Raw genomic sequence first — 109763 nt, forward strand, 5'->3', positions numbered from 1 at the left:
ACATGCGCGACAACGTCTTTCACGCTCCACCGCGTGCACAGGCTGGGCGCCTCCCAGTCCTGCGGCTCAAGCGTGGCCAGGAAGTCGGCCAGGTCCGCCCGCTCGGCGCGGGCCATGGGCATCAGGTCGGCGGTCATCGCGGGTCACCGCCGCTCAACAGGTCGGCGTAGCGGCCCAGGTAGAGCGGCCAGCCCGCGTCGCCGTCGACACCGTCGGCCACCGAGGGCCAGCCCGGCCCGTGGCGGTCGAGATGGCGGTGTTCGACGTCCACCCGGGTGCGCTGGTCGGCCTGCGCGGTGAAGCGGACTTCGACCTCGCTGGTCTTGGCCGGGTCGGCTTCCAGCTGCCACGTCGGGCCGATGTCCCAGCTGAACACCACGCGATGCGGCGGCTCGTAGGCCAGGATGCGCGCCCACCGGCAGACGCTGCCGTCCACGCCGCGGTCGTAGATGTGGCCGCCCACGCGGGGCTCGAACACGGTCTCGGCGATCGGGACGGCGAGCAGGTTGTGCTCGCGCGGCTTGAACGCGCCGAATTGCTGGGTGAAGACCGTGAACGCGCGCTCGATGGCGGCGTTGACGACGACGTGGTGGGTGACGTTGGGCGTCCGCTGGGGTGTCATGTCGATCCTTCGTTGGTCTCGTCGATGGTCCGCGCATAGCCGGCGAGCGCTTGGGTCCAGAACCGGTCGAGGTCGGCGCGGAGCGCCTCGAGACCGGTGGGGTCGAGCTGATAGACGCGGCGGGTTCCCGCGGCCCGGTCGCGCACCAGCCCGGCGGACTTGAGCACCTTGAGGTGTTGCGACACGGCGGGTCTGCTGACCGGCAGGTCGCGCGCCAACTCACCGACCGCCGACGGGCCGTGCGCGAGCCGTTCCACGATCGCCCGCCGCGTCCCGTCCGCCAACGCCAGCCACGCGTCAGCGGTTTGGTAAGTGCTCACGAACCGTAAGCATAGACTTACCGATGGTGCCGCTCAAGGGCCGTGCTCGCGCGGGATCTAGGTCTTGCGCAGCGGCGCCGGGTTCCACAGGCCGCTGCGCGTCGCCGTCCCCAGGAGCAGGTCGGCGGGTTGCGCGCCGGGGTAATACGGCGTCAACCGCTGCAGCGAGCCCCAGTCGCGGGACCAGTCGTCCTTCAAATAGGTGGCCATCGTGGTCGCCTTCGCCAGCAGCTCGGTTACGCCCAGCGGGCCGCCGCCGTTGTTGTCCATCACGGGCGAGTTGGCCTCGGCGCCGAACCGGTCGGGCAGGATGCGCCATTTCGGTGTCTCGTCGACGCCGTTCTGGTGGCCGAACGGTCGCTGACACGGGAACGCCAGCCCGACGAGCCAGTCCAAGAACACCGGGTCGGCGGAGCCCACCACGTCCTGCAGCGTGCGCAGCCGCGGGATGCGCGGCGGTGTCAGCGCGATCCAGTGCTGTGGCGCCAGGTCCTCGTCGTCGGCGACCAACCGAATCTGGGTGGCGTTACGCGGGATTGCCGAGAGCGCCAGGCGCAGGTTGCGCCAGGCCGGGGACGCGCCCACGTCGGCGAATTGGAACGAGCCGCCGGGACGCCCGCTGGCCGCCTGCTCGTCGGTGGCCCACTGCACCTGGACCTCGCGCGGGTCGAAGCGCCCGGACGCGCTCACCACCAGCAGCGGTCCGGCCTGGTCGCGCGCGGGCAGCCGATACCAGCCGGACCGCAGGTGCGCGGGAATCTGGATGCCCGCACGCCAGCTGCCGAGCACCGGTGTGCGCGCGGGGTCGAGGCTGAAGGGCAGCTGGGCCGACGATCCGTTGATTCCCGGCGCGGGGGTGGTGCCGCCCTCGGTGCCCGCCTGGTTGCTGCCGGTCTTCTCCTCGTCGTTGACGAAGCTGCGGTCACCCGGCCGTTCCATCACCGGGTCGGCGCGGACATCGGCGGGAATTCCGTTGGGCGTGAAGGCTTCCGACAGGCCGGCCCCGAGGGCGTCGGCCGCCGAGGCGCCCACCGGCGACAGCATGCCCGCGTTAGGGTCCTGCTCCACCAGCACGTCCTCGGCCAGTCCGCACGTCTTGCCGGTCAGCGCTTGCAGGTTGGAGCGACCGACCGACCACGCCGGATATTGATCGGTCATCGCCAGGGTCAGCGACGCCACCTCGAACACCACCAGCACCCACGTCGCAATTGCCAACGGGGACTGGATGATTCCCGCCACGCGCGCGCCCAGTCGGGTCTTGGCCGGCCCGTTCTCGGGGGCGACGAAGTGGAACCATGCGGCCAGCAGCAGCACCACCACGGTCAGCCCGAGCAGCGCGGTAGCGAAGGCGTAATGCCACGCCGGGAACGCATTCGACCACGGCACACCGAAATTCGAGACGTACCACCAGCCGTTGACGCTGGCGAAGGACAGCGCCACCAAGAACAACACCACGGCCGCGTACACGGTGCGGTTGCGCCGCGACCGCATGGCCACCGCCGTCACCGCGACCGCGGCCAGCGCGCCCAGCGGCCCGGCCAGTCCGGCGAACACGCCGAAGTGGTGGGTCCACTTGGTGGGGGTGAACATCATCGCGACGAAGGAGATGATGCTGATCCCGACGATGCGGCGGCTCGGCCCGGCGGCGGTGCCCGGAATTCGGCCCTTGCGCAACGACATTGCGACCGTGACCCCGAGCGCGAGCACCAGCGCGAGCACGGCGAAGCGGCGGGCCACCGACCCGTCGGGGCTGGCCATGAACAGCCGCTCGTAGCGGATGTGTTCGTCGAACCAACTCAGGCTGGGGCCGACGGCGCGCTTGAGCATGGTGGCCTGGACCTCACCGGCCAGCGTTTGGTCGCGGAAGATCAGGATGGCGGTGACGGTGACCGCGGCCAGCAACGGCAGCGCCAGCGGTAGCGCGCCGAACCGCTTGATCCTGCGGTGCAGGATGGTGCGCAGCGGCCCGATCGCGACCAGCAGGGCGCCGATCGAGGCGATGCCCGTCGGCCCGGAGAACAGGGTCAGCGCCCCGATGATGCACGCGATCGCCACCGGCAGCAGCCGGCTGGTGGCCACCGCGCGCTCCACCGAACACCACGTCAGCAAGATGCCCAGGGCGATGATCGGCTCGGGACGCAAACCGTTGTCGAGCGGGAGCCAGACGGCCAGGAACGTGCCCGCCGCGGTCCAGGCCGCCGCGCGGTTCTGCTTGACCGCATGACCCAGGCGGGGCATGACCTCCCGGCTGATCACCCACCAGCACGTCAGCGCCATCACCAGGGTCGGCAACCGCATCCAGATGCTGGTGGTGCTCACATGAGCCCACAGCGCCAGCAGGTCGTAGTACCAGCCGAAGGGGGCCTCGGGCGTGCCGAACCAGCGGTAGTAGTTGGCCATGTAGCCGGCGTGCTCGGACACCCGGGCCATGGTCAGGATGTAGCCGTCGTCGGAGGTGTTGGCGCCGACGAAATGCCACCACACCAGCACCGCGATGACCAGGGCGTCCAGCCCGCCGAGCGACCACCAGCGCGCGGGCAGGAAGCGGCGGTGCCGGGTGCCGTCGGCGGTGTCGAGCCGGTGCAGCGCGACCAGGGAGGCGGCGGTCAGCACCAGCCCCAGGATCATCGCCGCCATCTTCAGCGGGGTGGGGCTGCTGCTGTAGCGGGTGTCGACGGTCGCCGAGAAGCTCAGCCCGGGGGGCGTCGGTCCGCTCAGATCGGTGAAGACGCCGACGATCTGCGGCCGGAAGTCGTAGCCGCTCTTCTCGCCGCGCAGCGGCGAGCCGGGATGCTCGCTGTTGGGTCCCTGGGTCAGCCCGACGAACTCGGCGGTGACCCGATCGGCGTGCGCGGTGAACGTCAGCCGCTGGCAGGCCGGGCCGAGCACCTGGCTCAGCGGGGCGCTCACCACCGGGACGTTGCGCACCACCAGCACCAGCTCGTCGTTGGCCCGCACGATCAGCAGACCGCGGTCGACGGCCTTGGGCGCCTGCTTGGGCACCGTCGACAGCAACACCGTCTTGCCGGCGTTGCCCCCACCGGTCAGCCCGGCGGCGGCCTGGCACGGGACGGTGATGTTCAGATCGGTGGCCACATAGCCGATCAGGGGCGCCTCGACGCTGCCGAAGGTGCCGTTCTGGGGCCAATTCAGCTGGGCGGTGGTCTGGTCGACCGGCAGCAGCGGGGTGGCGATCGCCAGCAGCACGCCGAGCAGCCCGGCGACGGAAGCAATCAGCCGGGCGATCCGGTGATTGGCTTCCGTGGCTTGCACGGTGCTAGATGCTAGTTCTTCCGCGGTGTGCGGCCCCGTTTGAGGCGTGGTCTCGGTGCTCATCAGCCGTTACGCCGTCGGCTTGCGGACGGCCAGCACGAAGGGCCCGACGCTGCGGACGTCGAAACGCGCGCTGTCGAACAGGGCGCCGCGCAGATCGACGGTGTAGCGCCGCACGTTGGGCTGGTTGGGGTAGACGTCCTCGGCCAGCCGCAGGGTGTAGTTGCCGTTCGCGCCGCGGCGCATCAAAAAGACCGTCGGCGCCGGCCAGGGGCAGGTGTCCAGGGCGTGGATCAGCTCGTCGGCGGTCTTGAGCTTGGACCACTTGGTGATCTGCGCGGCCCGCAGATCGAATTGGGCGAGCGGGTTGGCGTAGTGCGAGGTGAGCCCCTGAAAGCCCCAGTAGGGGTAGAAGGACAGGAAGCTGTAGTCGGCCGTCATCACCACGGTCTGGTCACGGGGCTTGCCGGTCACCTGCGTGATGTCGTGATCGATTGTCGCGTAGAACTTTTCGGCGCTGGGCGGCCGCCGGTCGCCGCGTTGCCCGTTGCCGTCGGTGTCGGTGTAGGCGATGGTCAGGTCGGGCCGCAGCACGTCGGGTATGTCCTGGCTGAACGCGATCGCGGCGGCCAGGCCGATGGCGCCGGCGACCGGGACGATCGCGCGGCCGCGGTGCTTGAGCGCCAGCGTCGCCTCGACGAAACCGAACGCCCCGGCGGCGACCAGCAACACGCTCAGCGTCGGCTGCAGCCGGAACGACAACAGCGTGATGCGCGCCAGGGTGCTGAGCATCGACAGCAGCGACCACAGGTAGACCGCCAGCACCCCGATGGCCAGCGCACCCGCCCGCACCGAGGAGCGGGCGCGCACCACCAGCCACAGGGTGCCGATCATGGCCACGACGCCGAGCAGCGTGAACTGCAGCATCGGGAAGGTCAGCTCGGCCCCGTCGGCGGGCAGGTAGTGGGCGGCGCCTCCGGTGTTGCTGATCGGGCTGCGGGCCGCTCGCACGAGGAACGGCAGCCAGGTGATGCACCCGATCACCACGGCGATGCCGGCGATGACGGCCACGCGCCGCAGCGGATCGAGCGCGGCTTTCGCGCCGTCCCGGTGCCAGCGCACGCCGGCCAGCCACAGCGCCATCAGCGCGAGCGCGAACGCGGTGAACCCGAACAGCAGCGTGTACCAGGTGGCCGTCCACCCCAGGAAAATCCCGGCGCCGATCACCGCGCCCCAGCCCGCGCGGCGGCTCGCGTCCGGTCGGTCCGCGGCACGCAGGCCCGACCAGGTCAGCACCAGCACCGGCGGTAACAGCACGGTGATCATCGCCGAGTAGGGCTCGGGCGAGCCGTAGGCCAGCGTGACCGCGGCCGTCGCGGCGGTGACGATCAGCGCGTACTCGAACCGGACCATCCGCCACCACAGCACCAGCGCGACCGCGACGGCGATGGCGATCGAGGTGATGGCCCACGGTTTGAAGACTTCCCAGGCCGGTGCCCCGGACAGCGCCGCCGCACGGCCGCCGATCCAGAACCAGCCGGGCGGGTAGAACGGCGGCAGCCCGAGGTAGGTCATGTCGCGCAGGGCGGGGCTGTCGGCGAGCCGGGTGACGTATTCGGTGCGGAACTGCTGGTCGACGGAGATGCCGAACAGATACAGCTTGGTGGCCCCCAGCGGCATGCCGAGGGTGACGACGGTGAACGCGGAGACGAACAAGAGCCCGCCCACTTGGGCGAGCAGCCGGTGTCCGCGCCGCCACACCCATCCGGTGGCGACCAGGCCGGCCAGGCAGCCGACCTGCCCGACGGTGGTCAGGGCGTGCAGTTGATTGGACGAGGGAAAGGCCGGCCACTGCACGCGAGAGATGGCGATCAGCGACACCACCGCGACCGCCACCGCGACGAGCACCGCCAAGGCCATCTGGCCGAGGGTGGCCAGCGCGTTGCGCATGATCAGATTGGCAGCTTGCGGAAGATGGGGCGCGGGACGTGTCGCAACACCATCATCACGTAACGGAATGCTGCTGGTGCCCAAACCAATTCCTTACCTTTTGCGGCAGCGGTGACCGCGAGGTTGGCGACGTACTCCTTGTCGACGGTCAGAGGCGCTTCCTTGACGTGCGCGCTCATCCGGGTACGCACCTGGCCGGGACGAATCACCAGGACGCGAACCCCGAACTCGCGCAACGCTTCTCCCAACCCCAGGTAGAATCCGTCCAGCCCGGCCTTGGTGGAGCCGTAGACGAAGTTGGACCGTCGCACCCGCTCGCCGGCGGCCGAACTCATCGCGATGATCTGGCCGAAGCCCTGGGCGCGCATCTTCTCGGCCAGCAGCACGCCCACCGAAACCGCTGCGGTGTAGTTGATCTCGGCGGCCAGCACGGCCTTGTGCTGGTTCTGCCACAGCTCCTCGGCGTCGCCGAGGATGCCGAAGGCGATGATCGCGACGTCGACATCACCGTTGGCGAACGCCTGGTCGATCATCTTCGGGTGGGTGTCGGGGTCGGTGGCCTCGAAGTCGATCAGCTCCACCGACCGCGCCCCGGCGGCCTTCATCTGCGCCACGGCGGCGTCGCGGCCGGGGTCGTTGGGCATGGCGGCCAGCACGATTCGCGCGTGCGCGTTCTGCAGGTAGCGTTCGCAGATGGCCAGCCCGATCTCGGAGGTGCCGCCGAGCAGCAGGATGGTCTGCGGGTTTCCCACGGCGTCTAAAACCATTGGCGCACCATCTAGAGCAGCTCCAAACGTCGGGCCATGTCCGAGGCGAACACCCGCAAGGGGTCGACCTTGCGGCGTACCGCGATCCATTCGTCGATGCGCGGATACATGGCGTGAAAGGTTTCCGCGCTGACACGGGAGTCCTTGGCGGTATAGACCCGTCCGCCGAATTCCAGTGCGCGCCGGTCGAGCTCGTTGAGGAACTCGTTGATCCCCGGCTTGTTGGGGAAGTCCATCGCGACGTTCCAACCGGCCATGGGGAAACTCAGGGGCGCGCGGTTACCGGGGCCGAAAAGCTTGAACACGTTCAGCGCCGAGTAGTGGCCGGTGGTCTGGATCCAGCGGATGATGGCTTTGAACTCGTCCATCGCGTCCGGCGGTACCAGGAACTGATGCTGAGCGAAACCCCTTGGGCCGTAAGCGTTATTCCAGCCGCTGACCAGATCCAGCATGTGGTAGAACTGCGACAGATTCTGGATCTTGCCCGAGTAGGTTCCGCCGAGGCGGTAGTACGTCTCGCCGATCGCCATGAACGACAGCTTGTTCATCGCGCTGACCGGAAACACGTTCGGCACCGTCAACAGCTGCGGCGCATCGAATTTCAGCGGGTTCTTGGCGAGCTTCTTCGGCAATTGATCCAGCTTCGCCAGGCTGCCGCGGCTGACCGCGGCCCGGCCGAGCTTCGGTGGCGGACTGATCAGGTCGAACCAGGCGCTGGAGTAGGTGTAGTTGGCCTCGCTGCCGTCGAGGTGAACGGCGACCGTCTCGTCGAGATCCCTGGTGGCCACGCCGTCGGCGATGAAGTACGCCGTCTCCGTCGGCGTCATGGCGATGCTGGCGCGCAGCACGATCCCGGTCAGGCCGTTGCCGCCGACGGTGGCCCAGAACAGCTCGGCGTCGTCCCCGTCGGGGGTGATGGTGCGCACGGAGCCGTCGGCCATGAGCAGGTCCATCGACCGCACGTGGTTGCCGAAGCTGCCCGCGCTGTGATGGTTCTTGCCGTGGATGTCGCAGGCGATCGCCCCGCCGACGGTGACCTGGCGGGTGCCCGGCAGCACCGGAACCCAGAGGCCGAACGGCAGCGCCGCCTTCATCAATTGGTCCAGGCTGACGCCGGCGTCGACATCGACCAGCTGGGTGTCGGCGCTGATCGAGTGGATGCGGTTGAGCCCGGTCATGTCGATCACCAGGCCGCCGCCGTTTTGCGCGTTGTCGCCGTAGGACCGGCCCAGCCCGCGGGCGATCACGCCCCGGCCGCCGGAGTCGGCCACCCGGGCCACCGCCTTGGCGATCACCTCGGGATCGCGGGTGGAGAGCACCTGGGCCACCGACGGTGCGGTGCGCCCAAAGCCCATCAACCGGGTGGGCTTGGTCACGGGATCGGTGCTCGACATCGTCAAAGAGGGTACCGCCTGCCGAAGGCGGCTCAGTGGATGCGGAAGATTACGGCCCGCTGCACGACGAAGTTGATCACCGTCGCGGTGCCCTGCGCGATCACGAACGCGACGGGGATCGCCCACGCCTGGTAGTGCAGGAAAGCCAGGCACAGGTGGTTCAGCCCGACCTGCACGGCGAAGGTGATGGCGTAGAGAACCATGACCGCGACGAACCGGGCGGTGCTGGGCGGCGCCTGAAAGGTCCACCGGCGGTTGATCAGGTAGGCGGTGATGGTGCCGACGATGAAGCTGATGGACTTGGCCACGTCGACCTGTAGGTGCACCGCCTTGAACAGCATCAGGTAGAGCCCGAAGTCCACGATGCCGGCCAGGCCGCCAGTGACGACGAAGCGCGTGACCTGCGTCGTCAGGCTCAGGCGCGCCGGCGCGGTTGGGGACTCGGGGGGAAGCATTGGGGGAGTCTAACGGGGCCGCCGGGCGGTGGCGGGCATCGTCAGCGGGGCAGTTTGACCGCGATCAACTCGACCTGGTTCTCGCCCTGCGGCGTCGAGTAGGTCACCGTGTCGCCCGGCTTACGCCCGGCCAGGGCCTGGGCCAGCGGGCTGCGCGCGGTCAGCGTCTCGGCCTCCCGGCCGACGGGCGTCTCCTCGACGATCGAGATCACGTGCATCGTGACCACCTCGCCGTCGGCGAACCGCAGGGTCACCTCGGTGCCGCCGGGCAGCGTCGCGGAGGAGTCGGAGTCCGGCGGCCCGGCCCGCAAACGCCGGTCCAGTTCGTTGATCCGGTCGGACAGGACGACGAGTTCGTCGGCGCGCTGGATCGCCTCGGCCGCGTCGCCGTGATCGCCCACCATCCCACGGTCGTTCTTGACTTCGGCCTCGAGGCGGTCGCGCCGCTGTCGCAGCCGGCCCAGCTCCGCCTCGAGGTTGTTCCGCGCGGCGTCCGCCGCGGATGGGGCTTTCTTGCTCACGTGCGTGGACCTTTCGCCCAGTGTGCTCAGGTGGCGTACCAGTGTGACACCACGATGAGCCGGCCCGCCACCATTCTCGTGAGGAACCGTGCGGCCCTTGTTTGAGCGCTCATGCCTGGGGTAAATGCGGTCAGTGGAATTCCGGGGTATGCAGATCGTCGCGCGCGGCATCAGCGTTCGCGGTCCGCAGGGATGCGCGGTCGCGAACGTGTCGATGGACATCGCGGCGGGACAGCTGGGGGTGATCGCCGGGCCCGCGGGCTCGGGACGCACATCCATGCTGCTCGCATTGGCCGGACGCATGCGCCTGGTGACGGGGACCGTCGCGGTCGGCGGTTATCGACTGCCCGGCGATTCGAGGCAGGTGCAACAACTGGTCGCGGTCGCGGCGGCGTCGCCCGCGGTCGAGCTCGACGAACATCTGACCGTGGAAGAGCATGTCGCCGAGCGCTTCTTCACCAGCCGCGGGCGCTCGACGCGCGCCGCGGTGGCCGAGGCGTTCGACATCGTCGGCCTCGAAACACCACGCAAATTACCGATCGGTGAGCTGAAACCCGACGACCGTGTGCTGTTGGCCGCGGCCCTGGCCGTGGCGGAGCGCCCCGGCGCGATGGTCATCGACGACGTTGATCGCGGCTGCGGACCCGAAGAAAGCCGCCGGGTGTGGACCGGGTTGGGCGCACTGCGCGAGCGTGGCTGCACCGTCGTCGCCGGCGGCACGCAGATCCCCGATGGTTTCGACTCGACCGACATCGTCGTCACACGGTTGCGTCACCCGATCGACCGCGACCGCATTCCCGTCCCCGATGGAGAAGCACATTGATCACCGCCCTGCGTCTGGCCGTCCTCGAATTTCGTCGCTTCCGCGGCCCGGTGCGTTGGCTGGTGCCGGCGGGGCTTTCGCTCATCCCGCTGCTCTACGGGTCGCTCTATCTGTGGGCGAACTGGGATCCGTACGGCAGGACGAGCCAGATTCCCGTCGCCGTTGTCGATCAGGACCGGCCGGCCGTGGCCAACGGCCAGCTGATCGATGCCGGCGAGCAGTTCAGCCAACAACTCCGGGCGTCGAATGCGTTCCAATGGCACTTCACCGATGCCCGCACCGCGCATGACGGCCTGGAACACGGTCGCTACTACTTCACGATCACGGTCCCGCCGGACTTCACCCAAAAGCTGGTCAGCGCGCAAAATCCCGTCCCCGAGCGGGCGGGCATGACGATCACCCTCAACGACGCGAACAACTTCGTCGCGGGCATTGTGGCGCAGGCGGCCAAGGCCGAACTGCAGGAGAAGATCAACAGCGCGGCCCATTCCGCTTATGCCAGCACGCTTTACAGCGACCTCGCGCAGGTCAAGCAGCAACTCAAGACCGCCTCGGACGGCGCCCACCGGCTGGTCGACGGCACGGTGCTCGCACAGCAGGGCAGTGCCGCGCTGACCCAAGGCATCGAGGCGCTGCAATCGGGGGCGGCCAGCGTCGGCGCTGGGGCGGAGCGCGTGCAAAGCGTCAACGCCGCTGCCGACGCGGCGTTCGAACGAGTCATCGACATGGTGCTCGCGCTCGTCCCGGACAATCAGCCACGAGCCGACGAGATCAAGAAGGCGTTGCTCGCGGCGAAGAATCTATCCCACACCCTGACGACGGGAGCGGGCCAAGTCGCCGACGGCGCCGAGCAGATCTCGGTGTCGCTGCAGGCACTGGACTCGGGCAGCCGGACCCTGCAAACCGGCGCCGACCAGTCGAACAGCGGCGCCGTCGACATCGCCAAGGTCATCGACGACACCCTGCACAAGGTTCCCGACGTCAACCCTGCGCAGACCGCGACGGCCGCCAACGTGCTCGGCTCACCCGTCGGCATCACGATGGACAACCTGAACCCGGCCCGCGAGTACGGGCGCGGGTTTGCCCCGTTTTTCTTCGCGATCGCGTTGTGGGTGGTCGGGCTGCTGGCGTACCTGTTCTTCCGGCCGATCAACCTGCGGGCGTTCGCCGGACGGGTCAGTGCGCTCACCGTCGCCGTCGCGGGGTGGCTGCCGGTCACCGCGGTCACGGCCGTCGGTGGCCTCATCCTGTTCGGCGTGGTGTGGCTGGGCCTGGGCCTCGACCCCCAGCGGCCGGTCTGGATGGCCGGGTTGTTGATCCTGGCCGCCGGCGCCTTCGTGTCGATCGACCATTTCTTGCGGATCGCGTTCGGCGTCATCGGATCAGCGCTGTCGCTGGCCTTGCTCATCGTGCAGTTGACCTGCTGCGGTGGCCTCTATCCGGTGGAGACCACCCCGGCGCCGTTTCGGGCCGCCCACCCGGTGGTGCCCATGACCTATCTTGTCGACGGCCTGCGCGTCACCGTTTCGGGCGGCCTGAGCGGCAACCTGATTCGCGACGCCCTGGTGCTCACGGGGTTCTCGATCGCATTCATCGCAGCGGCGGCGTTCATGGCGCGCCGGCAACGTATCTGGACGATCAGCCGGTTGCATCCCCAGATCGAAGTCTGATCTCAGCGCGAACTAGAAGGGCGGTGGGTCGTTGTTGTTGGGCGCCGACCGCTCGGCGTGGCGCGCCGCCTCGGTACTGATGCGTGCCTCGTTGATGCCGCGCTCCCAGCGGACTCGGGCGGCGTGATCCTGGGCCCGGGTTCGCTGCCGGACCGGCATCATGACACCGCGGTTCTGCCAGGGCGCGGGCGTGAAGGCCGGCAGTATCAGCGTCCCGGTCGGGATGGCCAGCGCCGGAAAATAAAGGCTGCCAACGGGTTTGGTGGTGTAGGTATGTCCCGTCGGCGACGTCCACACCACCGTGCCGTCTGGTCGCTGGCGATCCCGCCAGCCGTCGGGGCCTGTATAGAAGGTCTTGAGCAGATGATGGTGGCGGCAGAGCAGCTTGAGGTTCGACGGATGTGTGGGGCCGAGCGGAAACGGCACCGTGTGGTCGATGTCGCAGACGTCGGCCGGGGCGTCGCAACCGGGGAACCGGCACGTCAGATCGCGAAACCGGATGAACTCGGCCAGCGCGGTCGACGGCCGATACCCGGCTTCCGCGCGATCCGGCGGCAGCGTAAGCGGCTTGGTCTTCGCGACGGCGGCCAACTCGCGCAGCGACGGTGTCGGCAATGCGCCGAACCCCGGCAGATATGCCGGCGCGCTCACCTCGCCGCCGACCGCGGTCGGCTCGGCCAGCACATGGATCACGACATTGGTGCCCGGGACCCGCTGCGCCGCAGGGCATTCCGGGCTGCCACAGTCGCAGCGCAGAGCGGTCAGCCCGGCGGCCATCGCGCCCATCGCGTCGGCGCGACGCTGAGCCTTGGTGCGTGAATCATTCCGGCACACCGAGTCGGCCAGCGCGTCAAGCGCGCGGTCCACTGCGGCCGCATCGGTGGAATGCACCCTCGCCGAGATCTCCGCCAGCCCCGGGCTGATGGGCCCGATCTCGACACGGCGATCTTGACTGCGCATCCCGGGCACGCGCACCCCCGCGGGATCTACTCGCGTCACCCACATGTCAATGCGCTCAGCCATTTTCGGGTCCGACAACCGCATCCACTTCGGGGCGTGCCGGGCCACGGCGGCGTCCAGCCGGGCGATCAGCTCGGGGTCCTCGATCAGCTCGGTGCGGTACACCACTGCCGCCATCAGCCGGAAATCGATGGCGCCCCGGGCGAAGACCTCCGCGACCCGGGGCAGCCGCTCACGCAACGCGATCGCATAGCGCAAGCGCCCCGACGCCCGGCCGCGGCTGATGCCCAGTGCGGCCGCCACCTCGGCGACCACGTTCTCGTGTCCGTCGACGGCCCAGTTGAAGCGCTCGGCGTCGTCGGCGGGAGCCCGACGGGCATACAACTCCCCGATCGCCTCCAGCTCCCGCGCGCACTGCGCGTTTTGCGCCCGGGCCGCCGCGGTGACCCGGTCCAGCACGCCGGCGTCGTCGACGCCGTGAAATGCGAGGTCACGCGGCACCAATGCGAACATGTGTTCGATAATAGTGCCGCCCTGTGACAAGGCGGGAACGCTAAACCCAGTAGGGCACCCGGGCGCGGTATTGGCGCATCGCGATGGCCGCGAACACCCAACCGACGGCCGTCAACACCAGCACCACCGCCCAGTGCCGCAGCTCCTGGTGCGCCCCGAGCAGCGGCGCGCGAACGATGTCGAGGTAGTGCAGCAGCGGGTTGAGCTCGACGATGCGGGACCACCGTCCGGCGCCCTGCTGGCGCAGGGTGTCGTCGTTCCAGATGATCGGCGTCATGAAGAACAGCAACTGCACGACGGAAAAGAGCAGCGGACCGATGTCGCGGTAGCGGGTCGCCAGGATGCCGAAACACAGTGACACCCATATGCAATTGAGCACGATCAGCGCCAGCGCGGGAATCACCGCAAGGTCGGCCCACGACCACGGCTTGGGATAGATCACCGCGATCACGACGTAGATGACGATGTTGTGCGCGAACAAGATGACCTGCCGCCACACCAGCCGGTAGACGTGCACGCTCAGCGGGGTGGGCAACTGCTTGATCAGTCCCTCGTTGGCGACGAACACGTCGGCGCCCTCCAGAATGGCGGCGTTGATCAGGTTCCAGATGATCAGGCCCAGCGTCACATACGGCAGATGCACGGACAGCTCGAGGTGAAACAGCTTGGAGTACAAGCCGCCCATGGCGACGGCGGTGGTCCCCGTCGCGATGGTGATCCAGAAGGGACCCAGCACCGAGCGCCGGTAGCGCTGCTTGATGTCCTGCCAGCCCAGGTGCAGCCAGAGCTCGTGACGACGGAAGCCGTCGACCAGATCGCCGCGGGCGCGGGTGAATGTCCGCGACTGTGCCGCCGCGTCAAGGAACGTCATCGGGGTCCTCCCGGTCTAAATGGTGGCGACCCGCTTCGCCCGGCTGCGCCGCGCTCGCGATCGCCACTGGGCCGGGATGGTGGCGACCCGCTTCGCCCGGCTGCGCCGCGCTCGCGATCGCCACTGGGCCGGGATGGTGGCGACCCGCTTCGCCCGGCTGCGCCGCGCTCGCGATCGCCACTGGGCCGGCCGAACTGTTCACGACGTCCCAAGCGCCGCAAGCGGATCCACTCGGCCAGACCACGGGGGTCGCGACGGGTCACCAGAAAGAACCAGCCGAACCGAACCCATTCCTGCACCACCAGCTTGCGCAGTCCCGGCTGTGACTGCAGGTAACCGCGGTTGCGGTAGGTGAAGAACCGCTTGGTGGCATTGTCGGGATACTGGGTGTGCATGCGTCCACCGAGGATCGGGCGGAATTCGTCGGTTCCGCACGGATGCAGGTAGACCGCGTCCAGGCAGGTTCCGAACGGCAGGCCAGAACGCACCAGCCGTCGGTGCATCTCCACCTCGTCGCCGCGGATGAACAGCCGCAGATCCGGGACGCCGACCGATTCCAGCGTGGTCGCCCGGAACAGCGCGCCGTTGAACAACGACGCGATGCCGCGCAACAGGTCCTGTCCAGTTTCAGTGCGCAATTCGCTTGCGCGCCTGCGCCATTCCAAGCCGCGGCGTAACGGAAACGCCAGCCGCTCGGCATCGTCCATATTGCACACCATCGGTGACACCTCGGCCAGGCCGTGCTTTTCCGCGCACGCCAGCAGGGTGGCCAGAACGTGGGAATCCTGCGGGCGTCCGTCGTCGTCGGCCAGCCACACCCAATCGGCGCCCTGGGCCAACGCGTGCAGCATGCCCAGCGCGAAGCCGCCGGCGCCGCCGAGGTTGCGGCACGATCCCAGATAGGTGGTTGGAATGGGTTGTCCCGCAACCAGTTCGCGGACCCGGTCATCGCCCGAGAAATCGTTGTCCACGACGATGAGGTGGTCGGGTGGCCGGGTCTGCGTGCTCAGCACATCGAGGGACTTGGCCAGCTCGTCGGGGCGCCGGTGGGTGACGACGACGGCGACGACGGTGTCGCTCATGGCTGTCCGGCCGTCTCGGCCAGCACCTCGCGCACGTGCCGGGCCGCGTCCTCCCCCTCATACGCCCGCACGACGTCCTCGATGCCGCCGGTCATGCGGATGACACCGTGGTCGATCCACATCGCCGTCTTGCACAGCCGGGCCAGGAATTCGTTGGAATGGCTGGCGAACACCAGGATTCCGGACCGCTCCACCAGACCCTGCAGCCGCGACTGGGCCTTCTTCATGAAGTCGGCGTCCACCGCGCCCAGGCCCTCGTCGAGCAACAGGATCTCGGGATCGATACTGGTGACCACGCCCATCGCCAGCCGGACCCGCATGCCGGTGGAATAGGTCCGCAGCGGCATCGACAGGTAGTCGCCCAGCTCGGTGAACTCGGCGATCTCGTCGACCTTGGACTGCATCTGCTTTCGGGTCTGCCCGAGGAACAGGCCCCGGATGATGATGTTCTCGTAGCCGGAGATCTCCGGGTCCATCCCCACGCCGAGGTCGAAGATCGGCGCCACCCTCCCCGTGACCTGCGCCCACCCCCGGGTGGGCTCGTAGATGCCCGAAAGTAGGCGCAGCAGAGTCGATTTCCCCGCCCCATTGTGGCCGACCAGGCCGACCCGGTCGCCAAGCTCGAGGGACATGGTGATGTCCCGCAACGCTTCGACGACGACCACGTTGGAGTTGTTGCGTCCGATCGTGCCGCCCGCCCTGCCCAAGACTGCCTTCTTCAACGAGCGCGACCTCGCGTCGAAGATGGGAAATTCCACCCACGCGTTGTGCGTCTTGATGTGAGGACCCGACACCGTGAACTACCCGAGGTCGCTTACAGGTACTGGCCGTGCCCGGGAGCCCCGCCCGGCTTGCCGACGCCCGGGGGAAGCGCGCCCTGGCGCATCTTCTCCAGCTGGGCGCGGGCGGCCATCTGCTGGGCGAACAGCGCGGTCTGGATGCCGTGGAAGAGTCCTTCCAGCCAGCCGACCAACTGCGCTTGGGCGATGCGCAATTCGGCGTCCGACGGCGCGGCGTCCTCGTTGAAGGGCAGGGTGAGGCGGTCGAGTTCCTCACGCAGTTCCGGCGCCAAGCCCTCTTCCAGTTCCCGGATGCTGGTCGCGTGGATCTCGCGCAGCCGGTTGCGGCTGGCGTCGTCCAGCGGCGCGGCGCGCACTTCCTCGAGCAGTTGCTTGATCATGGTTCCGATCCGCATCACCTTTGCGGGCTGCTCGACCAGATCGGTCAGGGAGCGCTCGTCGGAGTCGTCGTCGGCGATCGCCATGATCCGCGGGTCGACACCGCCGATGACTTCGACGTCGTCATCATCGTTGCGGGTACTCAATACTTCACCATCCTTTGTGGACTATGGGTGTGGCGGCGTGCCGCTTGGTCGCCATTCATAAATTCGGGCACCGCCATTGTCGTAGATCAGCGCCCACGACTTCGACTTATCCAGTGACACTAGTCCTTCGGGTACGGCGAACCCCCGGACAGTCGGCGAGCTCGTGTAGATGTACCGGATATTGAGCGCTTTGATCGCCGCGAGGACCCTCGGATCGGAATCGCCCCGGCGCGCCGAGGTCCAGAAGATGTACCGGTTGGGGCCCGGGCCCATCTGTTGCGGGTAGTCGTAGTGCGTCCATAGCGGGTGCAGGTCGGCGACGGCGTACATCCACGCGGTGCCGTCGGTGTTGGCGTTGCCGATCAGGGTCTCGCGGGCCCCCGGCAGCTTGGCCAGGTAAGCCATGGCCATCAGGTCGCGTTGGTCGATCATCACCGAGTCGTATTTGTCGCCGAACAACCACAGGTGCCGATAGAGGTAGTGGCGCGCGCTGAGCAGCGTGGTCGTCACCAGCAGAACCGCGGTAGCCGACACCCAGACCGGGGCCGGCAACGGTTTGTACCGGCCCGACACCCGTCGGGCCCCGGCCACGACGCCCAGCACGATCGCGAACAACGCGATGCCGGCCATCGGCTCCAGCAGCAGGGTGGTGGCGGCCGCGATCCGGCGCGGATCCTTGTAGAAGAATTCGCCGAACATTCCGGCCACCGCGCCGATCGGGCCGCCGATCGGATTTCCGGCGTCGACGTTCACCACGATCAACAACAGCCACAGGGCCAGCGGCCACCAGATCCGCTTGACCAGCAGGATGACGCCGCCGATGGCGGCCAGCGCGATCAGCCCGTACTGGACCGGAAAGTCGTTGAGGTGGCGGGAGTGCTGGAAGACGGCGTCGAAAAGCCCCCGCTTCTTGCTGAGGTAGGTGAGAAAGGAGTGCCCGGCGATGATGTCTTCCTGCTCCTGCACGCTGATGAACTGGGGCAACAGGATCAACCCCGACACCACCGCGACGCAGGCCAGGGCCGCCACGTCGGCCAGCCTGCCGCGCACCGGATGCCACAGCGCGTCCAGGAGCCACCAGGCCAGCAGCAGCAACAGCACGATCACACCGCCCGTGATGTGCACCGACATGACGCCCACCAGCGCCAGCACGGCCGCGGGGATGCGGTCGCGGTGGCGCAGCGTGGAGGTGATCAACACGAACGCCGGCACCGCGGCGCCGTAGGCCGCCAGGTTGGGCATCGCGGCGACGGCGAACTCGACGTAGGGGACCGCGGTGAACGATGCCGCCAGCGTGGCGGTGGTCGCCGCGGCTCCCGCGGTGCGCCATTCGCCCCAGGTCGGGCGGAGCAGGCGCCAGGTGAGCATCGCCGCGCCGGTCGGAAACAGCCACACCGAGGCGGCGACCGAGCTCAACGTGTAGCCGGTGGTGGGCGCCGCCCCGGTCAGCTGGCAGAACACCGCGGCCAGGGCGTGGAACACCGACGGGTAGTACAGCGTGTGGTGTGTCTCGACGTTGCGCAGCTCGCCCATGTGGGTGGACGACGCCTGGCCGGTGTCGAGGATGAACCGCACCTCATTGGCGTGCCAGACCGCATCCCACGTGCTCGGGATGGTCTGCCAATGGCCGTCCAGGCCGCGGTAGGCGGCCCACATGATGAGCAGGGCCCCCAGCGCCACCCCGGCCGCCACCGTGATCGCCGGCCAGCGGCCGACCCTGCGGGTCTCGGCGTCGCGGTCGCGGTAGCGGCCGAGCAGCAGCTGGAAACCGATCATCACCAGGCACATCACGGCCAGCGCCGCCAGCGCGGTCCAGCCGTTCCACGGTATTCCGATGGCACCAAACGGAATAATGGCGAGCGCCACCACGCCGTAGGTCAGCGCCGGGCCCACCGCAACAGCGACCGGCCACGACAGCTGACTGATACGTGCGATGATCGCCCCGGGCGCTATCAGCAAAAACAATGCAATGAGCGTTCCGAACCAGAGCCCCACTCGACTAGTATGGCTGGCCGGGTGCCCTGGCTCGGGAGGCCACCGATTGACCGGCACGGCTTGGAGCCATTCAGGGCACCCGCTACCGTCACAGTTTCGCAAAAACGCGGAAGCCTAAGGTGGCCCACATGGCATACGACGTCGCCCGGGTGCGCGGACTGCATCCGTCACTGGGTGACGGATGGGTACACTTCGACGCTCCCGCCGGGATGCTGATTCCCGATTCCGTCGCGACGACGGTGTCGACGGCTTTCCGCAGGTCCGGTCCCACCACCGTGGGGGCGCACCCGTCGGCGCAGCGCAGCGCCGCCATCTTGGAGGCGGCCCGGGCGGCGGTGGCCGATCTGTTCAACGTCGAGCCCGCGGGCGTGGTCCTGGGCGCCGATCGCGCGATCTTGCTGTCCGCGCTGGCGGAGGCGTCGTCGTCGCGGGCCGGCCTGGGCTACGAGGTCGTCGTCAGCCGCCTCGACGACGAGGCCAACATCGCCCCGTGGCTGCGGGCGGCGCACCGGTACGGGGCCAAGGTCAAGTGGGCCGAGATCGACATCGAGACGGGCGAGCTGCCGACGTGGCAGTGGGAGGGCCTGATCGGTAAGTCCACTCGGCTGGTCGCCGTCGCCTCGGCGTCCGCGACGATGGGCACGGTCACCGACCTGCGCGCGATGACCAAGCTGGTGCACGACGTCGGCGGCCTGGTGGTCGTCGATCATTCCGCCGCCGCGCCCTACCGGCTGCTCGACATGAAGGAAACCGACGCCGACGTGGTGGCGGTGAACGCCGCCGCGTGGGGCGGCCCGCCGATCGGGGCGATCGTGTTCCGCGATCCGGCGCTGCTCAACTCGTTCAGTTCCATCTCGACCGACCCCAAAGCGACGGGCGCGGCGCGCCTGGAGATCGGCGCGCACCAGTTCGGACTCCTGGCCGGGGTGGTCGCCAGCATCGAGTACCTGGCGTCGCTCGACGAATCCGCCCGCGGCACCCGGCGCGAACGCCTGGCGGTCTCGATGCAATCCGCCACCTCGTATCTGAACCGGATCTACGACTACCTGATGGTGTCGTTGCGCTCGTTGCCGTTGGTGATGGTCATCGGCCGTCCCGAGGTGCGGATCCCGGTGGTCAGTTTCGCCTTGAACGGCGTGCCCGCCGAACGAGTGGTGCAGCGGTTGGCCGACAACGGGATTCTGGCCGTCACCAACGAAAGCTCCCGCGCGCTCGACGTGCTGGGGGTCAACGACATCGGCGGCGCGGTCACCGTCGGGCTGGCGCACTATTCGACGACGGCCGAGGTCGACCAGTTGGTGCGCGCGCTGGCGTCCCTGGGCTGACCCTTTTGGCCGCGAGCGTAACGCCACGGCGAAAATACGGCTGGCAGATTCATACGGTCAATGCAATTTCCATGTTTAGGGAGGTTGCAGGTGCCAGGTGCTTATCCGCGTTCGATGCGGCGAGAGTTCTTTGATCGGGTGTGTGCCGGGGAATCATTGCGTGAAGCCGGCCGTCAGGTCGGTGTGTCGATCCAGACCGGATGGAGCTGGTGGCATGACGCTGGATCAATGCAATTACGAAGTGGTACGGGCTCTGATACCGGCCTGGCCGAACCGGGTGATCTGACCCGGCCTGGCGCGCGGGGACATCGGCTCGGTTTCGAAGAACGCCTGGTCATTATGCGGGGTCTGGACAAGGGCCTCACTCAGGTTGAGATCGCCGGTCAGCTCGACCGCAATGCCAGCGTCATCTCCCGTGAGCTCAAGCGCAATCGCAATCTCGACGGGGATTATCACGCTGGTCTGGCCCATGCCCGTGCCGCCCAGAAAGCCAAGCGTCCCAAAGCATTCAAGCTCGAAGACCGCGCGCTATGCGAGGCCATCGAGGACTGGATGGATCAGGGATGGAGTCCAAAACTGATCGCCGATGTCTTGGCGCGCGGTCACCCCGGTGACAGGCTGGCACGGGTGAGCCACGAAACCATCTACCAGTGCCTCTACGTCCAAACTCGTGGTCAACTGCGGGCCGATCTGAGCAAGCGCTTGTCGACGAAACGCACGGCCCGCAAATCCCGGGGCCACACCGAACGGCGGGGGAAATTCCACGATGTGTTCACCATCAGTGACCGGCCCGCCGAGGCCGCCGACCGCGCTGTGCCCGGCCATTGGGAGGGTGACCTGATCGTCGGCCCGAACAGCGCGATCGGCACCCTGGTCGAGCGGTCCACCCGCTTTACGATGCTGTTGCATTTGCCCAGCGATCACACCGCCGAGACGGTGGCCAGCGCGATGATCGAAGCCATGCGCCAGTTACCCGAACACCTTCGGCGATCGATTACCTGGGACCGGGGCAGTGAAATGGCCCGCTGGCGCGACATTCAGCTGCAGCTCAACACCCCGGTCTATTTCTGCAATCCGCACTCGCCCTGGCAACGCGGTACCAACGAAAACACCAACCGCCTCCTGCGGTTCTGGTTCGAGAAGGGCAGCGACCTCAGCGGTCACACTCCGGCTGACCTCAAACGCATCCAAGACACCCTCAACCGACGACCCCGCCCAACCCTTGACCTCGACACCCCCGCCCAACGCCTGGCCGCTCTCCTCGACCAAGCCGCCTAACAAAAATGCATTAGCCACTTGACTTTGAGGGCCCGAAAATCGCCGCCACGTTACGCTCGCGAATCCGCTAGACGGTCAGCACGATCTTCCCGGTCACCTTGCCGGCCACCAGTTGTCGGTGCGCGTGGCCGGCCTGTTGGATGGGCAGGCGGGCGCCGATGATCGGCCGCACCCGGCCGTCGGCGAGCATCGGCCACACCGAGGCCGTCACCGCCTGCACGATTTCGCTTTTGCTGTTCGGCCCGGTGACCGGGCGGGCGCGCAGCGTGGTGCCGATCACCCGCGCCCGCTTGGCGAGCAGTTTGCCGATGTTGAGCTCGGCCTTGATGCCGCCCTGCATGCCGATGATGACGAGCCGTCCGTCGCTCGCCAGGGCGTCGATGTTGCGGTCCAGGTAGGCCGCGGCCATGATGTCGAGGATCACGTCGGCCCCAGCGCCTTTTGTCTCGTCACGCAGCCGCGCGACGAAGTCTTCGTCGTGGTAGTTGATGGTGATGTCGGCGCCCAGGTCGCGGCAGAAATCGAGCTTCTCCGTCGAACCGGCGGTGACCGCCACCCGGGCCCCGAGCGCCCGCGCGATCTGGATCGCGTGGCTGCCGATGCCGCTGGCCCCGCCGTGCGCGAGCAGGAGTTGGCCCCGGCTCAGGCCCGCGATCAGCACCACGTTCGACCACACCGTGCAGGCCACCTCCGGCAGCCCGGCGGCGTCGACAAGATCCACACCGGACGGGATCGGCAGCACCTGGCCGGCCGGCACGGCGACGTACTCGGCGTACCCCCCGCCGGCCAGCAGCGCGCAAACCTCTTGCCCCGCAGTCCATTCCGAGACGCCGTCGCCGACCTCGGAGATGACACCGGACACCTCCATGCCGATGGTGTCGCTCGCACCCGGCGGGGGCGGATACTTGCCGGCGGCCTGCAGCACGTCGGCGCGGTTCACCCCGGCGGCGGCCACCTTGACGACGACCTCGCCGGGCCCGGCGGATACGTCGGCGACTTCTTGCCAGGAGAGTTGATCGGGGGATTCGGCGACGATGGCTCGCATGGCGGCCACGCTACCGGCCCCCGTTACCCTTGTCCGTGGTGGCGTGGCAGAGCGGCCTAATGCACTCGCCTTGAAAGCGAGAGACGGCTAAAACCGTCCGGGGGTTCAAATCCCTCCGCCACCGCCCTTCTCACTCGGCGTTCTGGTGCAGCGTGGGCGCGTAGCGCAGCACCGCACCCACCCCGTCGGCCGGGGAGATCCGCTCGTCGGTGCGCACCAGGGCGGCGCCGACCGAAATCGCGGATACCGGCAGCGCCTCGTCGGCCCGCAGCGTCTTCGCGGGAGCGGCGCCCTGCTCGGAGAGCACGTTTTCGTTGGGGGCGACGGTCGTCAGGCCCTCGTCGGCAACCACGGTGGCGTCGCCGATGTCGCCGATGATCAGCGTCTCCACCGCGCCTTGCCGCAGCGCCGAGCAGACGGGACCGAGTCCCTCGGCCGCCAGCCCCGATCCCCGCCCGATTTCGGCGGTAAACCGTTGTGCCGCATCGTCGATCGTCCGGAGCTGGCGCTTGACGAACTCGGCTTCGATGGCCCGCTCGATCTCGCCGAAGTCGTGGCCGCTGTGCCGCGCCCCGACCTCGAGCGCCACAGCGCGATCGTGCAGCCGTTCCGGCAGCGCGGCCAGCAGGTCGGAGCGCGAACGCACCTCACCGACCACGAAGATGACCTCGATCGCCTTGTCGTCGGCGAGTTCGGCGACGCGATCGGCGACCGCGCGCACGTTCTTGCGGGCGGCCTCGTCGGTGCGCAACTGGGGATCACCGTATCCGGCGGTCTCGGCCCCCGCGGCCTTGTGCACGGGGTAGCCCCCGCCGTCGACGGTCTCGGTGCGCAGCGTCCCGCCGATGTGGGTGGTGATGTCGGCACCGCTGTGGTCGACGACCGCCAGGACATAGTCCGGGTGATCGAAGCTCTGCTCCAGAATCGGTACCAGGTAAGGCAATTCGGACACCCGGACCACGTTCGCGGCGGGGCCGCGGGCCAGGTGCTCGTTGATCACCACACCGTCGGCGCTGGCGATCACCGCCCGTCCACTTCGACCGATCGGGGGACGCAGGTTCATCGCCGCGTCCTCGATCGCGTCGATCACCGCTGCGGCGGCGCGGGAGCGTTCGAGGTCTTCCTTGATCGCCCGCCACTTGAGCTCGAGTTGAGCCTCGGCGTCATGGGTGTCGTGCGAGTCGTCGAAATACACCGAGACGAACGGCCCCGGTGCGTCCAGCAGTTTGCGGAAGCGTTGCGAGTCCATGCCTTGTTGGTTGCCCCGCGAGCCGGAGGACAAACACCGTCAGCTTCGATCGCCCTCGCTGTCGTCGAAGAAATGCCAGTCGCCGTCGTGCTCGACTTCCATGCGCCAGCCGAGCTCGCTGTTGTCGGCTTTGTTGTCGACGAACCATGCGTGTGCGTCGTCGGCGCTGTCGATGTCTTTCGTCGCGACGACGTCGCCTTTCGGGTTGAGCACTCGATAGGTAGCCATGACGGCAGGGTTCCCACTGCCGTGGTCGCTAACCCGTGGGGATCTCGGCGGCGATCGTGTCCATCAGGGCCGTGTACCTGCGGGCTTCCGGATCCCGGCCGGGCTTTCCGCTGCTCACCACGCCGGCCGCCAGCCTGCGTGCGGGGTCGGCCCAGATCGCGATGTTGACCAGGCCGAGGTTGCCGAACGCGTGCGGCGCGTTGCGCCCGAACGGCCCCCACCGGTTGGTGCCGAGGATGTAGCCGGTGCCCCAGCGGGCCGGCTGCAGCCCGACCGCGAAATCCGGTCGCAGCCTTCGGCATTCGGCTATCGCACCGTACATGGTCTCCGGGCTGATCACCCGTACGCCGTCGAGTTCGCCTCCGCGACGCCAGATCTCGGCGAACCGCGACATCTCCTGGGCGTTCGACACCGTGTTGGACGACGGGATGATGGTGGTCAAGAACAGCGGGGAGTTCGTGTACGGGATGATCTCGTGCACGGTTCCGCCGATCGCCTTGCGGAAGATCTGGGCGACCACCGGCGGAAGCGTTCGCCCGGTGGCGTGGCTCGGCGCGACCAGCGGGAGGTCCTTCTCGGCGACGCCGAAGTTGGACCACCGGAAGCCGAGTGGGTCGAGGATCTCGGTGGCCAGGATTTCGCGAATTTCCTTGCCGGTGGCCGCGTACACGATCTCGCGCACCAGCGGACCCCAGGTCAGCGCGTGGTACATGTGGAACAGCCCGGGGCGGTACAGCGGCCGCAATTCGCCGAGCTTCTGCTGCGCGTACTCGTGGTCGTCGGCGCGCGTGACGTCCGGCCGGGGGCCGGTCGGGAATGGCAGCCCGGCGCTGTGCGTCATCACGTGCCGGATGGTGATCCGGTGCTTGCCGTGGCTGGTGAAGGTGGGGATGTAATCGCAGACGCGGTCGTCGAGCGAGAAGACGCCCCGCTCGGCGAGCATGTGCACCACGGTCGCCGCCATCCCCTTGGCCGCCGAGTACACGCAGAACGGGGTGTCGGGCGTGACGGGGATCCGCTCGGCGTCGGGCGGGTCGCTCGGGGCGTTGCCCCAGCCGTGGCCGATCGCGCGGTTGAGCACGACGCGCCCGTGATGCCGGAGGCACAGCTGGATGGCCGGATGGAAGCCGGCCCGGTACCAATGCCGCGCTGCCTGCCAGATCCGGTCTATTGCGGCACTGTCGATTTCGGAGTGGTCTTCGGCACCGATCGTCGTCACCGAGTCCAGGTCGGCCGGGAGGCGGATCTTGCCGTCAGGAGTTGTCACCTCAGCGAGGGTACGTGTCCCCGGACTACTCCCCGGTGAACTGCGGCGGACGCTTCTCGAACGTCGCCGCGATGCCCTCGGTCAGGTCCTTGGACGGCAGGAACGCAGCGTTCCACGCGGCCACATACCGCAGGCTCTCCGAGACCGCCGCGATGCGCTGCTGGTCGAGGACGTCCTTGATGCCGTGGACGGTCAGCGGGGGATTGGCGGCGATCTCCGCGGCGGTCGCGTGGGCGGCGGCCAGCGTGGCCTCGGCGTCGGCGTACACGTCGTTGACCAGGCCGATCTTCTCGGCGCGGGCCGCGTCGATGTCCTTGCCGGTGAGCGCCAGCTCCCGCAGGTGGCCGTCGTTGAGGATCAACGGGAGGCGGGCCAGGCTGCCGACGTCGGCGACGATGGCGAGCTTCACCTCACGCACCGAGAACTTGGCGTCGGCGCTGGCGTAGCGGATGTCCACCGCCGAGATCAGGTCGACGCCACCGCCGATGCACCAGCCGTGCACCGCGGCGATGGTGGGGGTCCGGCAGTCGGCGACCGCGCTGATCGCGCCCTGCATGCGCTTGACCTCGCGGTGGAAGACGGCGCGCGGGCCGGCCAGCGCGTCGCCGGACAGCAGCGGGGTGAACGACCCGCCCATCGCCGGCACGTCCAGGCCGTAGCTGAAGTTCCTGCCCGAACCGGTCAGCACGATGGCGCGCACCTCGGGGTCGGCGTCCAGCTCACCGAACAGCTCGGGCAGCTCGGACCAGAAGGCCGGCCCCATCGCGTTGCCCTTGCCCGGCCCGATCAGCGTCACCTGGGCGACGTGGTCTTTCTTCTCCACGGTGACGGATTCATATGCTTGCGCCATATCGAGACCGTAGCGTGGCGAATATGGCTCCTGACTTGCGACCCGGTCCGCATTCCCCGCCGACCGACGAGCTGCACAGCGCCGAGGACACCCTGGGGGTGCTGCAGCGGGTGCTGCACACCCTGGCCGACGACGACCTGTCGTGTCGGACGCCCTGCGCGGATTTCGACGTGGCGCAGCTGACCGGGCACCTGCTCAATTCGATCAAGGCCCTCGGGGGCATGGTGGGCGCGGAAATCCCCGAACCCGCCGAAGGCGATTCCGTGGAACGACAGGTGGTCGCCGCGGCGCGGCCGGCGTTGGATGCCTTGCACCGCCACGGCCTGGGCGGATCGGTGCCGTTCGGCAAGGGTGAGATGCCCGCCAAGAGCGCGTGCGCCGTCCTGTCGATCGAATTCCTGGTGCACGCCTGGGATTACGCGACCGCGACGAAGCGCGAGGTCGACGCCCCCGAGCCGCTGTCCGAATATGTGCTGGGGTTGGCCCGCCGCATCATCCGCCCGGAGCTGCGAGGTGGCGCCGGGTTCGACGACCCGGTGGACGCGCCCGCCGACGCCGGCGCGCTCGAGCAGTTGGTCGCGTTCACCGGCCGCAACCCGGCGCGATAGTCCGCTCTTCGGCTTTCGCCCCGTCGAGTGTGAAGCCTGGGCTTTGGGTGTGAAGCCACGGCGGGTCCGCTCGACGGCTCTCTCGCCGCGGCGCTAGACCCGCTCGAGGTAGAAGTAGTAGTACTTGCCGTTGTCGCGGACGCCCTTGCCGTTCATGATGCCCATCACGGCGTTGTCGTCGATCTTCTTGAAGTGATCGTGCACCGGCTGGCCGTCGTAGACCATCGTGGCGGTGACCTCCCCGCGGAAGTCCTCCAGCCACAGGCTGGCCTCGCCCTTGCCCATTTCCACGTTGGAGAACTTGTTGCCGTCGGCGTCCAGGCAGACCAGCGGCTGCACGTCGCTGACGGATTTGAACGTCTTGCCGAACCACCCGGCCTTTTCCAGCTGGCCGTTCATCTTGTGGCCGGTCTGGAACTCGCCGCCCTTCCACTCGCCGAGCATTTCCTCGATCGCCGCGGGCGATAGCTCTGCCCAGAATTCGTCGAGCTCGGAATCCGCGATGTCGCCGCTGCGCTCTTTGAACTCGGTGAACTTCTTGCGGGCGAGGTCCACGGACGACTCCTTACGGTTCGGTGCGGGCAATCCAGTCGCAGGCAAAACGCAGCAGGGCGTCGTTTTCCTCCGGCGCACCAATGGTGACACGGATGCCCTCGGACGCGAACGGCCGCACCACCAGGCGCGCGTTGGCGGCCTGCTCGGTGAAATCCATGGTGCGCGACCCGAGCGGTAGCCAGACGAAGTTCGACTGCGACGGCGGCAGGTCGAACCCGGCGTCGCGCAGGGTGTCGCTCACACGGGTGCGCTCGGCGACCAGCGCGTCGGTGCGGGCCATCAACTCGTCGGAGGCCTCCAGCGACGCGATGGCGGCCGCCTGCCCGACGTTGGTCACCGCGAACGGCATGACGACCTTGTCCAGCGCGGTGATCAGGTCGGGTTGGGCGATGGCGTAACCGACCCGCAGGCCCGCCAAGCCGTACGCCTTCGAAAAGGTCCGCAGCACAACGACATTGCTGTGGGTGAGGGCCAGCTCCAGGCTGTTGGGCAGCATGCCGTCGCGGACGTACTCGACGTAGGCCTCGTCGATGGCGATCAGGATGTGCGACGGCACCGCGTCCACGAAACGCGCCAGGTCGTCCGGGTCGACGACCGTGGACGTCGGGTTGTTGGGGTTGCAGACGAAAATCAGCCGCGTGCGGTCGGTGATCGCCGCGAGCATCGCGTCGAGGTCATGGGTGTGGTCGGTCAACGGCACCCGGACGGTCGTCGCGCCGGACACCTGGATGATGGGCAGGTAGCACTCGAAGCTGCGCCAGCCGATCATCACCTCGTCGCCGGCCGCGGCGGTGATCTGAACGAGCTGCTGGCACAACGTGACCGAACCGCTGCCGACCGCGATGTGCTCGGGGGCGACGTCGGAACCCAGGTGCATGGCCAGCGCCGCCTTGAGGTCCACGCTGGCGTTGTCCGGGTAGCGGTTGACGACGGCGATGGCCCGCTCGATCGCCGCATGCACACTGGGCAGCGGGCCGTAAACCGTCTCGTTGCTGGCCAGCTTGATCGAACCCGGGACGTTCTTGCCGGGCACATACACTGGCAGTCCGGCCAGTTCGGAGCGCAGACGGGCGGTCACTTCGACAGTTTATGTCTCAACTGTGTACAGTATGGCCGGTTCCGCGAGACCGGAAAGGGGTCGGTACCCTCAGAAAGTCCAAAGGGAGGCGTGCCAGAGCGGCCGAATGGGGCTCACTGCTAATGAGTTGTCCCCCTCAAAGGGGACCGGAGGTTCAAATCCTCTCGCCTCCGCTGGGTCCTTGAACGGAACACGGAACGACAACTGAAGAACAAGCGCCCGTAGCTCAACGGATAGAGCATCTGACTACGGATCAGAAGGTTAGGGGTTCGAATCCCTTCGGGCGCGCTCAGTCATTTCGTGCGCAAACGTGTTACAGGCAGCAGGGTCTGCGCGTAATATCAGCGGCCTCGGGCATCAGTTCAGTTCCGTGCGAACATCGGGGTTGCGCTATGTCCCGTGTCACCAAAATCCTCGCCGCCCTGGTAATCGCGTCCAGCGCCTTGCTGACGTCGGCTTGCGGTTGCAGTACAAGCGCAGCAGGTGTCACCACTTGCACTTTGTTGTAAGCGGCCGAATTCTGTTGTGCCCTCGGGTTTGACGGAACCTGGGGACACCCACCCTGGCAGGACCGGCCGCTAGCGTCCCCCGAACGGCCCACCGAATGGCCCGCGACGGGGCGGCTCGGTCACCGTTTGGGTGACGGTGCTGGTCTCGGTGCTCGGCGTCACGGTGACCGTGCTGGGTGAGACCGTCGTCGTGGGGGTATCGGTGCTCGGCGGCGGGACGGTCTCGGTGACGGTCTCGGTCGGCCCGCCACCACCGCCTCCGCCGTGGTGCCGCGGCGGCTCCGTTGTCGTCGTGGTCACCGGCGCGGTGGTGGACGGTGTCGGCGTCGTGGTCGTTGCCGGGCTGGGCGCCGGCGAAGGGCTGGCGAGCTTGACCGCCGCGAAGACGATCGCGCCCAGCAGTAGCGCGCCGATGGCGCCTGCCGCGACCAGCACGGCCGGGCGCCGGTACCAGGGCGTCGGGGGCCCGGGCGGCGGGGGTTCGGGCGGTGCGGGCACGGCGTCGTAATAGCCGCCGCCGTACCGCGCGGCCGCGGTGGGTTCGGAGTAGTAATCCGGTTCCTCGGGATGGGGCGGCACGAGACGAATGCTAGCGGGTCAGGCCGGGCTGTCGATGAGGCGCAGCGCCCGCTCGAACAGGTGCACGGTGGCGGCGTGCAATTGGTCGCCGACCTCCTTTTCCGCCTTTCCCGCGCAGGCCCGGGCCAGCGTCCCCTCGATCACGATCCCGAGCTTGAAGCAGGCCAGCACCGTGTACCAGGTGATGTGTGACAGGTCGCGGGTGGTGTTGGCGGCGTAGCGCTGGAAAAGCTCGTCGGTGCTGGCCAGCCCGTCCTGCCCGCCCAGGGCGTGGCTGAACACGGCCGAACCGTCGGGCTGGCGCCAGGTGGCCAGCAGCCAGCCCAGGTCCAGCAGCGGATCGCCGATCGTGCACATCTCCCAGTCGACGATCGCGACCACCTCCGGGCCCGTGCGCGAGAACATCACGTTGGCCGCGTGGTAGTCGCCGTGCATGATGCCCGGCGTCCAGTGCGCCGGCCGGTGACGGTCCAGCCAGGCCGACACCTCCTCGATGCCGGGGATCTGCGGGCCGGGATATCCCTCGTAGTCGTTGTAGGACTCGAGCTCGGAAAGCCAGCGCGGCACCTGGCGCTCCAAAAAGCCCTCCGGCTTGCCGAAGTCGGCGAGCCCGACGGCGACATGGTCGACGGCGCCGAGCTTGGCCAACGCGTCGGCCATCGACAGCCCCATGCCGTGTCGCACCTTGGCATCGCCGGCATGCAATGGCGGCAGGCCCTCGCCGGCGTTGAATCCGTCGACCGGATCCATCAGGTAGAAGACCGCGTCGCCCAGCACGGCGGGGTCCTCGCAGACGGCTATCAGGTGCGGATGGGGAACATCGGAACCGGCCAGTGCCGCAAGGACTTTCGTCTCCCGCAGGATCACGCTGTTGCTACGCGGCCGCAGGTGGCGTGGCCCGCGCCGCAGCACGTAGGGCCGGCCGGCCCTGTTGAATCGCAGCATGACGTTCTGCGTTCCGCCGGTGACGTTGGAGACGTCTTCCAGCGGGCCCTCGCCGAGCCCCTGCCCGGACATCCATTCCGCTACGGCTTGAAGATTCACGTGGTCCACTGCTCAGCCCTTCGGGTGTGGCGTGTATCGGACCGTCTGCGCAGCGATCATGCCGTCACGGAACACGAAGGTGTCGACACCGTCGTCGACCCGGCTGGCGGCCGAATCGGCGGCCCATTCCAGGAACAGCACATCGCCGTCGAAGAGCTGGGTTTTCAAGTCCCAGTTGGCATCCGGCAGATCGGCGAGCAGGTGCGCGAACACCTGGCGGATGGCGTCCTTGCCACGCGCGACGCCGGCGGGGCTGATCAGCACGGAGTCCTCCGCGTAGTCGGCGAGGATTTCGTCAAGGTCGCCCGCGGCCAGCGCCGTGCCGTGGTGGGCGAACACTTCCTGCGGCGTACGCGACGGGGTGGGCGTCATGGCACTCCCTTGCAACCTGTGGACCGTCTGGGAAAAAGCCTAGGGCAGGGGCGACGCGCGGCATCCGGTGGCGGCGACTGGAAGAATAGTGTGCATAACTTACTTTCTGGGGAAGGGAACTGGCGATGCCGCGGACCGACAACGATTCCTGGGAGATCACCCAAAGCGTCGGCGCCACCGCGCTCGGTGTCGCCGCAGCGCGCGCCGCGGAGACCGAGAGCGAGAACCCGCTGATCAACGACCCATTCGCCCGGGTGTTCGTCGACGCCGCGGGCGAGGGGATGTGGAGCATCTATGCCGACCCGGCGCTGTTGGCCAAAGCGGCCGACATCGAGCCCGATCTGCGGGCTCGGCTGCAGCTGATGGTCGATTTCATGGCCACCCGGACGGCGTTCTTCGACGAGTTCTTCCTGGGCGCGGCCGACGCCGGCGTTCGCCAGGTGGTGATCCTGGCGGCCGGACTGGACGCGCGCAGCTGGCGGCTCCCGTGGCCGGACGGGACGGTCGTCTACGAGCTCGACCAGCCCAAGGTGCTGGAATTCAAATCCGACACGCTGCGCGAGCACGGGGCGCAGCCGACCGCGCGGCTGGTCAACGTCCCGATCGACCTGCGGCAGGACTGGCCGAAAGCATTGCAGGACGCGGGGTTTGACGCTTCCCGCCCGGCGGTCTGGTCGGCCGAAGGGCTCGTTCGCTACCTGCCGGCACAGGCCCAGGACTTGCTGTTCGAGCGGATAGATTCGTTGAGCGCCGAAGGCAGCTGGCTGGCCTCCAACGTGCCCGATTCGGGTTTCACGGACCCCGACCGTGTGCAGCGCCAGCGCGAGGACATGCGCCGCATGCGGGCCGCCGCCGCCGAACTGGTCAACGCCGAGATCACGGACTTCGACGACCTCTGGTATCCGGAGGAGCGCACGCCCGTCGACGGCTGGCTGCGGGGCCGCGGCTGGGACGTCGCGACCGCGACGTTCGCGGAGTTGATGGCCCGGTACGGCCGCCGGATCCCGCAGGGCGCGGAGGATTCGATGCCGCCCACCCTCTACGTGTCGGCGCAGCGGCGAGCGGGCTGATCGGACGCTGAGATCGAAAGTGCCGCTGCTGATTAGCGGCTCGTCGCACGCCATTTCGGGTGGAAATGCCGCGGGTCGGGCTGAATCCTCGAATTAGCTGAGCTAATCCGGAAGGCAGGGCTCCCCGGGCCCCGGCGGCGCGAGGGGCCGGTTCCCGCGCCGACTACCTCTGACGTGCCGGGATGTGCCGACAAGCGCTGCCGCATAACCCATTGCATGTTTAGACGTAAGTCGAATGGGTAACTTCACGTCCACGAGAAACTTCTTCTCGACCACAATGGAGGTCACGATGCGTGGCAGCGGGATCATCGGAACGGTTGCTTTGGTGTGGTTGCTGATCGGAGCCTTCGCGGCGTGGCAACGGGATTACTTCAAAAACGACCAGACGACATGCGCCTCCGCGGGCACGGTTGCGGTGACGGTGATCGCCGGACCCTTGAATTACTTTGGCGTCAATCCGAAAGTCACGGATTGTCATCTGCCGCAACCAAGTTCAATGCAATCGGTCAGCCTCTAACCCTCACCCGAAGGAAGTCGAAATGGTTATCTTAGGAATTGTCCTGCTTGTTCTCGGGTATTTCTTCCACGTACCCGTGCTGACCACGCTGGGAATCGTGCTGCTGGTCATCGGCGCGATCCTCTGGATTTTGGGCTCGATCGGCCGCCCGGTCGCCGGTCGGCGCTACTGGTATTAACCGCTTCGGCCGAACACCGCGATCGCGCGACTGCCCGGGCAGTCGCGCGTTTCGTTTCACAGCGCGCGCATAGGTTGGTCATAGGCTCGGCTCAGTCGGTAGCGGATACTGGGTGTTGTGACCCAACCCCGAGCCTCTGTAGAGCGGGTTGTCATGTGTCGTGCAGACGGCAACCCCATCAACGTGCTGGTCGTAGACGACGAACCCGTCCTGGCCGAAATGGTGTCGATGGCGCTGCGGTACGAGGGCTGGAACATCTCCACCGCCGGGGACGGGGAATCGGCCATCGCGGCCGCCCGCAACCAGCGTCCCGACGTGGTTGTGCTCGACGTGATGCTGCCCGACATGAGCGGCCTCGACGTCCTGCACAAGCTGCGCGGGGAGATCCCGCAGCTGCCGGTGCTGCTGTTGACGGCCAAGGACGCGGTGGAAGATCGCATCGCGGGGCTGACGGCCGGCGGCGACGACTACGTCACCAAGCCGTTCAGCATCGAAGAGGTCGTGCTGCGCCTGCGGGCGCTGTTGCGGCGCACCGGGGTGACGACCGTGGACAGCGGCGCGCAGCTGGTGGTCGGGGACTTGGTGCTCGACGAGGACAGCCACGAGGTCACCCGCGCCGGTGAGCCAATCTCGTTGACCTCGACCGAATTTGAGCTGCTGCGCTTCATGATGCGCAACTCCAAGCGGGTGCTGAGCAAGGCCCAAATCCTGGACAGGGTATGGAGTTACGACTTCGGCGGCCGGTCCAACATCGTCGAGCTCTACATTTCCTACCTGCGCAAGAAGATCGACAACGGTCGCGATCCGATGATCCACACGCTGCGCGGCGCGGGTTATGTCCTCAAGCCGGCCCGTTGACCCGCGGAGGGTCTGGTCCCTCCGGCTGCGGCTGCTGGTCGGGCAGATCGTCGTCTTGGCGATCGTGTGCGTCGGCATCACCGCGGTGACCGAACTGGCGCTGAACCACCACCTGGTGAAGCAGCTCGACGGCCAACTCGCCGGGACCTCGTTCCGCTCGGCGCTGATGTACCCCGAACCGAACCACCCCGGATGGCACCACCACCAGCATTCCTACTATCCGAGGCCGGGCCCCGGCCCCCGCTTCCTGGATGCCCCGGGTCAGCCGGCGGGCATGGTGGCGGCTGTGGTCAGCCACGGCAAGACGGTCGACGCCGGCTACCTGACCAGCAGCGGCACCCGGGATGACCTGACCCCGGCCGCCCAGACCCAACTGGAACAGATCGCCGGCAGCCGCGCGCCGGTCACGCTGAACCTGGACGGCCTTGGCCTCTACCGCGTCGTCGCGGCCCCGAGCCGCAACGGCAGCGACATCATCGTCACCGGCCTGTCGATGTCCAACATCGACGCCACCCTGATCCGGATGCTCGTCATCTTCGGGATCGTCACCGCGGTCGCGCTGGCGGCCGCGACGATCGCCGGGGTGGTGATCATCAGGCGGGCACTGGCACCGCTGCGCCGCGTCGCGCAAACCGCGGGCCAGGTCGCCGACCTGCCGCTGTCGCGCGGCGAGGTCGAACTGCCTGTGCGCGTACGCGAATCGGACGCAAACCCCTCCACCGAAGTGGGACAACTCGGTGCCTCGCTCAACCGGATGCTCGACCACATCGCGGAAGCGCTTTCGGCGCGGCAGGCCAGCGAGACTCGCGTTCGTCAGTTCGTCGCCGACGCCAGTCATGAACTGCGCACACCCCTTGCCGCGATCCGGGGCTATACCGAACTGACGCAACGGATGGGTGACGACCGCGAGGCCGTGGCGCAAGCGATGAGCCGGGTGGCGTCCGAGACCGAGCGGATGACGCGCCTGGTGGAGGACCTGCTGCTGCTGGCCCGCCTGGATTCCGGCCGGCCGCTGGAACGCGAATCGGTCGATCTGTCGCGGTTGGCGGTGGATGCGGTCAACGACGCTCACGTCGCGGGACCGGATCATCAGTGGGAACTCGACCTGCCCGAAGAACCGGTGCTCGTCACCGGTGACGCGGCGCGGCTCCACCAGGTGCTGACGAATCTGCTTGCCAATGCCCGTGTACACACCGGCGCCGGCACCGTGGTGACGACGCGCTTGAGCACCGAACCGTCGCACACCGTGCTGCAGGTCATCGACAACGGACCCGGCATTCCGGTGGCGCTGCAATCGGAGGTCTTCGAACGGTTCGCCCGCGGCGACTCCTCGCGCTCGCGCAAGGGCGGCAGTACCGGGCTTGGGCTGGCGATCGTCTCGGCCGTGGTGAGGGCGCACAACGGGACGATCGCGGTCGACAGCTCACCGGGCCGCACCGAGTTCACGGTGCGGTTGCCACCCAACGGATGGCAACCGCCCGCATCGGCCTAGCTGTTACAGGTCACATTGATTTCGAACGGCTTGTTCACCGGCTGCATGGGATTGGCCATGTCCACCCCGGTGGCGGTGCCGCTGATCTTGTAGCTGTTGCCGTCCTTGCTGGCGGTGGCATTGCCCTGCCCGGTGCCCGAGGTGTAGCCGAGCGTCACGCCGTTGACATTGCCCAGCCCAACGGATTTCACCTGTGGGGGGTTGCCGTCGCTGAGCACGGCGGCGATGCCGGTCGCTGCGCCACCGATCGCGATGTTGATGGTGCCGCCCGCATTTGTGCACACGACCGAACCGGTGACGTTCTGGTCCTTGCCGTCGATGGTGACCTTCGTACCGGCGGCACCGCCGGTGCTTGCCGACGCGCTGGTACCCGAGCTACTTGCGGAACTGCTCGCGCTCGTTCCCGACTTGTTACCACCCGAACAGCCGGAAATAGCCGCGGCAAGAATTGCCGCTCCAGCCACCGCGACCGTCAATTGACGCTTCACCTGTTCTCCTTTGCCCGATAGTTGCGGACCTCGGCATCGAGGGCCGTCTGGGCAGTATGCGGGTTAACTGGGCCGAGAATCCAGAACCCGGAGAAATTGTTGCGGTATACATTATTTGGTCGGTGAAACGCCTTTCGCGGACCGTTGCATCAATGGCAAGGTGTAGGTGGTGGATCACAAGCCTCCCAGTCCTGTCATCGAGTCCGCCCACCGCGAACAGGTCCTGCCACTCCAGGACGTCGCCGATTTCCGCGATGCGGACCGCGGATTCATTGCGGCCTTGTCGCCGTGCGTGATTCGGGCGGCCGACGGTCGAGTCGTCTGGGACAACGATGCCTACGCGTTCCTGGACGGCCCCGCCCCGACGTCGGTCCATCCCAGCCTGTGGCGGCAGTCGACGCTGACCGCCAAACAGGGCCTCTACGAAGTGGTTCCGGGTATTTACCAAGTCCGCGGTCTCGACATCTCCAACGTGACGTTCGTGGAGACCGACAGCGGCATCATCGTCATCGATCCGTTGACCTCCACCGAGGTGGCCGCGGCGGCGCTGGCGCTGTATCGCGAACATCGAGGCGGCGACCGGCCCGTCGTCGCGGTGATCTACACCCACAGCCACGCCGATCACTTCGGCGGCGTACTGGGCGTCACCTCGCAGGCCGACGTCGACGCCGGCACGGTAGCAGTGCTGGCGCCGGAAGGCTTCATCGAGCACGCGGTCTCCGAAAACGTCTACGCCGGACCGGCCATGACGCGACGGGCGTCCTACATGTACGGCACCCTGCTGCCGCGCGGGCCCATGGATCAGGTCGGCTGCGGGCTCGGCCAGGCGCCCTCCACCGGCGAGGTCGCCGTCATCGTCCCCACCATCGACATCCGCACCACCGGTGAAAAGCACACGATCGACGGGGTGGAGATCGAGTTCCAGCTGGCGCCCGGCACCGAGGCGCCCGCCGAAATGCATTTCTATTTCCCGCGTTTCCGGGCCCTGTGCATGGCCGAGAACGCCACCCACAATCTGCACAACCTGCTGACCCTGCGGGGCGCGCTGGTGCGCGACCCACACGCCTGGTCCGGATACCTCACCGAAGCGATCGACACGTTCGCCGACCGCGCCGACGTCGTATTCGCCTCCCACCATTGGCCGACATGGGGCAAAGACAGCATCGTCGAGTTCCTGTCGACGCAGCGCGACTTGTATGCCTATTTGCACGACCAGACGCTGCGGTTGCTGAACCAGGGTTACACCGGCATCGAGATCGCCGAAATGTTCCAGATGCCACCGGCACTCGAGCAGGCCTGGCACACGCACGGCTACTACGGCTCCGTGAGCCACAACGTCAAGGCGATCTATCAGCGCTACATGGGGTGGTTCGACGGCAATCCGGCCAGGCTGTGGCCGCACCCTCCCGAGGCGCTCGCGCCCCGCTATGTCGAGGCGATGGGCGGCGTCGACCGGGTCGTCGACCTTGCGCGTCAGGCGTTCGACTCGGGTGACTATCGTTGGGCCGCGACGCTATTGGACCACGCGATCTTCACCGACAGCGAGCATGCCGGCGCGCGCGCCCTGTACGCCGACGCGCTCGAGCAGCTCGCCTACGGCGCCGAAAACGCGACCTGGCGCAACTTCTTCCTGAGCGGGGCAACGGAGTTGCGCGACGGCAACTTCGGCACCGCAACTACCACCGCTTCAGCGCCCATGATGTCCCAGCTGACACCCGAGCAGATCTTCGACGGCCTGGCGATCCGGGTCAACGGCCCGCGCGGCTGGGATCTCGACATCGCCATCGACGTCACCTTGGGCGACTCGGCAGTCACCCATCGGCTCACCCTGCGCAACGGCGTGCTCGTGCACCGCAAGGCGGCGCCCGACCCCGCGACGGCGTCCGTCACGGTCAAGCTGGTCAACAAGATTCGGCTGCTGGCCGTGGCGGCGGGCGACTTCACCTCGCCCGGCCTGGAGCTATCCGGTGACCGGGGTGCGCTGCAGGCCTTGCTGGATGTGCTCGACGGGCCGGTCCCGGATTTCAACATCGTCACACCGTGACAGCGCATCACCCGACGTCGATCACGACCTTGCCCAGCACCTTTCGGTCGGCGACATGCCGCAACGCGGCGGCGGTCTCGGACAGGGGGAATCGCGCGCCGATGTACGGCCGGACCGTACCGGCGGCGAACATCCGCGATAACTCCGCCATGTCGCGGACGGCATCGTCGGGGTAATCGCTCAGGAAGGTGCGGATCTCCAAGCCCCGCACGCAGATGTCTTTGAGCAGAATGAGATTGAGCGGAATGGCCGGGATCGTGCCCGCCGCATACCCCAGTGTGACAAAGGTGCCGCCACGCGCGAGGCCGCGCAGCGCCGGTTCCGAATACGGTCCGCCGACCGGGTCCAGGACGACTCGGGCGCTGTCGCCGGTGAGTTCGCGGATCCGCGACTTCAGGTCCTCCCGGTCGTAGTCGACGGTCGCCTCGGCGCCGCGTTGCCGGCACAGCTCCAGCTTTTCCGGACTCGACGCCGCGGCCAGCACCCGTGCCTTCATCGCCACCGCCAGATCGACGGCGGCCACGCCCACGCCGCCCGCGGCACCGAGCACGACGACCCAATCTCCCTGCGTGACAGCGGCGGTCGAGCGCAGGGCGTGATAGGCGGTGCGGTAGGTGACACCGAAGGCCGCGGCGGACGCGAAGTCGGCGTCGTCGGGCACGGGCTCAGCCTGGCTCGCGTCGAGCAGCGCCTGCTCGGCGAAGGCTCCGAAGGTGGTTCCGGATACGCGCTGTCCCGGACGGAACGGCGCACCCTCTCCGGCGGCGATGACTTCGCCGGCGATCTCATTGCCGGGGATGAACGGCGGTGGGATCTTCACCTGGTACTTGCCGGCGATGAACAGCACGTCGGGGAAGTTGACCGCGGCCGCGCGCACCCGCACCAGCAGCTGGCCGGGCCCCGGAACGGGGTCGGCGACCTCGTCGATCACCAGGTCCTCAGGTGTGCCGTAGGAACGACAGATCACCGCGCGCATCAATTGGCCCCCAGTCCACGTAAACAGAACCGCACCACGTGTGCGATGTCGTCGGGCCCCGGCTCGTCGGCCGAGCCCACATAGCGGCGCAGGGTCGCCGCCGTGCAGCTGAACACCGCCTCGACGTCGCGTTCGACGTCGCTACTACCCAGCGCCGCAACGGGTTCGACGAGCAGCTCGCGAAGCGGGCGCATCATCTCCTGGTCGGCCGCGCGCCAACTCGTGCCGGCCGACATCTGCCCGGCCGCCGCGCGGGTCATGCTGATCAGATGCGGGTCGGCCACCTGCGCGAGCGTTCCCTCGATCCATCGCGCAACCTTGTCGTGCGGCCTGAACTCCTTGGCCATCTGGTGTTCGAGGTAGGACACGACGATGGCCACCCCGCGTTCCATGACGGCCAGGATGAGATCGTCTTTGCCGGCGAAGTAGCGGTAGAACGCCTTGTTCGACGAACCCGCCTCGGCGACGATGTCGCTCACCCGGGGCGGCTCGGGCGCCACGCGTTCCATCACGCGCACCGCCGCGGCCAGGATGCGCTCCACCTCCTCGGTGGCTTCCCGCTGACGGTCATCCAGCGCCCGCTCTACCGCCGCGGTCACCCGGTTAGAGGTCAACGAGGTCACCGTATTTGGCGCGGGCGGCCGCACGCCGCACGTCGAGCATCTCGCTGGGCCAGTCACCTTCTTCGGCCTCATACCCCTTGAGCAGCATCCGCGCCAGGTTGACCTTGTGCGCCTCGGTCGGCCCGTCCGCCAGGCCCAGCGCGATGCCGCCCAGCAACACGTTGACCAGCGGCAGCTGGTCGGTGAGCCCGAGCGCGCCGTGCACCTGGATGGCCCGCAGGGCAATCGATTTGAGTACCTGGGAGGCCAGAATCTTGCAGGCGGCGATCTCCGCGCGGGCGGCGCGCTCGTCGCCCTGGTCGATCAGCCAGGCGGCGTGCAACACGGTCAGCCGGAACGGGATCAGCTCGGTGTAGGAATCGGCGACGAACTCCTGCACCAGTTGCTTGTCAGCCAGCAGACTGCCTTGGGTGAAGCGGCTTTTCGCGCGCCGCGACATGATCTCGACGGCACGCTGCGCCATCCCGATGGACCGCATCGCGTGATGCAGTCTCCCCCCGGCCAGCCGGGTCTGCAGTATCAAAAAGCCCTGGCCTGGTTCGCCCAGCAGGGCGTCGGCGGGCACACGCACGTCGTTGTAGTGCACCAGGGAATGCCCGGGCTCGTGCGGATCCGCGCCGACCAGGTGGTGGTTGGCTTCCAGGACCAGCCCGTCGGTCCCGGCCGGGATCAGGAACGTCGAGGCGCCGGTATGGACCGGTACGTCGGGATCGGTGATCGCGACGACGATGAAGAAGGAGGCGACAGAGGCGTTGGAGGAGAAGTACTTTCGGCCGGTGATCACCCAGTCGTCTCCATCGCGGACCGCGCGGGTGGTGAACACCCGCGGGTCGGCGCCGCCTTGAGGTTCGGTCATCGAGAAGCAGGAAAAGATCTCCCCGGAGAGCAGCCCCGCCAGGTAGCGGTCCTTTTGCTCCTGGGTGCCGAAGCGAGCGATGATCTCGGCGTTGCCGGTGTCGGGCGCTTGCGTTCCGAACACGATCGGCGCCCACGGGCTGCGGCCCAGGATCTCGTTGATCAGCGTCAGCTTGACCGCGCCGAAGCCCTGCCCGCCGAGCTCGGGGCCCAGATGCGGCGCCCACAAACCCTTGTCGCGCACCTGCTGTTTGAGCGGGTCGACGATTTTTCGCCGCTCGTCGTTCAGCGGGAGGAATTCGCAGCCTCCGAATAGCACCTCCAGCGGTTCCACTTCGTCACGGACGAAGCCGCGGATCCACTCCAGCTTCTCCTCGAACTCCGGCTCGGTAGAAAAGTCCCAAGACATCGAATGCTCCTACTCGGTCATTGGTGGCGACCCACTGCGCCCGGCCTCGCCGCGCTTGTGATCGCCACGTGTTAAGGAATGCCGCCGTCGGCGCGCAATATCGATCCGGTGGTAAAGCTCGAGGCGTCGGAGGCGAGAAACAGCGCGGCACCGACGATTTCACGCGGGTCGCCGGCGCGCTCCAAGGCGAGATGCCGGAAGGGCTTCTCGGGCGCCTGGTCGAGATTCCACGCCTTGCTCACGTCGGTGAGAAACGGCCCGGCCATCAGCGTGTTGACGCGCACCGCCGGACCGAAACCCTTCGCCAACGCTTCGGTCATGGCATTGAGCCCGGCCTTGGACGCGGCGTAGGGGATGATGTCCGGCGTCGGGCGCAGCGATCCGGCCGTGCTCACGTTGATGATCGACCCCCGCCCCGCCGCCACCATGCGCTCACCCACCAACGCCGACAAGCGGAAGGGGCCCTTGAGATTCAGGTTGACCACGGCGTCGAACAGCTTCTCGGTCACGTCGGTGAGCTTGTCGTAGAGCGGCGACATGCCCGCGTTGTTGATCAGCGTGTCGACCTTGCCGAACCGCTCGTACGTCGCGTCGACGAGGCCGTCGAGTTGATCCCAGCGGCCCACGTGCACCTGATACGCCATGGCGGAACGGCCGGTCTCGGCCTCAATCGCCTCGGCGGTCGAGACGCAGTTGTCCATGTTGCGGCTGGCGATCACCACGTCCGCGCCGCAGCGGGCCGCTCCGAACGCCATCTCACGTCCCAGCCCGCGGCTGCCGCCGGTGATCAGGACGACCCGGTCGGTCAGATCGAAAAGCTGTTCGGCATAACCCATTTCAGTAGTCCCTAGGTCGTCGTCAGCGATCGTGCGAGGTCGGCCGCCGTGGCGATGAGCGCAAGGATCATCGGCCCGAAGGCCTCGGTGATCTTCGGGTCGACCCCTCCTTGTTGGGGTCCGGTGCGCACGCCGGCTGCGTACGTCTTCTCTAGCACGATGCCGAGCTTCCAGTTGGCCAGCACCAGGTAGTAGTCGATGTTCTCGGTCGACAACCCGCTCACGGTTTCGTAGTGCTCCAACAGTTCACTGCGCGAGGGCATGCCGCGCATGTCGAGATAAAACCCGTCCTCGCGCGGCTTTTCACCGTCATAACCCAGCAGGCACCACGCCAGGTCGAGCAGCGGGTCGCCGACGGTCGTCATCTCCCAGTCCACGATCGCGGCCAAGCGCGCCGGCTCCCCGTGGGCGAACATCACGTTGGCGAACTGATAGTCGCCGTGCATGATGCCCGCCCGGTAATGCGCCGGGCGGTTGCGGCGCAACCAGTCCGAGGCCTCGTCGAGGCCCGGCAGCTCGCGCACCTGGTAGGCGTCGAGAAACGCCAGCCAGCGATCGACCTGCCGCTCGTGGAAGCCGTCGGGGCGGCCGAAGCCCTCGAGTCCTTGGGCGCGCCAGTCGACCCGGCCCAGCCTGGCGGCGCCCTCGACCAGTTGGAACGCCAGGCCGCGCCGGGCGGCGAGATCGGTGTCGAACGGCGCGGGCCAGCCGCCGTCCATCGGGCTCCACCCGTCGATCGCTTGCATGACGTAGAACGGCATGCCGAGCACGGTGCCGGTGTCGTCGGCGGCGATCAGCGCCGCGTGCGGCACGTCGGTACCGGACAAGGCCCGCACCAGCCGGATCTCGCGCAGCAGGCCGTCGATGCGTGCGGCGTCGGCCCGGGCGCCGGGCATCCGCAGCACCATCCGCTGCCCGCCGCGCTCCATCAGGTAAAGGGTGTTCTGCGAGCCGCCCTTCAACTGCGTCAGCTGCGGCCGTTCACCGCCCCCCGGCGCGTCGTGCACGTCCAGCCAACGGGCGAGGACGTCCGCATCCAGCCCCGGTTCAGTCACGTGCTCAGCCATCCTGCACACCCCAATCTCCATACGGAGAATAGCATTCTCCCGGGTGGTGGCAAGGGTTGAAGGCTCAGCCCGGCTTGTGGGCGCTCAGCAGGAACCCGGGCGCCATGAAGTGGCCTTCGTCGTCGTGTTCGAGATGCGCCAGCGAGTTGTCCGAAGACTCGTCCTTGCCGTAGACCTTGGCCACGCGAACGTCATCGACCTGCCACAGCGTCGAAATGGCGTCGTGCAACTCGGTTTCGGTGAAGCCCGGCGGGCCCGGCCGGTCCGGGTGAGCCTGGTCCAGCGCCCCGGCGGCGAAGGCCAGGATGTACAGCGCGGCCCCGGGCGCCGCGGCCCGAAAGATGGACTGCACGTAATCCTGGCGCCGTTCCGGCGGCAGCGCGTGGAACAGTCCGCTATCCAGGATGGTGGAGAAGCGGCCGTCATAGCCGCGAAAAGTGGTGACGTCGGCCTGCGCGAAGCTCGCGGTGCTCAGACCTCGCTCGGCCGCCGCGGCGGCCGCCGCCTGGACCGCGGTCGCGCTCGCGTCGAGGCCGACGACGGTGTAGCCGCGCGCCGCGAGTGCCAGCGCGAGCGCGGCATGGCCGCAGCCGGAGTCGAGCACCTCGCTGCGCACCTTGCCCTGATCGATGAGGCGCGCCAGCTCCGGCTGAGGTCGGCCGATGCTCCACGGCGGCGGCGCCGCTTGCCGGTAGGCGGCGTCCCAATCCCTCTCCGGCTGCGTCATCGAGAATCCTCCTCGGCATCGGGCGACGCACGGCTACCAGAGCCGCCAGTGCGATTGTGCACGCCCTGAGCGACGCGCACGAAGCGATGAGAGACTTCGGACCGGCCCCACTTAAAGACAGGAAGAAATATGCAAGTGCTTCTGGTCCGGCACGCGCTGCCGCTGCGCAGCGAACACGGCCAAGGTTCCGATCCGGACCTGTCGGAGGAAGGGTTGGCCCAAATCGAGCGACTACCCAAGGCGCTCGCCAGGTTTCCCATCGCGCGGGTGGTGAGCAGCCCGCAGCGCCGCGCCATCCAGACCGCCGAACCGGTCGCGGCGGTCCGGGGGCTGCCCGTCGAGATCGACGACCGCTTCGCCGAGTACGACCGCGACCTTCCGGTGTACATCCCCGTCGAGCAGATCCGCGCGGAGATGCCCGAGGAGTGGGCGCGCTTGGCCCAGGGGCATTTGCCCAGCGCGGTCGACGAGGACGCGTTTCGTGCGCGGGTGCGCGCCGCGGTCGACGGCCTCGTCGCGAGCGCCGACCCCGAGGACACCGTCGCCGTGTTCAGCCACGGCGGGGTGATCAACGTGCTGCTGCACGAGATCCTCGGGACGGCGCGACTGCTGTCCTTTCCCGTCGACTACGCGTCGGTCACGCGGCTGTTGTTCTCCCGGTCCGGGCAGGCGACGGTGGCCTCGGTCAACACCACCGAGCACGTCTGGGATCTGTTGCCGCGAAACCAGCGGCTGCTCGACGACGACGAGGGCCGTGGGACGGCCTGATCGGGACGCGGGCAAATCGCAGGTGGTGAACCGGGTCGCGGCCGGCGATGGTAGACAAGTTCGGTGACTTCAGCTGACCAACTCGAGGGGCTGGACCTGGCCTCGCTGGACTCCTACCTGCGTTCACTCGGGATCGGGCGCGACGGCGAGTTGCGTGCGGAGTTCATTTCCGGTGGTCGCTCCAACCTGACGTTCCGCGTGTACGACGACGCCACCAGCTGGCTGGTGCGGCGGCCGCCACTGCACGGATTGACGCCCTCGGCGCACGACATGGCCCGCGAGTACCGGGTGGTTGCCGCGCTGCAGGACACACCGGTTCCCGTGGCGCGCACGATCGGCCTGTGCGAAGACGATTCGGTGCTCGGCGCCCCTTTCCAGATCGTCGAATTCGTCGCCGGCCAGGTGGTGCGCCGCCGCGCCCAACTCGAATCGTTCAGCCACACCGTCATCGGCGGCTGCGTCGACTCGCTGATTCGGGTGCTCGTCGACCTCCACAACGTCGATCCCGACGCCGTCGGGCTGGCCGACTTCGGTAAGCCCAGCGGGTATCTGGAGCGTCAGGTGCGGCGGTGGGGCTCGCAGTGGGCGCTCGTGCGGTTGCCCGAGGACCGTCGCGACGCGGATGTGGAGCGGCTGCATTCCGGTCTGGGCGAGGCGATTCCGCAGCAGAGTCGCACGTCGATCGTGCACGGCGACTACCGGATCGACAACACCATCCTGGACGCCGAGGACCCGACAAAGGTTCGGGCCGTGGTGGACTGGGAACTTTCGACCCTGGGCGATCCGCTGTCGGACGCGGCGCTGATGTGCGTGTACCGCGATCCCGCGCTGGACCTGATCGTTAACGCGCAGGCCGCGTGGACGTCACCGCTGCTGCCGACGGCCGACGAGCTGGCCGACCGCTATTCGCTGGTGGCCGGATTACCGCTGACGCACTGGGAGTTCTACATGGCGCTGGCGTATTTCAAACTCGCGATCATCGCCGCGGGCATCGACTTCCGCCGCCGGATGTCGGATCAGGCTCGTGGCATGGGCGACGCCGCCGAGCACACCCCCGAGGTGGTGGCGCCGCTGATCTCCCGCGGTCTGGCCGAACTGGCCAAGCTGCCCGGCTAGCGCGCGTTGGGCGCGTGGTGCTTTTTCGCCGCGCGGCGCAGCTGCAAGATCCGTGCGGTTCCGACCGCCACCGTGATCAGCCCGCCGACGACAGCGGCCAGCAAGATCGCCACACCCAGGGGCAGGGTCCAGTGCCAGCCCAAGAACCGAAAGTCCGTGGGCAACGTGTTCTGGGTGATGAAGATCAGCAACAGAATCAGGATCACGAAGCCGGCGAACAGCGACGACCACAGCGCACCGGCGCGAGTGAACCCGATAGCGGGTTCCTTGGTGGATGCGCCGGTCTTGTCCCCGTGGGTGGGCTTGGGGGACGGCTGTCCGGGCGACGCAGGGGTGTGGCTGCTCATAGTGTCATCTTTGCCCGCTTCGGCCCAGAATGAAACCGAATCGGACAACCGATCCTCGCAGGCCAGCGTCTGCCCGGTTCGGGCGTTAGGGTCGGCGGTATGACGCTAGTGCCGCGCCTGCACGGGGTGATCGTGCGCGCGGCGGTGCTGGTGACGACGATGTGCGTTGTCGCCGGATGCAGCAATTCCGACCCACTGGGTGCGCAGGTCCAGAGCCCCACGTCCATCGTCGTCGGCTCCGGGGACTTTCCGGAATCGCAGATCATCGCCGAGATCTATGCACAAGCCTTGCAGGCCAACGGGTTTGACATCGGAAGGCGCATGGGGATCGGCAGCCGGGAGACGTATATCCCTGCGCTCAAGGACCATTCCATTGATCTGGTGCCCGAATACATCGGTAACTTGCTGCTCTATTTCGCGCCGCACTCGGAGGCGACCACGCTCGATGCCGTCAAGCTGGAGCTCTACCGGCGCCTCCCGGGCGACCTGTCGATTTTGACGCCCGCACCCGCGACGGACACGGACACCGTCAGCGTGACCACTCAGACGGCGAACGCGTGGAACCTGAAGACTATCGCCGACTTGGCCGCACATTCGGCCGAGGTGAGATTCGGGGCGCCGTCGGCGTTCGCGACCAGGCCGGCCGGGCTGCCGGGGCTGCGGCAAAAGTACGGGCTCGACATCAGGCCGGGTAACTTCGTCGCCATCGACGATGGCGGCGGCGCGGTCACCGTGCGCGCCCTGGTCGACGGAAGGGTGAACGCCGCCAACGTATTCACCACGTCACCGGCGATACCGCAGGACCGCCTCGTGGCGCTCGAAGACCCGGAGAACAATTTCCTGGCGGGAAACATTGTGCCGCTGGTCAATTCGCAAAAGAAGTCCGACTTGCTCAGGGACGTGCTGGACGCGGTGTCGGCGAAGCTGACCACCTCCGGCGTTGCCGGGCTCAACGCCGCGGTGTCGGGAAACTCGGGTATCGATCCCGACGAGGCAGCCCGAAACTGGATACGGGACAACGGCTTCAACCACCCGATCGGAGGATGACGTGATCACCTTCGAAGGGGTCAGCAAGGTCTTCGACGACGGAACCACTGCGGTGGACCGCCTCAACCTGGCCGTGCCCAGTGGGAAGCTGACCGTGTTCGTCGGGTCCTCCGGCAGCGGCAAGACCACGGCCCTGCGCATGATCAACCGGATGATCGAACCGACGTCGGGCACCATCGCGATCGACGGCGTCGACGTCGCCACCCGAGACCCGGTGAAACTCCGCCTCGGAATCGGCTACGTCATCCAGCACGCGGGGCTGATGCCCCACCAGCGGGTGATCGACAATGTGGCAACGGTTCCGGTGTTGCGGGGGCAGTCGCGCCGCGCCGCCCGCAAAGCCGCCTACGAGGTGCTCGAGCGCGTCGGGCTGGACGTCAAGCTCGCCCGCCGCTACCCCGCGCAGCTCTCCGGCGGTGAACAGCAACGGGTCGGCGTGGCGCGTGCCCTGGCCGCCGATCCCCCGATCTTGCTGATGGACGAGCCGTTCTCCGCCGTGGACCCGGTGGTCCGTCACGAGCTGCAGAACGAAATACTGCGGCTGCAAGCCGAATTGCACAAGACGATCGTGTTCGTCACGCACGACATCGACGAGGCGCTGCGGCTCGGCGAACGGGTGGCGGTGTTCAAGGATGGAGCGTTACAGCAGTACGACGAGCCGGCTCGGCTGCTGTCGCGACCGGCCAACGACTTCGTGTCGAGGTTCATCGGTCTGGGGCGAGGCTACCGTTGGCTGCAACGCCTCGACGCGGCCGGGCTGCCGCTGCACGATGTTTCGCGGATCACGACGGAAACGCTGTCCGGCGCAGGGCTTTCCGACGGCTGGGCGGTGGTGGTCGACGACGGCGGGGCGCCGCTGGGCTGGATCGATGCCGACGGCGCGCGTCGGCACCGCGACGGCACACCGTTGTCGGAGTGCATGAGCGGGGCGGGATCGCTGTTTCGGCCGCGGGGCAATCTCAGCCAGGCGCTCGACGCCGCGCTGTCGTCGCCGTCGGGTGTCGGCATCGCCGTCGACGACGGCGGCAAGGTGATCGGCGGGGTCCTGGCCGCCGACGTGCTCGCCGCGGTGGAATCCCAACGGGGGAGCCGATAATGCATTATCTGCTTACCCATCTCGACGACGCCTGGTGGCTGACGATCGTGCACCTGCGGCTGTCGTTGGTACCGGTGGTGATCGGGTTGGCGATCGCGCTGCCGCTGGGACTGGCAGTGCAGCGCACGCGCATCGCCCGCGGGCTGACGACGGCGGTCGCCAGCGTCGTGTTCACCATCCCGTCGCTGGCGCTGTTCGTGGTGTTGCCGACGATCATCGGCACGCGCATCCTCGATGAGGCGAACGTGATCGTCGCATTGACGGCCTACACCGCCGCGCTGCTGGTGCGGGCGGTGCTCGAGGCGCTGGACGCGGTCCCCGCCCAGACACGCGACGCCGCCACCGCGGTCGGCTACCCACCGATCACGCGGATCGTGAAAGTCGATCTGCCACTTGCGGTTCCGGTGCTCATCGCCGGGATGCGGGTCGTCGTGGTGACCAACATCGCGATGGTCTCGGTCGGCTCGGTCATCGGCATCGGCGGGCTGGGCAGCTGGTTCACCCAGGGTTATCAAACCGGCAAGAGCGATCAGATCCTGGCCGGCATCATCGCGTTGTTCGCGCTGGCCGTCGTCATCGATGTGCTCATCGTGTTTGCCGGCCGGCTGGCCACGCCGTGGGTCCGTGCCGTACGTGCCACCGGCCGCCGCTCGGTCGCCGCGCCCGTCGTGGGTGGCGCGCGATGAACTTCGTCGACCGGGCGATCTCCTACGTGTTGACCGTCGACAACTGGACCGGACCGGTCGGGCTCGCGGCCCGCATCCTCGAGCATCTCGAATACACCGCCATCGCGGTGGGCGCCTCGGCGCTGATCGCCGTTCCCGTCGGGCTTGTCATCGGGCACACCGGCCGCGGCACCCTGTTGGTGGTGGGCGCCGTCAACGGGCTGCGCTCCCTGCCGACGCTGGGCGTCCTGCTGTTCGGGACGCTGCTGTTCGGCCTGGGCCTGGGACCGTCGCTGGTGGCCCTGATGCTGTTGGGTGTGCCCGCGTTGTTGGCCGGCACGTATGCGGGGATCGCCAACGTCGACCCCACGGTCGTCGACGCCGCCCGGGCGATGGGCATGACCGAGGCCCAGGTGCTGCTGCGCGTCGAGGTGCCCAATGCGCTGCCGTTGCTGCTGGGCGGATTGCGCAACGCGACGCTGCAGGTGGTCGCCACCGCGACGGTGGCCGCGTACGCGAGCCTCGGCGGGTTGGGGCGCTACCTGATCGACGGGATCAAGGAACGCGAGTTTCACCTTGCCCTGGTCGGGGCGCTGATGGTGGCCGCATTGGCGCTGGTGCTCGACGGACTGCTGGCGTTACTGGTGTGGGCTTCGGTGCCGGGCACCGGCCGGCTGCGACGCTCTTACCGAACACTTCCGCAGCGGTTCGCGGGTACGTCTTACGGTAGATGAGTGAACGCAGCCCCCTCCGAACCGTCTCGCCGCGTATGGCAGGCGATGCTCACCTGGCGCGCGCAGGACGTCTCCCGGATGGAATCGGTACGACTCCAGGTGTCCGGCAAGAGAATCAAGGCCAACGGCCGCATCGTTGCGGCCGCCACCGACGCCAACCCGGCGTTCGGCGCCTACTACGACCTGCAGACCGACGAAACCGGCGCCACCAAGCGGCTCGGGATGACCGTCACCCTGGCCGAGCGTGAGCGCGTCTTCTCCTTTGCCCGCGACGAAGAGAACATGTGGTTGGTCACCGACCATCAGGGCGAGCACCGCGCGGCCTACAACGGCGCCCTGGACGTCGACGTGGAGTTCAGCCCGTTCTTCAACGCGCTGCCGATCCGGCGGCTCGGCCTACACGAGCAGGCGGCGTCGGTCACGCTGCCCGTGGTGTACGTGAACATGCCGGAGATGTCCATCATCGCGGACACGGTGAGCTACAGCAGCACGGACAGTCGCGGCGAGATCAAGGTGCGCACCCCGATTGCCGACACCATGGTGAGCGTCGACGAAGAAGGATTCATCGTCGACTATCCAGGCTTGGCAGAGCGGATCTGATCACCCCGCCCGCGCGGCCCGCGGCGGCCAATTCCTGACGCCAGTTCTCCGCGCCGACGACGACGTGGAAGACGTCGCTGCGCGGGAAGTTGTCGTAACGCGTTCGAGCGGCGTGGCCCGCTTCGATGAGCTCGCCGACCGAGTGGTGGCGGGCCAGGGATTCGCGGGCGCGACTCAGCAGTTCGATGGCGCGGTCGGCCGTGGGCACCAGTTGGTCGGCGTTGCCCTCGCACATCGCCCGCACCAGATCCGGGGCGCTGGCCGCCACCCGGGTCCCGTCGCGGAATGACCCGGCGGCCAACGCGAACGCCAACGGGACGTCGCCGGCGACGACCGCCAGCGCCTCGGCGAGCAGGTGGGGCAGGTGCGAGATGGCGGCCGCGGCGGCGTCGTGTTCGTCGGAGCGGGCCGGCACCACCACCGCGCCGCAGTCCAGCGCCAACGTCATCACCATCGACCAGACCGTCGGGTCGACGTGATCGTCGACGCTCACCACCCACGGTGCCTCGGTGAACAACCCGGCGTAGCCGGCGGCCCAACCCGAATGCGCGGTGCCCGCCATCGGGTGGCCCCCGACGAAGCGTTCCTGTAGACCTGCCGCGGCGACCTCGTCGAGCACCGCCTTTTTGACGCTGGTGACGTCGGTCAACGGGCACGACGGGGCCGTGTCCTTGATGTGGGCGAGCATGCCCGCCATGGCCGGCATCGGCACGGCCAGCACGATCAGCGCGTCGGAGCCGGCGGCGCGGGTCAGCGTCGCGCTCAGGTCCGTGGTGGCGTCGAAGCCGTCGGCGGTCGCGGCCTGCGCGCCCTCCACGGAGCGGTTGTAGCCGAAGACTTCACGGCCCGCTGCCGTGGCGGCGCGCATGATCGAGCCACCGATCAGCCCCAGCCCGAGCACACACACCGGTGTCTTAGAAGTAGGGCTTGCCACATTCCAAGGTTGGCACATCCGCCCGGAAAGGTTGCTGTCAGATGTCGCGGCTACCAGGCTCCATCTGGTCAGGGGCCTGGTCAGGGACTACCGTAAGCGGCCATGGGAGCACAACAACGGGCCTCTGCCCAGGGCCTGTCCGCAGATGTGCCGGACGGCTTCGGCGTCGCGGTCGTGCGCGAAGAGGGACAGTGGCGCTGTGCTCCGATGGCCCGCAAGTCGCTGACGAGCCTGTCGGCGGCCGAGACGGAGCTGCGTGAGTTGCGCAGCGCCGGGGCGGTCTTCGGCCTGCTCGACGTGGACGACGAATTCTTCGTGATCGTGCGGCCCGCACCGTCGGGGACGCGGCTGTTGCTCTCGGATGCCACCGCGGCGCTGGACTACGACATCGCCGCGGAAGTGCTCGACAAGCTCGACGCCGATATCGATCCCGACGACCTCGAGGATTCCGATCCCTTCGAAGAGGGCGACCTGGGGTTGCTGTCCGACATCGGGCTGCCCGAGGCGGTCCTGGGGGTCATCCTCGACGAGACCGACCTGTACGCCGACGAGCAGTTGGGTCGCATCGCCCGCGAGATGGGCTTCGCCGATCAGCTGTCGGCGGTGATCGACCGCCTCGGTCGGTGACTGACGAAGAGCTGATCCGCTCCGCACTGTCGGTTGCCGCGACGGCGGGTCCCCGCGATGTGCCCATCGGCGCGGTCGTGGTCAGCGCCGAAGGAACCGAGCTGGCCCGCGCCGTGAATGCCCGCGAAACCCTGGGCGACCCGACGGCCCACGCCGAGATCCTCGCGCTGCGGGCGGCCGCCGAGGTGCTCGGGGACGGGTGGCGGCTCGAGGGCGCCACGCTGGCCGTCACCGTCGAACCGTGCACCATGTGCGCGGGTGCGCTGGTGCTGTCGCGCATTGGCCGGTTGGTGTTCGGCGCCTGGGAACCCAAGACGGGAGCGGTCGGATCGCTGTGGGACGTGGTCCGCGACCGGCGGCTCAATCACCGGCCGGAAGTGCGCGGCGGTGTGCTGGCACCGGAGTGCGCGGCGCCGCTGGAGGCCTTCTTCGCCCGCCAGCGATTGGGGTGAGCGGCCCGGGGTTCGGTAAGCTGCTCGGCGGTGGCGTGTCCGAGCGGCCTAAGGAGCACGCCTCGAAAGCGTGTGACGGCTAAAACCGTCCGAGGGTTCAAATCCCTCCGCCACCGCCAAAACTACCGCAGGTCACAGGCCTATTTGGACCCGTTCTGGCCTGCGGTGGACACCGTATGGACGCCATTTTTCGGTCCGAACTTCGCGTGCAAGTTCGCAGCAACCACGTCAAGGTCATCATCGAACAAGTCGCTGTAGACCTTGAGCGTCACGCTGGGGTCCTTATGGCCGAGCATCCGTGCCAGCGCCAACACATTCGCACCACTCGACACCGCCAACGAAGCGCACGTGTGCCTCAAACTGTGCGGCGTGACGCTTTGGACCTTGGCCCGCTTCACCGCCCCCGCGAACCAACCGCCATTGGACTTCGGGCGGGGTAGATACCCGTCGTCGCCGAACACCAGATCGTCGGCGTCCTTGCTGGCGCACCGCACCGACAGTTCGTTCAACACGAACTCGGGCACCGGAACTGAGCGGGCTTCGCGGCCTTTAGTCGGGCCGACCGCGTGATCGACGCCGAGCTGCACCGCGTTTTCGGACACCGAGATACGCCGCCGCAGGAATTGAACGTCACGCACTTTCAGTGCGACCGCTTCCCCCCAGCGCAACCCGGTGTAGGCCAGCAGCAACACCAATGCCCCGTGTTCACCGGACTCATCAGCCAGCCGACGCACATCATCAGCGGACAGGTACACCCGTCGCTTGCCCGATTTGCGGGGCAGATTGTCGATACCTTTCGCCGGATTACCTGCGAGCCGTCTCGCCTTTACCGCGTCACCAAGGATGCCGCTCAACACCCCAACCGACCGGACGACTGTCGTTGCACCCGAACCGCTGCGGGTCATGGCCGTAACCCATGTCTCGATGCCGACCACATCAATGTCAGCCACGGCAACCGGCCCCCACGTGGGTTTCACGTGCACCCGGTACGCCGATTCGAGCATCCGGTAATGAGATTGAGCCGTAGCTTGCTTCTTCCGTGCCAGCCAGTCGGTGGACAGCTCGTCCACGGTGATCCTGCCGAGCGTCGGGGCGATGTAGTCGCCGGTGAGCTTTTTGACCTCAACATCGTTGGCGAATACCTGTGCGTCCCGCTTGGTGGTGAACCCGCGCTTACGGGTGGTCCGGTTGCCGGGCGTGCGGTAACGAACCGCGTAAAGCGTTGTTCCGCTTGATGTTTGGTACTTTTCAACGGTTGCCATCGGACAGACTTTCCATGAGTTCGGCTTTGAGTTCGCGGGTCACCCGACCACGTTTCTGGGGATTCGCGCCGGGGCCGGCGCGGCGGTCCCGCTCAGCACTGAACACCGACCCCCACAGTTTCATCGCTGCGTCGCAGAGTTCCTCGGTATCCAGTCCGAGCGAGGCCGCAACCCGCTGATCCGTCAACCCTGACCAGTCGAGGACCGGTTCGAAGGTGTCGATGTGAACGTGGTCCCACCGTGCGGCCCATACTCCACCACCACAAAAGGCCTGCAACTGCTCGCCGGTCGGTTCGAAGTCCTCGGTCACCGTCACGTCGCCGTCGGAGCGCACCAGGTCGACTAGCCGCACCTGCTGGTCGGTGACCTCACCTAACGCGGCAGTTAATGCGATCACGGTGGCGAATGTCGGCGCGCTGCGTCCGGTCTCGAAATCTCGGACTTTCGATGCTGTCCAGCGCAACCCGACCCGCCTCGCTGCCTTGGCCAGGTCGTCTTGGGTCAAGTCTGCATCTTTCCGGATGCGTCGGCAGTTCTCGCCCAGCACGTTGGCGATGGGTTTTGCCATGATCGAAGGGTAACGTAAATCCGCGTCATTTGACAGGTCTTCCCTCTGGTGGTTCTCTAGGTATGTAAGTTCGCGCTCCTTGAGAGGACTCCCCCTTATGACTACGAAGCTGGCCGATGACATTGCTAGACCTACTGAAGTCGCTGACGCGCTCGGTATCACTGAAATGGCACTTGCGCAGATGAGGTACCGGGGCACGGGCCCCAAGTTCGTCAAGCGAGGCTCACGAGTCCTATATCGCTGGTCCGACGTATCCGCCTACCTCGACGGACGCACCCGCGAACGCACCGGAGCCGGGCGGGGTCGGTGAGCTGACCCGACAACCTAACTCCACAACCCTCACCGATACCTGACAGAAAGAGACACCGATGAAAGGTGAACCCAGATAAAGAAACCCGCCCCGAAAGCGGCGGGACGGGCTCCAAACGCAAATCCATTGCTAACAGCGAATATACCACCGCATCCCAACAAGTGTCCTGGTGGACCGTCCACGAATACGTTCAACCGCTTCTCGATCGGGCCGGCTCGTGGCCCATGGCCGGAACCCCGGCATGGTGCGCCCTTGACGACGATGATCCGATCAAGCTCGCCGCGTTGCTCGACGCCGCACAACATCACGTGCTGCGGGTGGAGACGGCGCAGGCCGCACTTGCCGAAGCGTCCCGCGCCGTCAGCGCCATTGAGAACTGGGGCCTGATCGGTAACAAGATCCGCCGGCGCAACGAGGTCTACATTCCGAGGCGGGCGTCATGACCGACGACCAGGATCTGATCGCCAAGGGCAAGGCGCTGTTTGAGTCCGGCAAGCACAACCCGCCGTCCGAGGTCACGGGGTCGCTCGATGATGGCGGTGATACGGCGGCTTGGGTCGACATCGACGGCGCCGAACTGCTCGACGAGATAAGGCAATTCGCGGGGCGGTTCCTGGCTCTGCCGACACCGCACCACTATTCGGTGCTGGCCCTGTGGGCGGCTCACACATGGGCGGTGTCGGCGTTTTACGTGACGCCGCGGCTGGTGCTGGACTCGCCTGAGCCGGGCTGCGCCAAGACCCGCGTTCTTGAAGTTTTGAACCTCTTGTGCCGCAACGCCAAACTGACGTTGTCAACGACGACAGCGGCGCTGTACCGGCGGATCGCGGCAGCCGGCGACGCGCCGCCCACCGTCTTGCAGGACGAGGCCGATGCGGTGTTCGGCAAGACGGCCAACCCCCAGGCCGAAGACCTGCGCGCCCTGTTCAACGCCGGCTACAAGCGGGGAGCCACCGTCGACCGTTGTGAAGGTGACGCCAAAAAGATGGTGGTGCGCGAATTTCCGGTCTTCGCACCTGTTGCCCTGGCTGGCCTGGCGGGCAAGATCCCCAAGACCATCCTCGACCGGGCGGTGGTCTTCCACATGCGCCACCGCGCCGCCGATGAGCACATCGACGAATTCCGGGAGCGTGACGCAGCAGCGGATGCGGCGCCGCTGACCGAACGCATGGCCACCTGGGCTGCCGCCAATTTCGACGCACTGGCAGCATCGCGGCCCCGGATGCCCGAGGGTGTCCGGGACCGGCCCGCCGAGGTGTGGGAGGCCCTGATCGCGGTCGCCGATGTAGCCGGTGGGGACTGGCCGCGGCTTGCCCGAGACGCCTGCACGCACTTCGTGCTCGACACCGATGACACCGAGCCGTCACTCGGGATGCGGCTATTGCGCGACATCTTCGAGCTGTTCGATAAGGCCGACGCTGACGCGATGTTCTCGTTGACCATCGTCGCCGAGCTGACCAAAGACCCGGAATCCGAGTGGGGCGACCTCTGGGGCAGACCCCTCGATCAGCGGCGCCTAGCAAAGGAACTGCGGCGCTATGGAGTCAAGTCGCGCACCGTCCGTGTCAGCGACATGACGGCCAAGGGGTACCACATCGACGGCGATGACGGGCTGGTTCAAGCCTGGCGTCACTATCTTGGTTCCATCTGTAGCCGTCACAAGCGGCATGAGGGTAACAGTACAGGTCAAGGCGTTTTCGATCCGACACACGATCCGTCACAAGCGTCACATGACGTGACGGCGTCGTCATCCGGTCCGTCACAGCGTCACTCGAACGTCACACCAAAAATAGCCTCTGAACTGCCTGTTTCCGAGAACGTGACGGACGTGACGGACGTGACGCACACAGATGGTCCACCGAACCGTCACACCCGCGCGGTACCGCTCGTCACCGGCGCCGGTCGCTGCGAGTGCGGCTACCACGTCGCCACCCAGGGTCACCGTCCCGGCTGTGACGTCATATCCCAGCAAACATCGAACACCCGCCCCCCGCCCGGCGCACCGACGCCGGCGACACCGGGGCAAACCGACCGGGTCGCGGCAGCCCTGGCCAAAGCTCGCAACGGCGCAATGACCAACAGCATCACCGGAGGGGGTTAACCGATGACTGCTGGTAACGCCGACGACGACCTGGCCTTCGACCGCGCCGCCTATCCGCCATCGCGAGTCATTCGCTCAAGCAACAAGTGGCGGACCCTCCGTAACCGGTTCAAGGCGCATTGTCAGCGCACCGGCGCCCGGTGCCTGTCGTGCACGCTGCGCGGCGACATCGAGAACGCGGTCATTGACTACACCGCCGCGCCCACGAGCCCCTGGGCATTCGAGGCCGACCACATCCAGCCCGTGGACGAACGTCCCGACCTTGCCTACGAATGGTCGAACCTCGCACCATCGCACAGCCGATGCAACCGCCAGAAAGGAGTGAGATCCTATGAACGTCAAGGTGAATGGACCATCCCTGACTGGTGAGGGGGACCAGTTCCCTACTCACACAGCGCACATTTGCGATTCTTTTCAGGAACCATCCCGCGCGATTCGGGAATCGCGGCATTTATCGCCAGCTAGTCCAGCAACCAATTTCCGGTTGACCAGCACTTTTTGAAAGGAGGCTTTCATGGAAAACCGCAAACAACCACCCTCCCAACTGGGAAGACGAGGAAAATCAGTGTGGCGCAGGCTGATTGGAGAAAACACGTTTTCGGCCTCGGAAATCGTCACCCTAGAGCTGTTGTGCGCACAACTCGACACGTTGGACAAACTGGACTCCGAGCTGGCCACCATGAGCGTCGTCGTATCCGGCAGTGAAGGTCAGCCGGTGATGAATCCGGTGTTGCGTGAGCGCCGCGAGACGATCAAGCAAATTGATGCCCTGATGGTGGCGCTGGCGATCCCGGTCGAGGGCGAGTCCTTCGGCGTTCGCCGTTCAGGTGCCGCGAGGGCGGCAGCGAAAGCACCGAAGGTGCGCAAGACCAACAGGCCGCCAAGCGGTTTCGGGGAGGTCGGCTGATGGCCGGATCGATCAGGAACAGCAGCGCCCAACCGTGGCCGACCAAGCATCTTTGCGATGACGGCCAGACCCGCAACCTTGCCAAGTTCACCGCCGAGCAATGGGTTAACCATCCCGATGTGCGCGATGGGCGACCGGGCGGTCACCTATCCGGCAGTGATCAAGCCTGCGCCTACGTGTGGCTCAGACACCGGCTGCGCATCGCGGCATCCCTGGGCAGGCGGGACTACGTGCTCAACACCATCTCCGCGATGAGCGGTCGACATTGACGCCCAACGGATTACACCAGCCAACGGATGAACGTGCCTCTCCGTGGCGCTCAGCCCCCCCGAAACCCCCCAATCGAAAAGGAATCCAAACTCATGACCCGCACAAGAAGTGACGACCGACGCGCCCTCGACCTCGTGACCGCGTACTTGACCGCGGACATCGCGACTCTCGACAAGATCACCACCGAAGCCGCCGACGCGGCTCACCTTGGCCACTTGCTCATCGGCACATTCGAGGTTCTTGAGCAGCTGATGGAGCAGTTACCCCGCCCCGATGTGGCCGCCGCCGTCGAGACGATCACCGCCATCGCCACCGGCCAGGTAGCGGTTGATAAATCATCGGCTACCAGCCCCGAACTGGTGGTGCTGGCGGCGAAGCTTTCCGTCGCTCACGCGACCGACAATGGCGCAGCGGCGGCCGAACTGCTCGACAAGCCGCAATCGATCACGCTCTTATTGGATGCCGTTCTGGGGCTGCACTTACAGTTGCTACCCGCGCTGGGTGACCCCGAGGTGCTGCGGGCGCTGCATGCTGCGGCGTTGAACGCCGCGGTGGACGAGGTGTTTGAATGACGGTGGTGTACAATATATTTCGTAGCTCGGTATCCCGACGCGCCAGAGCCGCAAAGCGGCCAACCTGGACAAATGGGTCGCCATGCATCGCTTCTGTTTTCGCGTGCAAGAAGGTGACCTATGACTGAATCTGAAATCTTGTATCGGGCAGCAACTTTGGCCCCCGCGGCCGGCCGCGTCGTGCATGGCCTCATCGTCCCGTACGGCGTCGTTGCAGATGTTCGCGACGGATTCTCCACCTACCGCGAGAAGTTCGCACCGGGCGCGTTTACCCGGTCGATCGCCGAACGGGGAAGCAAGCTCAGGTTGTTCACCGCTCACGACACTCGGAAGTTGCCAGTCGGGAAGGTCGTTGAGCTGCACGAGCAGCACGACGGCGTTCACGCCGCCTTCGAAATCGCCCCAACCCGCGACGGTGACGACGTACTGGAATCCGTCAACGGCGGCTACACATCCAACTTCAGCGTCGGTTTCCGGCCGATACGGCACAGAACCGAGAATGGCGTCGTCGTTCGTACCGAAGCGAGTCTTCGGGAAGTGAGCCTCGTCGGCTTGCCCGTCTACGAGGGCGCCACCGTCGCCGGCATCCGCGCCGAGGACTCGGTCATCACTCGCAGCATTGCAGAAGCACAACTAATCCTGCTCGACCTCTAAAAATCAAGAAAGTGTGAAAGACCATGTTTACCAAAGACCTTGACGACCTCCGTCGTCAGATCGCTCAGGACCGTGACGCGGCCAGCGAAATCCTCACCCGCGCCGAGGGCGACCTCAGCGGCCCTGACGCCGATGAATTCGACCGACTCATCAACAGGGCCAAAGCCAACAAGGACAAGCTCGACGGGTATCAGCGCCGCGCAGACGCGATTGCGTCGTTCGAGTCGATCACCGGTGCGCCGGTCGATCCGGCCGCTCCGCCGCCCCCGTCGCGTGAGCACCACGGCGGCCCGCAGGGCGCCAGGTTGCTGACCCGTGCCGAGTCGGTGAGCGGTTGGGCGGCTGACAACGGGTTGACCGAAAGCGGTTCGGAGCAGCCGAGTTTCGACCGGTACTTGCGCGGCATCGTCACTAACCGCTGGGAAGGTGCCGAACAAGAGCGAGCACTCGCTGAAGGCACCCAATCCGCCGGGGGTTACCTCGTGCCGACCCCGCTCGCGTCTTATGTGATTGACTTGGCGCGCAACGCAACTCGCGCCATACAGGCGGGCGCGGTCACGATCCCGATGCAGTCGCAGACGCTGCGGGTGCCGAGGTTGACCAATGAGGGTGCCCCAGGGTGGCGCAGCGAGAACGCACAGATCACCGCCCAGGACATGACGTTCGACTCAGTGCTGTTCACCGCCCACTCGCTCGATCGGCTTGTGATCATCTCCCGCGAGCTGTTCGATGACAGCCTGCCCAACGCTGACGGGGTGATCGCCAACAGCTTCGCCAAACAGCTTGCGGTTGCCCTTGATTACGCCGCGCTGCGCGGTTCGGGTGTGGCACCCGTACCGCAGGGTGTGCTCAACACGCCGGGGGTCACCCCAACCACCCATGGGGCGAACGGCACCGCCATCACCAACTATGATTTCCTGTTGAATGCGGTTCAGGTGGTGCGGTCCAACAACTTCGAGCCGAACGCGCATATTGTCAGCCCGAAGACGGTGACCGATCTGCGAACGCTGAAGGATAGCCAGAATCGTTATCTACAGCCGCCGCCCGACAGCTTGCCGCTGTTGGCGACCAACCAGATTCCGACGAATTTGACGGTCGGTACCGCGTCCACAGGAACCGAAATCTACACCGGTCAGTGGGACCAACTTGCGTTCGGTGTCCGCACCGAATTCATCCTCGAATTCCTGCGGGAACGGTACGCCGACTACGGCCAATATGCCTTTGTGGGGCATTTGCGTGCCGATGTGCAGCTGTTGCACCCGGCCGCGTTCACGGTGGACACGGGCATTTTGGCCTGATGCAAACGTGCGGTCCCTGCGGGTCAATCGTTCAAAGCCGCCCGCGAGGGACCGCACCCTAGGGCACCGGCTCCGGTTTTTTCCGCGCCGGGCCGGTGTCTTGACGGGGATGATCGGCACGTACGTCACCGTAGGCCAGCAGGCGCAGCCGGTGTTCTCTGTTGCTGTTGGGATCACTCCTGTTCTCTGTCGTCCACTACCTCGATGCCTTGTGCCCGTAGGGCTTCCATGACCTCGTCGGCCAGTTGATCCTCGGTCTTGCCCTCGGTGGGGATCATGAACACCGGCTTGCCCTTAGACATCGATGCCCACCCTTCGCATGGCCGCTGCGTTCAGCCCCTCGGGCGGCAACACCGACAAGATGTCGACCGTCGCCCCTCGGGGTGACTCGGTGATGTTCCAGCCTTTGTTACTGCGCTTGGCTTTTCGCTTGGCAGCGTCCTGAGATTCGGCCTTCACGGTCTTACGTACCCGCAGATATGCATAGCCGTTCACCACGAACTCGTGTTGTTCGCTCATGTTGTCTCCCTTGACCTCTAATGCAATTGGTAGACGAGTTGGAGTCCCACACTGTTGCCTGGGCGTCGTCGTCGGGGTCACAAGCGCCATCGGTATCAGCCACCCGCCCAGCCCTCGCCGGGGGCGTCACCGATGTCCTTCGTGGCTGCGACGTCAACCTGTTCGTCGGCGGCAAGGGTTTTGTCTTGCGTGCCGTCCCCGAAACGGACAGCTATCCCTTCGGCCGTCTCGGACACGTCCGTGACCTTGTGCCAGGTCTTGTCGCCGCGGAACCGCAACTGCACCTCAACCGAATCTGCCCAAATGGCGGGGAGCTGGTCGGCCCGCACCCCGATCATCGGGTCTGGTAGCTGCTCCATGACAACGATCGTATTGCCGCCAGCCTCAGTTGGCGACGGGCGGTTTGCTGTGCGTCGCTCGCGTCGTCACCGAAGGACGGGTTTTAGGTCAGTCCACGTTTTCCTGGTGGTTCGACGCCCCGCGGGCGTAGCGTCAATTATAGGCTTCCTTGAGGGAGATGCGGTCGAACCGGGTGGGTCCGTGTTCGACACATACCGTTTAAGGCGCGATTGGAGAACATGATGCGCACCCACTTTCTTTTGGGATTTGGGACGGTCGTGGCTGCCGCTGGAATTGTGTTGGCTCCCAGCGCAAATGCCGCGCCGCCAGATGTCGAGAACCGGTTTGTCCAACTGGTGCAACAGAAGACCGGCACCACCGCTGACCGGCAGACCATCCTCGCTGCTGCGTACGACGACGTGTGTGGGCCGTCCCGGCCCGGAACGGTCGCTGACCTCGCCGCGCGGCTTGGGATCAACCCATATACCGAAGTGGGTTGGGTGCGCGAGGCAGCAACCTACACAGGTCTGTGCTTCACCTAGAACGATCGGGTAGCCGGTCCCCGCAGACACCGCCACCGTTTACCTCTGAGCGTCAGCGCTGCTGCCTCGCCTTCATCTCGATGTAAGCGGCGACGATCGCAGGTTTCACGCCGAGCTGGTGCGCTGCGTCGTTCACCAACCTGGTGTAGCGCTCGGACGCCGTTTCGGCGGCGGTACGGTGATCGATCAGCAGGTCGTGCTCATTGTTGGGTCGCTGTGCACCCGTGAGTTGCTCGTCCCACCAGTCGTCAAGATCGCTGCGGATCTGTTCGAGCCGCTCGATGACTTCCGCTTCAAGCCGTGGCGCCGGCGGTTCATCCTCCCAGGATTCCGGGCTCAGGGCGGTCTTGGGGATCTGGTCGGCAAGCTCAGGCGACAGACGGCGACGGGGGTCGGTCAGCAGCTCCACTTGATGCGCAAGCCGATGCTCAAGTGACAGTGTGTAGAACCAGGACAAGTCGACGGTGCTCATCAACTCATTGTCAACCCATGGACGCAGCGACCGGAGCACAGCAAACGGCTCTAAGCGGGCACCGTGGACACCAAATGGACACAAAATGTCAACAAACAGCGATAACCAGCGTTAAGTGCCGAAGCGTGTTTACGCAGCTAGACACCGTTTTAAGCCACTAGCCAGGATAGCTGAATAGGGTTCAAATCCCTCCGCCACCGCCAAAACTACCGGCGCCCCGTCGCAGGTAGATCGTGCTCTCACGATGCACCGATCGTGCGCGCGCCGGTCGGTCGCCACCCTCGTTGGCGCTCGATGGTTCGACCCACTAATTTTCCTGAGGTGACGTTCTCAGCTGCTCGTGCAGTCGCACGATGGATCACCCCCTTCCTGACGATTACGGCCTCCTTGGCCGTTGTGGCCGGCATCGGACTTTTTGCCGATCCGGTGCAGGTCCGTCCCGGCCCGACGGTGCGCTTGGTCTCCGACGGCAACCCGCTGGACAACGCGCCGTTCTACGTCAACCCCACGTCGGCGGCCATGCGCGCCGCGCAGAGCGCCGATCCGCCGAGCGCCGAGCTGACCGCGATCGCCAATACGCCGCAGGCGTACTGGATCGTCCCGGGCGGCTCCGCGGCAACGGTCGGCAAGTACGTCGGCGACGCGGCCGCCGCCGGCGCCATCCCGGTCCTGGCGATTTACGGAATCCCCCATCGCGACTGTGGCAGCTTCGCCGCGGGCGGCATGGGGTCGGGCGCCGACTACCGAAGCTGGATCGATGGCATCGCCGGCGGTGTGGGCGCCTCGCGGGTGGCGATCGTGGTCGAACCCGATGCGCTCGCCATGGCCGACTGCCTGTCGGGTGATCAGCGCCAGGAACGGTTCGACCTGATTCACTACGCCGTCGACACCCTGACAAAGGATCCGAACGCCGCCGTATACGTCGACGCGGGTCACCTGCGCTGGCACAGTGCCGAGGACATGGCCGCCAGACTGAACCAAGCCGACGTCGGCCACGCGCGGGGCTTCAGCATCAACACCGCGAACTTCTTCACCACCGAGGACGAAATCGGTTACGGCGAAGCGATTTCCGGACTCACCAATGGTTCGCACTACGTGATCGATACGTCACGCAACGGTGCCGGACCGGCACCCGATTCCGAGCTCAACTGGTGCAATCCCAGCGGCCGCGCGTTGGGCACCCCGCCGACCGCCTCCACCGCGGGTGCGCACGCCGACGCCTACCTGTGGATCAAACGTCCCGGCGAATCCGACGGGACGTGCGGCAAGGGTGATCCACCGGCGGGCCACTTCGTGAATCAGTACGCCATCGATCTGGCCCACAACACCGGCCACTAGCAGGGCCTTTGGCTTGACCTCGCCGTCGGCGGCCGCCGAACGGATCTGTTATTCGCGACCGGCGATGGTCGCGACTGGGTAACATTTCGTTATCTAAAACAGATAAAGCCAGTATGCGGTACGAGGCAAACATGACGAGGAAAGTTGCGTTCTTCGCAATCTTCTCGATCTGCACTGCCTTCATCACCGTTTCCGGTGCAGACGGGTTCGTTGCGCACGCCGACGATTCGGGGACCGCGGTCTACAACGGCGTCAACCAGCTTCGCCAGGGATGCGGGCCGATCAGCGACGACCCGCGTCTGACGGAAGCCGCCCAGCGGCATGCCGACGACATGCTGCGCAACGGGGTCAGCGGACACATCGGCTCGGACGGCTCGTCGCCGCAGGCGCGGATCGCGCAGGCGGGCTATCGGAGCCGCTCTACGGGTGAAATCGTCTTCTGGGGCACCGGATCCGCCGCGAATCCCCGTGAGGCCTTGGACATGTGGATGCAAAGTCCCCCGCACCGCGCGATCATCCTGAATTGCGCATTCAACGCAGGCGGCTTCGCCACCGCACGGGACGCCAACAAAATGACCGTCGTCGGTGACTTCGCGGCTTCGTAAACCCTTTTGGGTCAAGCGGTTTCGGATCGCCGCCGTAGGCACTCACACGTGAGGCAGCCAACCAGAACCATGCGGTGACAGCACGAATCCGCGGCCTTGCGGGTCTTTGCATGCGGTCGTGCCTGAGTTGTCGACCCCGCAGATGATGCCGTCGACGGTGATGGAATGCAGCGGGGGCAACGTCTTGAGTGGATGCCCATAGACCTGGCCGTTGGGCGCAATCGGGTCACCGGATTGAACCAATCCTGAGGCGGTCCGAATCGCGTTCACCGTACCGGCCCCGCTGGCTGGCGGGACCGCGGGAAAATTATTGCCTGTGCATTGTGCTGCCCCGGAGAAGAAATCGCACGTGATTCCATCCGGGGTAAGGAAATAGACCATGTTGAGCGGTGCGCGCCCCGTGTTGGGAAGCGCAATCGTGTAGTCCGCAACCTTCACGGGTGAATACCCGCTGATGTCGGGAAATGCAGGCACATCGGCGTGGGCTGCCGTACAAGACGTGCACACCCCAGCGAACACGACGGCTACCACCACGGCAGCCGAGTTGACGAGGCTACGCACAGGAACCCCCTCGCTAACCAGCGTCTGACGACGGAGCAGCCGCTGAGCACCTAGGGTGCAATCACACGTGAGGCAGCCAGCCGGAGCCATGCGGTGACAGTACGAATCCGCGGCCTTGCGGGTCTTTGCACGCGGTCGTGCCTGAGCTATCGACCCCGCAGATGATGCCGTTCACTGTGATGGAATGACCAGGAGGAAGCGTTTTGACGGGGTGCCCATCAATTACGCGCGATGGTTCACCTTCATTCGTCTGCTTCAGCCCAGTAGTGGTTCCGATCCAATTAACCCCGGTAATTCCCGCATTGGGACTTGAAGGCGCGGGGGGGACCCCGGGCAGGTTATTCCCGCTGCACTGTGCTTGGTCAGTGGCAAAGTTGCAGACGACCCCGTCAGGAGTGAGGAAATAGACCGTTGCCAGAGGTTGCCGGCCAGGGTTGGGAACGTCGATCGTGTAGTCGCCGACGTTCACCGAGGCCTCTGCGCTCAGGTCCGGAAACTTTGGCGGGTCGGCATGTGCCGCGCACGCAACCGAGCAAGCGGCTACGACAAGGGTGCTGATGCCGGCTAGTTTCTTGATGTCCATATGCATCCTATCGGTTCAGATTTCTGCGATGCGATCAGTGATAGGGCCTGAGTTGGAATTCTCGGGTGTTGTATGGGGTGCCGAACGGCACGCCGTTCGCATCTTTAAGCGTATTCCATTGACTGCCAAATAATTTCAAATCGTCCAGCGTTGATCCCGGCAAGATATACCCGCCGTACGGTTGAGGGACGAATTTCGGAGCGGCTGGATCACCATTCTGCGCAACCAGAGTCGTGGGCACGTTCTGGCTGAACATTGCAGCTGGATTGGCACCTACCCGCACTTCGATACTTCCTTGGTGCGCATCTGCATTGAAACCTGACAGGACGGGCTTTCCACCGATTTCCCGAAAGCTGAGCTCGCCGTAGCGATTGTTAGTTAGCTGTATGGGCTGTTGTCCTGGTTTGCCCCAGTCGTTCCCGTTCCACGGCTGCCAGGTTGAACGATCGAATACGTTCCCGGTATCCGCGCGGTACATGGTGATGCCTCGGCTGCGGTCGAAGGAATCAGCGGCGATGTAGACCTTGCCGTCCGAGCCCTTATAGCCGCTGATCTGGGTGGGCGCTTCTCCCGCGGCGCGGTACGAGCCTGGCACCATTGTCCACCCTTTGCCCGGGTCACCGTTGACTTCGACCAGCCACGAAGCCGCCGGCTTAAGGTTCCCCGTCGTGCCGGTCACCATCATGTACGTTTTGTCGCCCAGGGTGATCGTCCCGGCTGGCAACGTGTCGCTGATTCCGGCCTTGACCGCCTCCGCCGGCATTGTGAAGAGCTCGCGGCCACTATTCTCGGGTCCCGTTAGTGGCGCACCAAAATGCGGACGTCCGTCGGCGTCGAAGGTCACCGGTACGGCCACAGATCGATAGTGTTCGCCCTCACCGACTTTGTTGCCGGAGAACGAATCCCCAAAAATCGCGAGATATTTTCCCGGCTGTCCGGGGATCTCGACCACTTCTCCTAAGTCCGCCGCCCCGATACCCGGGATGCCGGGAATGCCGCCGGTACCGGCGATCGGCCCGAGGTCTCTCACCTCACCCGGTTTCAGCGGGCTTTCGATCCACTCGTCTACAGCTTTCGGTGGGTCGTAACCGTCGGTATGCAGGGCACCCATGGCTCTACGGAGAGTGTCGGAGTACCCGTTGCGAATTGACGTCATTTGTTTGACGGCATCGCGGACGTCGTCCACGGCATCGGCGTGCGCGTCGTCGTACAGTCTCAACAGCTTCTGGCGTTCCGACTCGGGCAGATCGGACGCCAATTCCTTCTTGATCGCGGTCATGAGGCTGTCGAGGCCTCGGAGCTCACTGTCCAGAAGGGCGATCTCTCGAGCTCCTTGTTTCTGCGCGTCGGCTAACGCGGCGGCGATCTTTTCCAATTCAGCACCGATCTTCGGCAACTGTTCGGACTGCGCCCCGAGGGCTTTCGTCACCCGCTGCACTTCTTCAGAGTCGTTGATGGGGTGGCCACCATCCTGATGGTTCCAGGCGGCGGCGAATCGTTTTCGCGCTTGCTCGAATGCGTGCTCGGCTTCGGCGGTGTGTCGACCCGCACCATGAAAGGCCTCCGCCAACTGCGAGATCTGAAACGGGTTACCGGCCTGCAAGCTCTGGTTGATCGCCCACGGATCGCCGCCGGCCGACGCGATCAGTTCCGCTTCGACCAGGTTCGCCAGCGTCATGGCGTCGTGGGCAGATGGCCAACACCGACGATCATCGCCGCCCCCTTCTGAGCTGGCATAAACGCTACTACTGGCAGCGCGACGGCGACCGTCAAATGGTCAATGCCAAGGCAGGCCGGTGGGGCCGCCACTACCTGTCAGGCCTGGCTGCCGGCCAGCTTCCGAACGGTCAGAACCTCGATGTCTTGGAACGGACGTCCCTCAGGGCGGATCAGGTCGTGGAACCACACCTTCGGAATCGTGGTGGCCGGGTGATCCCAGGTTTCCCAGGGGAAGTAGGTCTGGGTCTTTCCGGCGACCAGGCCCCAGTTGATCGCGCCGACGTTGTGGCGCTTGGCGACGGGCAGGATGCTCTGCACAGTGCTGCCCCGGGGCCGGGCCATGTATTCCGTGCACAGGATCGGCCGGCCCATCGGCGTCAGCTCGTTGATGCGCGACTCGAACCCGGCCGGCTCAGCGTAGGAATGGAAGGTGACCACGTCGGAGTTGGCGAGCTGGATGTCGCTGATTGCGCTGCGGCCCTGGGGTTGTCCCCAGTCTCCGCGCCACACGCCGCTCGTGAGCGGCTGACTCGGATCCACGGCGCGTGCCCACCGAAACACCTGGGGGAGCAGGTCGGCGACCAGTTGGTCCTTGTCGCTTCTTTCGGTGTTGCGGTACTGCCGCGCCGGGTTGTCGGGTTCGTTCCAGAGGTCCCACCCCAAAACCCGGTTGTCATTACGGAATTGGGTCATCACCGCGGTGACGTAGTCGCGCATGACCGGGACGTAGCGGGGGTCTCCAAGGCGCTCGGCGCCCGGGCTCTGCACCCAGCCCGAGTTGTGCACACCGGGGCGCGGCGCGCGTTGCCGGCCCGCTCGGGGTTGCGGGTCCCAGCAGGAGTCGAAGAAGACGAAGAGCGGCTTGATGCGATGACGGGCCGCGATGTCGACGAATTGCCCTAGCCGCGTTTGGAACCCGCGCTGATCGGCGGCCCACAGCTGATCGTGGAGGAACACTCGCGCGGTGTTGTGCCCATAGAACTGAGCCCAGCCGAGCTCGGTGTCGATACGTCGTGGGTCGAAGGTGTCGGCCTGAAACATCTCGAACTGGTTGATGGCGCTGGCGGGAATATAGTTTGCTCCGACGAGCCAGCCCTGAGCTTGATACCACCGGCTGGCGCGATCGGGAGACCACCGGCCCGCTTCCTCCGCGGAGGCCCGGGGTACCCGGGTAACTGCGGCGCTAGCCGCCAGCAGCAGAGGGAGTTTCAGGGCCGTTCGTCGTTCCACGATGTGACGATAAGTTTCCGGGGCGATTTCCCGGGGATTTGCTCAGCGCGTCGCGAGAGCTTCAGATAACAATTGTTCCCGGGCCGTCTGCGGCCCCTCCGAAAGTCGGAACCCACCGGTCATCGTGACCAATCCGTAACCATCCACTCCGGCGTGCCCGGGCCGTCGTGAACGCCGGGCGGTTTAAAATGTGCCCGGCTCTGTGTCAAACCCGTTGTCGGACAACCAAAACCGGCGTTCCCCTGATTGAGGGTCTAGCGTAGCTTGCGGCCGTGGTTGTCTTTGACGCTGCCGGTGAAGATCAAAATCGCGTCGACGATCGCCCAAATGATGCCGCCGAGCAGGACCGGAAATCCCAGAAAACAGAACAGGCTGAAGACAATTCCGAACAGCCCCAGGCACAGCTGGGCCACCGCGATCTGAGTCGAGTCGAGGTAAAAGCGGCCGACGCCGAACAAGCCGAGAAAGAGCTGAAGTAAGCCGGCGGTGGTGGCGGCCTTGTCCGACAGGGGCAGTCCGGTAACCGGATCGCGGCCGAACGGCGCCTGCGGGTCGACGTATCCGCCATATCCCGGATAGCCCGGGTAACCGGGGTAGGCCTGCGGGGACGGATATCCCGGCGGTGGCGGTGGCTGAGGCGGGTTGTGCGGAGTCGGTTGTGATGCGTAACCGGGTGGCTGCCATCCCCACGGTGGCTCATCAGCGGGATTTCCGGGTGGGTTGGGCGGCGTCGACATCGATTCGAGTTAACACGCCCGATCTCCGGCCGTCCACATCGGCCTCCGACGCACCGGCGCGGAAAATCCTTGGGCGCAGTCGGCAAATCACTTCAAAGTTCACCCCCGTGAGAGCAATACTGGACGGGTGCCTGATCGAAATGTGCTGGGCGGTCCGCTGGAACCGTGCGGCACAGACCCACTGACCGGTTTCTACCGCGACGGCTGTTGCTCAACCGGGCCTCAGGACCTTGGACGGCACACGATTTGCGCGGTGATGACCGCCGAGTTCCTGGAGCACCAGCGTTCCATCGGCAATGACCTGTTGACCCCGGTTCCCGAGTATCGGTTCCCCGGCCTGCTGCCCGGCGACCGATGGTGTGTGACCGCGCTGAACTGGCTGCGGGCTCACCACGACGGGTGCGCGGCGCCGGTGGTGCTGGCATCCACGCACGAGAACACCCTCGAGGTGGTGCCGCTGGAGGCGCTGCAGGCGCACAAGATCGACGTTCCCGACGATCTGGCCAACCTGTAGCTGGGTGACCGCTGGTCGGGAAGGTGGGTGAACCACGGAATCCCGCCGCGTCTAGCCTCGGTGTCATCTTTCTCACCTGACGCGTCGAAGAGGGGTTGCGGTGGGTTCTGCGGTGGACGACATCGACTTCGACGACCTGACCGCGCCCCGGCTGACCGACGTCCAGCGTCAGATCCTGCAGTTCACCGAGGCCAAGCGCGTCGACTTCGACATCGACCGGATGCTCGCGGAGGCCATCGAACAAACCGGGCTAAAAGCCGCTGCCGCCGACCTCGACGACACCGACGGCTTCGCCGATCGGCTGCGCGCGCACGTCGCCGCGATCGAAGCCGACGAGGGTCTGCGCCAGCTCACCCGCGATTCGCTGCGGCAGCGGATCGTCCGCCTGCTGCGTAACCGGTTGTCGCTCACCGAGCTGATCACGCGGTACCCCGAGATCGAATCCATCCCGATCGAGAGGCCTTTCATCGTGGTCGGGATGCCGCGGTCGGGCACCACGCACCTGGTGAATCTCATTGCCGCCGACCCCCGCCGGCGCGCGCTGCCGTACTGGGAGAGCCAGGATCCCATCCCCGCTCGTGGGCAGGGGCCCGACGTGTTCGGCGTGGACCCCCGTTACGCGCGAGCCAAAGCAGAACACGAAGCGCTGATGGCCAGCGCGCCCGTGGTGGCCGCCATGCATGACCGCTTCCCCGAGGCGATCGAGGAGGAGGTGGAACTCCTCGACCTCGATCTGTCCTCCTATGTCCTGGAATGGCATGCGCGGGTGCCGGATTGGCGCGACTACTACCTGAGCCTCGACCAAACCCGCCACTACGCCTACATGCGCAAGGTGTTGCAGGCGCTCACCTTTCTGCGAGGTCCGCGAACCTGGGTCCTCAAGAGTCCGCAGCACTGCGAGCAGCTCGGCCCGTTGATGGCGACGTTCCCCGACGCGACGGTGGCTTTTACGCACCGCGACCCCGTGGCGGTGATCCAATCGGCGATCACGATGATGGCCTACTCGGATCGGCTGCGCCGCAACAGCATTGATCCGCAGTGGCTGCTGGAGTATTGGAGCGATCGCGTGCACCGCCTGCTGAGCGCATGCGTGCGCGACCGCGACCTGGTGGACACCGAACGCAGCATCGACGTCAACTTCCACCAGCTGGGCGGCAACGAGATGCCGGTGCTCGAGCGGCTGTATCACTGCGGCGGTGTCGAATTGCCGCAGCAGGTGCGCGACGGCTTCCAGCGCTACCTGGACGGCAATCCACGAGGCAAGCACGGCCGCATCCATTACGAACTGCAACGGCACTTCGGCGTCTCCGCCGACGAACTCCGCGGCCGGTTCGGCTTCTATTTCGACAAGTTCGACGTCCGACCCGAATAAGGAGTCAGCAGCGATGACCGAACCCGTCTATCGCGGCAGGCCCGGCGCCGACGCGATGCGCCCGGCGTCCGCGGAGAAGGCGGATGAGATCGCCCCGGGATTGTGGTGCTCGCCCGGGCTGTCCAACTCGTACCTGCTCACCACCGCGCAGGGGCGGGTGATCGTCAACACCGGCATGGGTTTCGAGGGGCCGGTGCATCGCGCCAACTTCGACGCCGTGGACTCCTCGCCGGTGCGCTACATCATCTTCACCCAGGGCCACGTCGACCATGTCGGCGGCCTGGACAGCGTGCGCGACCCCGACACGACCGTTGTCGCGCAAGCGAACTGGACGACGTGGCGAGACGACAACGAACGACTGATCCCCTACCGCGCCAGCCGCAGCGCGTTCGCGTTCAAAGACACGCTGGCCGACGGCATCCAAGCCATCCAACGGCGCCTGGGGACCGCGCAACTGGCGGGCCAGAGCGTGCCCGCCGTGGACCTCGACTTCGAGGACACGCTGACGCTGGAGCTCGGCGGCCGACGGATGGAACTGATCTCGGTGCCCGGTGGGGAGACCACCGACTCGCTGGTGGTCTGGCTCCCCGACGAACGAATCTGCCTGTGCGGAAACACCTTCGGCCCCCTGTTCGGGCACATCCCCAACCTCGTCACCATGCGGGGCGACCGCTACCGGGACGCGTTGACGGCCATTGCCTCGGTGGAACGGGTCCGCGACCTGCGCCCCGAGCTGCTCGTGACGGGTCACTTCGCGCCCGTCGCGGGGGCCGAGCGCATCAACGCCGAGCTGGCCCGGCTGCGCAACGCCATCCAGTACATCCACGATCAGACGGTCGCCGGAATGAATGCCGGAAAGGATGTCCGCACCCTGATGCGCGAGATCACGTTGCCCGCGGAATACGAAGTGGGCCAGGGCTATGGGAAGGTCGCCTGGGACGTGCGGGCCGTCTGGGAGAACTACTCGGGCTGGTTCCACCACGAGTCGACCACCGAGCTGTACCCGGTCGGATTTGACGCCGTCGCGGCCGACGTGGTCGAGTTGGCCGGCGCCGATGCGCTCCTGGATCGCGCCCGGGCGCACCTGGCCGCCGATCGGGCGCTGCACGCCATCCACCTCGCCCAGCTCGTGCCCGCCGAGCATTCGGGGGCTCGCGATGTGCTCCGGCAGGCGCATGAAAAACTTCTCGCAAGCAGCACGAACTTCTGGGAAAGCGCGTGGCTGCGCAACCAGATTGCGAGGAACTCATAGCATGCTGCTGACGGTGCTGCGCTTCAACTTCGCCTCGCCGCAGGGGGATCCGCGCGTGCAGGGCGAACAGCTGTCCGCCGCGCTCGAACTGGCGCAGTGGGGTGAGTCGCACGGCATCACGTCGATCAGTGTCGACGAGCATCACGCGACCGGGCACGGGTGGAGCTGCAACCCGATCATGGCCGCGGCGATGTTCTTGGCCCGGACCTCGACGCTGATCGCCAGCGTCGATTGCGCGTTGGGCCCGCTGTGGAACCCCGTCCGCCTTGCCGAAGACATCGCGCTCGTCGACAACATGAGCCGCGGCCGGCTGCACACCACGGTGGGCCTGGGATACCGCACGGTCGAATACGACGCGCTGGGAGCCGATTTCACGCGACGTGGCGCGCTGATGGACGGCCTGCTCGAGCGGATGCTGGCGGTGTGGTCCGACATTGGCACGTGGACCCGGCCGCATCCACCGCTGTACGTCGGCGGTGGCGCGCGTGCCACGGCGCGCCGCGCCGCCCGGTTCCGGCTGCCGCTCAGCCTGGCCGATCACCTGCCCGAGATCGCCGCCTACTACCGCGAGCTGTGCGCCGAGGCGGGCATGGCGCCGTTCATTCTCATGCCGGGACCGATCAACCGCGGAATGATCTACCTGCACGAGGACCCCGAGCGGGCGTGGGCGGAACTGGGCGACCACATCCTGTGGGAGGCAGTCACTTACGGCGGATGGTCCACCGATCAACGCTCGCTAATGCACCTTCCGGGTGTGCAGACCCTGGACGAGGTCAGGGCATCGGGGCGGTACCGCTTCCTGACTCCAGATCAGCTGATCGCGGAGGTGCGCGAGGCCGAGAACTACGGGCCGCTCGTCATGCACCCCCTGGTCGGTGGCATGCCGGTCGACGAAGCGTGGAAGTCGGTGCAATTGCTCACCGACAAGGTCCTGCCCGCGCTGGCGGCCTAGGCGTCGCGGCGTTGTTCGAGCCAGTCGGCCAGCGAACGGCCGGCATCTAGGACGTGTCGCTCGGCGATCGCACGGGCCCGTTCGGCGTCCTTGTCGCCCAGCGCGTCGAGCAGCTGTTGATGTTCGTCGAGCGAATGCTTTTCGTGCTCGGGAAACAGGGCCAGGAAGTTGCTCGGCACCACGCGGGCGACCTGTTTGATCTGGTTCAGCAGGCGAGGGGAGTGCGCGGCGCGATGGATCATCTGATGGAAATGCCAGTTGGCTTCTCCGATGGTGTCGTCCCCGGATCGCGCGACGACGTCGGCCGCGAGTTCTCGTAGGGTGTCGAGTTCCGCGGGCTCAATCCGCTCGGCGGCCCAGGCCGCGGCCTGCCCGGTCAGCACGCCGAGAATGGTGAAGCTGTCCAGGACGTCGCCCGGGCTGATGCCGAGCACCGTCACGCCGCTGCGGGGGGCGACTTGGACCAGGCCCTCGAACGACAGCTCCAGCAGCGCCTCGCGCACCGGCGTGCGGCTGGTCGCGAATTCCTCGGTGATGGCGTCGAGGTCGACCCGCGAACCGGCCGGCAGGACCCCGGTCAGAATGCGGTCGCGAAGTTCGCGGGCGGCGCGCTCTCGGACCGTTCCGGAGATGTCGATCCCTGAGGTCGAAGCCACCTGGGCATAATACCAAACGACAGGTTTAGCATTTGATATCTGAAATATCAGATGTTACGTTTCAAGTATGCGCACCGACAAAATGGCCCTCGTGGCCTTCATGCAGGCCGGCAGCACCTCGGTCTACGCGGGCTCGTGGCGGCACCCCGCGACCGAACACCGGTACTTGGACGCGTCCTACTACGCGAAGATCGGCCGCCAGCTCGAAGAGGGTTGCTTCGACCTGATGTTCTTCGACGACCGCCTGGCCATGCCGGGGGTCTACGGCGGATCGGTGGGCGAGGCCGTGCATTACGGCGCCCGCCCGGTCAAGCTGGACCTCAGTGTGATTCTCGGGGTGCTGGCGCAGGCCACGTCGAAGATTGGGCTGGGCGCCACCTACTCGACCACCTACTACCAGCCGTTCCATGTGGCGCGCACGTTCGCCTCGCTCGACCACCTGTCGGGTGGCCGCGCGGCCTGGAACGTGGTCACGTCCGTCAACGACAGCGAGGCGCAGAATTTCGGCGTCGACGCCCACCTCGGTCACGACGAACGCTACGACCGCGCCGACGAATTCATGGACGTCGTGACCGGCCTGTGGGACACCTGGGAGGACGAAGCCGTCCTGCACGACCGGGCGTCCGGGCAGTTCGCCGACCCCAGCAAGGTGCACGAGCTGGGACACGTCGGCCAGTTCTTCTCCGCCCGTGGACCGTTGACGGTGCCGCGGACCCCGCAGGGCCGGCCGGTCATCATCCAGGCCGGATCGTCGGGCCGGGGCCGCGAATTCGCTTCCCGGTGGGCCGAATTGATCTTCACCGGCGACCCGGGCATCGAGGTCGCACGCAACCACTACGCCGATCAAAAGGACCGCATCGCCGAAGCGGGCCGCGATCCCGCCGCCGTGCGCATCTGCCCCATGGCCTACGCGGTGGTGGGCGAATCCGAGGCCCACGCCAAGGATCGCGAGGCGATGTTCCTCAACGATCTCGTACATCCGATGGCGTCGCTGACGCTGCTGTCCGAGCTGATGAATTACGACTTCGCGCAACACGACCTCGACGACCCGGTGACCGACGAACTGCTCGCCTCCGCCTCCGGAATCCGCGGCCTGGTGCAGAACCTGCGCACCCATATCGGCGGGGACACGGTCACCTTGCGCGACCTCGCCAACCATCGCGCCACGCTGCTGCAGGGGCCCCGCTTCGTCGGCACCGGCGAACAGGTCGCCGATCAGATGGCCGACTGGTTCGAAATCGGCGCCTGCGACGGATTCGTCTTGGCCGCAACGCATCTGCCCGGAGCGTTCGAGGACGTCGTGCGCATGGTGGTCCCGGAGCTGCAGCGGCGCGGCCTGTTCCGCACCGAATACGAATCGTCCACGCTGCGCGGGCACCTCGGGCTGCAGCGTCCCTCGAACAGCCGGGTGGCCGCCGGTGCCCATGCTTGACGGGCTGCGGGTGCTCGACCTCGCGACGCTGGCCGCCGCTCCGTTGGTGGCGACCTACCTTGGCGAGTTCGGCGCCGAGGTGATCAAGGTCGAAGAACCGCGCCACGGCGACCCGATCCGCGGCTGGGGCAACCAGCGCGACGGAGTCGGGTTGATGTGGAAGTCGATTGCGCGCAACAAGCGATCGATCACGCTGGACTTGCGGTGCGCGGAGGGTCAGGAGCTGGTGCGCCGCCTGGTGCAGCACGCCGATGTCGCCATCTTCAACACCCGCCCGCAGACGTTGCGCAAGTGGGGGCTCGACTATGAGAGCCTGCGCGCGGTCAACGAGCGGATTGTGATGCTGCACATCACCGGTTACGGGCTGAGCGGGCCGAAGAGTGAGCGCCCGGGCTTCGGCACGCTGGGTGAGGCGATGAGCGGGTTCGCGCACATCACGGGTCAGGCCGGCGCGCCGCCCACCCTGCCGCCGTTCATGTTGGCCGACGGCGTCGCGTCGCTGAACGCCGCCTACGCGGTGATGATGGCGCTGTATCACCGCGACGTGCACGGCGGGCCGGGCCAACTGATCGATGTCAACCTGATCGACCCGCTGGCCCGGCTGCTGGAACAGACGCTGCTGGGCTATGACCAGTTGGGCCTGGTGCCCGAGCGGGCCGGCAACCGGTGGGACATCTCGGCGCCGCGCAACACCTATCGCACCGCGGACGGCAAGTGGCTGGCCATGTCCGGCAGTTCGCCGGCGTTGGCGCTGCGGGTGTTCCGGGCGATCGGCCGCCACGATCTACTCGACGACGCCGACTTCTCCGACCCGCAGCGACGGCTGGCACGGGCCCGCGAGGTCGATGCCGTGGTCGCCGATTGGGTTGCCACCAAGACACTTTCGGAGGCGATGGAAGCCTTCGAAGCGCACGAGGTGGCGGCGGCGCCCGTTTATGACATCAGTGACCTGGTCGCCGACGAGCAACTGGCGCATCGTGAGGTGTTCATCTCCGTCGACGACCAACAACTCGGACCCATGACGGTGCAGGCCCCCGTTCCGCGCTTCTCGTCGGCGCCGGGCACGGTCGGGCATCTGGGACCGCGCCTCGGCGAGCACAACACCGAGGTGTACGGGGAACTGCTCGGCATGGGCCGCGACGAAATCGACGACTTGCGCGCCCGTGGCGTGTTGTGACGGAAGGAAATTGAACGATGACGAATCTTCTCCGCCGCTCCGAGCTCGCGGTGCCCGCCTGCAGCGACAACATGTTCGACAAGGCCGCCGGGTGCGGCGCCGACCTGGTGTTCCTCGACCTCGAGGACGCGACGCCCGCCGCGTTCAAGGAGGAATCGCGCGGCAAGGCGATCAGCGCGCTCAACGACCTGGATTGGGGCCGCACCGCGCGGGCGGTGCGGATCAACGGGCTGGACACCGCGTGGTGCCACGACGACGTCATCGAGGTGGTGACCAGGGCCGGCCGCAACCTCGACACCATCATAATCCCCAAGGCGCGCACCGCCCGCGACGTGTGGTGGGTGGACGTTCTGCTCACACAGCTGGAATCAAAACTGAACCTCGGCAAGCGGATTCGGCTTGAGGTGCTGATCGAAGAGGTCGAAGGTCTGGCCAACGCCGAGGAGATCGCGGCGGCCAGCCCTCGCCTGGACGCTTTGATCTTCGGGGTGGGTGACTTCTCGCTGTCCCAGGGCGCCCGGGTGGACACCAACTTCGTCCCGCTGGGCGAGTATCCCGGCGAGTTCTGGGCCTACGCGCGCAACAAGGTGATCGTCGCTGCGCGCATCGCGGGCATCGACGCGATTGACGCGCCCTACCCCGACTACCGCGACCTCTCCGGATACGAGCGCGACGCGCGGCGCGCATCGCTGCTCGGCTACACCGGAAAATGGGCGATCCACCCCGACCAGGTGCCCGTCGCCAACGCGGTATACGCCCCGACCGCCGACGAAATCGCCCGCGCCGAAGCCAATGTCGCCGCCTACCGGGAGGCCGAGGCCAGGGGCCGCGGCGCCGTTGGGGTGAACGGCGTCCTGGTTGACGCCGCCCACGTGAAGCAGGCGGAGCAGACGCTGGCGCGCGCCGCGCTGATCAACGGCAGCTGCTAGTCGATCACCACGAGTAGGTCGCCGCCCTCGACTTGTGCGGTGCACGACACCGCGATTCGCGCGACCTTGCCGGCCTTCGGGGTGGTGACGGCGGCCTCCATCTTCATCGCCTCGATCGTCGCGATCGTCTGACCGGCCTCGACCTCCTCCCCGACCTCGGCGGTGACCGTGACGACGCCGGCAAAGGGGGCGGCGACGTGGTCGGGATTGGTGCGGTCGGCCTTTTCGGCCGCCGGCACATCGGTGGCGATGCTGCGATCGCGCACCACGACCGGACGTAGCTGACCGTTGAGGATGCACATCACGGTGCGCATGCCGCGTTCGTCGGGGTCGGAGATGGCCTCGAGCCCGATCAGCAGCTCCACACCGCGCTCCAGCTCCACGCGGTGTTCGTCCCCCTGGCGCAACCCATAGAAGAACTGGTTGGCGCTCAGTCCCGAGGTGTCGCCGTACGTCTCGCGGTGATCGTCGAGCTCCTTGGCCGGCCCCGGGAACAGCAGCCGATTCAGCGCGGCCTGCCGCTCGGCGCCCGGCACGGCCAACGCCTTTTCATCGTCGGCGGTCAGCGGCTGCTCGGGCTTCGCCGGCCCGCGCCCGTCTAATGCCTTGGTGCGCAACGGCTCCGGCCAGCCTCCGGGCGGGTCACCGAGTTCGCCGCGCAGGAAGCCGATGACGGAATCCGGTATGTCGTAGCGCGCCGGGTCTTCGGCGAAGTCCTGCGCGCTGACGCCGGCCCCGACCAGTGCCAGCGCCAGGTCGCCGACCACCTTGCTCGACGGCGTGACCTTGACGAGGTGCCCGAGGATGGAATCGGCGCCGGCGTAGGCGTTTTCGATGTCCTCGAACCGGTCGCCGAGTCCCAGCGCGATGGCCTGCTGGCGCAGGTTCGACAATTGGCCACCGGGGATCTCGTGGTGGTAGACGCGGCCGGTCGGCGACGGCAGCCCGGATTCGAACGGCGCGTAGACCTTTCGTAGGGCTTCCCAGTACGGTTCCAGGTCGCACACCGCCGGCAGCGACAACCCGGTGTCGTACTCGGTGTTGGCGGCGGCGGCCACGATCGACGACAGCGCGGGCTGGCTGGTGGTCCCCGCGAGCGGGGCCGCGGCGCCGTCGACGGCGTCGGCCCCCGCGTGCCAGGCCGCCACGTAGCTCGCCAGTTGCCCGCCCGGGGTGTCGTGGGTATGCACGTGCACCGGCAGGTCGAATCGGGATTTCAACGCCGAGACCAGTGTCGCGGCGGCCGGCGCGCGCAACAATCCGGCCATGTCCTTGATCGCCAGGACGTGCGCGCCCGCCTCGACGATCTGTTCGGCCAACTTGAGGTAATAGTCGAGCGTGTAAAGCGTTTCGGCCGGATCGCTGAGATCGCCGGTGTAGGACATCGCCACCTCGGCGACCGCCGCCCCGGTTTCGCGCACCGCGTCGATGGCCGGCCGCATCGAGTCGACGTTGTTCAACGCATCGAAGATCCGGAAGATGTCGATGCCGGTGGCCGTCGCCTCCTCGACGAACGCGGTCGTCACCGTCTCCGGATAGGGCGTGTAGCCCACGGTGTTGCGCCCGCGCAGCAGCATCTGCAGACAGATGTTGGGCATCGCCTCGCGCAGCGCCGCCAGCCGCTCCCACGGGTCCTCTTTCAAGAACCGCAGCGCCACATCGTAAGTCGCCCCGCCCCAGCACTCCACCGACAACAATTGCGGCATGGTCCGCGCGAGGTAGGGCGCGACCTTGAGCAGGCCGGTGGTGCGGACCCGGGTCGCCAGCAGCGACTGGTGCGCGTCGCGGAACGTGGTGTCGGTGACGGCGACGCCGCGCGACTCGCGGAGCCAGGCCGCAAATCGCTGCGGCCCGAGTTCGGTCAAACGCTGCTTGGATCCCGCGGGCGGGTCCGTCGACAGGTCTATGTCGGGCAGCTTGTCGTGCGGGTACACCGTCGACGGGCGCTCACCGTGCGGCTTGTTGACGGTGACGTCGGCCAGGTAGCTGAGGATCTTGGTGCCGCGGTCGGCCGAGCTGCGCGCCGTGAGCAGCTGCGGGCGCTCCTCGATGAACGACGTGGTGATGCGTCCGGCCTGGAAATCCGCGTCGTCCAGAACCGCTTGCAGGAACGGAATATTCGTCGATACACCACGGATGCGGAATTCCGCGACCGCCCGTCGGGCCCGGCGCACGGCCGTGGGGAAGTCGCGACCGCGGCAACTGAGCTTGATCAGCATCGAGTCGAAATGCGCGCTGATCTCCGCGCCCAGCGTCGTGCCGCCGTCCAGCCGGATTCCCGCGCCGCCCGGGGTGCGGTAGGCGGTGATGCGGCCGGTGTCCGGGCGGAAGCCGTTCGCCGGATCTTCGGTGGTGATTCGGCATTGCAGCGCCGCGCCGTGTGGGACGATCGAATTTTGGCGCAGGCCAATCTCTTCCAGCGTCTGCCCGGACGCGATGCGCAGCTGGGCGGACACCAGGTCGACGTCGGTGATCTCCTCGGTCACCGTGTGTTCCACCTGGATCCGGGGGTTCATCTCGATGAACACGTGATTGCCGCGTTCGTCGAGCAAGAACTCCACCGTGCCCGCACACGTGTAGCCGATGCTTTCCGCGAACGCCACCGCGTCCGCGCAAATGCTCATCCGCAGTTGTGGATCCAGGTTCGGCGCCGGGGCGATTTCGATCACCTTCTGGTGCCGCCGCTGCACGCTGCAATCGCGTTCATAGAGGTGGATCACGTTGCCGTGATTGTCGGCCAGGATCTGGACCTCGATGTGACGCGGGTTGATCACCGCCTGCTCGAGAAATACCGAGGCATCCCCGAACGCGGATTCGGCCTCACGGCTGGCCGCCTCGATCGCCTCCGGCAGCGCTGTGGGGTCGGTGACCCGGCGCATCCCGCGGCCGCCACCTCCGGCGACCGCCTTGACGAACAGCGGAAACGTCATCGACTCGGCGGCCGTCACCAGCTCGTCCACCGATGTCGAGGGCGTCGAGGAGGCCAGCACCGGCAGGCCCGCCGCCCGCGCCGCCGCGATTGCCCGCGACTTGTTGCCGGTGAGCTCGAGCACCTCGGCACTCGGGCCGACGAATGTGATGCCCGCCGCCGCGCACGCCGCCGCCAGGTCCGGGTTCTCGGACAGGAAGCCGTAGCCGGGGTAGATCGCGTCCGCCCCGCAGGCCTGCGCCGTCGCGACGATGTCGTCGACCGACAGGTAGGCGCGGACCGGATGGCCCTCCTCGCCGATCTGGTACGACTCGTCGGCCTTGAGCCGGTGCACCGAGTTGCGGTCTTCGTAGGGGTAGACCGCCACGGTGGCCATTTCCAGCTCGTAGGCGGCGCGGAATGCGCGGATCGCGATCTCGCCGCGATTGGCGACCAGGACTTTCGTCAACACGGTATTTACGATAGAGCCCGTTGCGGCGGTCCGACATACTCGCTCAGCGGACGGATCAACGCGTTGGACGCGGTCTGCTCGATGATGTGCGCCGTCCACCCGGTGATCCGGCTCATCACGAAAATCGGCGTGAAGGCCCCGATGTCGAAGCCCATCAGGTAATAGGCCGGGCCGGTCGGAAAGTCCAGGTTCGGCTTGATGCCGTTGGCCTCGGCCATCCCCTTTTCCAGGACTTCGTAAATGCCGAGCCACTTCTGGCCGTCCCGCGCCGCGGCGACCCGCGTGAGCGCCTCCTTCATGGTCGGCACCCGGGAGTCGCCGTTCTTGTAGACGCGGTGACCGAAGCCCATGACCTTGTCTTTGCAATCCAGCTTGCCCCGCAACCACTCCGAAGCCCTTTCGGCGCTCCCGATTTCGATCATGTCGTGCATGACTGCTTCGTTGGCGCCGCCGTGCAGCGAGCCCTTGAGCGCACCGATGGCGGCCGTGACCGCGCTGTAGATGTCGGACTGAGTCGAGGTGACCACGCGGGCGGCGAAGGTGGAGGCGTTGAAGCTGTGCTCGGCGTAGAGCACCATCGACTGTTCGAACGCGTCGACGATCACCTGCTCGGGGACGTCGCCGAAGCACATGTGCAGGAAGTTCTGCGCGTAGCTCATGTGGCTGTGGGGCGCGATGGGTTCCAGGCCGCGCCGGCGGCGCATGTCGGCCGCGACGACGGTGGGCAGCACCGCGAACATCCGCAGCGCCTTGGCGTGGTTGGCCGCCGGGCTGCTGTCGTCCTCGTCGGGGTCTTCGGCGCCCATCGAGCTGATGAAGGTGCGCACGACGTCCATCGGGTGGCAGGTGTCGGGCAGTTTGGACAGCAGCGAAAGCTGGGATCGGTTGAGCCGACGCGCCGCTCGTTCCCGCTGGGTGAACAGGGCCAGCTGCTGTTCGTCGGGCAGCTCGCCGTGCCAGAGCAGGTAGGCAACCTGCTCGAAGCTGCACGTGGCCGCGAGGTCCTGCACGGCGTAGCCGCGGTAGGTCAGGGAGTTGGTCTCCGGGACGACCTTGGAGATGGCCGTGGTGTCGACGACGACGCCGGCCAGGCCCTTATAGATGCGGGGCTTGTTGTCTTCGGCGGTACTCATGGCGCGACTCCTTGCACGGTAAAGTTGTAGATGTCGGAATCGAATTGGGTGTAGTCGGCGTAGCGCAGCAACTCGTAGAGCCGGCTGCGGTGCTGCATCCGATCGGTGAGGCCGGATTGTGTTCCGGTTTCGGCGATTTCACGGAGACCGATCTCGACGGCGTGCATGGCCAGCCGCAGCGTGGTGACCGGGTAGATCACCACGTTGTAGCCGATGTCGGACAGCTGTTGGGTGGACAGCAGCGGCGACTTGCCGAACTCGGTCATGTTGGCCAGCAAGGGTGTGTCCACCGCGGCGCGGAAGCGCTCGAATTCCGTTGGGCTGCCCAAGGCTTCGGTGAAGATCAGGTCCGCACCCGCGTCGGCGTACGCCTTGGCGCGCTCGATCGCCGCCGGCACCCCCTCGATGCCGGCGGCATCGGTGCGGGCGCAGACGATGAAATTCGGATCGCGGCGGGCGGAGACGGCGGCCCGCAGCCGTTTGATCATCTCGGCGGCCGGCACCACCGCCTTGCCGTCGAGATGCCCGCAGCGCTTGGGGTTTTCCTGGTCCTCCAGGTGACAGCCGGCCAGCCCGGCGTCCTCGAGCACCGTCACGGTGCGCGCCGCGTTCATCGGCTCGCCGAAGCCGGTGTCGGCGTCGATCAGGGTGGGCAGGTCGGTCACCCCCGCGATCTGCGCGCCGCGCCCGCCGACTTCGGTCAGGGTGGTCAGGCCGATGTCGGGCAGGCCGAGGTCGGCCGAGAGCGCCGCGCCCGACACGTACACCCCGTCGAACCCGAGCTCGGCGACGAGCTTGGCCACCAGCGGCGAGAAGGCACCCGGGAACCGTTGCAGCCGACCGCTTTCCAGCGCGGCACGAAACCGCGCCCGTTTCGCCGCCGCCGGCACGACACCGCCGATCAGCCCGCTCATCAGAAAATCCCCGCCGGAATCGTCGGCGCCTTGTCGAGCACCAACGGACCGACCGTGATGTTGAGCGCACCCAGAGCGCCCGCCTGCAGGTCCGCCAGAGCTTCGGCCGCCGACAGGAACCGCTGCTGCTCGGCCTCGCCGACCACGCCCTCGGCCAGCTCGGCGAACTTCCCGACGTACTGCTTGCGCTCAAACGGCCTCGCCCCCAAGGGATGAGCGTCGGCGACGGCGAGCTCGTCGACGATCACCTCACCATTTTTGAGGGTGACCTCCGCGCGCGCGCCGAACGCCTTCTCCGCCGGATCGGCGGAGTGGTAGCGCCGGGTCCATTCGGGATCCTCGACCGTCGAGATCTTCTGCCACAGCGCGACGGTGTCGGGCCGGTGCGCTCGCTGCGGCGCGTACGAGCGCTCGTGGTGCCAGGTGCCGTCCTGCAGCGCGACCGCGAAGATGTACATCACCGAGTGATCCAGCGTCTCGCGCGAAGCGTCCGGGTCGAACTTCTGCGGGTCGCCCGACCCGGTGCCGATCACGTAATGGGTGTGATGGCTGGTGTGCAGCACGATCGTCGCTACCTGGTCCAGATCGCCGATCCGTTCGCGCATTCGGCGCGCCAAGTCGATCAGCGCCTGACTCTGATACTCCGCCGAGTGCTCCTTGGTGTAGCTGTCCAGGATGGCGCGCTTGGGTTCGCCGGGTTCGGGCAGCGGGACGTGATAGGTGTGCCCGGGCCCCGAAAGCAGCCAGGCGATCACCCCGTCCTCGCCCTCCCAGATCGGGGCCGGCGCGCCCTCGCCGCGCATGGCGCGGTCGACGGCCTCGATGGCGACCTTGCCCGCCCAGGCCGGCGCGTACGCCTTCCAGCTCGAGATCAGACCCTTGCGCGACTGCCGGGTGGACGTCGTCAGGTGCAGCGCCTGCCCGATCGCCTGATAGATGGTCTCTTTGTCCAGACGCAACATCGTGCCCAGGCCGGCGGCCACGGACGGACCCAGGTGCGCGACATGGTCAATCTTGTGCTCGTGCAAGCAGATTCCCTTGACCAGGTCGATCTGGATCTCGTAGCCGGTCGCGATGCCTCGGATCAGGTCCGCGCCGCCGATCCCCAGGTGCTGCGCCACCGCCACCAGGGCGGGAATGTTGTCACCCGGATGCGAGTACTCGGCGGCCAGAAACGTGTCGTGGAAATCCAATTCGCGCACCGCGACGCCGTTCGCCCAGGCCGCCCACTCGGGAGAGTAGTCACCCTCGATCCCGAAAACCTTGGCGCCCTTGGCCGCGGCGGGGTGTGCCCGCGCCTGGGCCCGCGCGACCGCCACCGGCCGACGAACCACGGAAGCGGCGGAGACCGCGGCATTGTCGATGATGCGGTTGATCACCATCGCCTCGACGTCGGCGGGCACGGCGACCGGGTCGGCCGCGACCTCGGCGATCTTCCAGGCGAGGTGTTCACTACGAGGGAAGTCGTCGGCGCTGCGCCGGGTCCGAACATCATGAATGCGCATAAGTCGCACAGTACGCAGGACGTGGGACGGCGTAAATCCCCTGTAAAAGCGTAATCTTGTGTCCTTATCCGCATGGTTTTGCGAATGTTGTGAAAGGGGCTGGGCGTACGGTGAAACCCGTGGCGAAGACGTTCGCCGGCGCGCGGCTCCGGCGATTGCGCGAGGAGCAGGGGCTGACTCAGGTGGCGCTGGCGCGCGTCCTGGGTTTGTCGACCAGCTACGTCAACCAGCTGGAAAATGACCAGCGCCCGATCACCGTTCCGGTATTGCTCACCCTCACCGAACGATTCGACCTGCCGAGCCAGTACTTTGCGCCGGAGTCCGATGCCCGCCTGATTTCCGACCTTCGAGAGGTGCTCGCCGAGGCGCCGGCCACGGCCGCGCAGGTCGAGGAGCTCGTCGCCCGCATGCCCGCGATCGGTCAGACCCTGGTCAACCTGCACCGGCGGCTGCACGACACGACGGCGGACCTGGAGGCCCTGCACAGCCGCGCGAATTCGGAAGTCTTGGACATCTCGTCGCTGTCCCAGCAGCCGATGCCGTTCGAAGAGGTTCGCGATTTCTTCTACGACCGCAAGAACTACATCGGCGAACTGGACCTCGCCGCCGAAGATCTGTTCAACGAGAACCACTTACGAATCGGCGGACTCGACGGCCAGCTCGCGGAGCTGCTCGCCGACAAGCTCGGCATCGCGGTCGTGATCGACGACGGTCAGGTGTTGGACCCCAACTCCAAACGCCTGTTCGCGCCCGAAGCGAAAACCCTGTACCTGGCCCGGTGGCTGCATCCGGGCCAGCGTGCCTTTCAGCTCGCCACCCAGATCGCCCTGCTCACCCAGGGCCGGTTGATCACCGGGATCATCGCGGGCGACGACCAGCTCAGCGACGACGCCCGCGGCGTGGCGCGCATCGGGCTGGCCAACTATTTCGCCGGCGCCCTGCTGCTGCCCTACCTGAGATTCCTCGACGCCGCCGAGCACGTCCGCTACGACATCGACCAGCTCGCAAGGCGATTCGAGGTCGGCTTCGAAACCATCTGCCACCGGCTGTCCACCCTGCAGCGCCCGAACGCGCGGGGCGTGCCGTTCATCTTCGTCCGCACCGACAGTGCCGGGAACATCTCTAAACGCCAGTCCGCCACCGCTTTTCACTTCTCCCGCGTCGGCGGCAACTGCCCGCTGTGGGTGGTCCACCACGCGTTTTCCCGACCCGGCCAGTTTTTGACCCAGGTCGCGCAGATGCCCGACGCGCGCACCTACTTCTGGGTGGCGCGGACCACCACGACGGAGCCGAGCCGTTACCTCGGCCCGGACAAGAGCTTCGCCATCGGGCTGGGATGCGACGTCGCGCACGCGGAGAAGCTGATCTATTCGGTCGGCATCGATTTGGCCGACGCGGAGTCGATCGTGCCGATCGGTGCCGGCTGCAAGATCTGCGACCGGCCCGCGTGCCCGCAGCGCGCGTTCCCGTACCTCGGCCGCCCGGTGTACGTCGACCCCCACACCAGCACCGAACTGCCGTATCCGCCCGCGATCACGCCTTGAGCGCGGCCAGGTCGGGCCGCCCGCCGAGGCGCTGGACCGTCGCGCTGGCGGCCGCGGCCGCCAGCTTGCCGGCTTCCGGTGGTGCGGCGCCGTCGCGCAGCGCGGCGATCAGGCCGGCCACGAACGCGTCACCGGCGCCGGTCGGATCGACCACGTCCACGTCGGCGAACTCGAACAGCTCGCTGCCCCCATTCCACGCCACCAGGTCACCGACCTTCGGAACGGCGACGGCGACCAGTCCCGGGCCGCAGGTCAGCAGGTGGGCGGCCAGCTCGAAGGCTTGCTTCGCCGTGGTGATTTCCCGGCCCGCGATCAGCGAGGCTTCCGTGGCGTCGGCCCGGATCACGTCCACCGCCGCGAGCAGCTCGGCGCGGATGTGCGGGGCGGGAGCGCCGTCGGCCACCACGCGCAGCCCCCGCCGCCGCGCCCGTTGCGCGGCTTCCAAGACGGTGGCGGGCGGCTGCTGCAGCTGAAGGGAAACGGTATCTGCGCCGTCGAATACAGTGATTGACCGATCGAGGTCGGCGACCTGAACCAGCGAGCTTTCCGGCACGTCTTCGAGGAGCATGCGTTCGGGCGGCCGGGCGACCACATCGATCAACAGCGCCGTGGTGCCGCGGCGCGCGACGCCGCCGACGTCGATGCCGTCCCGTCGGGCCCGCGCCAGTACTGTCCTCCCGGCGTCGTCGTCACCCGTGACGGCGATGAGTGCGACCGGCACACCCAGCTGCGCCAGGCCGACCGCCTGGTTGGCGCCCTTGCCGCCGAGCAATTCCTTGCGCTGCCGGATCGTGACGGAATCGTCGGGCGTCGGCGGCCCATCGGTACGCAGCACCAGATCGCGTGCGATCTGGCCGATCACCACCACGCCCATGGGTCCAGCGTGCCCGGTCTTGACGGGCACGGCAACGCGATGATCGAGTGAGCCATGCCCAAGGTCGCGATACTCGACGACTATGCCGGGGTGGCGTTGCAGGTCGCCGACTGGTCACCGGTGCAGAACCGTGCTGACGTAACCGTTTTCGATCGCCACCTCTCCGAAGACGCCGCCGCCGAAGCGCTGCGGCCGTTCGACGTGCTGTGCACCCTGCGTGAGCGGATGGCGTTTCCGCGGACCCTGATCGAGCGGCTGCCGAACCTGAAGCTGATCACCATCGTCGGCAAGAGCCTGCCGAACCTGGACCTGGCCGCGGCCACCGAGCGCGGGATCCTGGTCGCCCATTCCGATTTCGCGCATCCCCGATTCAGGGCGATGCGCGATGCGACGCCCGAACTCGCCTGGGGCCTGATGATCGCGACGGTGCGCAATCTCGCCGACGAGCATCGCCACATGCGCGACGGCGGCTGGCAGAGCGCCGCGGGCATGACCCTGGCGGGCAAGACCCTCGGCCTGCTCGGCCTGGGCAGGGTCGGCAGACGCATGGCCGACTATGCCAAAGCGTTCGACATGGAAGTCGTTGCGTGGAGCCAAAATCTGACCGAAGACGCCGCCGCGAGCGTGGGCGCCCGGCGGGTGGAGAAGGCCCGCCTTTTCGAGGCCTCCGACGTGGTCTCCATCCATCTGGTGCTCTCGGAGCGCACGCGAGGGCTGGTCGGCGCGACCGAGCTGGCCCTGATGAAGCCGCACGCCTACCTGATCAACACGTCGCGGGGCCCGATCGTCGACGAGGCGGCCCTGCTCGCCGCGCTGGAATCCGGGCGCATCGCCGGTGCCGGGCTGGACGTGTACGACATCGAACCGCTGCCCCGCGATCACCCGTTGCGGCGGCTCCCGAATGTGACACTGTCCCCGCACCTGGGGTACGTCACCCGCGAGATGCTCGGCGCCTTCTACTCCGACACCGTGGAGTCAGTGGTGGCCTGGCTGGACGGGCAGCCCATTCGGATCGCCAATCCCGAGGTGTTGCAGCGACGCTGACCCGCTCACCGACGTTTCCAGTGCGGACTTTTGACCGCGTCGAGGGCCTCGGTGACATAGCGATCGAGCGGCCACGGCTTTCCGGACTGTCGCACCCACTGCTGGAAGGCGAAATCCGCTGCCGCGAACGCGAGTTGGACCAGCAAGCCGGGACGCAGGTCGGCGTCGGCGTTGACGCCCATCCGCTCGGCGATGAGCTTGGTCGCCCGCTCCTTGTCGGCGGGCCGGTGCACCGTGACCTTGTCGAGCAGGTCGGGGACCACCAGCAGGGCCTCGCGCCATTCTTCGGTGTCGGCCTGCTCGAACGAGCGGGTCCTGGTGATGATGGCGTTGATCAGCGCGATATCGGGTGGTTCGGCGGCGGGGCGACCTTCGAGGAGATTGACGATCGCGGCGCCGCCGTAGCGCACGGGCGCAAGGAGAAGCTCCTCCTTCGCCGGCACGTGGCGGAAGAAGGTGCGCGGGGAAACGCCTGCGGCGGTGGCGATTTCCTCGGTGGTCACCGCGTCATACCCGCGCTCGACGAACAGCCGGAACGCCGCGCGCCGGATGTCGGCGCGGATCTGGGCGCGCTGCCGATCGCGGAGCGACTCTGGTCTGGCCGGGGACGTCACCGGAAGCAGCCGATCCCGCCGTCGACGTGGATGGTCTGCCCGGTGATGAACGTCGCGTCGCTGCCGAGCAGGAACGCCACCAGCGCGCCCACGTCGGTGCGGACGTCGCCGATGCGCTTCATCGGAACGCGCCCCACCGCCTTCTCGTATTCCTTGGGCGCGAACGACTTCCAGTACTTGACGCCGTCCGATTCGGCGAACGGGCAGATGACGTTGACGCGGATGTTGTCGCGACCCCATTCCAGCGCCGCGACCTTGGACAGGCCGCGGATGCCTTCCTTGGCGGCCGCGTACCCGCCCCACTTGGGCTCACCGCCGGTACCCGTCCCGGAGCCGAGGTTGACGATCGACCCGCCGCCCTCCCTGACCATGAGCGGGTGCACGGCCTGCATGAGCAGGAAGGTCGCCCGGGGCCCGACGTCGTAGCCGAGCGCGAGGTCGTCGGTGGTGATGTCGACGAACGCCTTGGGCTCGTTGGTGGCGATCGCGTTGTTCACCAGGCCATGCACGGCACCGAAGGCGTCGACCGCGGCGGCCGCGATCCGCTGCGCGCTGTCGGGGTCGCGCAGATCGGCGACGAGCCGTTCCACCCGTCCGATCGCTGCGAGTTCGGCGGCGGTCGCCTCGAGCGCCTCCCCTTGGATGTCGACCACCAGCACCGCAGCGCCGCGTTCGAGCAACGCGGCCGCCACGCCCTTGCCGACGCCCTGGGCGGCGCCGGTGACGATCGCGACGTGTCCGCGCATCGAATCGGGGTGGGTGTAGCTCATCGGACGGGTCCCATCTGCAGCGCTACGCCCCGGTGCATTTCGTAGGTGCTACGCGCCCCGTTGGGCAGTTCGATGAACTCCACCGGCGTCCCGTCCGGATCCTTGACGAAAAACATTCGGACACCGCCGATCTCGAAGGGGTCCTGGTCGGGCGTGTAGCCGGCGGAGACAATGCGGCGGTGGGTGTCGTCGAGGTCGGTCACCGACAGCGAGACGTTGTGGATCCCCGTGAAGCCGCGTCGCTGTTTCTGCTCGGTCGCCCTGGCCCCGATCGACAGCAGCTCGATCATCAACCCGCCCAGTAGCCCACCGACCACCCGGCCCTCGTGCTTGCGGGTCGCGTGCAATGCCGCATCGAAAGGCTCACCGGAGATCAGCGATTCGAACACCACGTCCATGCCGAGGACATCTCGGTAGAACGCGAGCGCGCGGTCCATGTCGGTGACGCCCACGACGAGGTGACAGAACGACACGTCGTCGAGGATCACGCGGTGTCCGGCGCGAGATTCGGGGCCGGGCGGCCGGCGAACAACGGCAGATCGAGGTAGGTCTTGATGCCCGGCTCGGCGGCGCAGACGTCGGGAACCGCGTTGATGCAGTGGTTGGCGGTGACCACGACTCCCGGATTCTTGATCAGCCCTTCGGCGATCGTCTCCGGCTGCAACCCCTTGAAGGTGAGGTTCACGTCGGGATCGCCGGTGATCTCGACCTCGAAGCGTTCGCCGCGCTCACCGAAATCCCAGGCGGGATCGAGGTTTTCCTCACCCATCAGCCAGTTGACCGCCGCGGTGATGACCGGTTCGCCATCGACCAGCGCTTGCCAGCGAAAGCGGCGTGCCGCCACGGTGCCGACGGTGATCGGGAACGGGTCGTAGTCGATGTCCGCAGTCGCCACGGCGACATCCTGGATGGTTCTGATGTTGGGGTCGATGCGAAATCCCATGTGATCGGCGATCATCCGCACCGACTGTTTGAAGCCCGCGTCGAGCAGGCCGGCCATCGGCCCTTGGGTGGCCTCCTCGGGAGTGCCGCCGAATCCCATGATGTGGCGCACCACGTCGGGTGCATTGTAGGTGCGGATGTCGGAGAACTCCTCGGCGCGCACGTGCGTGATCGCCGAGGACAGCGAGGACACCATGAGCGGGAATCGCTCCGTGATGCCCCCGGGGTGGATCCCCGAACCATGCAGCGTCACACCGCTTTCCACCGCGGCGTCGGCGACGGCCTTGTGACGTGGGTTGCCCGGATCGGGGTAGACCCAGCCGACCGGTGTGACGACGTTCTTGCCGGACCGCAGGATCGCGATGACCTCGTCGTCGTTGGGTATCAGCGGGCTGTACATGACGCAGTCGGCGTCCAGTGCCAGCACCTCGTCGAGGCTGGTGGTCGCGGTGACACCGAGATCCTGGGTGCCGATGATCCGCCCGACGTCGACGCCGTTCTTGTCCGCGCTGTGCACCCAGCACCCGACAAGCTCCAGTTGCGGGTGATTGAGGACGCACTGGATCGCCGCCTTACCCACACCGCCGGTGGCCCACTGGATGACACGAAGCTTGGACGGGCTACTCATCATTGACCTCCCGGACGGCGGAGCGTGGCCTTTACACATCGGCGAACAAAATGGCAGGCTATGACTTGCTGACAGTGACTGTCAATGATCGGCGGTTCGGGAAGGGTCTGTGGATGAGCGCCCTCGACGGGAAGATCGCGATCGTGACCGGCACCAGCCGCGGCGTGGGCGTCGGCATCGCCCACGAACTGCTGCGGGCGGGCGCGACGGTCATCGGCTGCTCGCGGTCGCCGCTCGATGGACTCCCCGGCATCGAAAAAGACTGGGCGCCCCGCGCTTTTCAGATGGTCTGCGATCAGGGGGACTACCGTTCGATCGACTCGTTCGTCGCAGACGTCGTGGCCACGCACGGCCGGGTCGACATCCTGGTGAACAATGCGGGCGGCACCGTCCCGGCGCCGCACGCCGAGCGTATTCCGGAACTGGTGCAACGCATTCAGGGCGCTCCCGCCAGCGACGACGAGTACGCGCGCACCGCGTTGTTCCACGCGTTCGCGGTGCAGATGAACCTCATCAGCCCGCTGTGGTTCGCCATCCGCGCCTATCGGCAGATGCAGACCCAGGAGGGCGTCGGCTGCATCATCAACATCTCCAGCGGCGCGGGACATCCGGCGGGTTCGCCCACGCTGGTCTCCTACGGCGCGGCCAAAAGCGGCCTCAACCACCTCACCCGCTCACTGGCCGAGGAGTGGGGGCCGAAGGTCCGGGTCAACTGCGTGGCGCTGGGTCCGACGATGACCGAAAACTTCCGGTCGTTCGTGCTGCCGAAGGACGATCCGACCGGGGAGAAGTATTTCGCGGCCGTTCCGCTGCGCCGCGCCGGGGAGCCCGCGGAGGTCGGCCGGGTCTGCGTCTTCCTCGCCGGCGGGCAGGCCGACTTCGTCAACGGCACCACCATCGAATGCGACGGCGGCATGCTACCCGGCGTGCTCTACGAGGCGGGCCTGAAGACGATCACGGATCTGCTGTAGCCCGGTGCGCCCTGACCTGGAACCCTTGTGGGACAACGCGGTCCGCGCGATCGCCCTGTGTCCCACCGCGGCGTGGACGGTCGTGGCCGACTGACGGTCGGCGAATCAGCTCGTCGCCGATCTGCGCAGACATCCGCACGCCGACCGCAGTCCCGCTTTAATGGGTAGATGGAACTGATGATGCCGACCGACGCGATCTTTCTCCTGGGAGAGTCTCGCGAACATCCCATGCATGTCGGGGGCCTGCAGTTGTTCGAGCCCCCGCCGGGTGCCCGCCGCGGCTTCGCCCGTGAGCTGCACAAGCAATTGACGGCTCAGCGGGAGTACCAGCCCACGTTTCGCAAGCATCCCGCGAAGTTCGTCGGCGGCATCGCAAACCTCGGCTGGTCGTACGACGACGACATCGATGTCGACTACCACGTCCGGCGTTCGGCGCTGCCGTCACCCAAGCGGGTCCGCGAATTGCTCGAGTTGACCTCAAGGTGGCACAGCAGCCTGCTGGATCGTCATCGCCCCCTGTGGGAGACGCACATCGTCGAGGGCCTCAAAGACGGCCGCTTCGCCATCTACACCAAGGTTCACCATGCCCTGATCGACGGTGTGTCGGCACAGAAGCTGATGCAGCGCGCGCTGTCCACCGACCCCGACGACCCGGAGATCCGCGCCCCGTGGAGTCTGCGCAAACCCAAGCGCAAGTCCAGCCCGTCGTCTCCGCTGAGTTCGTTGGCGCGCGCGGCGGGATCCCTTGCGGCCCTTGCCCCCTCGACGGTGGGATTGGCGCGCGCGGCGCTGCTCGAGCAGCAACTGACCTTGCCGTTCGGGGCGCCGAAGACCATGTTGAACGTCAAGATCGGCGGCGCTCGCCGTTGCGCCGCGCAGTCCTGGTCGCTGGACCGCATCAAGACGGTGAAGAGGGCCGCGGGCGTCACGGTGAACGACGTCGTCTTGGCGATGTGCTCGGGCGCCCTGCGCTACTACCTGCTCGAGCAGAACGCGCTGCCGGACACGCCGCTGATCGCGATGGTCCCGGTGAGCCTGCGGACCGAGGAAGAGGCCGACGCCGGCGGCAACCTGGTCGGAGCCATCCTGTGCAACCTCGCGACCGACACCGACGATCCCGCGCAGCGCCTGCTGACCATCAGCGATTCGATGCGCAGCAACAAGCAAGTCTTCTCGCAGTTGCCGCGGTTCCAGGCGCTGGCGCTGTCCGCCGTCAACACGTCGGCGCTGGCGTTGGCGGCGGTCCCGGGCTGGGTCGCGTCGACGTCACCGCCGTTCAACATCATCATTTCGAACGTGCCGGGACCCACGCAGCCGATCTACTACGGGGGAGCCCGGCTCGACGGCAACTACCCGCTGTCCATCGCGCTGGACGGCCAGGCGCTGAACATCACCCTGGCCAGCAACGCCGGCAATCTGGACTTCGGTTTGGTGGGGTGCCGGCGCAGCGTGCCGCACCTGCAGCGCCTGCTCGCGCATCTGGAATCCTCCCTCAAGGATCTGGAACGCGCTGTGGGAGAATAGAAGTCGATGGCAAAGCTCAGCGCGGGTGTGATGTTGTACCGGACCTGCGACGGCATCGTCGAGGTCTTGCTGGCGCACCCGGGTGGGCCGTTCTGGGCCCGCAAGGACGACGGGGCGTGGTCGATCCCGAAGGGCGAGTACACCGACGGGGAGGATCCCTGGGCGGCCGCGCAACGCGAGTTCGCCGAGGAGCTGGGGCTCTCGGTGCCGGCCGGGCCACGTATCGACCTCGGTCAGCTGAAACAATCCGGCGGCAAGGTGGTGACCGCCTTCGCCGTGCAGAGCGACCTCGACATCACCGACGCGCGCAGCAACACGTTCGAACTGGAGTGGCCAAAAGGATCGGGCACGCTGCGGGAGTGTCCCGAGGTCGATCGGGTGGGCTGGTTCGCGGTGGGGGCGGCGCGCATCAAGTTGTTGAAGGGCCAGCACGGTTTTCTCGACCGCTTGATGGCGGATCCGGGTGTGGCCGGACTGCCCGAACGGACCTGACATGCAGACGCTGCGCACACCCGACGAGCGGTTCGACGGGATTTCTGATTTCCCTTATCCGCCTAGGTATTACGAGCTGCCCGACGATGACGGCGGTGCGCTGCGCGTGGCCTGGATCGAAGACGGTCCAGCAGATGCCGATCCGATTCTCATGCTGCACGGCGAGCCGTCGTGGTCGTACCTGTACCGCAAGATGATTCCGATACTGGTGGCCGACGGTCACCGGGTCATCTGCCCGGACCTGGTCGGGTTCGGCCGTTCGGACAAGCCGACCCGGCTCGGCGACCACAGCTATGCGCGCCACGTCGAATGGATGCGCGCGCTGGCGTTCGATGCCCTCGACCTCCGCAACGTCACCCTGGTCGGCCAGGACTGGGGCGGGCTGATCGGATTGCGGCTCGCCGCAGAGCATTCCGAGCGGTTCGCCCGTATCGTCGTCGCCAACACCGGGCTCCCGAACGGGGACCAGCCGATGGCCGACATCTGGTGGCGCTTCCGGGAGGCCATCACGTCGGCGCCGACGCTGGACATCGGCGCGTTCGTGCAGGGCGGCTGTCGCCGGCAGATGAGCGATGCCGAGCGCGCGGGCTACGACGCGCCGTTTCCCGCCGACGAGTACTGCATCGGCCCGCGGGCCATGCCCGGGCTGGTGCCCACGTCACCCGACGACCCCGCCGCGGCTGCCAACAAGGAGGCGTGGGCGAAGCTGTCGGTGAGCCCGACACCCATGTTGGTCGCCTTCAGTGACAGCGACCCCATCACCGGGCCGATGGCCGCGATCTTCCAGCGCGAGATGCGCGGCGCGCAGGGGATCGACCATCCGGTGATCCGCGGCGCCGGGCACTTTCTGCAGGAGGACGCCGGCGAAGAACTGGCCGGCCACATCGTGGCGTTCCTGCGCCGCTGAATGGGCCGCGGCGCGGCGGATCCGGCTGCGGGCACAATGTTCAGGGTGACGACCGCGCCTACCGAAGCCACCGAATCCCAAGGGCTATTGCTGCAGTTGTTGGACCCCGCCAACCGGGCCGACCCGTATCGGCTGTGCGCGCAGTTTCGCGACCGCGGACCGTTGCAGTTGCCCGACGCCAACCTGGCCGTCTTCCTGAGCTACCGCGACTGCGACGAGGTGTTGCGGCACCCGTCGTCGAGCAGCGAGAACGCGAACTCGACGGTCGCGAAGCAGCAGGCCGAGGCCGGCGCGGCGCCGCCCAGGCAAGGACCGCCGGGGTTCTTGTTCCTCGACCCGCCCGACCACACCCGGTTGCGGAAGCTGGTCAGCAAGGCGTTCGCGCCGAGGGTGGTCAGCGCGCTGCAACCCGACATCCGCTCGCTGGTCGACGGATTGCTCGACCGGGTCGCCGAGAAGGGACAGTTTGAAGTCGTCGAGGATTTCGCCTATCCGCTGCCGGTCGCGGTGATCTGCCGGCTGCTCGGCGTGCCCCTCGAGGACGAGCCGCAGTTCAGCCGCGCGTCGGCGTTGCTGGCCCAGGCGCTGGATCCGTTTTCGACGATCACCGGTGTGCCGCCGGAAGTCGCCAATGAGCGACAAGAGGCCGGTACGTGGCTGCGTGAATACTTCCACGGGCTGATTGATCAGCGCCGTTCACGACCCGGCGACGACCTGCTGTCGGGGTTGATCGCCGTGGAGGAGTCGGGGGATCAACTGACCGAGGAAGAGATCGTCTCCACCTGCAATCTGCTGCTCATCGCCGGACACGAGACCACGGTGAACCTCATCGGGAACGCCGTGTTGGCCATGTTGCGCAATGCCGGTCAGTGGGCGGCCCTGGGCGCCGACGCCGACCGAGCGCCGGCGATCGTGGAAGAGACCCTGCGCTACGACCCGCCCGTACAGCTGGCTGGTCGAATTGCGCTCGCCGACATGGTGATTGGGGGCATCGAGGTGCCCGCGGGTGATGTCATGATGCTGCTGCTCGCCGGGGCCAACCGTGATCCCGCCGAATACGACCGCCCCGACGTGTTCGACCCGGATCGGAAAAACTTGCGGCACTTGGGATTTGGCCGCGGGGCGCATTACTGCCTGGGTGCGCCGCTGGCCCGGCTGGAGGCCGGCGTGGCCCTGGCGGCGGTGACCGCTCGTTTCCCGAACGCGCGGTTGGACGGCGAGCCGCAGTACAAGACCAACGTCACGCTGCGCGGACTGTCGGAGCTCGTGCTCGCGATCTGATCAGCGGTGCTTCGTCTGATCAGCGGTCCCATGGCGGGCTTTCGTCCATCTTCTTGTAGTACTTGGCCAGGTGGCTCTTGATCCGATCGACGTCGGAGTCGGGCACGTCGATCCCGCCGCGCGCGCCGTCCACGATCGCGCCGGCCGCCATCACCCCGCGCGGCACCGCCTTGAGCGAGCCGCCGATCACATCGGCGATCAGCAGCTTGTACCCGGTGAAGTTGTCCTTTTTGTCGCCGTCGTACCAGACGTGGGCATCGCGGTACTTCTGGTTCGGGCCGTCCTCGGCGCCGGCCCACTTGCGGACCCGCTTCTCGGCGGCGGCGCCGTCCCATTCCCGGCCGCGATCGGCCAATGGCAGATCTTGAAAGGCTGTGACTGACATACCGGCCGCGTGCCCGGTTCGGTGGGGCGCTAAACGCCCGTTTTCGAGTTATCCACAGTTGGAAGTTCCTCCACAGGTTGGCTTTTGGCCTGAGCTTCGTGTCGGCGGCGTCGTTTTGGGCGGTCGGGATTTGTCGTACCTGGTTGCGATGATGTCGTCATGTTGTCGATCGCATCCGCTGACGCCGGGGTGGTCACTGCGAGTGACCGTCTTGAGGTGTTGTTCGAGGAGTTGGCGGAGTTGAGCGGTCAGCGCAATGCGATTGATGGGCGCATTGTGGAGATCGTGGCCGAGATTGATCGTGACCAATTGTGTGGGGTGACCGGGGCGCGGTCGGTGCCGGCGTTGGTGGCCTGGAAGCTGGGTTGTTCGTCGGCAAACGCGCACACGCTGAGCGCCATCGCGGGCCGGCTGCGGGAGTTTCCGCGCTGTGTTCAGGGTCTGCGGGAGGGTCGGTTGTCGGCCGATCAGGTCGGGGTGATTGCGACGCGCGGCGGGCAGGGATCTGATGAGCATTACGCGCAGCTGGCCGCGGTCGCCACGGTCAATCAGTTGCGTACCGCGGTCAAGCTGGAACCGCGACCCGAACCTGAACCTCGGTCCGAGTCAGAGTCAGAGTCCGAGTCCGAGTCCGAGTCCGAACCACGGCCCGCCCCCGAGCGCGAGCGTTCGATCACCTCAACTAGCACGGAGTGGGGCGCCTGTTATCGGATCACCCTTGGCCACTTGGATGCCGCGAAGTTCGACGCCGCGTTGGCCTCGCATCGTGAGGCGCTGATCGCCGAGTGGAAACACGACCACGGCGAGGAGGCGGGCGGTTCGGATCAGCGGCCCCCGTTGCCGAGTACGGTCGAGGCGTTGATGCGTCTGGTCGAGGCCGGGTGGGACGCCGAGGCCACCCGCCGGCCCCACGGGCAGCACACCACCGTGGTGGCCCACCTCGACGTCGAACAGCGCGTGGCGGCCCTGCATTTGGGTCCGTTGCTCTCCGATGCCGAACGCCGCTTCCTGACCTGTGATGCCACCTGTGAGGTCTGGTTTGAACGTGAGGGGCGGGTTATCGGTGCCGGGCGGGCGACGCGGGTGATCAACCGGCGGCTTCGCCGCGCGCTGGAATACCGCGACCGCACGTGCGCGGTGCCTGGCTGTGGGGCCACCCGGGGCCTGCACGCCCATCACATCTGGCACTGGGAAGACGGTGGCCCCACGGAGTTGGCCAACCTGGTGCTGGTCTGCCCGTACCATCACCGGTTGCATCATCGCGGCGTCATCACCATCACCGGACCCGCGGCCGCCCTGACCGTGACCGACGACACCGGCCGAATCCTGAGCCCGGGATCACTGGCGCGCCCACCCACCGGACCCCCACCCGCAGTGCCACCGTGTCCGGGACCGACCGGCGAGCGCGCCGACTGGTGGTGGTATGACCCCTTCCAACCCCAACCACCACCGACCAACAACTAGCTAGCGGGATCAATCCTCAAACGGCTTGGGGCATCAACCGATTCGTTTCGCGACCCACGCCGACGCGCGCACCAACGCGAATCAAGCCGGGTGTTTGGACAGGATCACCGAATTGGCATGGAGCATTAACCACGCCCTTGGACAAGGCCACCATCGGCATATCGGCAATGTCCGCCAAGCCTGAGGGCCGTGCTCGAGCGAAGAGTTCTTTGCCGAGTCGATTGCCTACCGCCGCAAACACCATCGGCAACGCAGGCGCCGGGCTACGAGTGAATGTGTCATTTTGTGCCATCGCTCGTTTGGTTCGTTCTACCTTGAGGCATGACAACAGCCGACCGAGCGGACCAAGCATCATCGGTCCCTACGTCCCGCAAAGTTCTTTGCATCGTCTACGGCGCTATCGCAGTCGCCGCGCTCATCGCGACGTGGAGCCAAACAGTCACGTACGTTCACAGCCCGACCGACTTCTTCGTCAATTTCTGGCGCGACACCAAAACGACTGCGGCCTCGCGCAATATCACAGCCGACGCCCTGATGCTGGCCCTAAGTGCCGTCACTCTCATGGTGACCGAAGCCAGGAAATACAATCTGCGATTCGTCTGGCTGTACATTGTCGGATCGTTCTTCATCGCCGTCAGCGTGATGTTCCCGCTTTTCCTGATCGCCCGCGAATTGCGCCAGCGCACAGCCGACGTGCCACGCCTTCGCAGGACAGACACAATTCTGCTCGCGGTGGTCGCCGTCTTGACCCTGGCCCTGACTATCAGGATCGATATGGGGTGACCACTTAACGCGACCTCTCACTTGTGCGACTGACAGTGGTCTGACGGCACCGCGGTGTGGACCTGACCCCGCTAACTGACGTTGAACAGCTGTTCGGGCGCTTGTCTCTTGTGTCCGAAAGTATGCCTGGCGGAGGCGAAATAGTCAGTGCTGCAAGACGTTTCAGATCCGCCGGACATCGCGGGTCGTGATGGCCGCAGCGTCACGGAAGGGGCCCCTCGCTTTTAGCCCGAGCCGAGGCCCGGCACGATCTCGCCCAGGCTGAACGTCACCGGCTGTTCCAGCTGTTCGTAGGTACAGGACCGCGGGTCGCGGTCCGGACGCCACCGATTGAACTGCGCGGTATGACGAAACCGCCTGCCCTCCATGTGGTCGTAGCGGACCTCGACCACGCGCTCGGGCCGCAGCGGCACGAACGAGAGATCCTTGCCGGCGTTCCACCGTGAGTACTCGTTCTTTCGGGGCGTCCGCTCGCCGGCTTCGTGGGCGGCCCAGTTCCATGGATGGTCCTCGAAGTCGGTGACAAGCGGCTGTAGTTCGCCGAACAGCCGGCGCCGCTCGGCCATCGGGAAGGCGCCGATCACGCCGACCGACGCGAGCTGGCCGTCGTCCTGGTAGAGGCCCAGCAGCAGCGACCCGATCGCGTCCGCGCCGGACTTGTGCACCCGGTAGCCGGCGACCACACAGTCCGCGGTCCGTTCGTGCTTGACCTTGAACATGACCCGCTTGTCCGGCTGGTAGGTGACGTCCAGCGGCTTGGCGATCACGCCATCGAGGCCGGCGCCCTCGAATTCGTCGAACCATCGCTGCGCGGTGCCCAGGTCGGTCGTCGCCGGCGTGACGTGGATCGAGGGCCCCGAGCCCACGGCGTCGACGAGGGCGGCGCGCCGCTCGCTGAACGGCCGTCGGGTGTAGTCGTCGTCGCCCAGGGCCAGCAGGTCGAACGCGATGAACGACGCGGGCGTCGCCTCGGCGAGCATCCGCACCCGCGAGTCGGCCGGGTGGATGCGTTGTTGCAGCGCCTCGAAGTCCAGGCCGTGGTCGGTGGCGATGACGATCTCCCCGTCGATCACGCAGCGCCCCGGCAGCTCGGCCTTGACCGCGGCCACCAACTCGGGGAAGTAGCGGGTCATCGGCCGCTCGTTGCGACTGCCCAGCTCGACGTCATCGCCGTCGCGGAAACAAATCGACCTGAATCCGTCCCACTTGGGCTCATACGACGCGTCGGGCGGAATCGAGCGAACGGACTTGGCGAGCATCGGCGACACCGGCGGCATGACGGGGAGGTCCATAGCCTGATTGTGCTGGAATCGTTGGTATGGCTGCTGCAGAAGAGGTCGACGTCGACGGTGTCGCGGTCCGCCTGACCAACCCCGACAAGGTGTATTTCCCCAAACTGGGGTCCAAAGGCACCAAGCGGCACCTGGTTGACTACTACCGCGCCGTCGCGGGCGGACCGATGCTCGACACGCTGCGCGATCGCCCCAGCCACCTGCAGCGATTCCCGGACGGCATCGACGGTGAGGAGATCTACCAAAAGCGGATCCCCCAGCGCCACCCCGAATACCTGCAGACCTGCCGGGTGACCTTCCCGTCGGGGCGGACCGCCGACGCGCTGAAGGTCACCCATCCCGCGGCGATCGTCTGGGCGGCGCAGATGGGCACGATCACCTTGCACCCCTGGCAGGTCCGTTGCCCGGACACCGACCACCCCGACGAGCTGCGCATCGATCTGGATCCGCAGCCCGGCGTCGCGTTCGAACAGGCGCGCACCGTCGCGGTCGGCGTGTTGCGGCCGCTGCTCGACGAGCTCGGCCTGGTGGGTTACCCGAAGACGTCCGGGGGCCGGGGCATCCACGTCTTCCTGCGGATCACCACCGACTGGGATTTCATCGAAGTGCGCCGCGCGGGCATCGCGCTGGCCCGCGAAGTGGAGCGCCGCGCGCCCGACGCCGTCACCACGGCGTGGTGGAAGGAAGAACGGGGCGAGCGCATCTTCGTCGACTTCAACCAGAACGCCCGGGACCGCACCATGGCGTCGGCGTATTCGGTGCGGCGCACGCCGATCGCGACGGTGTCGATGCCGCTGACATGGGACGAGCTCGCTGGCGCCGAGCCCGACGAGTACACCATGGCGACCGTCCCCGATCTGGTCGCGGGCCGGGAAGACCCTTGGGCCGCAATGGATGATGCGGCTCAGTCGATCGCAACGTTGCTGGAGATGGCCGAGGCAGACGAAGAGCGCGGCCTCGGCGACATGCCGTATCCGCCGAACTACCCGAAGATGCCCGGAGAGCCCAAACGCGTTCAGCCAAGCCGGGATACGGATCGTAAAGGCGGGAAAAGGTAGACCGAAATTCGTTAGGTGATGGGCCTCTGGGCCGCGATTGGCCCTCTCGCAGCGCTGAACCGCCAGCCCACGCGAGCGTTTCAACGGTAGCACCGGGAGGCGGCGGCTGGAAGTGATCCTCTTGTGCCGCAGCGGCTTAGGAGAAGCGGATTCACACCGCACGAATGCCCTCACCCGAGCTGCCAGGGTGTCGGGGCCGACCGCTTCAGCGCCGTTTCGCTGAGGCGATTAGCTTACCGCGAACGCGCATAAAGGGCAGCAAGAAATTCGCGAAGAGCGTGCGCACGGCCCGAAGGATGCGCACGCCGTCGCGGCGCTGAGGTGTCGGTCATGTTGGAAAGTGACCGGATCAGGGCCCAATGCGTACTGCTAAAGCGTTGGTGCCCAACCGCGTTCACGGCACACGACCGCGCTGGTGCTGTCACGGCGTCGTCCGATGCACGAGGGGATGTATCGGCTTCGGCCGTGCGAGGAACTGGCACCCAATGCCATTAACGGCGCATGGGTGCTGTCTTCGGGGTCCTGTTGGCTGCCGGCGAACCTACGGAGTGCAGGTCAGATTGGGTCCGCAGTCGATAGTCAGCGGGAATGTGCAGCCGGAGGCCGTGATGGCGGTGAAGGTGAGGAGCAGGCCGAGAACGACCTTGTATTTCAAACCAGACATAACAACTCCTTCCGTAGGAGAATTCTTACGCCCGAGGAGCGTTATATTACGTGAGTACAATGCGGAATGCCATGGGAACCAGCGAAATAACGTCGTTCTACGTCAACTGATTGAATTCTGCCGGCGCCGCGTCGTCCGCCGGGTTCGGGGGCCGGCGTTGCCCGGCGTCTCTGGAAATCCCTGGTGATGCCAAACGTATTCGGGGGAACAGGGATTCGGCGCGCCGGGCATTGCCAATCGCGACCGCATTTGTGCGAATCGGCAACACCGTGAAGGCGTTTCGGGTCAGTGGGGACGGGCGTAAGGTTCCAAATCTGGTCAACCCGATCGAGAAAAGTAAGCTCTGGTGCTATGCCGGTGGCTTCGCGAGCGTGGACTGTGGCCTGCGCGCTCATGCTGTGGGCGGCCGCCGGTGTCCTTGCCCCCGCCGCGGCGCCCGCCGAGCCCGCGTCGGGCGGCTTCGGTGAAAGGTTGGTCGGCTGGGACACCTATCGTCGGTTGGATCGGCTGCCCTATCTGGACGCCGGTTCGCAGACGCTGCAGGTGTCGAGTTTCGATCGCAGCGGCGGCGATTTCGACATTTCCACCGGCAACCGGAACGGCACCGGCGGCTGTCTGGCGCCGGGCGGGGCCGGCTGCGTCATCGCGGAGGATCACGGTGCCGGAGAAATCGATTCGATCTGGCTGACCCGCGACGGCGGCAATGTTCGTGCCATCGGACACATCCGCATCGAGTTGGACGGGCAGACCGTCGTCGACACGCCGTTGCAATCGCTGGTCGACGGCGAACTGGGCGCCCCATTCGCGTGGCCGCTGGTGGCCAACGCCGCCCAGTCGCCGGGCGGGGTCTATGTCAAGGTGCCGATGCCCTATCGGCGATCGATGCGGGTCAGCGTCGCATCCCATTTGGAGTATTACCACGTCGACTATCGGCAGTTTCCGAATGCCGATGGAATAAACACGTTTTCGCCCGCCGATCCCGCGCTCGACGTGCTGGACACCCTTCGCGCCGCGGGAACCGCCGACCCCAAGCCGACGACGGGCACCGCAAAACACGACATTCGGGTCGTCGACATTCCCGCGGGCTCCGGACAAACAATCACCGAAACCAGTGGCCCGGGCAGCATCTCGGCGCTGCGGCTGCAGCTGCCGGCGCCGGCGGATCACCTGCTGGTTGGACTGCGCCTGCAGATCGAGTTCGACGGCCGGACCATGGTCGACGCGCCCCTCGGGGAATTCTTCGGCGCGGGGCTCGGTGCCAACCCGGTGCGATCGCTGCTGTTCGCCGCCAGCCCGCAGCCCGGCGGGTCGCTGATCTTGTGGGGTTGGTGGCCAATGCCTTTCGCGGACTCGGCCCGCGTCACGCTCGTCAACACCACCGTCTCGGAGCTGTCGGAGATCGGTAGCGACGTCACGACCACACCGGATGTCCAGTGGGCGGCGGCGCTGGCCAGCGGTCGCGCCGGCTACTTCACCGCCCGCGCCCACGCCGGCCCGACCGTCCAGGGCCAGGACTGGGTGTTCGCCGACGAGCAAGGCCACGGCAAGTTCGTCGGCGTCAGCCAGACCATACGGGGCCAGCGGACCAAAACGGCGTTCAGCGACGGCGCCCCATACTTTCTCGAAGGCGCCGAGCGGGTCTACACCGACGGCGCCGCGTCCCCGCAGTGGTACGGCACCGGCACCGAGGATCTCTACGAGGGGGGCTGGTATTTCAAAGACGGCACCCACTTCAGCGACCCGCTCAACGGCCAACCCGACCAACGCACGGCGGCCGGCGGGTGCGCCGACTACTGCGTCGCCGTCTACCGGATCATGCTCGCCGACGCGATCGGCTATCGTTCTGCGCTCCGCTTCGGCATCGAGCACGGCAAACGCAACATGGTCGAACCCGACTACAGCTCAACCGCATTCCTCTACACACAGCCGGCCACGGTCCTGACCGGCAGCGACGACGTCCGCCCCGCCGATCCCGTCGACCGCGTCCTGCACGGCTACACCGACACCGACGCCACCGATCAGTTGTTGGTCAGCGAATACGAGGGCACCGAGGACACCCTGCCCGTCGCCGGCTCGGTCCGCGGCACCCAGGGCGCGATCGCTTTCCATGTCCAGGTTGATCCGGACAATCGCGGTGTCCTGCTGCGGCGCACGTCCGATCAGGCGACCGGCTTTCAATCGGCGGACGTCGTGGTGGACGGCATGCCCGTGGGCACGTGGCTACAGCCGCGCAGCAACACCTTTCACCGCTGGCTGGACGACACCTACCTGGTACCGCAATCGGCCACCGCGGGCAAAGCGCAGCTGACGATCACGCTCACGCCCACCCCGGACGCACCGCCCTGGACCGCCAGCCGCTACCACGTCGATGCGCTGACGGGACCGTCCGGCTAGAGAGCCACCTTGACGGACCCGCGGAGATGCTGCTAGACATGGCCTGCGCCACGATTTTGGGCGATCGCCCAAATCTAAGGGGTGGCGGGGATGCCGGCGGCTGCCCGAAGTGAGGAATCGATGACCGTCACCAACGACACCGACGTCTACTACGACCCGTACGACGTGGGCATCAACGCCGACCCGTATCCGACCTATGCGCGGCTGCGCGAAGAAGCCCCGATCTATTACAACGACAAGTACGACTTCTGGGCGTTGTCACGGCATTCCGACGTCGAGCGCGGACTGGCCAACTGGGAGACCTTCTCCAACAAGCGAAGCGACATCCTCGAGCTGGTCCAATCGAAGTTCGACATGCCCGGCGGCGTGATGATGTTCCAGGACCCGCCCGAACACACGAGGCTGCGCGGCCTGATGTCTCGCGTCTTCACGCCGCGCCGGATGGCCGCCCTCGAGGACCAGATCCGGCAATACTGCGTTCGGTGCCTCGACCCGCTGGTCGGATCCGGCGGATTCGACATCATCGCCGAGCTGGCCTCGATGATGCCGATGCGGGTGATCGGGATGCTGTTGGGAATCCCGGAATCCGAGCAGGTTTCGGTGCGTGACGCCAACGACGCCAACCTGCGCACCAAGCCGGGCGCGCCCCTGAAGGTCGCCAACGCCGATTCCATCGCCGACGGCCGGATCTACGCCGACTACGTCGAATGGCGTTCCAAGAATCCGTCCGACGACCTGATGACCACGCTGCTCAACGTCGAGTTCGACGACGACCAAGGCGTGCACCGCAAGCTGACCCGTAAAGAGGTGCTGCACTACACCCAGGTGGTCGCCGGGGCGGGCAACGAGACCACCGGCCGGCTGATCGGCTGGCTGGCCAAGGTGCTGGCCGAGCACCCCGATCAGCGCCGCGAGGTGTACCAGGACCGGTCACTGCTGACCCGCACCGTCGACGAGACCCTGCGATTCGAACCGACCGGACCCCACGTCGCCCGTTGGATGGCACAGGATTTCGAGTGCTACGGCACGACGGTTCCCGCCGGCAGCGCCATGCTGCTGCTGTTCGGCGCCGCCAATCGCGACCCCCGCCGCTACATCGATCCGGACACCTACAACATCCGTCGCGACAACATCTCGCACATCACGTTCGGCAAGGGCGTGCACTACTGCCTGGGCGCCAACCTGGCCCGCCTCGAGGGGCGCGTCGCGCTCGACGAGATCCTTAACCGTTGGCCCGAATGGGACATCGATTACGACACGGCGCAATTGGCGTCGACGTCCACGGTGCGCGGCTGGGAGCGTTTGCGGGTCGTGCTGCCTTAGCGGGCGCTAGGTCGGCAACTCGAATCGCTCGATGAGCCGGGTCACCAACGCAACGGCTTCGTCATGGCCCGCCGTGGTGCCGAGCGCCTGTTCCAGGATGAGCATGCGCCCGATCGCCGCGATGATGACCGCGATCCCGGCGGGCGGAAATTCACTTCGGTCCAGCCCGTGTTCGCGGACGATGAAATTCAGTGCGGTCGTTTGCGTTTCGCGCCACCGCTCCGACCACGCCGCGATCTCGGCGCCGATCTCCTTGCGATGATTGGCCAGCCCCATGAACTCCAGCAGCAGCCGGGTGTCCTTCGGCTCGATGAGCGTGCCCCAGAAGGCGTGCAGCGGGCGGTCGGAGGCCAGCGCCTGCTTTTGGCGCTCCAGATAAGCGGCGGCCCCGCGCCGGAAGACGTCGAGATACAGCTCGTCCATGGTGGGGAAGTAATAGTGGACCAACGCGGGTTTGACACCGGCTTCGTTCGCCACCCGCCGCGAGGTGGCCGCGGCGTATCCGTCCTCGACCATGATCTGGATCGTCGCGTCGATCAGCATGTCGCGAGTGTTGGAGTCGCGCGCCTTCGGCCGTCGGGAGGCGGTCATATGAATGTCTTTCCCGCAAAGGATGGTGAAAGCCGGCTGTTGGGCAATCGCCCAAAAGCTTAGCCCAGCGTTGCGCCCGCCATGATTAGGAACTGGGGTGACGGGGCAATTGGGTTGTCATGGCCCCCAGCTTCGCCGATGTCATCCAATCCAAGTACCTGCTGTTGACCACGTTCACCAAAGACGGCCGGCCGAAGCCGACGCCCATCTGGGGAGCGCCCGACGGCGACGGCACGCTGTTGGTGATCACCGATGACGGGTCGTGGAAAACCAAGCGGATCAACAACACACCCCGGGTGACGATCGCCAAGAGCGCGGCGCTGGGCAAGCCCAAGAGCGACGAGGTCCAAGCCGTCGCCCGGGTGCTGCCGAAGTCCGAGACGCGGCGGGTCTACAACGCCGTCCTCAAGCGGTACTGGTATCACGCGTGGTGGTTCTACGCGCACACGATCATCCGCGGCGGGATCGACAAGGTGCACGTCGGCCTGGAGATCAGACCCGCCTGAGCGGTGTTGCGGCTAGCCGCTTTCCGCGCGCATCGCCGCGAACGTGTCCGCCACCGTCTGCTGGGGATCGCGATAGGTGATGCCCAGATCGCGTTCGCTCGGGGAATCGTCGGAGGCCGGCATCTGGGTGTAGTACTGCATTCCCGCCCAGGTGAACGGGGTCTCGAAGGGCAGGAAACGGTTGGCCCGATCCAGCACCGCCCCCGCGACGCGGAGCGCGGTGTCGGGGATCGGGACCGCCACCATCGGCGTCCCCGCGACCTGGCCGAGCAGGTTCGCGAGATCGGCCGCGGGCATCCGGTGGCCGCCGGCGGTGTAGCGCCGCGGCCCGTGGCCGGGCTCGAGCAACGCCGCGTGCAGGGCCGCCAAGTCGCGGACGTCGACGATCAGCCATGCCGCGCTGCGCCCCGGGATCGCATGCATCTGCACGGCCGCTCGCACGCCTTCGCCCGCCTCACCGAACTGGTCGCCGACCGGCGGCCCGAGCACCATGCCCGGATACGTGATGTTGACCGGCGCGCCCGCATCCTGCAGGCCGCGGGCATAGATGTCGACCTGCGCCTTGGACGTTCCGTAGCCGTCGGCCCCACCCACCACCGGCAGGTCCGCCGTCAGCGTCTCCAGGTCCGGATGGAACAGGGCGGTGAAACTCGACACGTGGACGATGGGATCCAAACCGAGCTCGACGGACTGGCCGAGCACGTTCTGGGCGCCCTGCATGTTGGTGGCGAGCATCTCCGGTGTCTGGCGCGGGTCGGTGGCGACCAGGGCGGCGCTGTGCACGACGGCGTCGCATCCCTGCAAAGCCTCCCGCACCGCGACGCGGTCGGTGATGTCGGCGACGGCGAAGTCCGAGGTGTCCACGCCCAGCTTCGCGACGGTGGTCTGCAGCTTCGCCGGGTTGCGGACCAGAAACCGCACCGAGTGCCCCGCATCGAAGGCGGCCTTGGCGGTCCACCCGCCGACAAAGCCCGTGCCCCCCGTGATGAGAACCCGCATGCCGGCCTACAGGTGGCTGGCGGCGAAGTCGGCGGCTTGGCTGGTCATGCCGTTGCCCGGATAGGAGGTGTGGGCGGCCAGTCCCCCGTCGCCGCCGCTGGCGCAGACCGGATCGCCCGGCGCGCACAGTTGAATCGTCTTGGGCTGATACAGCGGCCCGATGGTCAGCGGCGGCGCGTTGTACTTCTGCAGGAACTGTCCCGTCGGCGTGCCGAACAGCGTGACGGCGGCGACGTGTTGCGCGATGGCCGGCGGCATCGGCGGCGGCACCTTGTCAGCGGGAACGCCCGGCGGCACGGAGGCCGAGGTGGTGTAGCCGGCCACCGCGGCGCCCTGCGAGTAACCGCCCAGCACCTCACGGGTGTTGGGGCAATTGCCCGCCATGGACTCGATGTGCGCACTGGCGTCGCGGATTCCGTCGATGACGGTCCCCGGGAAAGCGGGATTGTCAAAATCGGTGCTGGCGGGGTAGTTGACCGCATACACCGTCAGCGACTTGGCGCCGATCTGCGAGCGCAGCGCGTCCACGAACGGCCGGCCGATGCCGCCGATGCCGGGCGGCTCGCCGGATCCTCGCGCAAACACCACCTCAACGTCGGGACACGGTTCCGCCGACGCCGGCGGCGCGCTCGCGACCGGCGAACCTAATACGGCTGCCGCTGCCAACATGGGCAGCGGCAGGCGGCGCATCGACCGGACGGTCAACACATTCCGGATTGTCATTACTTTTTAAACGCGTCCTTCACCTTTTCGCCGGCGTCTTTCAACGCGGACTTCGCTTGATCGGCCCGCCCTTCGTCCCGGGTTTCGGGATCGCCGGTGGCTTTGCCCAGTGCTTCCTTGGCGCGGCCGCCGAGGTCCTCGATCTTATTCTTCAACTTGTCTTCGGCGCTCATGGCGTGCTGGCTACCCGGCGGCAGGAGATATCGAAACACCGGCCCTGTCATCATGGACTCCGTGAGCACCGCGATCGTGGTGGCAGTAGTGGCGGGCCTGATGCTGCTGGGCATCGGGATCGTGGTCAACCAGCTGCTGCGGCTGAGGCGCTATCTGAGGGAAGCGCCGCCCGATCAACCCCCCGATATGAATCCCGAGCCCCCGCCGCATCCCGACTGATAGCTTCATTCGGATGAGCGCTCGAGGCGTCGCGGCGACGTGACACCGTCGACCCTGCTGACCGCCGGCGATGGTTTGCCACGCGGTGTGTCCGGCGCTGCCGACCCGCGCTTCGCCAATGTCATCAGGCTGTTCTCCCAGCTGTTCCCCGGTCGCCGGTTCGGCGGGGGAGCCCTGAGCGTCTACGTCGACGGCGTATCCGTCGTCGACGTGTGGACCGGATGGTCGGATCGGGCCGGCGCCCAGCGCTGGACCGCCGACACCGGCGCGATGGTGTTCTCGGCGACCAAGGGCATCGCGTCGACGGTGATCCACCGGCTCGCCGACCGTGGCCTGCTGTCCTATGACGCGCCGGTCGCGCAATACTGGCCCGAGTTCGGCGCCAACGGGAAGGCCGAGATCACGGTCCGCGACGTGTTGCGGCACCGATCCGGGTTGTCGCACCTGCGGGGCGTCACCAAAACGGAGCTGATGGACCACCTCCTGATGGAGGAGCGGCTGGCGACCGCGCCCGTCGATCACCTGCGCGGTGTGCAGGCCTACCACGCGCTCACCTACGGATGGCTGTTGTCCGGCCTGGCCCGAGCGGTGGCCGGCAAGGGCATGCGCGAGCTGATCCGCCGGGAGGTCGCCCGTCCGCTCAACACCGACGGGCTGCACCTGGGCCGCCCCCCGGAAGGCTCACCCACCACGGCGGCCGAAATCCTGATACCGCAGGGGCGGCTGCGCGCCCCGGTGTTCAACTTCATCGCGCCGAGACTGGCCGGCCTGCCGTTCTCCGGGGCGCTGGGCGCGATGTACTTTCCCGGTGTCATCTCGCTGATCAAGGGGGACACCCCGTTCCTGGACGGCGAGGTCCCCGCCGCCAACGGCGTGGTGACCGGGCGGGGCCTCGCCAAGATGTTCGCCGCGCTGGCCAACGACGGCCGCATCGACGGCAAGAAGTTCCTCTCCACCGAGCTGGCGCGGGGACTCGCCGGGCAGGCGCGACGGAAGTGGCCCGACGCAAACATGGTGGTGCCCATGCCTTTTCACCTCGGCTACCACGAGTCGCCGGTTCCCGGACTGCTCCGCGGCTTCGGCCACGTCGGGCTGGGCGGAACGCTCGGCTGGGCCGACCCCGAGACCGGCAGCTCCTTCGGTTTCGTCCACAACCGGCTGCTGACGCCGCTGCTGTTCGACATGGGATCCTTTGCGGGCCTGGCCCGTCCGCTGCGCAACGCCATCGAGGCGGTCCGCGATCGGGGCCCGCTCGCGGTGCCGACGCTGGGCGCCCGCTACGCCAAACCCGGGCGGCGCAGCGCGGTCCTATGACCCGATGTGTGCGTTGCCGCGGGGCAGCGTCAGCGGGAGGTCGGCGTAGGTGGCGATGCCGGGTGCGGCGGCGACAACGGCGGGGATCGCGTTGATGGCCGGCATCGCGGTCATGATGTGACCGAGGTCCATGAATTCTTCGAGCGTGGTGGCCTCGAAGTACGGCGGCGGCAGGAAACCCACCTTGGTGGTCACCGTGGGCTGTCCGTCGATCTGGATGACCCAGCCGTCCTGCTCGATCTTCCAGTCCGGGTCGAGCGTCTGCCCCTTGCGCCACCGCACGTTCAAGTCGATCAGGGTCTCGCCATTGACGATTCCCTGCCAGCTGATGTAGGTACCCGCGACGTGCCCCGCGGGGATGGTCCAGGACGCCATGACGAGGTCCTCGGTGGTCTGGGCGAACTCGGCGACGCAGCGCACCTCGTCGAGCTCGACGCCGAGCGCGTCGCCCACCAGCCGCACGGCCTCGCCGAAGATGGCCGTCCCCTTCTCCGCCATCGCCGGCAGGTCCGGATGGTCGATCGGCTGGCCGAAGCCCACCGGCTTCTCGGTCTCGGGCGAGTCGTAGAACGTGGTGTCCGCGGCCTCGTTGACCGTGACCTTGTCGATCCGGTTGCACACCATCGCCGACACGATGGCCAACAGCTCGGCGAAACCCGGGCTGACGCCGGACCCGAAGAGCGTGGCGCCGCCCTTCTGGCAGGCCTCCACGATGCGGTCGCGGCCATCGCCGAGGTTCCCGCCGGTGATGAACGACGCCGTGGTCACCACGTTGACGCCCGCGGACAGGATGCGGACCACCTCGTCGACGTCGAACCACATCGGGTTGTAGACCACGCAGTCCGGCTTGAGGGCCAGCAGCTCGTCGACGTCATTGGTGGCCGCAACGCCCACCGGCGCTATGCCGACGAGCTCGCCGGCGTCGCGCCCGACCTTGTCCTGCGACCAGGCGAAGCACCCCACCAATTCGAGGATGGGGTTGGTGACGATCGATTTGAGCGAGCTCTTGCCGACGTTGCCGGTGTTCCACTGAACCACTCGATAGGTGTTTGGCACTCGCTCAGCATAGGGAACCGCCGGGGTTCTTAGTAGGCCTAATAGGAAGATTTCGACGCCAATACTTCCGCCAGGAAGGCGTCGTGTGGAAGATCCCGGGGCTCATGCCTTTTCGGCGGCCGCGTGCCGGTTGCGGGGGCCGCTGGGCCCGCTAGTCCTCGTCGACGGTTTCGTCGACCGCGGTGCCGCCCCGAGTGCGGCGGCGCCGCATCCGATGCGATCCCTTGCCCGTCGGGCGCCGGTTCTGCAACTTGGCCCGCGGTTCTTCGCTCTCCTCGGTCGCTTCGGCGGCCTCGTTCTCGGCGGGTTCGGCGGCCGCCACTGGAGCTTCGGTGGCTTCACCGACTTCCGCGGTGGCGGGCTGCTCGGTC

Annotated in this window: 116 protein-coding genes, 4 tRNA genes and 1 pseudogene (2 of these 121 running past the window's edge); 57 read left to right on the forward strand and 64 right to left on the reverse strand. The window is 66.9% G+C overall.

The window, feature by feature from the left end:
- The 9 genes in view from AC0KTM_RS26040 to AC0KTM_RS26080 are tightly spaced (at most 57 nt apart) and all read right to left on the reverse strand, a layout consistent with a single transcriptional unit that may run on beyond the window.
- A protein-coding gene (locus AC0KTM_RS26040; RefSeq protein ID WP_472417077.1) for a maleylpyruvate isomerase family mycothiol-dependent enzyme crosses the window boundary here: on the reverse strand, positions 1-137 show its 5' portion. It extends 487 nt beyond the left edge of the window; the window shows 137 of its 624 coding nt (coding positions 1-137); its start codon is at positions 135-137; its stop codon lies beyond the left edge, outside the window.
- Positions 134-622 (reverse strand): SRPBCC family protein, encoded by a 489-nt coding sequence (locus AC0KTM_RS26045; RefSeq protein WP_238955554.1) that lies wholly within the window; start codon positions 620-622, stop codon positions 134-136. Before AC0KTM_RS26045 ends, AC0KTM_RS26040 begins: the two co-directional genes overlap by 4 nt.
- A complete protein-coding gene (locus AC0KTM_RS26050) occupies positions 619-942 on the reverse strand; it encodes an ArsR/SmtB family transcription factor (protein ID WP_238955555.1) in 324 nt (107 codons plus the stop codon). Before AC0KTM_RS26050 ends, AC0KTM_RS26045 begins: the two co-directional genes overlap by 4 nt.
- Before the next feature lie 57 nt (positions 943-999).
- Entirely contained in the window at positions 1000-4278 is a 3279-nt protein-coding gene (locus AC0KTM_RS26055; RefSeq protein ID WP_472417079.1) for an arabinosyltransferase domain-containing protein, read from the reverse strand.
- Between the two features lie 6 nt (positions 4279-4284).
- Positions 4285-6165, reverse strand: a complete 1881-nt coding sequence (locus tag AC0KTM_RS26060) for a galactan 5-O-arabinofuranosyltransferase (protein WP_238955557.1) — start codon at positions 6163-6165, stop codon at positions 4285-4287.
- Positions 6166-6167: 2 nt separating this feature from the next.
- Complete coding sequence (locus AC0KTM_RS26065; protein WP_472417081.1) at positions 6168-6932, reverse strand: decaprenylphospho-beta-D-erythro-pentofuranosid-2-ulose 2-reductase; 765 nt, start codon at positions 6930-6932, stop codon at positions 6168-6170.
- A gap of 11 nt (positions 6933-6943) precedes the next feature.
- Positions 6944-8326: an FAD-binding oxidoreductase gene (locus tag AC0KTM_RS26070; RefSeq protein WP_472417083.1), complete on the reverse strand. Its 1383-nt coding sequence runs from the start codon at positions 8324-8326 to the stop codon at positions 6944-6946.
- Between the two features lie 32 nt (positions 8327-8358).
- The gene (locus AC0KTM_RS26075) at positions 8359-8781 is read right to left on the reverse strand and encodes a GtrA family protein (RefSeq protein WP_238955560.1); all 423 of its coding nucleotides are present in this window, start codon (positions 8779-8781) and stop codon (positions 8359-8361) included.
- A 41-nt stretch (positions 8782-8822) separates the two neighbouring features.
- Entirely contained in the window at positions 8823-9302 is a 480-nt protein-coding gene (locus AC0KTM_RS26080; RefSeq protein ID WP_225329197.1) for a GreA/GreB family elongation factor, read from the reverse strand.
- A gap of 148 nt (positions 9303-9450) precedes the next feature.
- On the opposite strand from AC0KTM_RS26080, the gene AC0KTM_RS26085 reads away from it, so the two are divergent.
- Both AC0KTM_RS26085 and AC0KTM_RS26090 read left to right on the forward strand, forming a co-directional pair.
- Positions 9451-10125, forward strand: coding sequence for an ATP-binding cassette domain-containing protein (locus tag AC0KTM_RS26085; protein WP_472417085.1), 675 nt, complete (start codon positions 9451-9453; stop codon positions 10123-10125).
- Positions 10122-11795 (forward strand): YhgE/Pip family protein, encoded by a 1674-nt coding sequence (locus tag AC0KTM_RS26090; protein ID WP_472417087.1) that lies wholly within the window; start codon positions 10122-10124, stop codon positions 11793-11795. Before AC0KTM_RS26085 ends, AC0KTM_RS26090 begins: the two co-directional genes overlap by 4 nt.
- Before the next feature lie 12 nt (positions 11796-11807).
- Here AC0KTM_RS26090 and AC0KTM_RS26095 read toward each other — a convergent pair whose 3' ends face one another.
- The 6 genes and pseudogenes from AC0KTM_RS26095 to AC0KTM_RS26120 form a co-directional block, all read right to left on the reverse strand.
- Positions 11808-13268, reverse strand: a complete 1461-nt coding sequence (locus AC0KTM_RS26095; RefSeq protein WP_238955563.1) for an HNH endonuclease signature motif containing protein — start codon at positions 13266-13268, stop codon at positions 11808-11810.
- A 40-nt stretch (positions 13269-13308) separates the two neighbouring features.
- Positions 13309-14139 carry a galactan export ABC transporter permease subunit Wzm/RfbD gene (wzm, locus tag AC0KTM_RS26100; protein ID WP_225329201.1) on the reverse strand — a complete coding sequence of 277 codons (831 nt, stop codon included), beginning with the start codon at positions 14137-14139 and terminating at the stop codon, positions 13309-13311.
- A 176-nt stretch (positions 14140-14315) separates the two neighbouring features.
- Positions 14316-15221 (reverse strand): annotated as a pseudogene (gene glfT1 / locus AC0KTM_RS26105) (galactofuranosyltransferase GlfT1); the annotation flags it as partial.
- Positions 15218-16015: a galactan export ABC transporter ATP-binding subunit Wzt/RfbE gene (gene wzt, locus AC0KTM_RS26110; RefSeq protein ID WP_472417089.1), complete on the reverse strand. Its 798-nt coding sequence runs from the start codon at positions 16013-16015 to the stop codon at positions 15218-15220. The gene wzt and the pseudogene glfT1, both read right to left, overlap by 4 nt.
- 20 nt (positions 16016-16035) lie before the next feature.
- On the reverse strand, positions 16036-16485 hold the full coding sequence (locus AC0KTM_RS26115) for a bacterial proteasome activator family protein (protein ID WP_225329209.1): 450 nt from the start codon (positions 16483-16485) through the stop codon (positions 16036-16038).
- A gap of 81 nt (positions 16486-16566) precedes the next feature.
- Entirely contained in the window at positions 16567-18540 is a 1974-nt protein-coding gene (locus AC0KTM_RS26120; RefSeq protein ID WP_472417091.1) for a DUF6541 family protein, read from the reverse strand.
- A gap of 128 nt (positions 18541-18668) precedes the next feature.
- On the opposite strand from AC0KTM_RS26120, the gene AC0KTM_RS26125 reads away from it, so the two are divergent.
- Both AC0KTM_RS26125 and AC0KTM_RS26130 read left to right on the forward strand, forming a co-directional pair.
- The gene (locus tag AC0KTM_RS26125) at positions 18669-19865 is read left to right on the forward strand and encodes a cysteine desulfurase-like protein (RefSeq protein ID WP_238955565.1); all 1197 of its coding nucleotides are present in this window, start codon (positions 18669-18671) and stop codon (positions 19863-19865) included.
- 90 nt (positions 19866-19955) lie between these two features.
- The gene (locus AC0KTM_RS26130; RefSeq protein ID WP_425326320.1) at positions 19956-21143 is read left to right on the forward strand and encodes an IS30 family transposase; all 1188 of its coding nucleotides are present in this window, start codon (positions 19956-19958) and stop codon (positions 21141-21143) included.
- Positions 21144-21210: 67 nt separating this feature from the next.
- On the opposite strand, the gene AC0KTM_RS26135 is transcribed toward AC0KTM_RS26130, so the two are convergent.
- Positions 21211-22188, reverse strand: coding sequence for an NAD(P)H-quinone oxidoreductase (locus AC0KTM_RS26135; RefSeq protein WP_472417093.1), 978 nt, complete (start codon positions 22186-22188; stop codon positions 21211-21213).
- Between the two features lie 37 nt (positions 22189-22225).
- Between AC0KTM_RS26135 and AC0KTM_RS26140 the strand changes: the two genes are divergently transcribed.
- A tRNA-Ser gene (locus AC0KTM_RS26140) sits at positions 22226-22312 on the forward strand.
- 6 nt (positions 22313-22318) lie between these two features.
- On the opposite strand, the gene AC0KTM_RS26145 is transcribed toward AC0KTM_RS26140, so the two are convergent.
- From AC0KTM_RS26145 to AC0KTM_RS26160, 4 genes are read right to left on the reverse strand one after another with little or no spacing between them, the layout of a single operon-like run.
- Entirely contained in the window at positions 22319-23437 is a 1119-nt protein-coding gene (locus AC0KTM_RS26145; RefSeq protein ID WP_472417095.1) for an Rv2629 family ribosome hibernation factor, read from the reverse strand.
- Positions 23438-23476: 39 nt separating this feature from the next.
- Positions 23477-23665 carry a hypothetical protein gene (locus AC0KTM_RS26150; RefSeq protein WP_008263089.1) on the reverse strand — a complete coding sequence of 63 codons (189 nt, stop codon included), beginning with the start codon at positions 23663-23665 and terminating at the stop codon, positions 23477-23479.
- 28 nt (positions 23666-23693) lie between these two features.
- Positions 23694-24932, reverse strand: coding sequence for a lipase LipE (gene lipE, locus AC0KTM_RS26155; RefSeq protein WP_238955568.1), 1239 nt, complete (start codon positions 24930-24932; stop codon positions 23694-23696).
- Between the two features lie 25 nt (positions 24933-24957).
- Complete coding sequence (locus tag AC0KTM_RS26160) at positions 24958-25782, reverse strand: crotonase/enoyl-CoA hydratase family protein (RefSeq protein ID WP_238955569.1); 825 nt, start codon at positions 25780-25782, stop codon at positions 24958-24960.
- A 23-nt stretch (positions 25783-25805) separates the two neighbouring features.
- Between AC0KTM_RS26160 and AC0KTM_RS26165 the strand changes: the two genes are divergently transcribed.
- Positions 25806-26390 carry a TIGR03086 family metal-binding protein gene (locus AC0KTM_RS26165; RefSeq protein WP_472417097.1) on the forward strand — a complete coding sequence of 195 codons (585 nt, stop codon included), beginning with the start codon at positions 25806-25808 and terminating at the stop codon, positions 26388-26390.
- Between the two features lie 93 nt (positions 26391-26483).
- On the opposite strand, the gene AC0KTM_RS26170 is transcribed toward AC0KTM_RS26165, so the two are convergent.
- Positions 26484-26945: a DUF4334 domain-containing protein gene (locus AC0KTM_RS26170; RefSeq protein WP_225326042.1), complete on the reverse strand. Its 462-nt coding sequence runs from the start codon at positions 26943-26945 to the stop codon at positions 26484-26486.
- A 10-nt stretch (positions 26946-26955) separates the two neighbouring features.
- Positions 26956-28023: a histidinol-phosphate transaminase gene (gene hisC / locus AC0KTM_RS26175; RefSeq protein ID WP_238955571.1), complete on the reverse strand. Its 1068-nt coding sequence runs from the start codon at positions 28021-28023 to the stop codon at positions 26956-26958.
- 84 nt (positions 28024-28107) lie between these two features.
- Here hisC and AC0KTM_RS26180 point away from each other — a divergent pair.
- Positions 28108-28196, forward strand: a tRNA-Ser gene (locus AC0KTM_RS26180).
- Positions 28197-28238: 42 nt separating this feature from the next.
- Positions 28239-28311 (forward strand) — tRNA-Arg (locus AC0KTM_RS26185).
- Positions 28312-28601: 290 nt separating this feature from the next.
- Here AC0KTM_RS26185 and AC0KTM_RS26190 read toward each other — a convergent pair.
- The 3 genes from AC0KTM_RS26190 to AC0KTM_RS26200 are packed head-to-tail and all read right to left on the reverse strand — an operon-like array spanning position 28602 to position 30527.
- Positions 28602-29111 (reverse strand): hypothetical protein, encoded by a 510-nt coding sequence (locus tag AC0KTM_RS26190; RefSeq protein WP_225326044.1) that lies wholly within the window; start codon positions 29109-29111, stop codon positions 28602-28604.
- A gap of 18 nt (positions 29112-29129) precedes the next feature.
- Positions 29130-30128, reverse strand: a complete 999-nt coding sequence (locus tag AC0KTM_RS26195) for a phosphotransferase family protein (protein WP_238957251.1) — start codon at positions 30126-30128, stop codon at positions 29130-29132.
- Between the two features lie 39 nt (positions 30129-30167).
- The gene (locus AC0KTM_RS26200) at positions 30168-30527 is read right to left on the reverse strand and encodes a nuclear transport factor 2 family protein (protein WP_238955572.1); all 360 of its coding nucleotides are present in this window, start codon (positions 30525-30527) and stop codon (positions 30168-30170) included.
- A gap of 125 nt (positions 30528-30652) precedes the next feature.
- On the opposite strand from AC0KTM_RS26200, the gene AC0KTM_RS26205 reads away from it, so the two are divergent.
- The 5 genes from AC0KTM_RS26205 to AC0KTM_RS26225 all read left to right on the forward strand — a co-directional run bounded on the left by AC0KTM_RS26205 (position 30653) and on the right by AC0KTM_RS26225 (position 34642).
- Positions 30653-31597, forward strand: a complete 945-nt coding sequence (locus AC0KTM_RS26205) for a class I SAM-dependent methyltransferase (protein ID WP_472417099.1) — start codon at positions 30653-30655, stop codon at positions 31595-31597.
- 277 nt (positions 31598-31874) lie between these two features.
- Positions 31875-32114 carry a hypothetical protein gene (locus AC0KTM_RS26210; protein WP_225326306.1) on the forward strand — a complete coding sequence of 80 codons (240 nt, stop codon included), beginning with the start codon at positions 31875-31877 and terminating at the stop codon, positions 32112-32114.
- A gap of 22 nt (positions 32115-32136) precedes the next feature.
- A complete protein-coding gene (locus tag AC0KTM_RS26215; RefSeq protein WP_008263106.1) occupies positions 32137-32292 on the forward strand; it encodes a DUF6131 family protein in 156 nt (51 codons plus the stop codon).
- 153 nt (positions 32293-32445) lie between these two features.
- On the forward strand, positions 32446-33150 hold the full coding sequence (gene tcrX / locus AC0KTM_RS26220) for a two-component system response regulator TcrX (protein WP_008263107.1): 705 nt from the start codon (positions 32446-32448) through the stop codon (positions 33148-33150).
- Complete coding sequence (locus AC0KTM_RS26225) at positions 33128-34642, forward strand: sensor histidine kinase (RefSeq protein ID WP_472417101.1); 1515 nt, start codon at positions 33128-33130, stop codon at positions 34640-34642. The genes tcrX and AC0KTM_RS26225 overlap by 23 nt, the downstream gene beginning before the upstream one ends.
- Here the strand turns inward: AC0KTM_RS26225 and AC0KTM_RS26230 are convergent.
- The gene (locus AC0KTM_RS26230) at positions 34639-35130 is read right to left on the reverse strand and encodes a lipoprotein LpqH (protein ID WP_225326048.1); all 492 of its coding nucleotides are present in this window, start codon (positions 35128-35130) and stop codon (positions 34639-34641) included. The two genes, AC0KTM_RS26225 and AC0KTM_RS26230, sit on opposite strands and share 4 nt — an antisense overlap.
- A gap of 166 nt (positions 35131-35296) precedes the next feature.
- Here AC0KTM_RS26230 and AC0KTM_RS26235 point away from each other — a divergent pair, with 166 nt between their 5' ends.
- A complete protein-coding gene (locus AC0KTM_RS26235) occupies positions 35297-37174 on the forward strand; it encodes an alkyl/aryl-sulfatase (RefSeq protein ID WP_472417103.1) in 1878 nt (625 codons plus the stop codon).
- Positions 37175-37181: 7 nt separating this feature from the next.
- Here the strand turns inward: AC0KTM_RS26235 and AC0KTM_RS26240 are convergent, their stop codons facing one another.
- The 6 genes from AC0KTM_RS26240 to AC0KTM_RS26265 form a co-directional block, all read right to left on the reverse strand.
- Positions 37182-38150: an NADPH:quinone oxidoreductase family protein gene (locus AC0KTM_RS26240; protein WP_472417105.1), complete on the reverse strand. Its 969-nt coding sequence runs from the start codon at positions 38148-38150 to the stop codon at positions 37182-37184.
- Positions 38150-38773: a TetR/AcrR family transcriptional regulator gene (locus tag AC0KTM_RS26245; RefSeq protein ID WP_472417107.1), complete on the reverse strand. Its 624-nt coding sequence runs from the start codon at positions 38771-38773 to the stop codon at positions 38150-38152. The genes AC0KTM_RS26240 and AC0KTM_RS26245 overlap by 1 nt, the downstream gene beginning before the upstream one ends.
- Positions 38754-40037: an acyl-CoA dehydrogenase family protein gene (locus AC0KTM_RS26250; protein ID WP_238955576.1), complete on the reverse strand. Its 1284-nt coding sequence runs from the start codon at positions 40035-40037 to the stop codon at positions 38754-38756. The genes AC0KTM_RS26245 and AC0KTM_RS26250 overlap by 20 nt, the downstream gene beginning before the upstream one ends.
- 71 nt (positions 40038-40108) lie before the next feature.
- Positions 40109-40873: an SDR family NAD(P)-dependent oxidoreductase gene (locus AC0KTM_RS26255; protein ID WP_238955577.1), complete on the reverse strand. Its 765-nt coding sequence runs from the start codon at positions 40871-40873 to the stop codon at positions 40109-40111.
- 11 nt (positions 40874-40884) lie between these two features.
- Positions 40885-41940, reverse strand: coding sequence for a phosphotransferase family protein (locus AC0KTM_RS26260; RefSeq protein WP_238955578.1), 1056 nt, complete (start codon positions 41938-41940; stop codon positions 40885-40887).
- Positions 41941-42004: 64 nt separating this feature from the next.
- Positions 42005-42667 carry a class I SAM-dependent methyltransferase gene (locus AC0KTM_RS26265; RefSeq protein ID WP_472417108.1) on the reverse strand — a complete coding sequence of 221 codons (663 nt, stop codon included), beginning with the start codon at positions 42665-42667 and terminating at the stop codon, positions 42005-42007.
- Positions 42668-42796: 129 nt separating this feature from the next.
- Here AC0KTM_RS26265 and AC0KTM_RS26270 point away from each other — a divergent pair, with 129 nt between their 5' ends.
- Entirely contained in the window at positions 42797-43435 is a 639-nt protein-coding gene (locus AC0KTM_RS26270) for a histidine phosphatase family protein (RefSeq protein WP_472417110.1), read from the forward strand.
- Positions 43436-43498: 63 nt separating this feature from the next.
- Complete coding sequence (locus AC0KTM_RS26275) at positions 43499-44551, forward strand: phosphotransferase family protein (protein ID WP_225326057.1); 1053 nt, start codon at positions 43499-43501, stop codon at positions 44549-44551.
- On the opposite strand, the gene AC0KTM_RS26280 is transcribed toward AC0KTM_RS26275, so the two are convergent.
- The gene (locus AC0KTM_RS26280; protein ID WP_225326058.1) at positions 44548-44898 is read right to left on the reverse strand and encodes a LapA family protein; all 351 of its coding nucleotides are present in this window, start codon (positions 44896-44898) and stop codon (positions 44548-44550) included. The two genes, AC0KTM_RS26275 and AC0KTM_RS26280, sit on opposite strands and share 4 nt — an antisense overlap.
- Positions 44899-44997: 99 nt before the next feature.
- On the opposite strand from AC0KTM_RS26280, the gene AC0KTM_RS26285 reads away from it, so the two are divergent.
- The 5 genes from AC0KTM_RS26285 to AC0KTM_RS26305 are packed head-to-tail and all read left to right on the forward strand — an operon-like array spanning position 44998 to position 49040.
- On the forward strand, positions 44998-45945 hold the full coding sequence (locus tag AC0KTM_RS26285; protein ID WP_225326059.1) for an ABC transporter substrate-binding protein: 948 nt from the start codon (positions 44998-45000) through the stop codon (positions 45943-45945).
- Between the two features lies 1 nt (position 45946).
- A complete protein-coding gene (locus AC0KTM_RS26290) occupies positions 45947-47041 on the forward strand; it encodes an ABC transporter ATP-binding protein (RefSeq protein ID WP_472417112.1) in 1095 nt (364 codons plus the stop codon).
- Positions 47041-47727 (forward strand): ABC transporter permease, encoded by a 687-nt coding sequence (locus AC0KTM_RS26295; RefSeq protein WP_472417114.1) that lies wholly within the window; start codon positions 47041-47043, stop codon positions 47725-47727. The genes AC0KTM_RS26290 and AC0KTM_RS26295 overlap by 1 nt, the downstream gene beginning before the upstream one ends.
- Positions 47724-48440, forward strand: coding sequence for an ABC transporter permease (locus tag AC0KTM_RS26300; protein ID WP_238955583.1), 717 nt, complete (start codon positions 47724-47726; stop codon positions 48438-48440). The genes AC0KTM_RS26295 and AC0KTM_RS26300 overlap by 4 nt, the downstream gene beginning before the upstream one ends.
- Entirely contained in the window at positions 48441-49040 is a 600-nt protein-coding gene (locus AC0KTM_RS26305; RefSeq protein ID WP_472417116.1) for a putative glycolipid-binding domain-containing protein, read from the forward strand. It abuts the gene before it with no gap.
- Here the strand turns inward: AC0KTM_RS26305 and AC0KTM_RS26310 are convergent.
- Positions 49003-49947: a prephenate dehydrogenase gene (locus tag AC0KTM_RS26310; protein WP_238957252.1), complete on the reverse strand. Its 945-nt coding sequence runs from the start codon at positions 49945-49947 to the stop codon at positions 49003-49005. The two genes, AC0KTM_RS26305 and AC0KTM_RS26310, sit on opposite strands and share 38 nt — an antisense overlap.
- A 129-nt stretch (positions 49948-50076) precedes the next feature.
- On the opposite strand from AC0KTM_RS26310, the gene AC0KTM_RS26315 reads away from it, so the two are divergent.
- From AC0KTM_RS26315 to AC0KTM_RS26325, 3 genes are all read left to right on the forward strand, one after another.
- Entirely contained in the window at positions 50077-50601 is a 525-nt protein-coding gene (locus AC0KTM_RS26315; protein ID WP_225326065.1) for a tRNA adenosine deaminase-associated protein, read from the forward strand.
- Positions 50598-51053 carry a nucleoside deaminase gene (locus AC0KTM_RS26320; protein WP_472417118.1) on the forward strand — a complete coding sequence of 152 codons (456 nt, stop codon included), beginning with the start codon at positions 50598-50600 and terminating at the stop codon, positions 51051-51053. Before AC0KTM_RS26315 ends, AC0KTM_RS26320 begins: the two co-directional genes overlap by 4 nt.
- Positions 51054-51082: 29 nt before the next feature.
- Positions 51083-51172, forward strand: a tRNA-Ser gene (locus tag AC0KTM_RS26325).
- Between the two features lie 21 nt (positions 51173-51193).
- Here AC0KTM_RS26325 and AC0KTM_RS26330 read toward each other — a convergent pair.
- Positions 51194-52315: a tyrosine-type recombinase/integrase gene (locus tag AC0KTM_RS26330; protein WP_472417120.1), complete on the reverse strand. Its 1122-nt coding sequence runs from the start codon at positions 52313-52315 to the stop codon at positions 51194-51196.
- Entirely contained in the window at positions 52302-53006 is a 705-nt protein-coding gene (locus AC0KTM_RS26335; protein WP_472417122.1) for a helix-turn-helix domain-containing protein, read from the reverse strand. The genes AC0KTM_RS26330 and AC0KTM_RS26335 overlap by 14 nt, the downstream gene beginning before the upstream one ends.
- A 348-nt stretch (positions 53007-53354) precedes the next feature.
- On the opposite strand from AC0KTM_RS26335, the gene AC0KTM_RS26340 reads away from it, so the two are divergent.
- The 8 genes from AC0KTM_RS26340 to AC0KTM_RS26375 all read left to right on the forward strand — a co-directional run bounded on the left by AC0KTM_RS26340 (position 53355) and on the right by AC0KTM_RS26375 (position 58995).
- The gene (locus tag AC0KTM_RS26340) at positions 53355-53636 is read left to right on the forward strand and encodes a DUF2742 domain-containing protein (protein ID WP_472417124.1); all 282 of its coding nucleotides are present in this window, start codon (positions 53355-53357) and stop codon (positions 53634-53636) included.
- The gene (locus tag AC0KTM_RS26345; RefSeq protein ID WP_472417126.1) at positions 53633-55294 is read left to right on the forward strand and encodes a DUF3631 domain-containing protein; all 1662 of its coding nucleotides are present in this window, start codon (positions 53633-53635) and stop codon (positions 55292-55294) included. Before AC0KTM_RS26340 ends, AC0KTM_RS26345 begins: the two co-directional genes overlap by 4 nt.
- 3 nt (positions 55295-55297) lie before the next feature.
- Positions 55298-55663: an HNH endonuclease gene (locus tag AC0KTM_RS26350; RefSeq protein WP_472417128.1), complete on the forward strand. Its 366-nt coding sequence runs from the start codon at positions 55298-55300 to the stop codon at positions 55661-55663.
- 145 nt (positions 55664-55808) lie between these two features.
- Complete coding sequence (locus AC0KTM_RS26355; protein WP_472417130.1) at positions 55809-56201, forward strand: hypothetical protein; 393 nt, start codon at positions 55809-55811, stop codon at positions 56199-56201.
- Positions 56201-56470, forward strand: coding sequence for a hypothetical protein (locus tag AC0KTM_RS26360; protein WP_472417132.1), 270 nt, complete (start codon positions 56201-56203; stop codon positions 56468-56470). Before AC0KTM_RS26355 ends, AC0KTM_RS26360 begins: the two co-directional genes overlap by 1 nt.
- A 93-nt stretch (positions 56471-56563) precedes the next feature.
- A complete protein-coding gene (locus tag AC0KTM_RS26365; protein ID WP_472417134.1) occupies positions 56564-57043 on the forward strand; it encodes a hypothetical protein in 480 nt (159 codons plus the stop codon).
- Between the two features lie 120 nt (positions 57044-57163).
- A complete protein-coding gene (locus AC0KTM_RS26370; protein ID WP_472417136.1) occupies positions 57164-57697 on the forward strand; it encodes an HK97 family phage prohead protease in 534 nt (177 codons plus the stop codon).
- 23 nt (positions 57698-57720) lie between these two features.
- Positions 57721-58995: a phage major capsid protein gene (locus AC0KTM_RS26375; protein ID WP_472417138.1), complete on the forward strand. Its 1275-nt coding sequence runs from the start codon at positions 57721-57723 to the stop codon at positions 58993-58995.
- Between the two features lie 173 nt (positions 58996-59168).
- On the opposite strand, the gene AC0KTM_RS26380 is transcribed toward AC0KTM_RS26375, so the two are convergent.
- From AC0KTM_RS26380 to AC0KTM_RS26390, 3 genes are all read right to left on the reverse strand, one after another.
- Positions 59169-59297 (reverse strand): hypothetical protein, encoded by a 129-nt coding sequence (locus tag AC0KTM_RS26380; RefSeq protein WP_472417140.1) that lies wholly within the window; start codon positions 59295-59297, stop codon positions 59169-59171.
- Positions 59290-59514, reverse strand: a complete 225-nt coding sequence (locus AC0KTM_RS26385; RefSeq protein WP_472417142.1) for a hypothetical protein — start codon at positions 59512-59514, stop codon at positions 59290-59292. The genes AC0KTM_RS26380 and AC0KTM_RS26385 overlap by 8 nt, the downstream gene beginning before the upstream one ends.
- Before the next feature lie 95 nt (positions 59515-59609).
- On the reverse strand, positions 59610-59873 hold the full coding sequence (locus AC0KTM_RS26390) for a hypothetical protein (RefSeq protein ID WP_472417144.1): 264 nt from the start codon (positions 59871-59873) through the stop codon (positions 59610-59612).
- A 210-nt stretch (positions 59874-60083) separates the two neighbouring features.
- Between AC0KTM_RS26390 and AC0KTM_RS26395 the strand changes: the two genes are divergently transcribed.
- Positions 60084-60395 (forward strand): hypothetical protein, encoded by a 312-nt coding sequence (locus tag AC0KTM_RS26395; RefSeq protein WP_472417146.1) that lies wholly within the window; start codon positions 60084-60086, stop codon positions 60393-60395.
- Between the two features lie 52 nt (positions 60396-60447).
- Here the strand turns inward: AC0KTM_RS26395 and AC0KTM_RS26400 are convergent, their stop codons facing one another.
- Complete coding sequence (locus AC0KTM_RS26400) at positions 60448-60867, reverse strand: hypothetical protein (protein WP_472417148.1); 420 nt, start codon at positions 60865-60867, stop codon at positions 60448-60450.
- Between the two features lie 321 nt (positions 60868-61188).
- Here AC0KTM_RS26400 and AC0KTM_RS26405 point away from each other — a divergent pair, with 321 nt between their 5' ends.
- The gene (locus tag AC0KTM_RS26405) at positions 61189-62205 is read left to right on the forward strand and encodes a glycoside hydrolase family 6 protein (protein WP_472417150.1); all 1017 of its coding nucleotides are present in this window, start codon (positions 61189-61191) and stop codon (positions 62203-62205) included.
- A gap of 131 nt (positions 62206-62336) precedes the next feature.
- The gene (locus tag AC0KTM_RS26410) at positions 62337-62810 is read left to right on the forward strand and encodes a CAP domain-containing protein (RefSeq protein ID WP_472417152.1); all 474 of its coding nucleotides are present in this window, start codon (positions 62337-62339) and stop codon (positions 62808-62810) included.
- Positions 62811-62852: 42 nt separating this feature from the next.
- On the opposite strand, the gene AC0KTM_RS26415 is transcribed toward AC0KTM_RS26410, so the two are convergent.
- The 5 genes from AC0KTM_RS26415 to AC0KTM_RS26435 form a co-directional block, all read right to left on the reverse strand.
- Positions 62853-63266 (reverse strand): hypothetical protein, encoded by a 414-nt coding sequence (locus AC0KTM_RS26415; protein WP_472417570.1) that lies wholly within the window; start codon positions 63264-63266, stop codon positions 62853-62855.
- Between the two features lie 166 nt (positions 63267-63432).
- On the reverse strand, positions 63433-63954 hold the full coding sequence (locus AC0KTM_RS26420; protein ID WP_472417154.1) for a hypothetical protein: 522 nt from the start codon (positions 63952-63954) through the stop codon (positions 63433-63435).
- 34 nt (positions 63955-63988) lie between these two features.
- Positions 63989-65632: a putative alpha/beta hydrolase gene (locus tag AC0KTM_RS26425; RefSeq protein WP_472417156.1), complete on the reverse strand. Its 1644-nt coding sequence runs from the start codon at positions 65630-65632 to the stop codon at positions 63989-63991.
- 137 nt (positions 65633-65769) lie between these two features.
- Complete coding sequence (locus AC0KTM_RS26430) at positions 65770-66903, reverse strand: cellulase family glycosylhydrolase (RefSeq protein WP_238955586.1); 1134 nt, start codon at positions 66901-66903, stop codon at positions 65770-65772.
- Positions 66904-67157: 254 nt separating this feature from the next.
- Complete coding sequence (locus AC0KTM_RS26435; protein WP_225326072.1) at positions 67158-67640, reverse strand: NINE protein; 483 nt, start codon at positions 67638-67640, stop codon at positions 67158-67160.
- Between the two features lie 127 nt (positions 67641-67767).
- Here AC0KTM_RS26435 and AC0KTM_RS26440 point away from each other — a divergent pair, with 127 nt between their 5' ends.
- The 4 genes from AC0KTM_RS26440 to AC0KTM_RS26455 all read left to right on the forward strand — a co-directional run bounded on the left by AC0KTM_RS26440 (position 67768) and on the right by AC0KTM_RS26455 (position 71730).
- Positions 67768-68154: a DUF2237 family protein gene (locus tag AC0KTM_RS26440; RefSeq protein ID WP_225326073.1), complete on the forward strand. Its 387-nt coding sequence runs from the start codon at positions 67768-67770 to the stop codon at positions 68152-68154.
- A 100-nt stretch (positions 68155-68254) separates the two neighbouring features.
- Positions 68255-69526 (forward strand): sulfotransferase family protein, encoded by a 1272-nt coding sequence (locus AC0KTM_RS26445; protein ID WP_225326074.1) that lies wholly within the window; start codon positions 68255-68257, stop codon positions 69524-69526.
- Positions 69527-69539: 13 nt separating this feature from the next.
- Positions 69540-70778 (forward strand): MBL fold metallo-hydrolase, encoded by a 1239-nt coding sequence (locus tag AC0KTM_RS26450; RefSeq protein WP_225326075.1) that lies wholly within the window; start codon positions 69540-69542, stop codon positions 70776-70778.
- 1 nt (position 70779) lies between these two features.
- Entirely contained in the window at positions 70780-71730 is a 951-nt protein-coding gene (locus AC0KTM_RS26455) for an LLM class flavin-dependent oxidoreductase (RefSeq protein ID WP_225326076.1), read from the forward strand.
- Here the strand turns inward: AC0KTM_RS26455 and AC0KTM_RS26460 are convergent.
- The gene (locus AC0KTM_RS26460; protein WP_238955589.1) at positions 71727-72386 is read right to left on the reverse strand and encodes a GntR family transcriptional regulator; all 660 of its coding nucleotides are present in this window, start codon (positions 72384-72386) and stop codon (positions 71727-71729) included. The genes AC0KTM_RS26455 and AC0KTM_RS26460 overlap by 4 nt on opposite strands.
- Positions 72387-72453: 67 nt before the next feature.
- On the opposite strand from AC0KTM_RS26460, the gene AC0KTM_RS26465 reads away from it, so the two are divergent.
- From AC0KTM_RS26465 to AC0KTM_RS26475, 3 genes are read left to right on the forward strand one after another with little or no spacing between them, the layout of a single operon-like run.
- Positions 72454-73818, forward strand: a complete 1365-nt coding sequence (locus tag AC0KTM_RS26465) for an LLM class flavin-dependent oxidoreductase (protein WP_472408539.1) — start codon at positions 72454-72456, stop codon at positions 73816-73818.
- On the forward strand, positions 73811-74995 hold the full coding sequence (locus AC0KTM_RS26470; protein ID WP_472417572.1) for a CaiB/BaiF CoA transferase family protein: 1185 nt from the start codon (positions 73811-73813) through the stop codon (positions 74993-74995). The genes AC0KTM_RS26465 and AC0KTM_RS26470 overlap by 8 nt, the downstream gene beginning before the upstream one ends.
- Before the next feature lie 17 nt (positions 74996-75012).
- Complete coding sequence (locus AC0KTM_RS26475) at positions 75013-75924, forward strand: HpcH/HpaI aldolase/citrate lyase family protein (RefSeq protein ID WP_238955591.1); 912 nt, start codon at positions 75013-75015, stop codon at positions 75922-75924.
- Here the strand turns inward: AC0KTM_RS26475 and AC0KTM_RS26480 are convergent.
- The 4 genes from AC0KTM_RS26480 to prpD are packed head-to-tail and all read right to left on the reverse strand — an operon-like array spanning position 75921 to position 82856.
- Positions 75921-79304, reverse strand: a complete 3384-nt coding sequence (locus tag AC0KTM_RS26480) for a pyruvate carboxylase (RefSeq protein ID WP_472417158.1) — start codon at positions 79302-79304, stop codon at positions 75921-75923. The two genes, AC0KTM_RS26475 and AC0KTM_RS26480, sit on opposite strands and share 4 nt — an antisense overlap.
- 5 nt (positions 79305-79309) lie before the next feature.
- On the reverse strand, positions 79310-80437 hold the full coding sequence (locus AC0KTM_RS26485) for a bifunctional 2-methylcitrate synthase/citrate synthase (RefSeq protein ID WP_225326081.1): 1128 nt from the start codon (positions 80435-80437) through the stop codon (positions 79310-79312).
- Positions 80434-81351 (reverse strand): methylisocitrate lyase, encoded by a 918-nt coding sequence (gene prpB / locus AC0KTM_RS26490; RefSeq protein ID WP_225326082.1) that lies wholly within the window; start codon positions 81349-81351, stop codon positions 80434-80436. The genes AC0KTM_RS26485 and prpB overlap by 4 nt, the downstream gene beginning before the upstream one ends.
- Entirely contained in the window at positions 81351-82856 is a 1506-nt protein-coding gene (prpD, locus tag AC0KTM_RS26495) for a 2-methylcitrate dehydratase PrpD (protein ID WP_225326083.1), read from the reverse strand. The genes prpB and prpD overlap by 1 nt, the downstream gene beginning before the upstream one ends.
- 110 nt (positions 82857-82966) lie before the next feature.
- Between prpD and AC0KTM_RS26500 the strand changes: the two genes are divergently transcribed.
- Positions 82967-84400: a short-chain fatty acyl-CoA regulator family protein gene (locus tag AC0KTM_RS26500; RefSeq protein ID WP_225326084.1), complete on the forward strand. Its 1434-nt coding sequence runs from the start codon at positions 82967-82969 to the stop codon at positions 84398-84400.
- Here AC0KTM_RS26500 and AC0KTM_RS26505 read toward each other — a convergent pair.
- Positions 84390-85274, reverse strand: coding sequence for a ribokinase (locus tag AC0KTM_RS26505; protein ID WP_255641338.1), 885 nt, complete (start codon positions 85272-85274; stop codon positions 84390-84392). The two genes, AC0KTM_RS26500 and AC0KTM_RS26505, sit on opposite strands and share 11 nt — an antisense overlap.
- A gap of 54 nt (positions 85275-85328) precedes the next feature.
- Here AC0KTM_RS26505 and AC0KTM_RS26510 point away from each other — a divergent pair, with 54 nt between their 5' ends.
- Complete coding sequence (locus AC0KTM_RS26510) at positions 85329-86318, forward strand: D-2-hydroxyacid dehydrogenase family protein (protein WP_225326086.1); 990 nt, start codon at positions 85329-85331, stop codon at positions 86316-86318.
- Between the two features lie 5 nt (positions 86319-86323).
- Here AC0KTM_RS26510 and AC0KTM_RS26515 read toward each other — a convergent pair whose 3' ends face one another.
- The 4 genes from AC0KTM_RS26515 to AC0KTM_RS26530 are packed head-to-tail and all read right to left on the reverse strand — an operon-like array spanning position 86324 to position 89272.
- Complete coding sequence (locus tag AC0KTM_RS26515; protein ID WP_225326087.1) at positions 86324-86932, reverse strand: TetR/AcrR family transcriptional regulator; 609 nt, start codon at positions 86930-86932, stop codon at positions 86324-86326.
- The gene (locus AC0KTM_RS26520; RefSeq protein WP_225326088.1) at positions 86929-87702 is read right to left on the reverse strand and encodes an SDR family NAD(P)-dependent oxidoreductase; all 774 of its coding nucleotides are present in this window, start codon (positions 87700-87702) and stop codon (positions 86929-86931) included. Before AC0KTM_RS26520 ends, AC0KTM_RS26515 begins: the two co-directional genes overlap by 4 nt.
- Positions 87699-88190, reverse strand: coding sequence for a VOC family protein (locus tag AC0KTM_RS26525; RefSeq protein ID WP_308011522.1), 492 nt, complete (start codon positions 88188-88190; stop codon positions 87699-87701). The genes AC0KTM_RS26520 and AC0KTM_RS26525 overlap by 4 nt, the downstream gene beginning before the upstream one ends.
- Positions 88187-89272 carry an NAD(P)H-dependent amine dehydrogenase family protein gene (locus AC0KTM_RS26530; protein WP_225326089.1) on the reverse strand — a complete coding sequence of 362 codons (1086 nt, stop codon included), beginning with the start codon at positions 89270-89272 and terminating at the stop codon, positions 88187-88189. The genes AC0KTM_RS26525 and AC0KTM_RS26530 overlap by 4 nt, the downstream gene beginning before the upstream one ends.
- Positions 89273-89385: 113 nt before the next feature.
- Between AC0KTM_RS26530 and AC0KTM_RS26535 the strand changes: the two genes are divergently transcribed.
- The 5 genes from AC0KTM_RS26535 (at position 89386) to AC0KTM_RS26555 (ending at position 94447) form a co-directional block, all read left to right on the forward strand.
- Complete coding sequence (locus AC0KTM_RS26535) at positions 89386-90243, forward strand: SDR family NAD(P)-dependent oxidoreductase (protein WP_472417160.1); 858 nt, start codon at positions 89386-89388, stop codon at positions 90241-90243.
- A 168-nt stretch (positions 90244-90411) separates the two neighbouring features.
- Positions 90412-91767, forward strand: coding sequence for a WS/DGAT/MGAT family O-acyltransferase (locus AC0KTM_RS26540; RefSeq protein ID WP_225326091.1), 1356 nt, complete (start codon positions 90412-90414; stop codon positions 91765-91767).
- A 6-nt stretch (positions 91768-91773) separates the two neighbouring features.
- A complete protein-coding gene (locus tag AC0KTM_RS26545) occupies positions 91774-92259 on the forward strand; it encodes an NUDIX hydrolase (RefSeq protein ID WP_472417162.1) in 486 nt (161 codons plus the stop codon).
- 1 nt (position 92260) lies between these two features.
- Positions 92261-93166, forward strand: coding sequence for a haloalkane dehalogenase (locus AC0KTM_RS26550; RefSeq protein ID WP_225326093.1), 906 nt, complete (start codon positions 92261-92263; stop codon positions 93164-93166).
- A 45-nt stretch (positions 93167-93211) separates the two neighbouring features.
- Entirely contained in the window at positions 93212-94447 is a 1236-nt protein-coding gene (locus tag AC0KTM_RS26555) for a cytochrome P450 (RefSeq protein ID WP_238955596.1), read from the forward strand.
- Positions 94448-94466: 19 nt separating this feature from the next.
- Here the strand turns inward: AC0KTM_RS26555 and AC0KTM_RS26560 are convergent, their stop codons facing one another.
- Complete coding sequence (locus AC0KTM_RS26560) at positions 94467-94832, reverse strand: hypothetical protein (RefSeq protein ID WP_472417164.1); 366 nt, start codon at positions 94830-94832, stop codon at positions 94467-94469.
- Between the two features lie 159 nt (positions 94833-94991).
- On the opposite strand from AC0KTM_RS26560, the gene AC0KTM_RS26565 reads away from it, so the two are divergent.
- Positions 94992-96296, forward strand: coding sequence for an HNH endonuclease signature motif containing protein (locus AC0KTM_RS26565; protein WP_472417166.1), 1305 nt, complete (start codon positions 94992-94994; stop codon positions 96294-96296).
- Between the two features lie 321 nt (positions 96297-96617).
- Positions 96618-97079, forward strand: a complete 462-nt coding sequence (locus tag AC0KTM_RS26570) for a DUF2834 domain-containing protein (protein WP_472417168.1) — start codon at positions 96618-96620, stop codon at positions 97077-97079.
- 224 nt (positions 97080-97303) lie between these two features.
- Here the strand turns inward: AC0KTM_RS26570 and AC0KTM_RS26575 are convergent, their stop codons facing one another.
- The gene (locus AC0KTM_RS26575) at positions 97304-98371 is read right to left on the reverse strand and encodes an ATP-dependent DNA ligase (protein WP_225326098.1); all 1068 of its coding nucleotides are present in this window, start codon (positions 98369-98371) and stop codon (positions 97304-97306) included.
- A 26-nt stretch (positions 98372-98397) separates the two neighbouring features.
- On the opposite strand from AC0KTM_RS26575, the gene ligD reads away from it, so the two are divergent.
- Positions 98398-99429: a non-homologous end-joining DNA ligase gene (ligD, locus tag AC0KTM_RS26580; protein WP_472417170.1), complete on the forward strand. Its 1032-nt coding sequence runs from the start codon at positions 98398-98400 to the stop codon at positions 99427-99429.
- A 541-nt stretch (positions 99430-99970) separates the two neighbouring features.
- On the opposite strand, the gene AC0KTM_RS26585 is transcribed toward ligD, so the two are convergent.
- The gene (locus tag AC0KTM_RS26585; protein WP_255641285.1) at positions 99971-100093 is read right to left on the reverse strand and encodes a hypothetical protein; all 123 of its coding nucleotides are present in this window, start codon (positions 100091-100093) and stop codon (positions 99971-99973) included.
- Between the two features lie 393 nt (positions 100094-100486).
- On the opposite strand from AC0KTM_RS26585, the gene AC0KTM_RS26590 reads away from it, so the two are divergent.
- Together AC0KTM_RS26590 and AC0KTM_RS26595 are read left to right on the forward strand one after the other, a co-directional pair.
- The gene (locus AC0KTM_RS26590) at positions 100487-102487 is read left to right on the forward strand and encodes a glycoside hydrolase family 172 protein (protein ID WP_374109677.1); all 2001 of its coding nucleotides are present in this window, start codon (positions 100487-100489) and stop codon (positions 102485-102487) included.
- 120 nt (positions 102488-102607) lie between these two features.
- Positions 102608-103810 carry a cytochrome P450 gene (locus AC0KTM_RS26595; RefSeq protein WP_225326101.1) on the forward strand — a complete coding sequence of 401 codons (1203 nt, stop codon included), beginning with the start codon at positions 102608-102610 and terminating at the stop codon, positions 103808-103810.
- A 6-nt stretch (positions 103811-103816) separates the two neighbouring features.
- On the opposite strand, the gene AC0KTM_RS26600 is transcribed toward AC0KTM_RS26595, so the two are convergent.
- Positions 103817-104401, reverse strand: a complete 585-nt coding sequence (locus AC0KTM_RS26600; protein ID WP_472417172.1) for a TetR/AcrR family transcriptional regulator — start codon at positions 104399-104401, stop codon at positions 103817-103819.
- A gap of 119 nt (positions 104402-104520) precedes the next feature.
- Between AC0KTM_RS26600 and AC0KTM_RS26605 the strand changes: the two genes are divergently transcribed.
- Positions 104521-104907, forward strand: coding sequence for a PPOX class F420-dependent oxidoreductase (locus AC0KTM_RS26605; RefSeq protein ID WP_225326102.1), 387 nt, complete (start codon positions 104521-104523; stop codon positions 104905-104907).
- Between the two features lie 12 nt (positions 104908-104919).
- On the opposite strand, the gene AC0KTM_RS26610 is transcribed toward AC0KTM_RS26605, so the two are convergent.
- From AC0KTM_RS26610 to AC0KTM_RS26620, 3 genes are read right to left on the reverse strand one after another with little or no spacing between them, the layout of a single operon-like run.
- Positions 104920-105906, reverse strand: coding sequence for an SDR family NAD(P)-dependent oxidoreductase (locus tag AC0KTM_RS26610; RefSeq protein WP_472417174.1), 987 nt, complete (start codon positions 105904-105906; stop codon positions 104920-104922).
- Between the two features lie 6 nt (positions 105907-105912).
- Positions 105913-106629 (reverse strand): cutinase family protein, encoded by a 717-nt coding sequence (locus AC0KTM_RS26615; protein WP_472417176.1) that lies wholly within the window; start codon positions 106627-106629, stop codon positions 105913-105915.
- Positions 106629-106802 (reverse strand): CsbD family protein, encoded by a 174-nt coding sequence (locus AC0KTM_RS26620; RefSeq protein WP_225326104.1) that lies wholly within the window; start codon positions 106800-106802, stop codon positions 106629-106631. The genes AC0KTM_RS26615 and AC0KTM_RS26620 overlap by 1 nt, the downstream gene beginning before the upstream one ends.
- Positions 106803-106863: 61 nt before the next feature.
- Here AC0KTM_RS26620 and AC0KTM_RS26625 point away from each other — a divergent pair, with 61 nt between their 5' ends.
- Entirely contained in the window at positions 106864-107022 is a 159-nt protein-coding gene (locus AC0KTM_RS26625; RefSeq protein ID WP_238957427.1) for a hypothetical protein, read from the forward strand.
- A gap of 39 nt (positions 107023-107061) precedes the next feature.
- Positions 107062-108336, forward strand: a complete 1275-nt coding sequence (gene lipL / locus AC0KTM_RS26630; protein ID WP_472417178.1) for an esterase/beta-lactamase LipL — start codon at positions 107062-107064, stop codon at positions 108334-108336.
- Here the strand turns inward: lipL and AC0KTM_RS26635 are convergent.
- A complete protein-coding gene (locus tag AC0KTM_RS26635; RefSeq protein WP_472417180.1) occupies positions 108331-109392 on the reverse strand; it encodes an NAD(P)H-dependent amine dehydrogenase family protein in 1062 nt (353 codons plus the stop codon). The two genes, lipL and AC0KTM_RS26635, sit on opposite strands and share 6 nt — an antisense overlap.
- A 151-nt stretch (positions 109393-109543) precedes the next feature.
- Positions 109544-109763, reverse strand: partial view of a lipid uptake coordinator LucA gene (lucA, locus tag AC0KTM_RS26640; RefSeq protein ID WP_472417182.1) — the end only. Its footprint extends 602 nt past the window's final position; the window shows 220 of its 822 coding nt (coding positions 603-822); its start codon lies beyond the right edge, outside the window; its stop codon occupies positions 109544-109546.

The organism is Mycobacterium sp. NTMscope_Eco_3 (assembly GCF_976985685.1).

What these genes read in the sequence shown, in the direction of transcription:
- AC0KTM_RS26045 (WP_238955554.1), bottom strand. Translation starts at nt 622, where the DNA reads ATGACACCCCAGCGGACGCCCAACGTCACCCACCACGTCGTCGTCAAC.
- AC0KTM_RS26055 (WP_472417079.1), bottom strand. Translation starts at nt 4,278, where the DNA reads ATGAGCACCGAGACCACGCCTCAAACGGGGCCGCACACCGCGGAAGAA.
- AC0KTM_RS26060 (WP_238955557.1), bottom strand. Translation starts at nt 6,165, where the DNA reads ATGCGCAACGCGCTGGCCACCCTCGGCCAGATGGCCTTGGCGGTGCTC.
- AC0KTM_RS26065 (WP_472417081.1), bottom strand. Translation starts at nt 6,932, where the DNA reads ATGGTTTTAGACGCCGTGGGAAACCCGCAGACCATCCTGCTGCTCGGC.
- AC0KTM_RS26070 (WP_472417083.1), bottom strand. Translation starts at nt 8,326, where the DNA reads ATGTCGAGCACCGATCCCGTGACCAAGCCCACCCGGTTGATGGGCTTT.
- AC0KTM_RS26075 (WP_238955560.1), bottom strand. Translation starts at nt 8,781, where the DNA reads ATGCTTCCCCCCGAGTCCCCAACCGCGCCGGCGCGCCTGAGCCTGACG.
- AC0KTM_RS26085 (WP_472417085.1), top strand. Translation starts at nt 9,451, where the DNA reads ATGCAGATCGTCGCGCGCGGCATCAGCGTTCGCGGTCCGCAGGGATGC.
- AC0KTM_RS26095 (WP_238955563.1), bottom strand. Translation starts at nt 13,268, where the DNA reads ATGTTCGCATTGGTGCCGCGTGACCTCGCATTTCACGGCGTCGACGAC.
- wzm (WP_225329201.1), bottom strand. Translation starts at nt 14,139, where the DNA reads ATGACGTTCCTTGACGCGGCGGCACAGTCGCGGACATTCACCCGCGCC.
- AC0KTM_RS26115 (WP_225329209.1), bottom strand. Translation starts at nt 16,485, where the DNA reads ATGGCGATCGCCGACGACGACTCCGACGAGCGCTCCCTGACCGATCTG.
- AC0KTM_RS26125 (WP_238955565.1), top strand. Translation starts at nt 18,669, where the DNA reads ATGGCATACGACGTCGCCCGGGTGCGCGGACTGCATCCGTCACTGGGT.
- AC0KTM_RS26135 (WP_472417093.1), bottom strand. Translation starts at nt 22,188, where the DNA reads ATGCGAGCCATCGTCGCCGAATCCCCCGATCAACTCTCCTGGCAAGAA.
- AC0KTM_RS26145 (WP_472417095.1), bottom strand. Translation starts at nt 23,437, where the DNA reads ATGGACTCGCAACGCTTCCGCAAACTGCTGGACGCACCGGGGCCGTTC.
- AC0KTM_RS26150 (WP_008263089.1), bottom strand. Translation starts at nt 23,665, where the DNA reads ATGGCTACCTATCGAGTGCTCAACCCGAAAGGCGACGTCGTCGCGACG.
- AC0KTM_RS26160 (WP_238955569.1), bottom strand. Translation starts at nt 25,782, where the DNA reads ATGGCGCAAGCATATGAATCCGTCACCGTGGAGAAGAAAGACCACGTC.
- AC0KTM_RS26165 (WP_472417097.1), top strand. Translation starts at nt 25,806, where the DNA reads ATGGCTCCTGACTTGCGACCCGGTCCGCATTCCCCGCCGACCGACGAG.
- AC0KTM_RS26195 (WP_238957251.1), bottom strand. Translation starts at nt 30,128, where the DNA reads ATGTCCGGGCAGGGGCTCGGCGAGGGCCCGCTGGAAGACGTCTCCAAC.
- AC0KTM_RS26200 (WP_238955572.1), bottom strand. Translation starts at nt 30,527, where the DNA reads ATGACGCCCACCCCGTCGCGTACGCCGCAGGAAGTGTTCGCCCACCAC.
- AC0KTM_RS26205 (WP_472417099.1), top strand. Translation starts at nt 30,653, where the DNA reads ATGCCGCGGACCGACAACGATTCCTGGGAGATCACCCAAAGCGTCGGC.
- AC0KTM_RS26210 (WP_225326306.1), top strand. Translation starts at nt 31,875, where the DNA reads ATGGAGGTCACGATGCGTGGCAGCGGGATCATCGGAACGGTTGCTTTG.
- AC0KTM_RS26215 (WP_008263106.1), top strand. Translation starts at nt 32,137, where the DNA reads ATGGTTATCTTAGGAATTGTCCTGCTTGTTCTCGGGTATTTCTTCCAC.
- tcrX (WP_008263107.1), top strand. Translation starts at nt 32,446, where the DNA reads ATGTGTCGTGCAGACGGCAACCCCATCAACGTGCTGGTCGTAGACGAC.
- AC0KTM_RS26225 (WP_472417101.1), top strand. Translation starts at nt 33,128, where the DNA reads ATGTCCTCAAGCCGGCCCGTTGACCCGCGGAGGGTCTGGTCCCTCCGG.
- AC0KTM_RS26240 (WP_472417105.1), bottom strand. Translation starts at nt 38,150, where the DNA reads ATGCGCGCGGTGATCTGTCGTTCCTACGGCACACCTGAGGACCTGGTG.
- AC0KTM_RS26250 (WP_238955576.1), bottom strand. Translation starts at nt 40,037, where the DNA reads ATGTCTTGGGACTTTTCTACCGAGCCGGAGTTCGAGGAGAAGCTGGAG.
- AC0KTM_RS26255 (WP_238955577.1), bottom strand. Translation starts at nt 40,873, where the DNA reads ATGGGTTATGCCGAACAGCTTTTCGATCTGACCGACCGGGTCGTCCTG.
- AC0KTM_RS26260 (WP_238955578.1), bottom strand. Translation starts at nt 41,940, where the DNA reads ATGGCTGAGCACGTGACTGAACCGGGGCTGGATGCGGACGTCCTCGCC.
- AC0KTM_RS26265 (WP_472417108.1), bottom strand. Translation starts at nt 42,667, where the DNA reads ATGACGCAGCCGGAGAGGGATTGGGACGCCGCCTACCGGCAAGCGGCG.
- AC0KTM_RS26270 (WP_472417110.1), top strand. Translation starts at nt 42,797, where the DNA reads ATGCAAGTGCTTCTGGTCCGGCACGCGCTGCCGCTGCGCAGCGAACAC.
- AC0KTM_RS26280 (WP_225326058.1), bottom strand. Translation starts at nt 44,898, where the DNA reads ATGAGCAGCCACACCCCTGCGTCGCCCGGACAGCCGTCCCCCAAGCCC.
- AC0KTM_RS26285 (WP_225326059.1), top strand. Translation starts at nt 44,998, where the DNA reads ATGACGCTAGTGCCGCGCCTGCACGGGGTGATCGTGCGCGCGGCGGTG.
- AC0KTM_RS26295 (WP_472417114.1), top strand. Translation starts at nt 47,041, where the DNA reads ATGCATTATCTGCTTACCCATCTCGACGACGCCTGGTGGCTGACGATC.
- AC0KTM_RS26300 (WP_238955583.1), top strand. Translation starts at nt 47,724, where the DNA reads ATGAACTTCGTCGACCGGGCGATCTCCTACGTGTTGACCGTCGACAAC.
- AC0KTM_RS26315 (WP_225326065.1), top strand. Translation starts at nt 50,077, where the DNA reads ATGGGAGCACAACAACGGGCCTCTGCCCAGGGCCTGTCCGCAGATGTG.
- AC0KTM_RS26330 (WP_472417120.1), bottom strand. Translation starts at nt 52,315, where the DNA reads ATGGCAACCGTTGAAAAGTACCAAACATCAAGCGGAACAACGCTTTAC.
- AC0KTM_RS26335 (WP_472417122.1), bottom strand. Translation starts at nt 53,006, where the DNA reads ATGTCATCGGCCAGCTTCGTAGTCATAAGGGGGAGTCCTCTCAAGGAG.
- AC0KTM_RS26345 (WP_472417126.1), top strand. Translation starts at nt 53,633, where the DNA reads ATGACCGACGACCAGGATCTGATCGCCAAGGGCAAGGCGCTGTTTGAG.
- AC0KTM_RS26350 (WP_472417128.1), top strand. Translation starts at nt 55,298, where the DNA reads ATGACTGCTGGTAACGCCGACGACGACCTGGCCTTCGACCGCGCCGCC.
- AC0KTM_RS26355 (WP_472417130.1), top strand. Translation starts at nt 55,809, where the DNA reads ATGGAAAACCGCAAACAACCACCCTCCCAACTGGGAAGACGAGGAAAA.
- AC0KTM_RS26360 (WP_472417132.1), top strand. Translation starts at nt 56,201, where the DNA reads ATGGCCGGATCGATCAGGAACAGCAGCGCCCAACCGTGGCCGACCAAG.
- AC0KTM_RS26365 (WP_472417134.1), top strand. Translation starts at nt 56,564, where the DNA reads ATGACCCGCACAAGAAGTGACGACCGACGCGCCCTCGACCTCGTGACC.
- AC0KTM_RS26370 (WP_472417136.1), top strand. Translation starts at nt 57,164, where the DNA reads ATGACTGAATCTGAAATCTTGTATCGGGCAGCAACTTTGGCCCCCGCG.
- AC0KTM_RS26375 (WP_472417138.1), top strand. Translation starts at nt 57,721, where the DNA reads ATGTTTACCAAAGACCTTGACGACCTCCGTCGTCAGATCGCTCAGGAC.
- AC0KTM_RS26380 (WP_472417140.1), bottom strand. Translation starts at nt 59,297, where the DNA reads ATGTCTAAGGGCAAGCCGGTGTTCATGATCCCCACCGAGGGCAAGACC.
- AC0KTM_RS26385 (WP_472417142.1), bottom strand. Translation starts at nt 59,514, where the DNA reads ATGAGCGAACAACACGAGTTCGTGGTGAACGGCTATGCATATCTGCGG.
- AC0KTM_RS26390 (WP_472417144.1), bottom strand. Translation starts at nt 59,873, where the DNA reads ATGGAGCAGCTACCAGACCCGATGATCGGGGTGCGGGCCGACCAGCTC.
- AC0KTM_RS26400 (WP_472417148.1), bottom strand. Translation starts at nt 60,867, where the DNA reads ATGAGCACCGTCGACTTGTCCTGGTTCTACACACTGTCACTTGAGCAT.
- AC0KTM_RS26410 (WP_472417152.1), top strand. Translation starts at nt 62,337, where the DNA reads ATGACGAGGAAAGTTGCGTTCTTCGCAATCTTCTCGATCTGCACTGCC.
- AC0KTM_RS26420 (WP_472417154.1), bottom strand. Translation starts at nt 63,954, where the DNA reads ATGGACATCAAGAAACTAGCCGGCATCAGCACCCTTGTCGTAGCCGCT.
- AC0KTM_RS26425 (WP_472417156.1), bottom strand. Translation starts at nt 65,632, where the DNA reads ATGACGCTGGCGAACCTGGTCGAAGCGGAACTGATCGCGTCGGCCGGC.
- AC0KTM_RS26435 (WP_225326072.1), bottom strand. Translation starts at nt 67,640, where the DNA reads ATGTCGACGCCGCCCAACCCACCCGGAAATCCCGCTGATGAGCCACCG.
- AC0KTM_RS26450 (WP_225326075.1), top strand. Translation starts at nt 69,540, where the DNA reads ATGACCGAACCCGTCTATCGCGGCAGGCCCGGCGCCGACGCGATGCGC.
- AC0KTM_RS26455 (WP_225326076.1), top strand. Translation starts at nt 70,780, where the DNA reads ATGCTGCTGACGGTGCTGCGCTTCAACTTCGCCTCGCCGCAGGGGGAT.
- AC0KTM_RS26465 (WP_472408539.1), top strand. Translation starts at nt 72,454, where the DNA reads ATGCGCACCGACAAAATGGCCCTCGTGGCCTTCATGCAGGCCGGCAGC.
- AC0KTM_RS26470 (WP_472417572.1), top strand. Translation starts at nt 73,811, where the DNA reads ATGCTTGACGGGCTGCGGGTGCTCGACCTCGCGACGCTGGCCGCCGCT.
- AC0KTM_RS26475 (WP_238955591.1), top strand. Translation starts at nt 75,013, where the DNA reads ATGACGAATCTTCTCCGCCGCTCCGAGCTCGCGGTGCCCGCCTGCAGC.
- AC0KTM_RS26485 (WP_225326081.1), bottom strand. Translation starts at nt 80,437, where the DNA reads ATGAGTACCGCCGAAGACAACAAGCCCCGCATCTATAAGGGCCTGGCC.
- prpB (WP_225326082.1), bottom strand. Translation starts at nt 81,351, where the DNA reads ATGAGCGGGCTGATCGGCGGTGTCGTGCCGGCGGCGGCGAAACGGGCG.
- prpD (WP_225326083.1), bottom strand. Translation starts at nt 82,856, where the DNA reads ATGCGCATTCATGATGTTCGGACCCGGCGCAGCGCCGACGACTTCCCT.
- AC0KTM_RS26505 (WP_255641338.1), bottom strand. Translation starts at nt 85,274, where the DNA reads ATGGGCGTGGTGGTGATCGGCCAGATCGCACGCGATCTGGTGCTGCGT.
- AC0KTM_RS26510 (WP_225326086.1), top strand. Translation starts at nt 85,329, where the DNA reads ATGCCCAAGGTCGCGATACTCGACGACTATGCCGGGGTGGCGTTGCAG.
- AC0KTM_RS26520 (WP_225326088.1), bottom strand. Translation starts at nt 87,702, where the DNA reads ATGAGCTACACCCACCCCGATTCGATGCGCGGACACGTCGCGATCGTC.
- AC0KTM_RS26530 (WP_225326089.1), bottom strand. Translation starts at nt 89,272, where the DNA reads ATGAGTAGCCCGTCCAAGCTTCGTGTCATCCAGTGGGCCACCGGCGGT.
- AC0KTM_RS26535 (WP_472417160.1), top strand. Translation starts at nt 89,386, where the DNA reads ATGAGCGCCCTCGACGGGAAGATCGCGATCGTGACCGGCACCAGCCGC.
- AC0KTM_RS26540 (WP_225326091.1), top strand. Translation starts at nt 90,412, where the DNA reads ATGGAACTGATGATGCCGACCGACGCGATCTTTCTCCTGGGAGAGTCT.
- AC0KTM_RS26545 (WP_472417162.1), top strand. Translation starts at nt 91,774, where the DNA reads ATGGCAAAGCTCAGCGCGGGTGTGATGTTGTACCGGACCTGCGACGGC.
- AC0KTM_RS26550 (WP_225326093.1), top strand. Translation starts at nt 92,261, where the DNA reads ATGCAGACGCTGCGCACACCCGACGAGCGGTTCGACGGGATTTCTGAT.
- AC0KTM_RS26560 (WP_472417164.1), bottom strand. Translation starts at nt 94,832, where the DNA reads ATGTCAGTCACAGCCTTTCAAGATCTGCCATTGGCCGATCGCGGCCGG.
- AC0KTM_RS26565 (WP_472417166.1), top strand. Translation starts at nt 94,992, where the DNA reads ATGTTGTCGATCGCATCCGCTGACGCCGGGGTGGTCACTGCGAGTGAC.
- AC0KTM_RS26570 (WP_472417168.1), top strand. Translation starts at nt 96,618, where the DNA reads ATGACAACAGCCGACCGAGCGGACCAAGCATCATCGGTCCCTACGTCC.
- AC0KTM_RS26575 (WP_225326098.1), bottom strand. Translation starts at nt 98,371, where the DNA reads ATGGACCTCCCCGTCATGCCGCCGGTGTCGCCGATGCTCGCCAAGTCC.
- ligD (WP_472417170.1), top strand. Translation starts at nt 98,398, where the DNA reads ATGGCTGCTGCAGAAGAGGTCGACGTCGACGGTGTCGCGGTCCGCCTG.
- AC0KTM_RS26585 (WP_255641285.1), bottom strand. Translation starts at nt 100,093, where the DNA reads ATGTCTGGTTTGAAATACAAGGTCGTTCTCGGCCTGCTCCTCACCTTC.
- AC0KTM_RS26590 (WP_374109677.1), top strand. Translation starts at nt 100,487, where the DNA reads ATGCTGTGGGCGGCCGCCGGTGTCCTTGCCCCCGCCGCGGCGCCCGCC.
- AC0KTM_RS26595 (WP_225326101.1), top strand. Translation starts at nt 102,608, where the DNA reads ATGACCGTCACCAACGACACCGACGTCTACTACGACCCGTACGACGTG.
- AC0KTM_RS26600 (WP_472417172.1), bottom strand. Translation starts at nt 104,401, where the DNA reads ATGACCGCCTCCCGACGGCCGAAGGCGCGCGACTCCAACACTCGCGAC.
- AC0KTM_RS26605 (WP_225326102.1), top strand. Translation starts at nt 104,521, where the DNA reads ATGGCCCCCAGCTTCGCCGATGTCATCCAATCCAAGTACCTGCTGTTG.
- AC0KTM_RS26610 (WP_472417174.1), bottom strand. Translation starts at nt 105,906, where the DNA reads ATGCGGGTTCTCATCACGGGGGGCACGGGCTTTGTCGGCGGGTGGACC.
- AC0KTM_RS26615 (WP_472417176.1), bottom strand. Translation starts at nt 106,629, where the DNA reads ATGACAATCCGGAATGTGTTGACCGTCCGGTCGATGCGCCGCCTGCCG.
- AC0KTM_RS26620 (WP_225326104.1), bottom strand. Translation starts at nt 106,802, where the DNA reads ATGAGCGCCGAAGACAAGTTGAAGAATAAGATCGAGGACCTCGGCGGC.